Genomic DNA, 115,343 nt, shown 5'->3' with positions numbered 1-115,343 from the left:
AAAAGTAACAACAAATACAAGAATCATTACACTCGGTAATGAGTAAAGTTTTTACTTTTTACCTTTTATCTTTTACCTAAATTAAATAATAATGGACGTACAAAAAATTATGGCCTCTTTGGAGGCAAAACACCCAGGAGAAAAAGAGTACTTGCAAGCAGTACACGAAGTGTTGGAATCCGTACAGGAGGTCTATAACCAACATCCTGAATTTGCTAAGGCAAAAATCATTGAGCGTATTGTAGAGCCTGATCGTATCCATACCTTCCGTGTGGATTGGGTTGATGACAAGGGAGAGGTACAATCCAACCTCGGTTATCGTGTGCAGTTCAATGCCGCTATCGGGCCTTACAAAGGTGGTATCCGTTTCCACAAAGCGGTAAACCCTTCTATGCTAAAATTCTTAGGTTTCGAACAAACCTTCAAAAATGCACTTACTACCCTCCCTATGGGCGGTGCCAAAGGAGGATCAGACTTTGACCCAACAGGTAAGTCCGATGCCGAAATCATGCGTTTCTGCCAGGCTTTCATGCTTGAATTGTGGAAATACATAGGCCCTGATACCGACGTACCTGCTGGTGACGTAGGAGTAGGTGGCCGTGAAATCGGTTATATGTACGGCATGTACAAAAAATTGGCTCATGAATACAATACAGGGGTACTCACAGGTAAGGGTATCAACTGGGGTGGCTCCCTTATCCGTCCAGAAGCAACGGGTTATGGAGCGCTTTATTTTGTAGATCATATGCTTAAAAAGCTCGGCCGCGATATCAAGGGACAACGTGTAGTGGTTTCTGGTTTCGGTAACGTGGCTTGGGGCGCTTCTGAAAAAGCTACCCAATTGGGTGCTAAAGTAATCGGTCTCTCTGGACCTGACGGATGTGTGGAAGTACCTGGTGGTATGACTCAAGAAATGATTGACTACCTACTAGAACTCCGCGCTTCCAACCGCAATATTGTAGCACCTTTCGCTGAAAAATTCGCTAAAGAAAGCAAATTCACCGCAGGCAAAAAAGCATGGGTAATCCCTTGTGATATCGCCTTGCCTTGTGCTTTCCAAAACGAATTGAACGGAGACGATGCCAAAACCCTTATCGCCAATGGCGTAAAACTCGTAGCAGAAGTATCCAACATGGGTTGTACTCCTGAGGCTATCAAGGCTTTCCAAGATGCTAAATTGCCTTTCGCTCCAGGTAAGGCAGTCAATGCAGGAGGGGTAGCTACTTCAGGTCTCGAAATGACACAGAACGCAGCTCACCTTTCTTGGACTTCCGAAGAGGTAGATGCTAAGTTACACCAGATTATGGAGTCCATCCACAACGCTTGTCTCAAATACGGACAAGAAGATGGTTACATCAACTATGTAAAAGGAGCCAACATCGCTGGTTTCATGAAAGTAGCACATGCTATGCTTGACCAAGGAGTGATTTAATAATTGAATATAGTTGTCTTCAAAAAAGAGAGGCTGTCCCGCTTTCGCGGGACAGCCTTTTTCTTATAGCTTGAGCTTAATACCTCCGTTGAACACAAAACCGTCCAAGGGAGCATAGATATCTTTGAATACGGGAGCACGCTCACTACCTGTATAGATACTTCCAAAACGGGTCTGACGTACATCCAAGAAGTTTTCAAAATTGATATAAACAGAACAATGTTTCCATAATTTCTCTACTATAAAACCTGTCATCCAGTAAGGATGCCCACGCTCTCCATCACTCAGCAGCTGTGAACTGAAATAATAGGCTTCTAACCCGATTTTCCACTTATCTTCCACTTCGTAAAACAAAATAGAGTTGGTACGGTGCTTAGCAGTAAGCAGATTGTCCGTAAAGACATCTCCCTCATGTAATTGAGTGTTGGTTAGGGTGTAACCCAAGAAAAGTTTGAAGTCTTTGTAACCTATTTTTACATTGGTTTCCAATCCTTTGGTGTGGATATGCCCTTCTATATTGGTTAGGTGATACTTCTTAGGTGATAGGTTTTCCAGCAATAGCGGATGGTCTAAGTAGGTATAGAAAAAGAGTTGATTGATACTCAGAGTCCATTCCTCTCCTAAAAGGGTCTGGTAATTAATATCAAAGTTGGCGCCATAACTCTTCTCCAACCGATTCTTTTGGCTACTCACAGGCAAGATGTTTTGATAATGAAATCGTTCGCTTTCCTCTGTGAATAAGGTAGGTGTTTTATACCCCAATCCGCCTGATATGCGGGAAGTGAGTTTCTCTGATAGGTGAAAGAGGCTGGCTAGCCTAGGAAGTACTACCCATCCATAGTCTTTGACAAAATCGGTGCGCAAACCACTTTCTATCTCCAACCATGGGGCGGTTTTCCAAGTATTTTGGGCAAATCCTCCTACAATCATCTCCTGCTCATCTCTCAAAGGGAAGGTAGTAAGAGGCTGTTCCTTAAAACGATGATCTAAAAGGGTTACTCCTATAATCCAGTCTGTTTTTTCTCTTTCCAAACCATAGAACCCTTCTGTAAAGCTGCTTAGCTGTGTTCCTGAAAAACGATAATCAGGCAGGACAATTTCTCTTTGGAAGTAGTTAATACTACTCTTTAGCTGGAATCGGGAATCCTCACTTATATGGTGGTCAAATGTTAGCTGGCCACCATAGCGATGAGTATTGTTTTCCTCAAAATAGTGATAGGCAGGGTCGGTATTGCCCCTTAAGTACTCTATATGTCCTCCTAACCGCTGCTCCACCATGGCATTTATCCCTATGTTCAGCGAGGTGTCTTCGTCAAAATAGAGGAATAGCTTGGGATTCACTACCCAGCGTTCAAAGCGAGGAATGGCAGAAAAGGGAGTGTCACTTGGTGCATAGGCTTGGTTTCTGCTATGAGAAGCAAAAAGAGTGGTACCTACATGATTGAATTTTTGTCCATAGAATGCATTCAAGTTTAATCCCTTAGCCGATGTGCCGTCTATATGAAAAAGTAGCTCTCTCGCTGGGGTAGGGGTCTTAGAGATCAAATTGACCAATCCTGCTATGGCACCTCCTCCATAGAGGGTGGAGCTGGTACCCTTGATGACTTCCACCTGCTTGAGGTCCAAGGGGGGCGTTTGCAGCAAACCCAAGCCACTGGCAGCTCCAGAGTAAGCAGGGAATCCGTCCTTGAGTATCTGGGTATAGCGCCCATCCAATCCTTGGATACGAATACCTGCATTGGCACTGATTGGAGAGGTTGTCTGTACTTGTATACCAGTGCTTTCACTCAGTAGCATCCGCAAATCACTGGGGCGCATGTTGGCTTTTTCATCTAGCTCTTCAGCTGTAATAAGCTCAATACGAGTAGGCACTTTCTCTATGGTACGGCTACTACGTGTGGAGGTGATAGTCAGCCCCTCCAGCTCGGTCTCTTCTTCCTCTAATTCAAGGATAAGAGGAATATTAGTCTGGGTAATAGTGTATTCAAGGCTTCTAAATCCAATAAAGGAGAATACTAGTACCTCTCCAGAGGCTGCTTTGATAGAGAAATCTCCTTGTTCATTGGTAGTAGTGCCTCTTGGAGTGTCTTTGATGCGTATGGAAACGCCCAAAAGAGGTGTTTTATCCGTTGCGGAGGTAATATGTCCGCTTATTTTTTGCTCCTGCCCATAGAGGATACTACCGCCAAAGAGAACAAAGAGCAGTATAATGATATTTTTCATGGAATTTTATATGTAATAAATAGATAATGTTGGCACAAATTACAAAAACGCACCAGTCAAAGTAAAGTAGGGGCGAATGGCAATTCACCCTTATGTTGAAGAATTAAGCTATTTTAGGAGGAACCCAGATATTTCCCAAGTAGGAGGAATCTATAATAATATAGGGGTAGGAAATCAAGTGTTTAGTTTCTATAATAGGAGAAAGTGTTTCCAAGGGCGTCTCTTCAGAGACAGGAAGAGAAAGTACCATTTGGCAGCAATTGCAGATACATAGCGGGTTGCATAGGTCTATATCACCAGAAGAATGAGAGTGAGATGCACTCATCTCAGCCGTATCATTGCCCTCATATATAGGCATATCACTACATGGCAATACCAACAATGCCACAAGATAAAGACCTAATATGAATGCAATACTTTTCAAGTTCTGAGTTTTTATTTTGAGTTACTAATGACCCTTGCTGGTGCGAGCTTGCAGCTCGTACCTATGATTATAGAGCTTGTAGCTCCCATAGAGAGCCAAAAAATCTACCTAATGCAAGCTCGCGCCGGCAGAGGAGAATTGAATTTTAGTAGTCAGTTGCCAGTGACTAATCACTAACAACTGACCACTAACCACTATTTCTTCAGATAGTGGCTTACTATTCCCCAAGTGATAGCCGCCAATACAGCGGTTACTCCAGAGATAAAGAGCGCGCCCATAGCTGAGTAGCCATTGACAAACTTAAGGACTAAAAAGAGCAAAGCAAATAATCCCACACCAAAGATAACAGCCTGTGTTACAGCTTGTTTCTTCGCAGTTGCATTGGATAATGAATGTCCCATAATAGAAAGGATTTTATAGATGATTCTTTAGCTACAAATTTACGTGTTTATCTGTAGAAAAACAAGATATTTTTCGTATTTTTGCGCTTTATCACAACTAAGTGGTTAGTCTCTAATCATTAATCATTAATCATTAGTCATTAATCATTAATCATTAGTCATTAGTCATTAGTCACTCGTCATTAGTCATTAAAGCTATGGTTCTACAGAAGATTGAAGCGCTCCGCAAGGAACTTAATGAGCACAACTACAATTATTATGTGCTCGATACCCCCTCTATTTCCGATTTTGAGTTTGACCAAAAACTCAAAGAATTACAGGAATTGGAGGCACAATATCCCCAGTACAAAGACCCTAACTCTCCTACGGTGAGGGTAGGGGGCGAGATTACCAAAAACTTCCCTACGGTAACCCACGAGTTCCGTATGTACTCCTTGGACAACTCTTACTCCAAGGAGGAGATAGAGGAATGGGAAAAGCGTGTCCTCAAGGGACTGGGTACAGACAAGGTGTCTTTCGTCTGTGAGCTTAAGTACGACGGGGCTTCCATAGACCTAACGTATGACCATGGCCAACTAGTGCAGGCGACTACTCGTGGCGATGGAGTGCAGGGCGATGAAATCACGGCCAATGTACGTACCATTCGCAGCGTGCCACTAGTCCTCAAGGGGGACTATCCTGACCATTTCCATATCCGTGGGGAGATTATCATCCTCAAGGAGGGCTTTAAGAAGATGAATGAGCAGCGTATAGCTGAGGGGGAAGACCCTTATATGAACCCTCGTAACACCGCTAGTGGAAGCTTGAAACTACAAGATACAGCCGAGGTCGCCAAGCGTCCTCTTGACTGCCTGCTTTACTATGTAGTGGGAGACAACCTGCCCGTAAATAACCAGTTCGACAGCTTACAGAAAGCCCGCGATTGGGGCTTTAAGGTACCCTCTCAATCCAAGCTATGCCACTCCACCCAAGAGGTGATGGACTTTATCAACTACTGGGATCAGCGCCGACATGATCTCCCTTACGAAACCGATGGAGTGGTCATCAAGGTCAATGACTTCCATGCCCAACAGGAATTGGGCTATACCGCCAAATCCCCCCGCTGGGCAATTGCTTATAAGTTTAAGGCAGAGGAGGTTACCACCACCCTAGAGAGTATCTCCTACCAGGTAGGGCGTACAGGGGCAATTACTCCTGTGGCCAATCTCGCTCCTGTGCTCTTGGCAGGTACCATAGTAAAGCGCGCCTCCCTGCACAATGCTGACCAGATTGCCAAACTGGATCTTCGCCTTGGTGACCAAGTATTTGTTGAAAAAGGCGGTGAGATTATCCCTAAGATTACAGGGGTGAAGTTGGAAGTGCGTCCGCAAGAGGCTACTCCTGTGGCCTTTATCACCCATTGCCCCGAATGTGGTACTGAGTTGGTACGCAACGAAGGTGAGGCGCAACACTACTGCCCCAATGCTTATGGCTGTCCACCTCAGATTACAGGGCGTATTCAGCACTATATCTCCCGAAAGGCTATGGATATAGAGGGCTTAGGCTCCGAAACAGTCGAGCTGATGTTCCGCGCAGGACTCATACACAACTATGCTGACCTCTATGAGCTGAAAGCTGAGCAAATACAGAACCTCGAACGCATGGGTACACGCAGTGCTCAGAATATCATCACAGGGATAGAGAAGTCCAAGCAAGTACCTTTCGAGCGAGTACTCTTTGCCTTGGGAATTCGTATGGTAGGGGAGACGGTAGCTAAGAAGTTTGCCCGCACTTATAAGACCTTAGAGGCATTCCGTACAGCTACCTATGAGCAATTGATTCAGATAGATGAAATAGGCGACCGCATCGCCCAGAGTGTCATAGAGTTCTTTGCCGATGATAGGAATAAGGAGATTCTCCAGCGTTTGGAGGGCTATGGCTTACAATTTGCCTTAGCTGAAACCGCACAAACAACTCTCTCAGAAACGCTCAAGGGGAAAACCCTTGTTGTCTCTGGTGTTTTCGCTCGCCATTCCCGCGACGAGATCAAGGCCTTAATAGAAAGCCACGGAGGCAAAGTAGGTTCTTCCATCTCCTCCAAGACCAGCTATGTAGTAGCTGGCGACAATATGGGGCCTAGCAAATTGGAAAAAGCCACCCAACTGGGTATCCCCATCCTCACAGAAGAAGCATTTGAAGCAATGATCCTTCTTTAGTGACCAATGACCAATGACTAATACCACAATAGGATTAGTCATTGGTCACTTTTCACTTTTCACTTTTCACTTTTCACTCTCTCTATTTCTCTTCTGACCACATCCAAGTCTTCCTGATAGGTCATCCCAAACCATACCGCTTCGGTAGGTACTACCTCCACCACATAGCCCTGTGCCATGGCATGGCTCACAAGGGTAGGAATATAGAACTCCGCCTTGGGGTCTCCCTTATGTTCGGCTATAAAGGTTTCAAATAGGGGTACGCCTAGCTGGAATATAGCTGGAGTAAAGCCCCAGAAATTCATAGAAACAAAGCTCGTCAGTGGGAAACGCTCCCCTGTGCGCTCATCAGTCGCCTCATTCTCGCCTGTTTTGAGTAGTTTGGTGCGTTCCTCTATACTAATGAGGTGATGGTCTGCACTGACAGTACAAATACCACGCGACACCGTCCCATTCTCACTCAGCGTATTACCCAAGCGATACCCAGCCGAGAAAAAGGTCTTCTCTTTCCCTTTGCGCAAGGCCTCAGCCATCATCTCAAACGAGTGTGCCCCATAGAAGTCATCGGCATTGATAATTAGAAAAGGATTATGTATCTGATCCTTCAAGCACAATAGTGCATGCCCTGTCCCCCAAGGCTTTTTGCGCTCTATTTCTTTGGGTGTCATAGTATCCTGACACACAAAAGAGAGTTTATCCTCAGGAAACTTCTTTAGCAGATGCGCCTTCATCTGTTCCTCTATCTCCGAACGAACAATCAATACTACATTATCAAATCCTGCCGCAAAGGCATCTGCTATCGAATAATCCAAAAGAATAGAATCCCCATATATAGGAACGATCTGCTTATCAGCACCAAAGCGGGAACCCAAGCCCGCCGCCAATACGGCTAATGTTATTTTCATATTTCAAAAATATTTCTCAAATTCATTCGTCACTAGTCACTTGTCATTAGTCACTTGTCATTAGTCATTAGTCACTAATAAGGCTTTGTATCGCCAATTTATAGCTTTCCATCCCAAAGCCCACAATAATCCCCTTAGCCACAGGCGATATATAGGAGTGATGACGAAAATCTTCGCGTGCAAAGGTATTGGAGATATGCACCTCCACCACAGCAGTGGTAATCCCGCGAATAGCATCATGCAGTGCCACCGAGGTATGAGTATAGGCACCCGCGTTGAGGATAATCCCATCATAGGAGAACCCTACCTCATGGAGCTTATCTATCAGTGCTCCTTCGTGGTTGGACTGGAAATAGTGCAAATTCACCTCAGGGAAAGCCGCTTTGAGGGTCTCAAAATACGCCTCAAAACTCGCTTGCCCATATACTGAAGGCTCTCGCCTGCCCAAAAGGTTCAGGTTCGGCCCATTGATGATGATAATCTCCATACCTATCCTTCATTCATATGAGGAAGTACCTCTTTACCTATTTCTTCTATTACCTCTTTCATAGGGCGCGAACAGAACTTCGCAATGAATATCGTATGGCTAACTCCCATAAACTTGAGCGTTTGCAACAAGTCTATCAAGTAGTTACGACCCAAGCGGAAACCAAGTTCTATATTGATAGGTTCCGCATTGGGATCCTCCAATAGGTCTATGTACAAGGGCTGTATATATGGCTTATCTGGCTGATTGTATTTCTTAAGAGTCGCTTTCCAGTTCTGTATGATGTTCTTAGTGTAAGCAAACTCACGTGGGTAGTAGATCCAGCCGTCCCCATTTTGGGCAATCCAGTCTAGGTTAATTCCTCCAGCATGTCCTGTAACATACATCGGAATACGCTTGTTTATAGGCTTTGGAATCACATCCGCTTCTCCTTGCATCTTTCCAAAAGAGGTCTCATAGCGAGGAAAATCTTCACTCCAGAAAGTGCGAATGGTCTCCATCTGGCGCATAAAGTCTATACTGCGGTTCTCGTATGGCCTATTAAACGCAGGATATTCTATCGCACGGTCTCCTGAGGCTACCCCAAGGTGCAAGCGACCTGGAAAAAGTTGGTCTATACTTGCCGCTGCTTTGGCAAAGTGTATCGGGTGACGCAAAGGAAGCACCATACTGGCCGTACCGAGCTTAATTTTATTAGTGAGGGTTGCTATATGTGCCATATATACCCAAGGGTCATATATCTGTCCTACATCACGGAAATTAGGGTCAAAAAGAGGAACGTCCCTCACCCATAATGTGTCAAAACCCAAGTCTTCCGCTTGTTGGGCAAGAGTAATCTGTTCGTCTTTGTTCATACGAGGCACTGGCCCCTCAAACGCCTCTATAGGGAATAATACCCCCATAGTAAGCTGATCTGTTGTTATCATATATTTTTTAGTTTTTTATCCAGTTTCACTTTTCTCTTTTCATTCTTCACTCTTCATTCTTCACTCTTCACTTTTCACTCTCCGCTCTTCACTTTCTCGGCAAAGGTACAATTTTTTATTTATATCCCAAAGACTTCTGAGGCTATCTTAAAAGTATTTGTATGTGCCTCCAGTATGGTAGAAAGCCTTGGCGAATAGCCCCCTCCCATACTACATTGCACAGGAATCTGCCGCTGGGCACAAGCCTCAAAAACGAGCCGATCGCGCTGAGCACAGCCCTCCAAGGATAGCCGTAGCTTGCCAAATTTATCACTCTCAAGCACATCTACTCCCGATTGGTAAAATACAAAATCAGGCTGATGCTTCTCAAATAGCTCAGGCAAGACCTCCCGCAGCTGTGTTATATAGGCGTCATCTCCTGTGCCATCCGGTAGGGCTATATCCATATCTGACTGCTCTTTTACAAAGGGATAATTGCCCTGAGCGTGCATAGAAAAGGTAAATACAGCTGGCTTTTGAGCAAATATCTCCGCCGTACCATTCCCCTGATGTACATCCAAATCTATAATGAGCACCCGCTGTGCCTTTCCTTTATCCAATAGATAGGCAGCCGCTACAGCTTGGTCATTGAGCATACAAAACCCCTCTCCCCTATCGGAATATGCATGGTGTGTACCTCCTGCTATGTTAAAGGCTACCTGCCCCTCCAGTGCATAAAGCGCCCCTTCTATAGTGCCCTGCACTAGGGTCAGTTCGCGATCTATCAGCTGTTGGCTCTGAACAAACCCGATTCGAATACGTGTGCGCTCCTCTAGGGTCTGCCCTACAAAATCCTGCACATAGGCAGGCGTATGCGCCAAGTATAAGGACGAGAGTGCCACCTTCTCAGGAGCAAAGAAATCTGCCTCCGTAGCGATTCCCTCCCACAACAACTGCTCGTGCAAGAGAGCATATTTCTCCATCGGAAAACGATGATTCTCAGGCACTGGATGGGTATAGATGGGATGATAAGCAATCTTCATTCTTTACGCTTCTCCTCTGCTCTTTCCTAAGAGCAATATTATGTTATAGACAGGCACCAATAGCCACCAGCCGCTTTTGCCTACATCGTGCAACCTACGCACTGAAATCGCTATAAGGGGTAAGAGTACTATGGCAGCAGAAACACCTACTAAGAAGCCAAAAATCTCTCCTACTTCTGTATCAGACAGAAACACAAACTCTTCCAATAGTAATAGCGCTGTAAGTAGTGCAAAGAGGACGCCTACAAAGAGCCAATAAGGCTTTCGCCCCACACGCCCCTTGAACGTAGCATAATCTTTCAAACAGACTTCTACAAAATATTTATTCAAAAATTCCATAATCAAATAGTTACTAGTTAGCAATTAGTGGTTAGTGATTAGCAGTTAGTAGTCAATAAATTAACAATTGATTAGTAATCACTTTTCACTTTTCATTTTTCAGTAATTTCGCCATATAGAACCCATCATACCCCTCTGTTGCCCAGATCTGATGTTCTTCCACAAGAGTAAAGCGCTGCCCTGCGGGACTTTGCAGAAATCGTTGTACTTGTTGTTGGTTTTCACTGGGCAATACCGAACAAGTAGCGTAGACAAGTTGCCCGCCGTCCTTAACCAACTGACTGTATTGCTCAAGGATTTGGACTTGAGTAGAACGTATTTGGTCTAAGAACTCAGGGGTAAGTTTCCATTTTGTATCAGGGTTACGTCGCAACACACCTAAGCCTGAACAAGGCGCATCAATTAGCACTTTGTCAAAACTACCTCTTTGGCGTTTGAGATATTTGGCCTCTACCGGCCGTGTCTCTATATTAAAAGCTCCATTGCGTTTCGCCCTACGGGAGAGTTCATCGAGCTTCTGCTGGTAGATGTCCATAGCCACAATCTTACCTTTGCCCCCCATCAGCGAAGCCAAATGTAGGGTTTTCCCTCCTGCCCCAGCACAGCAGTCAGCTACCTTCAGGCTACCCTGCGCAGGTGTCCAATCTCCTAAGAGCAAAGGGGCTACTCTTTGCGAAGCGGCATCCTGTAACTCAAAAAGCCCCTGCTTGAAAGCCTCCGATAGAAAGACATTCGCCCGCTTCTCCAGTTGCAGCGCATCGGGCAGTTCCTCAAGAGGTGCTGTCTCATAACCCTCTTTGCTTAGCTGTGCCTGAAGAGCTGCCTTGTCTGTCTTGAGTGTATTGACCCTTAGCACCACCTGCGCCTGCTGATTCAGTGCATGCAGCTCACGCGTCCATACCTCCTCACCCAGCTCCTTTACACCAAGAGCATCAAGCCAATCAGGTACCGACTCTCGCACTGCACGCTCCTTGGAGAGTGCATCAAAACGTCCCTTGATACGGCGCTCTGGCGTCCCCTCAAAGTACCACTCAGGAAGTGTAATCCCCCTGAGCACCGCCCATACAGCAAACACCCGTCGGGTACTCTGCACCGTAAAAGGCGCCTTCTCTTGGGCTATCTCTGTATAAAGACGCTTATAGCGAATCAGTTCATAGAGTGTCTCTGCTATAAAAGCTCTATCCTTGCTTCCCCAGCGCTTATCACGCTTAAGCAAACGCTCTATCACCTTATCCGCATAGAGACCATCATTATTAATCTGTAGAAAACCATCTACTACGGCATCCACCAAATTCCTATGTAATCGCATCTATTTCTTATCTTCTAAAATATTGGCAAATGTACGTTTTTTTTCCTTTCCAACAGAATATTCTCAATTAAAATTCGTACATTTGCCGTAATATTAATTTTTATCAATACATCCCTGTAAAGACTATGCTAATAAGGGGTATCTTGGCCAGCCTCTGCTGGCGCGAGCTTGTAGCTCGTGCCTACTATTAAGTAGAGCCTTTGGCTCTTTATGAGAGCTACAAACTCCATAATCATTAGGTACGAGCTGCAAGCTCGCACCAGCGGGGGGGTACGAAAAATTAGCATGAGCAGGTGTAGGGGCTAATGGCAATTAGCCCTTGAAAAAGAGCAAATTAGGAACTAATCCTTTGCCTTATTTATTCCCTCTGCTGGCGCGAGCTTGTAGCTCGTGCCTACTATCAAGTAGAGCCTTTGGCTCTTTATAGGAGCTACAAGCTCCATAATCATAGGTACGAGCTGCAAGCTCGCACCAGCGGAGGGTGAAATCCGTGAAAATCCGCGGGAGCTTTTGTTATATCGAACTCACGTTAATCACCATAGAAATACCTCGGAAATTCAATAAAAAATGAAAAAAAATACCTTCTCAAAAACCGCCCTTTGGGCTTCTCTTTCCCTTTTGGCAGCTTGCGGCAACCCTCCTAAGGAAACCCCAGCCAAAACCGAAGAAAAAGGCCTTGACATCTCCGCTATGGACTCCTCTGTACGTCCGCAAGATGACTTCTACAACTATGTCAATGGTAGCTGGATGAAAACCGCTAAAATCCCAGCCGACAAAACCTCTTGGGGTACCTACTACATGTTGGACGACATTACCGAAACCAACTGCCTCTCTATCTTAGACGACCTCGTCAGCAAGCAGTATTCCGATGGTAGTGAAGGCCAAAAAAATCCAAACCCTCTACAAGCAGTACGTAGACTGGGATACCCGTAACAAACAAGGTCTTAGCCCCATCGAGGGACAATTAGCCCAGATTGACAACATCAAGTCCCTAGCCGACCTCCAGAAATACTTGGAAGAAGCCACTCGCCTAGGCAACAATCCTATCTGTGCATGGGGCGCCTATGCCGATATGAAAGATTCCAATACCAATGTGGCCTATCTGAGCAATTTCTCTATCGGTATGGGCAATGACTACTACCAAAAAGAGAGCCAAAGCAACACCGAAGCCCTACAGAAATACGAGGCCTTCGTCGCCCAAGTATTCAAGGCTATGGGAGCTCAAAACCCCGAAGAGAAAGCTCAAAAACAAGTGGCCTTTGAAAAAAGCCTTGCCAAACTCATGCTCACCGTTGAGGAAAGCCGAGACCCTAACCTAAGCTACCACCCTCTCAGTGTGGAAGAGTTGGGCACCATGGTCAAGAATATCAACCTACCACAACTGCTCAAGAATGTTGGTATGGGTGAAAACAAAGTCATTGTCTCTGAATTGCGCTTGTACAAGGACTATGATAAGTTTATCAACGCCAACAACTTACCTCTGCTCAAGGACTACCTAAAATATATGTTGGTACTAAGCAATATCTCTAACCTCAATGAGGAATTGGACAACCTTTCCTTTGAGTTTTATGACAAATACCTACGTGGCCAGCAGGAACAACGCTCTATCCAAAAGCGTGCCTTCTCTCTTATTGATGGGTCCTTGGGTGAGGCTTTTGGTAAACTCTATGTAGAAAAATTCTTCCCTAAAACCTCTAAGGATCAGATGCTTACTCTTATCAGCTATCTAAGAAAGAGTTTTGCCCAGCATATCCAAAACCTCTCTTGGATGAGCGAGGAAACCAAGCAAAAAGCCTTAGCCAAATTGGACAAACTCAATGTAAAAGTAGGCTATCCCGACAAGTGGGAGGACTATTCTAAACTCAACATCGACCCCAAGGCCACCCTTACCGAGAACCTACAACACCTCTCCCAATGGTACTACCAAAAGAGCCTAGACGAAGTGGGCAAGCCTGTGGATAAAACCAAATGGGGCATGACGCCACAAACTGTCAATGCCTACTACAGTCCTCTCTACAACGAGATTGTTTTCCCTGCCGCTATCCTGCAAGCCCCTATGTTCAACCCTGAAGCTGACCCAGCTGTGAATTTCGGTGCTATCGGGGGGATCATAGGACACGAGATGACCCATGGCTTTGATGACAGCGGTGCCCAATTTGATGCCGATGGAAACCTACAAGACTGGTGGAGCCCTGCCGACCGTGCCAATTTCGAAAAAGCAACCCAAGCATTGGCCAAACAATACGACCAATATGAACCCGTAAAAGGAATCTTTGTCAATGGTATCTTCACCAATGGAGAGAACATTGCCGACCTTGGCGGTGCCAATATCGCCTTTGACGCCTTACAAATGTATCTCAAAGATCATGGTGATGTAGCCAAAATTAGCGGATTTACCCAAAACGAACGCTTCTTTATCGCTTGGGCTACTGTATGGCGCTCCCTTACCACCGACCAGAACCTTACCAATCAGGTTAAAACCGACCCTCACGCCCCTGACTACCTCCGTGCCTTTGCCCCTCTAACCAATGTGGATGCTTGGTATCAGACTTTCAATGTCAAAGAAGGAGACAAACTCTATAGAAAACCTCAGGACAGAGTCAAAATTTGGTAACACAAATAAGTGAAGAGAAAAATAAGAGAAGAGAGAATAGTGAACAGTGAAAAACGTCCTTAGAGGAGTTTCCATTTTTCATCTTTCACTCTTCTCTTTTTATTTTTTACTTTCATTTCGTTCTATAAATATTAACAATTAACGATTAACAATTAACAATTAATCTTTGTATCTTTGCCGCTCATTATAAGGTATCCAAAAGCACCTTTATTAATTATTAATCATTAGTTGCTAGTCATTAGTTACTAGTCATTATCAAAGGATGTTAGTAGACAAATTTATTCCTAAGCCCTACACTCAGAAGGTAGAGGCAGCCAAAGTGCAACATCGTGCACCGAGCAATATTGCCTTGGTGAAGTATTGGGGAAAGAAGGGTGAACAAATCCCTATGAATCCCTCTATCAGTTTCACCCTCTCTGATTCTTACACTGAAACCATTATGGAGATGGCCCCTCGTACCGATTTTACTACGAGCTTCCAGATTGATTTCTATTTTGACAAAGAACCCAAGGAAAATTTTCTCCCTAAAATAGAAACTTTCTTTACCCGTATCCGCAACTATATCCCCTTTCTTAGAGACTATTACTTTATTGTACGTACCCGCAATTCCTTTCCTCATAGCTCAGGGATCGCCTCTTCTGCCAGCGGTATGGCCGCTTTAGCCGTCTGCCTGATGAAGATAGAAAAACTCTTCGCTCCGGAGATGAGTGAGCAATTTTTCTATGAAAAAGCCTCCTTTTTAGCACGCTTAGGTTCTGGAAGTGCCTGCCGTAGTACCTATGGCGGTATTGTTATGTGGGGCGCCCATCCGGCCGTACCTGATAGCTCCAACTTTTACGGTGTCCCCTTAAAAGACACCCATGAGATATTTGACACCTACCAAGACACCATTCTTCTTATTGACAAGGGACAAAAGCCCGTGAGCAGCTCCAAGGGACACAAGCTCATGATAGACCATCCCTACGCCGAAGCGCGTTTTGCTCAAGCAAGGCAGAACATCACCCTGCTGAGAGATGTGCTCTCCCAAGGTGATCTGAATGAGTTCAACAAAATCGTGGAAAGCGAAGCCCTCGCCCTACATGCCATGATGCTCACCTCCAACCCTTATTATATACTGATGCGCCCCAATACCCTATCGGCTATAGAAAGGATATGGTATTTCCGCGCCAGTACCAACACCCCCATCTGCTTTACCCTCGATGCTGGTGCCAATATACACCTGCTCTACCCCGAAGCCGAAAAATCAAAGGTACACCCCTTCATCGAAGAAAAACTCAGACCCCTATGCCAAGACGGAGATGTTCTCTTTGATCACGTAGGCAAATAAGAGTTAATTCTTTCATATTAAGACACTTATAACAAATAAAAACCTATCTATAAAAAAAATAGGCCAATTGTTGAAAAAAAATATAAAAAAACTCTTGCTTTTTTCGTCTAAAAAATGTAATTTTGTTGGACATAAATAGCAAGGGTTTTTTCCTTGTTTGCTAATTCCTATAGCCTATGAAAACTGAGTTTATTACTGCCAAGCGAGCCCTGATTCTATTAGTGGCCGTACTGCTCTCAGGGGCGCTTATGTTATGGCTCCCCTACGAAGCTAAGACCAACAAAGGTCTAGCGCTACTAGTCTTAGTAGCTATCCTATGGCTTACCGAGGTGATTCCTATCACCATTACAGCCATAGCGGTACCGATCCTTTCCGTCATCTTAGGATTGGTAGATACCAAGCCCGCACTGCAACATTTTGCCAACCCGACTATCTTCCTATTCTTTGGAGGATTTGCCTTAGCGGCCGCACTGAGCGTCAACAAGTTGGACAAATACATTGCTTACAAAGTGCTATCCCTTGCCCGTGGTAATTTCCTATGGGCTGTCCTATTGCTCTTTTTGGTAACCGCTGGTCTCTCTATGGGAATTAGTAACACAGCTACTGCAGCTATGATGATTCCTCTAGGCATCGGTTTGCTCAAGGGCTTACCTTATGAGCAGAACAAAGGCTCCTACTGGTTCGTAATCTTGGGGATTACCTATTCGGCCAGTATTGGGGGTATGGGTACCCTTGTAGGTAGCCCTCCAAACGCCATTGTTTCCTCTAACTTGGGCGTAACTTTCCAAGAGTGGCTATGGTATGGTATGCCTGTGGTAGCAGGATTATTGCCTCTTACCATACTCACCCTATACTTCATCTTCCGTCCCAATCTGAAAGTGCCCATGGACAAAGTCAAAGGTGATGATCACAAGGAAGAACCACTCAACAAAAAACAATGGGGTGCTATCATTATCTTTGCGCTTACTGCCTTATTTTGGATTTTCTCCACACAGGTCAACCCTATACTCTCTGGTCTTTTCGGATTGGAAAAAATAGGTGATTTTGACAGTATAATCGCCCTAACAGCCGCTATCCTCGTTTGTACCTTCAACATCGTAAGCTGGAAGGATATTGAGGAAAACACCGACTGGGGTGTACTCCTACTCTTCGGAGGGGGGCTTACCCTGAGTGCTGTCCTAGGCTCCTCTGGAGCAAGTAAGGCTTTGGTAGAGAGTATTGTAGAACTTATCCGTAACCAAAACCACTTTATCATAGGTCTTTTGGTAGCTACCTTTATCATATTCCTCACCGAATTTACCTCCAATACAGCCAGTGCTGCGCTCTTGGTACCTATCTTTATCTCCATTGCCAAGGAAATAGGCGTGCCTGAAATCGGTTTGGCGATGATTATTGGTATTGGTGCCTCTTGTGCCTTCATGCTCCCTGTAGCTACCCCGCCCAATGCCATTGCCTTTGGTACGGGACTCATCCCTCAGAAAGTGATGCTCAAAGCAGGATTTTGGCTCAATATCATCAGTATATTGTTTATCAGTATCATAGGATACTATTTCTGGGGAGGAAAATAATTAATGACTATTGACAAGTGACTAATGACCAATCCTCCCTGCTTCATTAGTCACTTGTCATTATAAAAATTTATCATTTGTCATTTGTTATTTGTCATTATTTTTTCGTATTTTTGCACTCGCAAAGAATCTGTTTAATATCCAGTTATGGCCAACCTTAAAGAGATACGCAATCGTATCAACTCGATAAGTTCTACCATGCAGATAACCAGCGCGATGAAAATGGTGTCTGCCGCTAAGTCCAAAAAAGCACAAGAGGCTATCCATGCCATGAAACCTTACGCTAGTACCTTAGGAAACCTCCTTAAATCCCTCAAGAGCGCCTTGGGTACTACAAACCCTTTCCTGCCTCGTGAAAAGGGAGAAAAGCGTATTCTTGTGGTGGCTATCACCTCCGACAGAGGGTTATGCGGGGCTTTCAACTCTACTGTAGTAAAGCACACCCTATCCCTTTTGGAGAAATACGAAGGAAAAGAGGTGGAAATACTCACCATTGGTAAAAAAGGAAATGATATTCTCAAGAAAACAGGCAAAGTAAGTCGCTATTGCGAAGGTTTCTTTGACCATATGGACTTCCAAAAGGTAGCTACCTTAGCCCAAGAGCTTATGAACGCCTACACCAAGGGCACTTATGACCGTATCATCTTAGTATACAACAGTTTTAAGAACGTTGCCACTCAGATTCTCACCGAAGAGGTATTCCTGCCTCTACAACTAACCACAGAAGAAGAGCAAGAAGAGAGCGACTTTATCTATGAGCCATCGGCTGAGGCCATCATAGAGGGACTTATTCCTAAGCATCTCAAGCTACAGCTATACAAGGGACTACGTGATTCCTTAGCGGCCGAACATGGAGCTCGTATGACGGCTATGCACAAGGCTACCGACAACGCCTCTACCCTCCGTGACGAACTCACTCTTACTTATAACAAAGCCCGACAAACGGCTATTACCAACGAAATCCTTGAAATTGTCTCCGGAGCAAACGCCCTAAACAGTTAATGAAGACTTGTAAGATATATAAAGGAGCCATTATCGTTAATGGTTCCTTTGTTTTTGAAATGTTAGGTGGAGATTTCTCCACTTTCGCCAAGGGCGCCTATAAGCATTTAGGAATTGATTATCCCAAATTCTTTAAAATGGACGCTCTTAGCAAACTGGCTTTCTTGGGGGTAGAATACCTCCTTGAAGGGTTCTCTTCGGAAGAGAAAGAAGGCTTAGCGCTTGTTTTTGCCAACCATTCGGCAAGTCTAGATACCGATCTTAGGCACCAAGAGACCATACAAGACCCTAATAACTACTACCCCTCCCCTGCTATATTTGTTTATACACTCCCCAATATTTGCTTGGGGGAAATAGCTATTCGTCATGGCCTTAGGACTGAGAGTAGTTTCTTCATATTTGACCAATATCCAAGCGAATTTTTCTCTCAATACAGCCAATACCTATTGCAGGTAGGCAAGGCTAAGAAAGTCCTCTGCGCATGGGTAGAACTCATGGCAGAAGACTATTGTTTAACTATCAATATAATGGAATAAGAGTCTTAGTACTGGTATGCTGTACAGCTACGTGTATTACCACTTGTTCTTTCATTTACCTCGGTGGGGTAGCCTTGATCATTTTTCTGATAGGTAAAGACAGAAGAACGATTTTCTTCAGTAACAGGAGAAGTGGTCGTCCTTTTGGTTAATACATTTTTACTAACCGTCTCAGGGGAATAGGTTGTACTTTGATAAAAGTAAGTCTTAACCAATCTAGTTTCTATAGATAAATTAGGATTCTTTATAGAGAGGTCGTACTCATATACTGTTTCCACAGTTCGTTTTACTTGTCCATTAGCTTCCTTGAGTTGCAAGACTTCTTTGACAAGGTTTCCTCCCTCCATCGTATAGGTAATAACATTTGATCCTTCTTGGCTGAGTGCTTCTATTCTTACGACTAACGCTGAGTGACTAATGATTGATAATGACAGTAAAAGGTAAAAAGTGGCGTACTTTTTACCTTTTACTTTTAACTTTTAATCTTTTATCTATTTTAGTAGTGGAAGTGTTCGCTTTCACCCATGAGTGGATGGCGCTTCTCTACTAATGGTGCCTTGGTAAGGGTGTAGAATGTTACATAGGTAAATAATCCGAAGAAGAATAACAAACTTCCTATTTCGGCAGCTCCTATACTCCATTCGCGTCCTACAGTGGCTGGCATAATCATATTGAAGAAATCCATATAGTGTCCTATAAGAATCACTACAGCCATAGTTCCTACTACCCAGGGTTTGCGCTTGATATCAGAATCAACCAAGATGAGCAATGGTAGAAGGAAGTTGATGGCCAACATTCCCAAAACAATAGGCTCAAAGTTCTCCAAACGTGTTACGAAATAGGTAACTTCTTCTGGGATATTGGAGTACCAATACAATAGATATTGAGAGAACCAAAGGTAAGTCCAGAAAATAGAGAACCCGAATAGGTATTTGGCCAAATCGTGGAGATGGCTGTCATTGACATGTTCTAAGTAGCCTTGTTTCTTAAGTGTTACAGTAACCAAGATGATGGCGGCGATAGCACAAGTGATGAAGCTACCAAATACATACCAACCAAAGAGGGTACTGAACCAGTGCGGATCTACACTCATCACCCAATCCCAAGACATCATGGACTCGGTAACGAGGAAGAATACCAAGAAGCCCGCAGACCACTTAAAAGCTTTGATGAACGGGCGGTTATCGGTTGCCTCATCTTGCTGGAGGGAGAGCTTACGAGTAATCTGTCTGTAAGCGATCCAACCCAAGAGATACACGGCAGCACGCACGAGGAACATAGGCACATTCAGATAACCTGTTTTGCCCTGTATCACGGTATCATGCGATACCACCTGAGGATCCATCCAGATGAAAAGATGATTCAGATGAAGGCCTGAACATACAAGCAATACAAAGAAAATCAAAGCACCCACAGGGAGGTAACCTGTAATTCCTTCCATTACTCTAAAGAGAATCGGTGCCCAACCAGCCTGAGCGGCACGGTTGATAGCATAGAAAGCTAAGACCCCTAAGCTGATGAGCAAAAAGAAGAGTGCCGCTACATAGAGGGCAGCCCAAGGCTTATTCTGTAGCATGTGAAGCATGTGTTCCAAATGCGCAGGATCGTGAACTGCTTCGCCCCCCTGATGGAGGTCGGCTACGGAACTGGGGGTCGCTATAAAGCTATATATGACTGCTACAAGCCCCACTATCATACTAATGAGAGCTGTTAGCTTTATTTTACTTGAAAACGAATACATAATTCCTTTTTCTTAGGGGTTATTTATTAATGAGTTTGTTTCGGAGTTGCTCCACATATAAGGCCACTTGCCAACGTTCTTTTTCAGTAATCTGAGAAGCGTAGGAGCCCATGGCATTACGTCCGTAATAGATTACATGGTAAATGCTTCCTTGGGTAATCTCTCTGTCCTTATAGTTAGGCACACCCAAATATTTGTCTCGTTGCACGAGGATACCCTGTCCGTCGCCTTCGGCGCCATGGCACACCATACAGTAGATATTGTAGAGGGCAGCCCCTTCTTTGATATGGCTATCTAGGGCAAGGCTATCGGCTACAAGCGGGTTTTTAAGATTGGCCTTAGCATCCTCATAGCCCTCATTGGTATTAGGATAGAGGTAAGGCATCCAGCCACGCTTGATGGTATGTTCTGGAGGGAGTTGCGCTTCCATACCGCCCTTGAGTGCTTTGTTCCCCTCAGGCGCCTCTTGGTAGGTTTCGTAGCCTACAGGGAAATACATATCGGTATCGGCCATATACTGGTAGTTCGGCTTATCCTTGTGGAAACAAGCGGTAAGCGAAAGGGCGACTACGGATAAGGCGAATATATATCTTTTTTTCATATCTGAATTGCTTTTTTATCTGCTATTTTTACCTCAACGGCACCGGTGTCTTGTAGGAGTTTGACAAGCTCAGAGGTATTATCATCGGCTTGTACTTCCATAAGGAAATGGTCATCGGTGGTACGTGGATCCGGATTCTCAGCCTTTTTGTAAGGATATAGCCTACTACGCATGTAGAAAGAGATTACCATAAGGTGAGCGGCAAAGAATACCGTAAGCTCGAACATGATAGGCACGAAAGCGGGTAGGTTGGTTATATAAGTAAAATTGGGCTTTCCTCCTATGTTACGAGGCCAGTCATCAATCATGATGTACTTCATCATAATGGTAGCAACCACTAATCCTATACATCCGTAGATGAATGAAGCTATGGCAATTCGTGTAGGCTTTAGTCCCATGGCCTTGTCTAGTCCGTGTACAGGGAAGGGTGTATATACTTCCTCTATCTTAAGGTTGGCCTGGCGAACCTTTTTGACAGCGGAGAGGAGCACATCATCGTCATTATAGAGTGCTTGTACTACTTTCTTACTCATAACTAATGTGAATTATTAGGGTTAGTGTCTCTTAATTTTTTATATTTTTCTCCTGAGGACTTCAAGATAGATTTTACTTCGGCTTGTGCAATCACAGGGAAGGTACGTGAATAGAGCAAGAAGAGCACGAAGAAGAATCCTATGGTTCCTGTATAGATACCTATATCAATCAGTGTAGGAGAGAACATGCTCCAAGAAGAAGGCAAGTAATCACGGTGCAAAGAGGTTACGATGATCACAAAACGCTCGAACCACATCCCTATATTTACTACAATAGAGATACAGAAAGAGAAGAGGATACTGCGGCGTAGCTTCTTGAACCACATGAACTGAGGAGAGAACACGTTGCAAGACATCATCATCCAATATGCCCACCAGTAAGGCCCTGTGGCACGGTTTAGGAAGGCGTATTGCTCATATTCCACTCCTGAATACCAAGCTACGAAAAGCTCCGTAATATAAGCACAACCTACGATAGAACCAGTGATCATTACCACTAAGTTCATCAGCTCAATGTGCTGTAGGGTAATATAGTTTTCCAAATTAGACACCTTACGCATGATGATAAGGAGCGTATTTACCATGGAGAACCCAGAGAAGATCGCCCCAGCCACGAAGTAAGGAGGGAAGATAGTGGTATGCCAACCAGGGATTACAGAGGTCGCAAAGTCGAAGGATACGATGGTATGCACGGAGAGTACCAAAGGGGTAGCTAGTCCTGCCAATACCAAGGATACTTCCTCAAAGCGTTGCCAATCCTTAGCACGACCACTCCAACCGAAGCTCACCAAGCTATAGATTTTCTTTTGGAAAGGTTTTACCGCTCTATCGCGTAGCATAGCGAAGTCAGGCAAAAGTCCTGTCCACCAGAACACCAAGGATACAGAAAGGTAAGTAGAGATCGCGAACACGTCCCAAAGCAAAGGAGAGTTAAAGTTCACCCAAAGCGAACCGAATTGGTTTGGTATAGGCACAGTCCAGTAGGCCAACCAAGGACGTCCCATGTGGATAATAGGGAAGAGACCCGCCTGTACTACTGAGAAGATGGTCATCGCTTCGGCAGAGCGGTTGATGGCCATTCTCCATTTCTGACGGAAGAGTAACAATACGGCGGAGATTAGGGTACCAGCGTGACCGATACCTACCCACCATACAAAATTGGTGATGTCCCAAGCCCAACCCACGGTCTTGTTCAATCCCCATACGCCTATCCCCGTAGATACGGTATAGACGATACAGCCCAATCCCCACAAGAAAGCAGCGAGGGCTACTGAGAATACTATCCACCAAAGGCGATTGGCTTTCCCTTCGACAGGGCGCGCTACATCCACAGTAACATCGTGGTAGGTCTTGTCGCCTACTATTAGTGGATTGCGTATAGGTGCTTCGTAATGCGATGCCATATTTTCTAATTATTAATTATCAATTGTTAATTATAATTTCATTAATCATTAATCATTAAAAATTAATCATTAATCGTTGTTTCTTACTTTTACTTGATAGAATACGTTAGGACGGGTACCGATGTGTTCCAAGAGGTGATACATACGGTCGTTCTTGCTGAGTTCTACGATAGGATCTTCTGGATTGTTCATGTCTCCAAAGGTCATTGCCCCTGTACCACAAGCAGAAGAACAAGCACAAGCGTCGTTGAACTCACCTACTTTCACCTGGCGATTTTCACGCTTAGCACGTAGGATAACGGCTTGGGTTTCTTGGATACAGAAAGAACATTTTTCCATCACCCCACGAGAACGTACTACTACATCGGGGTTGAGTACCATCTTACCATAGTCATCGTTCATGTGGTAGTCGAACTCGTTGTTGTTGCTATAGAGGAACCAGTTGAAGCGACGCACCTTGTAAGGACAGTTGTTAGCACAATAACGAGTACCTACGCAACGGTTGTAAGCCATGTGGTTTTGTCCTTGTACTCCGTGAGAGGTAGCCCCCACAGGACATACCGTTTCACAAGGAGCGTTGTTACACTGCTGGCACATTACAGGCTGGAATACCACTTGTGGATTATCAGAGGCCACTTCCATTTCCCCGAAAGTAGAGAGTGATGCGCTAAGGCCTTCGATACCTTCTACTTTTTCCAAATCGCCCTTGAAAGTCTCTTCAGAAGAGTAGTAGCGGTCTATACGCAACCAGTGCATATCGCGGGAGCGTCTTACCTCACTCTTACCTACCACAGGTACGTTGTTTTCAGCGTGGCAAGCAATCACACAAGCCCCACAACCTGTACAAGCATTTAGGTCAATAGAAAGGTTAAAGAAGTGTCCTGTAGAGTGGTCAAACTCCTTCCAAAGGGTTACAGAAGTTGCCTTTACTTCCTTGTGATCTAGGGATACTTCAGGCTTTTTGTTCCACTGGTGGGCATCCTTGGTCAAGAACTCCTCTAGAGAAGTTTCTTTAACGATGTCGCCACGACCCATAAGGGTATTGTGGAGCTGGATACAAGCATATTCGTGGGTACCATCTACTTTTTTGATAGAGGCAACTGGTTGTACATTGTTGAAATTGTTGTAAAGGACATAGGCATTGACCCCTATTTGCATTTCCTTTTTCATGGCCGCCTTTCTTCCGTAACCGAAAGCGAGACCTACAGAACCTTTGGCCTGACCAGGTTGGATAAGTACGGGCACTTTGAGAGAGACATCGCCCACTTGGATTTGGGCATAATCTCCGTCCAAGGCGCCATTGGCTACATGCCAATTCTTGATACCCAATTCTTTGGCATCGGCGGCAGACATGGTTAGGTAGTTATCCCAAGACACACGGGTGATAGGGTCAGGTAGTTCTTGTAGCCAAGGGTTGTTGGCTTGTTGTCCATCACCAAGACCTGTTTTGGTATATAAGGTTAGTTCAAAGCCTTCAGCTGGTGCTGCGGTAAGGGCAGCTACCATAGGAGTTGTATCCAAGGCCTCTGGTTTTTCACCAAGCAAGGCTGCTTCCTTGCGGTAGAAGCCATCATGTTGGGCTTTTTCCCAAGCATCGCCTTCGGCCAAAACATTGGCTTTCCAGAACGCTTTGATATATTCGTAGTAGTTAGCATCCTTCCCGCTCCATTTGAGCAATGCTTCTTGGAACTGGCGTGTATCAAACAGTGGACGGATAGTAGGCTGCATAAGTGAGTAATAGTCGATACGCATACGCACATCGCCCCAAGACTCCAAGTAGTGAGGAGCAGCAGCAAGGTAAGTAGCTTTCACAGCAGTTTCGTCGGCACGGAGGGAGAAATCCACAGAAGTTGCTACCTTGGCAAGGCCTGATTCGAAGGCCATCGCATCGGCAGCGGATAGGGTGTATAATGGGTTTACATTATTGATGATAAGCACCCCTACATTACCCGCATTCATATCGGTTAGCAATTGTTTGAAGGCAGCGGCATTACCTTGGCGGATATATACAGGGTGGGCAGGATCAAAGGCTGCACTGTGGAGTACCTCTTCGTTGATCTCAAGCACCAAGCTCTGTGCATTCACGTCCTGAATACCTGTTACGACAACGGCTTTGCTACCTGCTTTTTTAGCCTGTTCGGCTGCTTTCTTTACAGCTGCTTCGGCACGCTCAGGAAGAGAACCTCCTACGGTCTTTCCAGTGAGGTAGCCGTAGAACTTAGCCAAAGCTACCTTAAGCAAGGCAGGTTTCAGCGCTATACGCTCATCGGCATTAGCACCAGAGAGGGACATATTGCTCTCAAACTGGAAGTGCTTAGACATTCTACCCTCTTTGGTAGGGATACGTCCTTTGGCATATTCCTCTTCGTAGCCTCCTTGCCAATCGGCGATAAAGTCAGCCCCGAAGGAGATAATTACTTGAGCTTTGGAGAAATCATAATCGGCTAAGGCACGCACACCGTATTTCTTTTCAAAGGCCAATACGGCAGCTTCTTCAGAAACGGCATCGTAGGTTACATGCTTGGTTGTTGGATATTTTTCGGTAAATTCCTTGATTAGGTTCTCTGTAGAAGGGCTTGCGAGGGTACCGGTAAGCAATACGATCTGCTTTTGTTGAGCAGCGGCATCGGTAAGCGCTTTTACCACAGCACTATCAAGGGTATCCCAAGTGATATTTTCAGTACCTTTTTGAGGATTTTTGGCGCGTAAGCTATCGTACATAGAGAGTACGGAAGCCTGTACACGTGCATTTCCGCAGCCACGGTAAGCCGCTTCGCGGTTATTTTCCACACGGATAGGACGTCCTTCGCGGGTTTTGACAAGCACAGAAGCGAAGTCAAACCCATCGGCCATGGTAGTGGCATAGTAGTCAGGGATACCTGGGCGTATCTGTTCGGGTAGGATCACATAAGGGATTGCCTTATGTACAGGGCCTTCGCAGGCTGCCAAGGCAGCAGCAGCAGTAGTGAATCCCACATACTTGAGGAAGTCGCGGCGGGTGGTAGCACTCTCCTCCATCGCCTCTTGGTTACTTAGGAACTCGTGTTCGCCTGAATATAAGGTAGGGAGCTTATCGACAAACTCATTTTGATGAATTTGCTCTATCACAGGGTTGTTCGTATCCAACTCCTCTACACTTCTCCAATATTTTTTTTCTGATGACATGTTCTTAATTGTTAATTGTTAATTGTTAATTGTCAATGAACCATAAATCGTCATTGGTCACTCGTCATTAGTCATTAATCATTAAACATTATTAGTAGTGACACTTACCACATTCGAGACCGCCGAGTTCGGCGATGGTGAGCTTTTCTTTACCATATTTCTTAGCCAATTGCTCATGTATCTTTTCGTAATACGGATTGGCATCATTGACATTGGTAGTGCGGTGGCAGTTGATACACCAGCCCATGGTAAGAGGAGCGTGTTGCTCAACCACTTCCATAGTCTGTACATCACCGTGACACTGTTGGCAAGCTACTCCCGCTACGGTTACGTGCTGAGAGTGATTGAAATATACATGGTCAGGGAGGTTATGGATACGCGTCCATTTCACTGGTTTTTGAACTCCTGTATATTGTGCATTTTCAGCGTCCCAACCTACCGCATCGTATAGTTTTTGGATTTCTCCGTCATAGAACTCCTTAGTATATTGGTCAGTTACAGGGCCTGTATACTCTTCTATGTTCTTATGGCAGTTCATACATACATTGAGCGAAGGGATTCCTGCTGTTTTGGAAGTACGTGCCGCAGAGTGGCAGAACTTACAGTCTATCTGGTTATCGCCAGCGTGTATTTTGTGAGAATAGTGGATTTCTTGAATAGGTTGGTATCCTTGGTCTATACCCACTTGCATAAGGTATCCATAGGCAAAGTAGGTAGAGGAGAAGAATAAGATAGCGATAAGGCAAGCGGTGATGATTTTGTTTTTCACAAAAACATTCCACAAAGGATAATATTTGCTTTGCTTTAGATATTCTTCGTTGTTGTTCTCTTTGGCCAATTTCTTTACCTCGCGGTTGGCTTTTACTACAAAGAATACGAGCAAGGCAAGGAGTAAGACAGAGGCAGAGAAGAGCACTATGGCAAGGGACTTATTAGAAGTCTCTTTCACAGGTGCTGTTGTAGTGGCGGCAGCATCACCAGTGGCGGCAGGGGCAGCACCAGCAGTAGCATCACCAGCGGCAGGAGCAGCAGGGACAGCCGCTGCATCGGCCTTAGCAGGGTCAGCTACATAGGCCAATACATTGTTGATGTCCTCATCGGAGAGGATACTCTCGTAAGCGAGCATAGGCACCTTGTTGTACTCCTCAAAGATAGCGATTGCATCCTTGTCACCAGCGGCGATGAGGGCTTGGCTATTTTTGATCCACTTGTGTAGCCATTCGGCAGATTTTTTCTCGGTAACGCCCCCAAGAGGAGGACCTACCAGCTTTCCTTCCAACTTATGACAAGCGGCACAGTTGGCCTTGAACAAGTCTTTCCCCTTGGCGGGGTCGCCTGAAGCATCTTGTCCAAACAAGTATATAGGGAACAGCATAGCTACAAGCCATAACGCTCGCCATGATCCTCCCTTATAATTTCTACTCTTTTTCATAAAAAAGCTATTAAAAACAAAAAACTATCTATTCTTTTTTTTCTTTGTAGTTCTATTTTCTACACTCTTTTTCCTTGTAATCAAGGGCGCTGAGCATACCTACTACTACGCTGCAAAAGTACAACTTCTTAATGTAATTTAAAAGGGTTTTTAAGTGTTTTATTGTAATTTGTAAAAAGTCTAAATAATGATTAATGACTAATGATTAATGACTAATGATTAATGACTAATGATTAATGACTAATGATTAATGATTAATGACTAATGACTAATGATTAATGACCAATGATTAATGATTAATGATTAATGACTAATGATTAATGACTAATGACGAGTGACAAGTACTTTTCACTTTTCACTTTTCACTTTTCAGTTCTTCTGAGGTGAAATGAAATAATTTGCTTTCATTCTGAACATAGAGGCTCTTAGCTACATAGTAATAAATGCCTGTATCCAAGTCCCTGACTAAGCCTAAGTTTCCTATAGAGCTTCCTACAAAAAACTGCAAACATACTCTGTAATGTGCTAACTTGAGTACTTGTGCTGCATAAGTGGTTACTTCTTCTCTAAAAGAAGGATTATAAGAGGCAATTCCCTTATTATGTTTGTAAATATACTTTACAATAGGATAAAGGTCGTCAAACTGCTCTGCATCCTGAGCTAACTGCTTATCTTGCTTGAGATTTTCTGTACTTTTGATCAAGTAAAGTATTCCTTTTGCAGAGAGATGGACATAGTACTTACCCAAATCGGTATCTCTTTTTTCACGTTCAGATTTCTCACATCCTCCTCCATAAGCAGAAAAAGTATCTACATGAAAAGATAGGTAATGCTTACCTACCCTCTTATAAGTACCTTTAGTATTGACAAAACAATCCAGTCCACAAGGGGCAAAATAAGTACTATAAAAAGTCTTATCCTTAGCAAAATCTATGAGATAGCCTGCTGTTGCTTTGGTTGTTCTTTGCAGACGGTACATCTCCACGGGGTTTCTTTCTCCAAAGAGCTCAATGAGGTACCACTTGCCTATTATCTTTTTTTGTGCGAATGCTGAGGAATAAACACCTAAGAGGAGTAGAAGTATTATGCGTTTCATATTGGTTTTATTTTTTAAGTGCAAAGTTAGTAAAAATTATTGATTTAAGTTTCGCAAGCTCTGTAATCTGTTGATATTCAAATTCTTCCCCTACCTCCCCCTACAAGGTCAGTACTGTTACAAAGTTTTGTAAGTAACTATCTCCCCCAAAGCCAAAGTCTAGATAATGACGAGTGACTAATCCTATTGCACTGGTCACTGGTTCCCCCTTCGGGGGCTAGGGGGATTATTCACTTTTGAGTTCTTCTGAGGTGAAATGGAAGAATTCGCTTTCCTTTTGAGCAGAGGTGTCCTGAACTACATAGTAATAAGTGCTTGTATCCAAGTCCTTGACTAAGCCTATGTTTCCTATGATCCCTCTTACAGAAAGCTGCAAACATACTTTATAATGTGCCAGCTTGAGTACTTGTGCTGCATAAGTGGTTATTCCTTCTCTAAAAGAAGGATTATAAGGGGTATATCCTCCGTTATGCTTAAAAATATATCTTATAATAGGATAAAGGTCGCCAAACTGCTCTGCATCCTGAGCTAACTGCTTGTCTTGCTCAAGATCTCCTGTACTTTTGATCAGGTAAAGTATTCCACTTGGTGAAAAATAGACATAGTACTTGCCCAAATCAGTATCTTTTTTTTCACGCTCAGTCTGGTATCCTATTCCATAAAAAGATAAATTATCTACATGAAAGGATAGATAATGCTTGCCTATTTTTTTATAGCTCCCACTCATAGAAACAAATCTAGTATTTCCGCAAGCGGCAAAAGAAGAACTCAAAAAAGTCTTATCCTTATCTAATTCTATGCGATAACCTGATCTTTCTTGGGTTTTTCTTTCTAAACGGAACATCTCCATGGAGGGTTTCTCTCCAAAGAGGTCAAAGAGATACCATAGACCTTCTATCTTATTTTGTGCGAATGCTGAGGAATAAACTCCTAAGAGGAGTATAAGTATTATGTGTTTCATATTGGTTTTATTTTAGGTACAAAGTTAGTGAAAATTTATGGTTGATTTATCACTTGTCATTATTAAAAAATTCCTTGAGTTTGCCTTCTTTTTCATAGTTATAGAGCGCCTTCATCACCCAAGCGGGGGGATACTTGCCATGGGTGAGGACAAAGATGTTCTTGACGGCCTTGCTCACTGGGTATAGCAGGGTCATCAGCTGGAGGGTGCTCTCAAAGAGTTCGCCAGTGTGGCTCTCGGCCAAAGGGACTTTTAGCATTGCCAAGAGTATATATACCGCAGCGATGACCCCAAGCATCTGGGCGCTTTTCTTTAACAGCTCCGACAAGGAAAAAGTACGCTGGCGCAGGTGGTAGGCGACCCCGACAAACATATTGACCACAAGGGCAACTCCCAAAGCTACCAGAAAAGCCTCATGGGTCTGTTGCCAAGAGTGAAAGTAGCGGTATAGGAGCATGAAGGGGGCGCTGCGAGAGAGCGTTTGCCATAGGTAATACAGCCTATCTCGCAAGGCTATGGACGTATCGGAATGATACAAGAGGACTAAGGGGACGAGAAAAAATAACATAGGATAATTTGTTGATTAGTTGATTAGTTGATTTGGCGATTTGCTCATTGTCTCATTGACCAATTGCCTCATTGCCTTATTAAATTAGTTCTTGAATATGTGCGGTGATCTCCACTTGGGCGGCGGCTTGCCTCAGGGGTGTATGTAACTGAGCGAGGTAGGCCTTGAGAATGGCCAAGCGTCGTGATAGGTAGGCGTCAAAGATTTCGCGCTTGTCCTGCACCTTGAGCGAGGCATCGAGGAAAAGGAGCTTGAGGGCGGCACCCGATGGGGGCGACATGGATTGGACACTTTGATAGGAGATGTCGGGGGTCTGGGTAAGGGTGTAGATCATACGCAGCAGGGTGTCCATCTCCAGCTTGACCGATTCGGGGGCATTGTGCCAGGAGATGTACTGCATGGAGGCGTCCTTGTCGCCCTCAATGATAGCCCCTGGTTCGCCCTTTTGGCTCCAGCCCTGTATGTTGCCCGTAACAAAGAGCTTAGGTGCGGCATGGTAGTCGTTGGTTTCGGCAAAATTGGACAAGAGATGTTCCAGTCGCTCAATGAGTGGATCTACCTCTTGGGTTTCCCTATGGGGTTGGTGGGCATATACTATAGGTATCTTACCGATAGGATTGGGCTTGGGATAGCCCTCTTCTAAGAGGTATTGACCTGATACCATACGCCATAGGTAATGTTCGGTGGCTGTGTAGGTCTCAAAGTAATCGGCAAGCTCCCCTACGCTTTCTCCCTGAGGGTTGAGGCTCTTATAGGCGCGGGAGAAAGCGGTCATATCACCAGTAGCGTCAAAATAAGGGTAGAGCGTATCGCCAAAAGCAGGCGAGAACAGACTGCAACGGAGCTTGAACTGGCAGGGGAACCCATAGTCATAGTGGATAGCAGTAGGGACGGGGTACCATAGCTCGGCACATTCGCCAAAGGAAAAGGTCGCACGGGCAATACGTCGGTTTAGGCTGTTGTCCTTGGCTTGGGCGAGGATTTTGAGGATAGCCTTGTAGGCCTCTTGGTGCTGCTTATCCTCACTGTCGCACTCATAGCGCACAGGAGTACCAAAGAGGAAGGCTACCGAGCGCTTGATGATAAGCTGCTGTAAGGGCAAAGCAATGCGGGCAACACGCTCAAGGCGTGTGCCTTCGGAGGTTTGTACCTGCTTATCCCGCCTCAGCACGGGGTCATTGACGGGGTGCAAGGCAGGGTTGAGGGCTTTCTGCGCCTCTACAGGATTAGGTAAGGGGGCGTTACGCCCTGATTTGAGTATAGAAACATCTAACATAATTAAGTGAATAACGAAAAGTGAAGAGTGAAGAGTTATTAGTGAAAAGTGAAGAGTGAGCGCCTGAATAGCGTTTTTCACTATTCACTTTTCACTATTCGCTTAAATCCTTCCGAACATCTCCGCGACGCTGACCCTCTTGGGGGGCTGGCGACACTCTATGGAGCCAGTGAGCGCATCGGGGGCATCGTCATGAACATTGGCACCTACACGGAGGTAACCCGTGAGGTCGCGGGCAAACTTAGGGAAGCGCTTTTTCCAGTCCAAAGGCATTTTAATCAGCTTTTGTACCGAAGCAGAAGCGGCAAAAATCCTTGCTGTTTTGTTCTGATTCTGATGAAAAGGATTAAAGCGCGTCAGTCGGTTGCCTGTGTCCCATGAGCGTTGTTGGAGGTTGCTGACAAACAAATTTCCGCCGTTGTTACTCTCAATATGGCAGCGCTCTACTTGGTGTTGTTGGAGCATATAGGTCAGCGTGGTTTCCGTGACCTCCATAGGGTCTTTGGTGTAGAGCACATCTGTAATATAGTTGCCGTCTTCGGCTTCCTTATAAAACAAAGCACATAGGTAATCCGCCCCACTATCGGCAGCGTCAATATACGCTACCGAGTAGGAACGAGAAGGCAAGTCGGTATAACAGTTAAACTCTTCGTACATCAACCCTTGGGAAGGCTGTGGATTCTGTTGGTACAAACTCTCAAAGACTGTAGGGGAACGACCTTTTATTTCCAAGAGTTTTTCCAAACTATGTCGTTCAGGCCATAGGGGTTCTCCTTCTACTCTAGGGTCTTGCTCGCTCGGTGGTCTGTTCTGTATGGCAGGGAAACTAACGAGTAGCCAACCTTGCGGGTTTTCTATAGGGTCATATACGCCCTCTTGTTCGAGCAAGCGTCCTGCTAAATCTTCCATGTGCCAACGAGTAAAGACCAATAGTTGCTGGCTATCGTTGTGCAAACGTGTGGAGGCTACCGTATCGTACCAGTCGGCCACGTTTTGGCGAATTACTGGCGACCAAGCAGACGATGCATCTTTGTATAAGTCGTCCATGATGAGCATATCCACAGGTTCGCCAGTTAAGGAACCTCCTACGCCAATCGTCTTGAAACTCCCTTGGTAGCCTACGATTTCACACTCATCGGAGTTGCGGGCGTAGTTACGGCTTCTTCTTCCTTGTTCCTGATAACTTGCCTGACCAGCAAGGAGTGTTTGTGGAAACAGTTCGTAATAGCGGTCATCGTCCATGATACGTTGGAGTTCGCGGTTGAACTTACGCGCTTTGATAGCATTGTAGGAAACAATAGCGATACGTTTGTCGGGATCTTGTCCTAAGACAAACGCAGGTAGGCGACGGGTAGCACCTTCGCTCTTGCCGTGTTGGGGTGGCATGGTGATCATCAGCTTTTTGATTTCTCCCATAGCGAAGCGTGTCAGTACCTCGTAATAGGCAATATGGAAAGGGGCGGGGGCAAAAGCAGGGAGTGTATGACGGGTGAAGGAGAGGAGGTTTTCTTGGGGCACGAGCTGCAAGCTCGCGCCAGCAGTGTGGTAACTGTTGTGAGATATATTGGGTTGGGGATATTGGGATTGAGCATATGTAGGGGGAAATGGCAATTCGCCCTCTATATATTCATCATCGTTGTCGTTATTGGTCGTGTCAGGTTCGGCGAATTTTGTTTGGGCAAAATGGTGTTGAGCAGGTGTAGGGGCGAATGGCAATTCGCCCATGTTGGGCAATTCGCCCTCATTATGATTGTTCGTGTTATTATTCGTATTGTGTTGGGTATTTTGTGATTGAGCATATTGCGATTGAGGATATTGCGATTGGGCGAATTGCGATTGGGCGAATTGCGATTGGGCGAATTGCCATTCGCCCCTACGTTTAGACGCTGGCAAATCATGTGTTGCCCGCTTTTCACTACTCCCTTTTCGCTTTTCACTTCCCATCGCCCATCCTTCCAAGCGCATAATGATACGAATGGCAGCAATACTATTGTTGATGGTAGGGACTATGGTCTCTCCATTGCTGTCCAAAGGCTCACGACGAGCATATGTCCAAAGAATTTCTAAAGCCTCTTCCATAATGACTGATGATTAATGATTAATGATTAATGCCAGCAATGATTAATGACTTAAGTTTCGCAAGCTCTGTAATCAACTGATTCTCAAAACATCCCCCCTACCCCCCCTCAAGGGGAAAGTCGCATAAGCGAGTATGTGAAAGTAAGTAGTAGAGGTTCAATAAGTTATAGAAGGAAAATTTTCTAATTTAATAAACAAATTAGACTATTTCAACGCCCTTAAAGACACATACTCCGCTCTCGCGGACTTTCCCTTTGGAGGGGGGTTGGGGGGAGGTTTTTACAAATAATTGTTTATCAATTACTTGCAATTTCAATAGCAACCTAAAAACAACTTGTGAAACTTAAATTAATGATTAATGACTGACATCTGACAACTAACTAGATGCAAAATTACAACATTTAGGACAGGGAAGTCAAGGAAAAGAGGGACGAGAAGTAAGAATTTATACAATAAAAAATGGTGTTAAGCATTTAACAGTGGTCAGAGGACAGAAGTCAGAGGACAGTAGCTGACTACTGACTACTGAACTCTGAAAAAAATCTTGACTTTTGATTGATAATTTCGTAAATTTGCACGCTGAAGTAAGTGAAAGAGAACTTAAAACTAAAAACTGATATTATTTTGTATCTCATTATCAAATCCATACACATCATCTTTGTGGTGAGTTATTTTGCAGGGCTATTCTATATAGTACGCCTGTTGATTTATCATACTGAGGCCTTACAAGGCAAGGAGGGACAAGAGCGCGATATTCTACACAAGCAATACTCGTTTATGGAAGAGCGTTTGTGGAACATCATCACCGTGCCTGCCTTGGTTATTGTACTGGTTTCGGGTATCTACCTATTATGGGCATTCCAGTGGATGTTCCTAACCCAAGGGTGGATGCATATCAAGCTCCTTGGCATTGTCCTGCTCTTGGCTTATCATTACTGGAGCTGGCGCACTCTCAAGGAGTTACAACGCGGAGAGACCCGCTACAGCTCGGTCAAGCTACGTATGGCCAATGAAGTGGCAACCCTATTGCTCTTTGCTATCGTCTTTGCCGTGGTGCTCAAGGACTTATTCCTACAATATTGGTGGGCTACCCTCTTGAGCTTCGTAGCTATGGGCGCACTGATTATGGCCGTAGTAAAAATTGTCAACAAAAAATAAGGGTTAGTGATCAGTAGTCAGTGATTAGTTGTTAGTCACTTGTCATTAGTCATTAATCATCTCCTGAATATGAAAAAATATACAGTACTTGGTGGTGGTAGCTGGGCGACGGCTATCGTAAAGATTCTCAGTGAGAACCTCCCTGAGATTACTTGGTATATGCGCAACGATCTGGCTATCTCGCATATCAAAAAATACAAACATAACCCTAACTACCTCTCCTCGGTGGAACTGCATACGAACAAAATCCATCTGACCAGCAACATCAACGAGGCTGTGGTGTGGGCGGATTATGTGATTTTTGTGATTCCTTCGGCTTTTTTGGTCTCGGAGCTTTCCAAACTCACGGTATCGCTCAAGGACAAGGTCATTTTCTCGGCTATCAAGGGGATCGTCCCCGAATCGGGCTTGGTGGTAGGCGAACACCTTATGGAGGCTTACGGCATCAACCCAATGAATATTGGGGTGATCACTGGCCCTTGCCATGCTGAGGAAGTAGCACTCGAACGCCTCTCTTACCTAACGGTAGCCTGCGAAGATCTTCTCAAGGCAGAGGAAATGGCCAAGGCACTACGCGGCCCCTTTATCCGTACCAAAATCAGTGAGGACATCATAGGAGTGGAGTATGGGGCTATGCTCAAGAACATCTATGCCATCGCCGCAGGGATTGCCCATGGTTTGGGCTATGGGGACAACTTCCAGAGTGTGCTGATGAGCAATGCTATCCGCGAGATGCAGCGCTATGTAGACGCTATTCACCCCATCGCCCGCGACATCAACCAATCGGCCTATTTGGGCGATTTGCTCGTTACGGGGTATTCTGCTTTTAGCCGTAATCGCCTCTTTGGTAGCATGATAGGTAAGGGCTATTCCGTTAGAAGCGCCTTTATGGAGATGAATATGGTGGCCGAGGGCTACTACGCTGTGGAAAATGCGTATAAGATCAACCAACGCCAATCCCCCCCTGCCTATACCCCTATACTCGATGCCGTCTATAAGGTGCTCTACCTGCATCACCCCGCCCGCGAGACCTTCCAAAAACTGACAGAGGAAATGGACTAAAATAATGACCAATGACTAATGACCAATGACCAATGACTAGTGATTAGTGATTAATGATTAATTCACTTTTATGGTAACCAACATCAACCAACTGGATCTAAACAAGTTATACACCTATGCCGATTATCTGCTTTGGCAGTTTTCTGAGCGTATAGAATTGCTACGCGGGAAAATTTTTAAAATGAGTCCCGCACCCAGTACCCTGCACCAAAGTATCTTTGGTAGGCTCTTTGTTACATTGTATCCTTTTTTTGCAGGGAAAAAATGTAGTGTCTTCTCTGCTCCCTTTGATGTACGTTTGCCTCAGAAGGGGAAGGCTGATGAGCTGATATACACAGTATTACAGCCCGATATCTGTGTAGTCTGTGATCCTGAGAAATTGGACAGTCGGGGGTGCTTAGGGGCGCCTGACTTGGTTATAGAGATTCTCTCTCCCAGTAATTCCCAGCGAGACCTAAAGGACAAATACGAACTCTACCAAGAAGCAGGCGTACCTGAATACTGGATCGTCCGCCCCGAAGAGCGAAGCATCACCATCTATGTCCTAAAAGATGGCCTCTATAGTGCTTCCCGCCCTGTAGTAGAAGGCGAATGGGTGCACTCAACCACTTTCCCTGCCTTGGAAATAGACACGAAAACTATATTCGATGATCCGATTACTAGTGACTAATGACTAGTGACTAGTGACCAATAAAATAAAAAAATATACTAAAATTCATTGCTGTATTATCATTTTTTTCTAATTTTGCTGCTAAATAAAATATCAAGTAATGAAGAAATTGATAAGTCTTTTAGCCTTAGGGCTTATAGGGTGTCAGAACACCCAACAGCAAGCAGGTACTGCTGCCAGTACTACCGAAACTGCCGCTTTGGCGGGCGACCACTATGTGATTGAAGGAACCACTCCTGTTTATCCTGAAGGGGCACGTATCTTTCTATACCGATACAAAGATAGAGCTTACACCCCTGTAGATTCAACTGCTATTGATGCACAAGGGCATTTCCGCTTTGAGGGAAAAACAGAGGAACCCTTGGTCTATGCACTACGCTTGAACGGCAGCGGTACACGTGCTCACTTATATTTGGACAACTCCCCCGTAGAGCTGATTCTCAATCCTAACTGGAATTTTGAGTTTCTCCGCTCCAGCGATGCTGCTCAGCTTTTCGAACGCTATAACCGCATGGCTATCAATAATGCCTTAGACCTAAACAAAGAAATCAAAGAAGCACCTACCTCCCCACACTTAGCTTATTTCTTGGCACGCAATGCCTACAAATACGATTATGATACCTTGGTAGCGCTTCGCAAGGGCTTAGATGCCTCCCTCAAAGACAACCCTTACTTGAAGGAATTAGATGCCGCCATAGCCCAGTTGGCCAAAATACAACCTGGAGCGGAAGCCCCTGAAATAGACTTAGTAGATGCACAAGGCAAAAAGGTGTCCCTCAAGGACTTCCGTGGCAAAAAACTCTTGATAGACTTTTGGGCATCTTGGTGTCCTGACTGCCGCAAGGCAAGTCCTGAGCTGGTTGCCTTATACAAAGAATACAAGGACAAAGGTTTGGAAATCCTCAGCGTATCCTTAGACGAAGATACCAATGCTTGGCAAGCGACCATCAGCAAAGACCAATACACCTGGCCACAGGCCTTAGCCAAAGGAGTATGGAAGTCCAACGCCGCCCAGACCTATGCCCTTCGCTGGATTCCTACCGCTATCCTTCTGGACAAGGACGGTAAAATCCTTAAACGCACTATACATGTAGGAGAACTCAAAACAATGATTAACAATTAATGATTAATGATTAATGATTTAAGTTTCGCAAGCTCTGTAATCAACTGATTCTCAAAACATCCCCCCTACCCCCCCTCAAGGGGGGAGTTAGTAAGTAGTAGAGGCTCAATAAGTTATAGAAGGGAAATTTTCTAATTTAATAAACAAATTAGACCATTTCAATGCCCTTAAAGCTCCCCCTTTGGAGGGGGGTTGGGGGGAGGTTTCTACAAATAATTGTTTATCAGTCACTTGCAATTTCAATAGCAACCTAAAAACGACTTGCGAAACTTAAATTAATGATTAATGTTCATCATTAGTGGCATTAATCATTAATCATTAGTGGCATTAATCATTGTTGGCATTAATCATTAATCATTATGAAAAAGACAATTATTTTCGCGCTAAGTGCGCTCTTAGTGGGTGCCTGCGCCAAAGAAGACCCAGAGGAACCTGAGCTACCTGAGATCCCCCCTCGTGGTTTTAGTTTGGACAAGGCTCCATTCTACCCTGCCACGACTACCTATGATGCAGGCGCTTTTTCAAGGAGTGACTTGCAACTCTACCTCACCAGCAAAGAGGGAAAAGAGTTGTATATACAAATGGATATGGCTCACTTGGGCAAAAAAATAGACCTAAGCCAACCCGAAAAAGGTATCGTGCCTCCTGGTCAACCGTGGGAGTTCAGAGCACCCTCTTGGCGTATCTATGGAGAGGAAGGCCATACCGCCGAGGCAGGTAGCTACCTACAAATCAAAGAAGGAGGTGCCGTAAGCCCAGGCAAGCGCTTTGTGATCGCCTACCGCATTACCTACAAAGGACATACTGCCGAGGGCAATGAGACGCTCACCTTCGTAGAGCGTATCCCCTCTGGCTTATACTATAAGGGAGCGAAGATTGAGCCAAGAGTAGGCTATACACTTGCAAACCAGCGCTTGGTAATATCGCTCTCGGATCCCAACAACATGGACAACGCCTTTACTTTTGAGCTTAGTGAAAAGCATATAGGCGAACTCCTCCCCTTGGACAAGGTAGATAGCGACGAAAATTATTGGTCTATACAGTACCCCGATGGCCGCTACGAGGGCAAAACAGGCAACCTCGCCCCCACCGGTAGCTGGATACGCGTAAACCAAATAGGCGGCCAATACAAACTACTGTTCTTTATCAACAATGAGTTTAAAGGAAACCTCTAAATAGTGAAGAGTGAATAATGAAAAGTGAAAAATGTTTTTCACTATTCACTTTTCACTCTTCACTCAAAGACTTGGCATAGTTTTTGCAACACTCTCAATGAATTAACAGCATCAATAGTATATTGACTGCAAAACACTTAAAAACATGAGAAAAATTGCACTTTTAATTACCCTGACCATTTTCGGTCTCACACAAGCAAATGCCCAAAACTTTGGTTTCAAAGGAGGGTATAACTACAGTAGTTTCAATGGTGATGTCGCCAAAGACAACACGCTCAAAGGGCTTAGTGGCTTCTATGTCGGTGCCCTTTTGGAACTACCCTTAGGCGATGTACTTTCCCTCCAACCAGAGGTGATTTACTCCCGACAAGGTGCCGCTTGGGAACAAAAAAATATCTTGGGTGAGTTCAAAAAAGATCTCAAATTAGACTACCTCAATATCCCTGTAATGGCTAAAGTAAATCTCGGCCCGCTCTTCCTACAAGGAGGCGTACAGTTTGGTTTCTTGGTAGGCAAGCCTGAGGTGAGTTATACAAGAGGTGCCCAACGTGTAACAGAAAAAGTGGACAAGGACGCCTATGCCGCCTTTGATTTTGGAGTAGGTGCAGGATTGGGCGTCAATCTCAGTCAGCACTTCTTTGTAGAAGCCCGCTACACCCACTCCCTTACCAATGCCCTTGACCCTAACAACAACTCTCTAAAGAATGCACATATCAGCGATGATAATAACTTCAAGAATGCTGTACTCTCTTTAGGACTTGGCGTGAAGTTCTAATGTAAGTGAATAATGAAAAGTGAAGAGATTTTTACTCTTCACTTTTCTTACAAAAACTGGTGTAATTCTTGTGCTTATACACATTTACATCAATAGAATATTGACCATAAAACACTAAAAAAATGAGAAAAATTGTGCTTTTAATCATCATGGCCGTATGCGGGCTTTCACAAGTTCGCGGCCAAGACTTTGGAGTCAAAGCAGGGTATAACTATAGCACATTCAGCGGGGAAACGTCCTCCCTTTCTACCATTGAGGGACTTAGTGGTTTCTATATAGGCGGCTTGGTAGAACTGCCTATAAGCAATGTGCTTTCCATACAACCAGAGCTTATTTTCTCCCGACAAGGAGTTGCTTGGAAACGAGAACTCAAAGGCTTTGGTATGAGTGTTAATATTAATAATGCCGATATTAGGCTCGATTACCTTAATATCCCTGTAATGGCCAAAGTAAACCTCGGTCCACTCTTCCTACAAGGAGGGGTGCAGTTTGGTTTCTTGGTAGGCAAGCCTGAGGTGAGTTATACAAGAGGTGCCCAACGTGTAACAGAAAAAGTGGACAAGGACGCCTATGCCGCCTTTGATTTTGGGGTAGGTGCAGGATTGGGCGTCAATCTCAGTCAGCACTTCTTTGTAGAAGCCCGCTACACCCACTCCCTCACCAATGCCCTTGACCCTAACAACAACTCTCTAAAGAATGCACATATCAGCGATGATAATAACTTCAAGAATGCTGTACTCTCTTTGGGACTTGGAGTAAAGTTCTAATGTAAGTGAAAAGTGAAAAGTGAAGAGTAAAAAGTTTTTCGCTTTTCATTTTTCTAACTATTGATATTTAAAAAATATATTGTACATTTGCTCCAAAATAAGTGAAGCGTATCAATCACCAAACAATTAAAGAATATCAAAAACCAAATAAAGATGAAAAAAGTAATCCTCGGCCTTGTAGCCATCACAGCACTTGTTAGCTGTAAAAAAGACGATGACGTTCCTGATACCTATATTAAGGAAGGAACTTATCCTAAGGAAGTTACCTACAAAGACAAAGATGGAAAAATCACCAGAAAATCTATTAACACAATAGAAGGTGGTAAAATAGTGAGCTGGAGCTATGCAAACTACGAAAACGGTACCCTCAAAAACACTAAAAGGAGTATCATTACCTACAACGGTACCCTTCCTGAAAAAGCAGAAGGTTCAGGCAGTACAGAAACCTATACTTACGATGAGAGTAGCAGGCTTATCAAAAGAGTAGGCGTAGAAGGTAATGAGACCGAAGAAACCACTTATGCTTATGAAGGAGGCAAACTCTCTAAAATCGTTAGAAAAGAGACTACTAAAACCTACAAAGATGGAAATAATGTACCTGCCATCCGATACGAAGAGTCTGATTTTATTTACAATGGAAATCGCATCACTGTAAATGAAAAATCCTATATAGAGGTAGTAGCCGACAAATCTAAAGTAAATGAAGATGTAGAAACTACAATCTACACTGTAGAAAACGGAAATGTAATCAAAGAAGAGAAAACATACAACCCTTCTTTTAAGCAAACCGTCGAGTTTACTTATGACAACAAGAACAACCCTTCTTTGAATAATCTTATTAAGATATTGAACCCTGATCATTTCATAGAATACTACAATAGTAAAAATAATGTGCTTACCATTGTAACCACCTATGAAAGAAATGGAAATCCTGAGGTTAGTAAAAGATTTTATGAATATGAATACAATGGTGACTATCCTACTATTGTAAGAAAGCTCAGAGAAGAAAATGGTGGTAATAGAGTACTTGAAGAAACTACTGAATACAAATACTAATTAAGTGAATAACAAAAAGTGAAGAGTGAAAAGCAAACACTCTTCACTTTTCACTCTCTATTAGTCACTATTCTTTATCTTGAGTAGTTTGGTGCTTCTTTAGTAATGGTTACATTGTGTGGGTGACTTTCGGCAATACCACTGGCAGTGATACGCACAAAGCGCCCTATTTCTTTTAGTGTGGCTATATCCTTAGCCCCGCAATAGCCCATACCTGCACGTAAGCCACCTATAAACTGGTGCATGCTCTCTTGTAGTTCGCCCTTATAAGGCACTCGCCCTACGATTCCTTCAGGAACAAGCTTTTTGATATCGTCCTCCACATCTTGGAAATAGCGGTCTTTACTACCATGTTGCATAGCCTCCACGGAACCCATACCACGGTAGGACTTGAACTTCCTACCTTCAAAGATAATGGTCTCCCCTGGGGATTCTTTGATACCCGCCAAGAGCGAACCAAGCATCACACAGTCAGCCCCAGCGGCAATAGCCTTGACGATATCCCCTGTATAGCGAATACCCCCGTCGGCAATTACAGGTATCTGTAAGTTGTTTTCTTTTAGTGCCGCAGCCACTTGCATCACTGCCGAGAGCTGTGGATAGCCTACCCCAGCCACCACACGAGTGGTACAAATAGAACCAGGGCCTATCCCCACTTTCACAGCATCGGCTCCTGCCTCAGCTAAGTAAATGGCAGCCTCTGCGGTAGCTATATTACCCACTACCACATCCAACTGTGGAAAACGTTCTTTGACTTTCTTAAGCACAGCCACCACCCCACGGGTATGACCATGAGCGGTATCAATCACCACGGCATCCACCCCAGCATGTACAAGGGCTTCGGCGCGTTCTACTGCATCGAGGGTAACCCCAAGGGCAGCCGCTACACGTAGGCGACCGATACTATCTTTGTTGGAAACGGATTTGCTTTGTAGGTTGGCTATATCGCGGAAGGTAATCAGCCCCACCAGTTTGTAGTCCTTATTCACTACAGGAAGTTTCTCTATCTTATGGCTTTCCAATATCTTTTCTGCATCTTTCATGGAGATACCCTCAGGTGCAGTAATGAGGTTTTCCCCTGTCATCACCTGGGTAATAGGGCGGTTTTTATCACGCTCAAAACGCAGATCTCGGTTCGTAACAATCCCCTTGAGGATACCTGCGTCATCCACGATAGGGATACCCCCTATGCTATGTTCTTTCATGCAGAGTTTTGCATCACCTACTGTAGAGGTGAGTGAAAGTATCACAGGGTCTATGATCATACCACTTTCGGCACGCTTGACCTTTCTCACTTGTAGGGCTTGCTCCTCGATGGTCATATTCTTGTGGAGCACCCCTATGCCCCCCTCGCGAGCAATTGCTATGGCCATAGCCGATTCGGTCACTGTATCCATCGCCGCAGAGACAATGGGCACATTCAGCGGAATATTCCTACTAAAATAGGACTGTGTAGAAACCTCCCGTGGGAGTACCTCTGAGTAATGCGGCACCAAGAGCACATCATCATAAGTAAGCCCTTCGCTAATAATTTTGGGGTTGTTGGTAGTCATAAAAGATACATTTTGGAATAAGGACACAAAGTTACATTTTTAATAGCAAAGTCGCTTATTTTTAACAATACTTTTATTTAATGATTAATGCCAGCAATGATTAATGATTAATGCCAGCAATGATTAATGATTAATGCCAGCAATGATTAATGATTAATGCCAGCAATGATTAATGCCAACAATGATTAATGATTAATGCCAGCAATGATTAATGATAAAAATTTCGTACATTTGTACCCCAAATCAGTGAAGAGTCATTAAACATTAATCATTAATCATTAAACATTAGAATCTTGCTTCGTTTTATCAAAGAATGGACGCTGCCTGTCTCTATGGGGATAGGAGCTGTTGTATATCTCATCTTTTATTATGTGGAAGCCTTGGAAGGGCTTTCCCAGCAGTTGGCACCTATTTTTGATGCCATACTACCGCTGTTCATGTTCCTGATTCTCTATGTTACTTTCTGTAAGGTAGATTTCAAAAAAATCGCAGTGGTCAGATGGCATATTTGGACAAGTGCCTTCCAAATACTTTTTGTAGGTTTACTCATGGGAATGATCCTGCTGCTGAGACTCACGGGGGATGCACTAATCCTCTCGGAGAGTGTATTGGTCTGTGCCATCAGCCCTTGTGCGGCAGCCGCTGCGGTAGTAACGCTCAAGCTAGGCGGCAATCTCGAACAGATGACTACCTACACCTTCCTCTCCAACCTGGTGTGTGTACTACTGATTCCTATCTGCTTTCCACTGATAGAGCCAGCTTCGGGCATCACCTTTTGGAGTGCTTTCCTTTTGATACTCAACAAGGTCTTCCTCGTCTTGGTCGTCCCCATGCTGCTCGCCTTACTCACCAAGAGCCTGCCACCGCTAAGGAGGTACCACCAATGGCTTATACACATACCCGATCTGTCCTTTTACCTATGGGGCTGTTCGCTGATGATTGTTACAGGTACCACCCTGAAGAACATCATGAATGCCCAGACGAGCCTTGGCTTCTTGGCTGTTATCGGATTATCGGGCTTGGTATTATGTCTGTTACAATACGCGGTAGGTTGGAAGATAGGTCGCCATCTTGGCTGTACCATTGAGGCCGGCCAGTCCTTAGGACAGAAGAACACCGCCTTTGCCATATGGATTGCCGCCACCTACCTCCACCCCCTTTCCACCGTAGGGCCAGGTTGCTATATCCTCTGGCAGAATATCATCAACTCTTGGGAACTCTCCAAGAAAGGGAAATACGCAAGCTAAATAAGTGAAAAACGAATAGTGAAGAGTGAAGAACACTTTTCACTATTCACTATTTACTCTTCACTTCCTTAACTTGTGTATGTAGAAAATAAATTGTACTTTTGCCTTTCAATACAGAAATATATGACAGCTATTAGGTATTTATTTCTTATAGGAATGGTCTTTGGGGCTTTCTCCTTATATGCCCAAGAAGAAGAGGATATTCCTTTTGTTCTGATAGAAAAACACTCTTATTACTTACAAACAGACACCCTTACAGGAGAAACAAAGGAAATACCTATCAAGAATTTTTTAGACCAATGGGTAATGAAGAATTTTAGGTACCCTCAGCAAGCTGTAGAAAAAAAGATACAAGGCAGAGTAATAGTAGCTCTTAGGATAGATAAAGAAGGGCATCTTTCTATAAAAAAGATATACGGACGTAATCCCCTCTTGGAAGAAGAAGCCTGTAGGATATTTGACGGATTCCCTCAGCTCTCCCCAGCCTTACTAAGAGGCAAGCCTGTAAATGTTGTCTATAACTATCCTATCGTATTCAGACTTGACAACTGACCACTGACTTGTATATGTAGAAAATAAATTGTAATTTACTTCTTAAAAGGCTTTATGAAAACAAGTAGGATTCTATATTTTATAGCTATTTTTTTTAGTTCTTTTCCCTTGCTAGCACAGGAAGAAGAAGATATCCCTTTTGCCCTGACAGAAAAACACCCTTATTACTTACAAACAGACACCCTTACAGGAGAAACAAAGGAAATACCTCTCAAGAATTTTTTATACCAATGGGTAATAGAGAATTATAGGTACCCTCAGGAGGCTTTAGAAAAAAAGATAGAAGGCAGAGTAATAGTAACCCTCAGGATAGATAAAGAAGGGCATCTATCTATAAAAGAAGTTAAAGGACGTAATCCCAATCCCCTCTTAGAAGAAGAAGCCTGTAGGATATTTGACGGATTCCCTCAGCTCTCGCCAGGCTTAGTAAGAGGCAAGCCTGTAAATGTTGTCTATAACTATCCTATCATATTTAGAATCACCCAATAGAGTGAAAAGTAAAGAATAATCACTTGTCATTAATCATTAATCATTGATCATTAACAATGAATCATCTCAAGCAATTAGAAGCAGAAAGTATTTATATCATGCGCGAAGTAGCCGCGCAGTTCGAGCGTCCTGCCCTGCTGTTCAGCGGCGGCAAGGACTCTATTACCTTAGTGCACTTGGCTATCAAGGCCTTTGCCCCTATGAAGATTCCTTTTCCTTTGGTACATATCGATACAGGACACAACTTCCCTGAAGCGATTGCCTACCGTGATGCCTTAGCTAAGCGCATCGGGGCGGAGCTTATTGTTCGCCAAGTGGAAGATACCATCAAGGCGAAGGGACTGACCGAACCTAAGGGCAAGTTTGCCTCTCGCAACTGGCTACAAACCCACACCCTTTTGGACACCATTGAGGAGTTCCAGTTTGACGCTTGTATAGGGGGTGCCCGCCGTGATGAGGAAAAAGCACGTGCCAAAGAACGCTTCTTCTCCGTTCGTGACGAGTTTGGCCAATGGGATCCCAAGCTCCAACGACCCGAACTGTGGAACATCTACAACGGACGTATCCACAAGGGAGAAAATGTACGTGTATTCCCTATCTCCAACTGGACAGAGTTAGACGTATGGAGCTATATCCAACAGGAAAACATCGCACTGCCTTCTATCTATTTTGCCCACAATAGGGACGTGATTGAGCACGAAGGTCGCCTGATTGCTGTCTCCCCCTTTATCCAGATAGACGAAAACGACCAAATCCTCAACAAGCGTGTCCGCTACCGCACCGTAGGTGATATGACTTGTACGGCTGCCGTGGAGAGCAACGCTGCTACCCTTGAGGAAGTGGTAAGAGAAATATCCGCCTCCCGTATCTCCGAACGTGGCGAAACCCGCATTGACGACCGCGTTACCGAAGCCGCCATGGAGGATAGGAAAAAAGGAGGCTATTTCTAATGATTAACAATTAAATATGATTTTATACTACGTAATTTTAGGCGCCATATTTTTGGCCAGTTGGTTGGTGAGTAACCGCCTACAAAGTAAGTTTGCACACTACTCTCAAGTGCAACTACGCAATGGAATGAGCGGTAAGGAAATCGCCGAGAAGATGCTCCATGACAATGGCATCTACGATGTGAGGGTAACCCATGTTCCTGGTCAGCTTACTGACCACTATAATCCCATAGACAAAACAGTAAACCTAAGCGAGGCAGTATATAACCAGCGTAATGCAGCTGCGGCTGCCGTTGCCGCTCATGAGTGTGGCCATGCGGTACAACATGCCCAGGCCTACGCTTGGCTGAACCTTCGTTCTAAGCTCGTTCCAGCGGTCAACATCTCCTCCAACCTCTCCAATATACTCATTATTGTAGGGTTTGTCTTAGGAGCAGCAGCCAAGATGGGCTTTGGCTATTGGATAGCCGTAGTAGGGGTAGCCCTTTTCGCTATTACCACGCTCTTTACCCTCATCACCCTCCCAGTGGAGTATGATGCAAGCAATCGCGCTTTGGCTTGGCTTAAGAGCAAGAACATGGTTACCCGTGAGGAATACGCCGGTGCAGAGGACTCCCTCAAGTGGGCTGCCCGTACCTATGTAGTAGCTGCCCTCGGCTCCCTCGCCCAACTCCTTTACTGGGTCTATAGACTCATGGGAAGCAGCAGAGACGAATAAAGAGTGGTTAGTGGTTAGTAAATAGTGATTAGTGGTTAGTGGTTAGTGATTAGAGACTAACAACTAAAAACTAATAACTGAAAACTAACAACTAATAACTAACAACTAATAACTAATAACTAACAACTAACAACTAACAACTAATAACTAACAACTATGAAGGATAACTTTCTCCTCATGGCTGGCCCTTGTGCCATAGAAGGTGAGGAAATGGCTATGCGTATAGCCGATAAAATTGTAAAAATCACTCAGAAACTAGAGATTCCCTATATTTTCAAGGGTAGTTTCAAAAAGGCCAATCGCAGCCGTATAGACTCTTTTACGGGTATAGGCGACGAGAAAGCGCTGAAGATACTCCAAAAGGTCTCCCAAACCTTTGGCGTGCCTACTGTAACCGATATTCATGAGGTAAGCGACGCGGCTATGGCGGCCGAGTATGTAGATGTCCTACAAATTCCTGCATTCTTAGTCAGACAAACCGACCTTGTAGTGGCAGCAGCCAAAACAGGCAAAACAGTCAATCTCAAAAAGGGACAGTTTATGAGTCCTGAGAGTATGAAGCATGCCGTACAGAAGGTCTTGGACAGCGGCAATGATAAGGTGTATATCACCGATAGGGGAACCATGTTCGGCTATCAGGATATGATCGTGGATTTCCGCGGTATCCCGACTATGAAACAATATGCCCCCGTCATTCTGGACGTTACCCACTCTCTGCAACAGCCCAACCAAAGTTCAGGAGTAACGGGTGGTCGCCCTGAAATGATTGAGACCATCGCCCGTGCTGGGGTGGTCAATGGAGTAGATGGCATCTTCATAGAGACCCATTTTGACCCTGCCAACGCCAAAAGTGATGGGGCTAATATGCTTCACCTTGACCTCCTCGAAGGCCTCTTGACCCGACTAGTGGCTATCCGACAGACAATCAACACTTTTAAGTAAAAACACACTATACCAACTAATTACTATCATCATGAACGAGCAAACGGCTTATGCCAAAACCATCACAGGTATCTATAACAAAGTGTATCAGGGGAAAAACATAGGGAAAATACCTACCTATATTCCCGAATTGCTCAATGTCAGCCCTGATAAGTTTGGCATTGCCATCCATACCCTCAGCGGGAAAACCTTTGGTATTGGGGATTATCAAGAAAAATTTTCTATACAGAGTATAGCCAAAGTGCTGTCACTCTCTATGGCGTACGATATTTTTGGAGATAGTATTTGGGAACGGGTATCGGTGGAGCCTTCAGGAACTTCGTTTAACTCGCTTTTGCAGCTGGAGGCCAACAATGGAATCCCCCGTAACCCACTGATCAACGCAGGAGCGATTGTCATTTGTGATATACTGCTCTCCCATTTCAAGAATGCCGAAGAAGAGTTTATCAAGTTCGTTCGCCAATTGGCCAATGATCCTACCATCAACTATTCTGAGGAGATTGCCGCCTCCGAGAAGGAAGTGGGTTACCGCAATTTTGCGTTGTGTTATTATATAAAATCGTTAGGGAATATAGAGAATGAGCCAGAGCGAGTGTTGGATTTCTACTTTAAGCTCTGTTCGATAGAGCTTACTTGTGAGTCCTTGGCCTATATATTTACTTTCTTGGCCAATGATGGTATCACCCTACATGGCCAGCAGCGTATCCTCCCCCATGTCTATACCAAGCGTATCAATGCCATCATGCAGACTTGTGGGTTCTATGACGAATCGGGCGAATTTGCCTTCCGTGTAGGTCTCCCTGGCAAGAGTGGTGTCGGTGGGGGTATCGTCGCTATCATGCCTGGGCACTACGCCATAGCTGTATGGAGTCCACGCCTGAACGAAAAAGGCAACTCCTACCGCGGAGTGAAGTTCTTAGAAGGTTTTACTATGCAAACACAGATATCTGTATTTTAAGAGAAAAATGAAAAGTGAAAAAGTGAATAGTTTTTCACTATTCACTTTTCACTTAATTTGTTGGTCTACAAGGACTCGAACCTTGAATTACAGAGCCAGAATCTGTCGTGTTACCATTACACCATAGACCATCGCTATTTGCGGGGGCAAAGATACAACTTTTTTTGAAACTGACAAAATATTTTCTGTAGTCAGTAGTCAGCAGGCGGTAGTCTGTGCTCAGAGTGGCAACTCAAAATTAAAAACTCAACACTATTAATGAAACTTTCTTTACCTATTATCTTTTCCTTTTTCCCTTTTATGGGACTATGCCAAGAAACGGCAACAGATACAATCCAAAAGACAACTATTATAGATACAATCCTACCGCTACCCTACTCCATCAGCACTGCCGCTACAGATGCTAATATAGAACGCGCTTTGTCCAAAAGCTGGGAGCTGGATCGTCAGGATCAGCGAGGTACATTCCATATCATGGAGTACCAACCCATGTATATCATGCCTGTACGCTTTACTGATTGTCCTACCAAACAGCCACAAAGCCTCAACCCTCAGCGCCCTATACCTGAGTCTCGTAAATACCAAAATGTAGAACTCAAATTCCAAGTGAGCCTCAAAACCAAGATCCTACAAGATGCTTTTGCCAAAGGCGATGTATGGGTAGCCTTTACCCAACAGGCCTACTGGCAGATGTACAACGGAGGCCTTTCACGCCCTTTTAGGGAACTAAACTACGAACCCGAACTGATTTTTACCTATCCGATCAACTTTTCCGCAGGTAATCTCAAGCTCAAAATGCTTGGTCTTTCTATCAATCACCAGTCCAATGGCAAGGAAGCGTCTCATTCGCGAAGTTGGAACCGCTTTATCCTAATAGCCTTGGGCAAGTGGGAGAGGGTAACTTTCAATTTCCAACTCTGGAGAAGATTTACTGAAACCACTGTAGAAGACGATAATCCCCAAATAGAGGACTACATTGGCCGTTGCCGACTTACCTCCATTATTCCTATTGGCAAAACAGCCCTTTCTATCTCTATGCGTAACAACCTCAATCTCAAGCATAATCGCGCACATATAGAGGCTTCTTGGGTCGTACCTCTTAACCGAGATCTACGCCTTTTCCTACAAGCGTCTCACGGCTATGGAGACTCTTTAATTGACTATAACTATAAGCAAACCGTTGTAGGAGTTGGCTTTACTCTTATTGATTTGTAGGTGAAAAGAATATTTAATTTTTAACACTTTAAAATAGTTTATTAAGAAAAAAAAGAGTAATTTTGTACAAGCAAATTTATATACTTTTAATGTTCTCATTTTTAATAAAAAACGTAATGAAATCATTGATTTTTTCTTTCTTTATGCTCACTTGTAGCCTTGCCTTCTCGCAGCATGTTCCTCTAAAAGGAAACGTTAGTGACGGAAAAACAGCTTTGCCAGAGGCTCGTATCGTGGTAGAAGGACAAGAACAGCATACCGTGAGTGATTTCAGGGGGGAGTTTGAACTGCTCCTTCCCAAGGGACTCTATACCTTGGAGGTGACAGCTAAGGGCTATCTAACAAAGAAGATGCCTGTGGAGCTGCTCTCGGCTATGGAGCTACCCACTATTGTATTGGAAAAGGAAAACCATACGCAAGCAGCCCAACAGATAGATAACACCATAAGTATCTCCGACGAGCAGTTGGACGATGAGGAAGGTAATCCTGAGATGATATCTGGCTTTCTACAATCCTCTCAAGACTTGTATTTTCGCCGTGCGGCCTATGACTTTAGTTCGGTGTTCTACCGCCCTCGTGGCTATCAGAGCAATGCCGCTACGGTCTTAGTCAATGGGGTTACCATGAACAAGGTAGAGACCGGCCGCCCTCAATGGAGTAACTGGGGCGGACTTAACGATGCCATGCGTGGCCAAGTGATTATCACAGGAGTAGGCGCCTCAGAGAGTGATTTCGGAGGGGTATTCGGTAATACTTCCTATACGATTGCACCTTCGGAGTTGCGCAATGGCCTACGTATCACAGGAACTGCTACCAACCGCAACTACTTTGGGCGTGGTATGGTTACCTACAATACAGGAACCCTCCCCAGTGGCTGGGGCTATATGGTTTCAGGCTCTTATCGTGGAGGCAATGGCAAAACATTCCTTGTCCCCAACACCGAAGGTATGGTCTATCAGGCCTATGGGGCTGCGGCAGCGGTAGAATATAAGGCCAGTCCTTACTTCAAGACCAACCTGATGGGAATCTTCTCCTATAACAACCGCGGCAAGTCTGCTCCTCTAACTCAAGAGGCCATCGCTTTGGGCGGTAGGAACTACAACCCCAATTGGGGCTATCAGGCAGGAGCGTTGCGCAATGCCAAGATGAAGCGCATCGCCGAACCACTCTTTGTCCTCTCCAATACCTACCAAAAGGGAAATACCAAACTCACCGCTCACTTGGGTTATCAGTTGGGGCAAGTAGGAGATACCCGTTTGCAATATGTGAAATCCCAAAACCCTGAGCCTACCTATTATACCAATATGCCTACTTATTTTTATAATATGTATGATGCCCAAATAGGCGAGGGCGACCCCTTGGCATGGAACAAAACTGCTCAGCAGATTGATTATTTCTATTCTCATAAACAATTGGAATGGGACAAACTCTATTTGGCCAATAGTCTTGCAGGCGGCGAAAGCATGTTTGCCCTCAGCGAAGATGTTATTGACACTCAAACTCTTACAGCCAACATATTGGGAAGCACTAGGCTCACCCCCAATATCACCCTTAACGGTGGTATTTCCTATCAGCATATTGGTACCGAGAACTATGCTCAAATCAACGACCTATTGGGGGGACAATATTTCCTCAATAAGAGTTATTTCTCAGGAGATAACTATGATACGGCAGAAAACCTACGCCTTGGGGTAGGCGACAAATACCAATACTACTACAAGACCCACACTCAGCGTGCTCATGTCTTTGGACAGTTGCGCTTCAAGTATGGCCGTGCCGACTTCTATGTAGCAGGCCGTGTTGCCCATACGGATTATGAGCGCGAAGGTATGTTTGCCGACAACTCTGTCTATACCGATTCCAAAGGAATGAGTGGACAACGCTATTTCAATACGATAAGTACTAAGGCAGGCCTTACGTACAGCATCACAGGTAGGCATATCCTCCAGTTCAACACGGGGTATTTTGAAGAAGCCCAACCGCTCAACAACGTTTTTGTAAATATTCGTAACTCTAACTCCATACTTCCGGCTCGTATACAACCTGAGAGCCAACTTACATGGGATGGTAGTTACATCATTCGCATTCCATCGTTCAAGGCACGACTTACAGGCTATGCCACACAGATAAAGCACAGCAGCGAAAAGAGCTATTTCTTTACCCAATCCCGCTTAGGTGATGAGTCAGCTGGTTTTCTTACCCAGACCATGCTGGATGCTGAAAAGCTCCATTTTGGTATGGAATTAGGTGCAGAATACGACCTTACCGCCTCTTGGAAAGCCTCTGCGGTGGTATCACTCAACCAATACACCTATACTAACAATCCGCTCTTGTTCCAGTCCTCCGACAAGCGCTTGGTGAGTGAGCCTATTGTGAGCTACCTCAAGGACTACCATGCAGGCCAAGCCCCTGAGCATGTGTATTCCTTAGGCATAGAGTACCAAAGCCCTCACTACTGGTGGGTAGCCCTTACGGCCAATTATTTTGATAAGAATTACATAGGTATCGCCCCTAGCTTGCGTACGGAGAACATCTACCTTGATCCCAATACAGGTAGCCGTTATACCAATATTGATGAGGATACCGTACGTAATCTTTTGCACCAAGAACGCCTACCAGGATTGTTTTTACTCAATGCTACCGCCGGCAAATCTTGGCGTATCAAGGGGAATTTCCTCAACGTCTTTGCCAGTGTCAATAACCTACTGAATACCCAATATAAGAGCAACGGCTTCGAGCAAGCACGCAAGGGTGATTACCAGGCTATGATCAAAGACCGCAAGAGTGGCTATCCTACCTTTGGCAATAAGTATTTCACAGGATATGGCACCTCTTTTTACCTAAATGTAACCTTAAGTTTGTAATGCTAAAACGTAAATGACATGAAAAAGATATTACTTGCTATCCTACCTATCGCACTAAGTGTTTCCTGTAGCAAGGTTTCAGGTTTTGATACTCCCGATACGGCAGCCCTTGCCGCTGAGCAAGTTGCCAAGGCCAAGGCTTTCAGTGGACGTACCATAAGCTATGAAGCCCTTAGAGCAAAGGCGACTACCTCCTTTGCTACCTATGAGGAAAACGATGCCTTCGAAGGCTATGTAATCTCCAGCGATGAAGGGGGGAATTTCTATAAGAAAATATATGTGCAAGCCGCTGATAAGTCGGGCACTATTGCCGTTTCCATTGATAAAAAAGGCCTTTACGGAGAGTACCCTGTAGGAGCGAAAGTACAAGTACGGCTCAAAGGCACCACTGTATGGTATGCCAGCCGTTACTCCCTTTTGGAGGTAGGCTATGGCTATGGCAAGACCGCAGGGGGTAACCTCAAGATAGGTCACCTGACCCCTGCTATGTATCCCGAAGTATTGCTCCTCACAGGAGAGAAGGCTTCCATAAGCCAATTGGCTACTACTTTTGCCAATTTGCGATTTGAAGCACGTACGCAAGCCAATAAGCTCCTAGTACTCGATGGGGTATATTTCAAAACCGAAGATGTAGGAAAGACCTTCCACACCTCCGATAATCAGTATAATACCACTTACACACTCACCGATAAGGCAGGAGGTACACTCCCCTTCCTTACCAGTAGCTACGCCGCTTATATCAAAGACCATGTACCAGCTGGTCGCTTGCGTATCACAGGGGTACTGACCATATACAACAACAACCCACAGTTCTATATCAATGATATAAAGGGAATAGAAAAAGAGTGAATAGTGAATAGTGAACAGTGAAGAATGAAAAATGAAAAGTGAATAGCAAAGCCAGTGAATGCTTGGAGCTGGGTATGTATGATTCACACTAACAATAAACAACAATTTAAATACTATAACGACATGAAAAAGTTACTTTTATTAGCCCTTTCTTTTGGGCTATTAGCATCCTGTAGTAAGGATGATAAGAATGGCATTCCTCCTGTGGATCCTAACAAACCACAGCCAGAAAATCCAAAGGACAAGCCAGCAACTGCCCTAGAGGCAAAAGACCTAAAAGTAGCCGACTATGAGAGCTACCGAGACAAAAAGGAGAAAGTAAAACTCCATGGAGAAATCGCCGAAGTAACCAATGGTAAATCTTACTTTAAGCTCAGTGATGGAACTTTGGTACAAATCTTTACTCCTACATTCAAAGATTTGAAAGAAGAGACTTCTCAAAAACTTAAAACCGTGGGACAAGAGCTTACTGTAGTAGGTACTTTCACTGATTACACCCTCAAAGATGGAACCGTTGTTAAGGAAATCCTTTACAAAAGCGAAGCTGACCTTACCTTTGGTAAAACTCCTGAGGTAAAACCTGAACCAAAACCAGAGCAACCTGTAGTGACTTTGGAAGCCTCCACAGCTACTGTAAATGACTATCAAGCAGGAAAAGTTGTAAAACTTCATGGTAATATTGTCATTGAAGGAAACAAGTCCTATTTCAAATTCTCTGACAATACACTCATCCAAATCTTTGCTCCTAAGGAAACCTATAATGCTCTTACTAATGAGGCAAAAGACAAACTCAAAATCACAGGTCAAGAACTCACTGTAGTAGGTACTTTCACTAATTACAATGATGTAAAAGAGATTGTTTATAAAAAAGAGGCAGACCTTACTTTTGGTAAAACTCCCGAAGCAAAACCTGAACCCAAACCAGAGCAACCTGTAGTCACTTTGGAAGCCTCCACAGCTACTGTGAATGACTTCCAAGAAGAAAAAGTAGTGAAAGTCCATGGTACGATTACTATACAAGTAGAAAATAAACATAAGAGATCTTATTTCAAATTCTCCGACGGTACCCTTATCCAATTCTATGTAAGGGATTACGAAAAAACCCTCTCTCAAGATATCAGAACCAAACTTGAGACAGAAGGACAAGAAGTTACCGTAAAAGGTACATTCAAAACCTATACAAAAACCGACAAGAAAACAGGTACAAAAACTGATATTAGACAAATCGTGTACGAAAGTGCTGCTGATCTTACTTTCTAATCAGTAAACCTCAGTGGTCAGAAGTCAGAAATCAGAGCTGACTACTGATAACAGACTACTGGCCACTGACTACTGATAACTAGCGGCTGAATCTATAACCCTAAATAAAACACATATGAAAAGATTATTTCTACTTTTAGCGCTTGCTCCCTCACTGATGTGGAGTCAAGAGAACCTCAGAAAAAACCTTAGCGAGGACGGAAAGACTTATATTAAGGCCAATGTATCGGCTACCCTTTGGGCAAGATACATAGATGCCAATCCGGGCACCATGGTCAATGGATCTGGGGTAAGCCGTATTACCGATGTCTCTATCCGCCGCTTGCGTATAGGCGTGCAAGGTCAACTCACCCCAAGGGTCTATGTATATGGACTTTTCGGAGGTAACAACTACAACTTTACCAGCAAAGCCAAAGACAAAATCGGCATCCTTGACCTCTATGCTGATTACCAATTTGCCCCTGAGTTCACCGTTGGTTTGGGTAAGTTTGGATGGAATGGTAGCCGTAACGCTATGAAGGCCAGCGGTAGCATGATGGGCTTGGACGGACCCGCCTTCCCTCTCTTTACCGTGAACATGAACGACGATGCGGTACGTAGCTTTGGGGGATTCGCTAAAGGACAAATCCAAAACCTAAGTTATGTATTTACCATCAAAAGTCCCTATGCGGTTACCACTGCTGAGAAAGAAGGGGTAGTCGGCTATGCCAAAAATGCCCCTCACAAACAGTATTCTGGACACCTCAAATACGACTTTTGGGAGAAAGAAAGTAACAAAACTCCTTATACAGCAGGTACTTATGTAGGTGCTAAAAAGGTATTGAACCTCTCCTTGGGGGGTGTATATCAAAAGGATATGATGAGTGAGCTACAAGGTGGTGTACCTAAGTACTATGATTACAAGAATTTCTCTGCTGAAGTGTTCTTAGATACTCCTCTTTCCGAGCGTAATGATGCTATTACGGTCAATGCAGGTTACTATTTCACCGATTTTGGTCGTGATTATGTAAGAAATGTAGGTAATAACAACGTAGCCGATGCAGGTGCTACTGGTTATTTCAACGGAGGAGGTAATGCCTATCCTATGATGGGAACAGGAAGTTCTTTCTGCCTATTAGGGGGATATCTCTTAGGTAAGAGTGAAAATTGCAATGCGCGCATACAGCCTAACTTTGGTATTCAATACTCCAAGTTTGACGGGCTTAAAGACCCTATGATCGCTTATGACCTTGGTGTGAATGTTTTCTTCAAAGGGCACAGCAACAAGCTCAGTTTCTGCTACCAAAACCGCCCTGTGTATAACCTACAGAAAGAAGTAGATAGCCGCAAGGGTGTCTTTATCTTACAATATCACATCGTATTGAACTAATGAAAGCAGTTATATTAGATAGAAATACACTATCTTCCCAAATGGAGCTAACTGTTCCAGAAGGGGTTACCCAATGGGTAGTATATGAAAGTACCCGTCCCGACCAAGTGGTAAGCCACTTGGAAGGGGCGGATATTGCCATCACCAACAAGGTGAAAATAGGCAAAGAACATATGGAGCAGCTCCCACAGCTAAAGCTTATCCAACTTACTGCCACCGGCACCGACAATATAGACAAGGTTGCTGCTGGGGAGCGTGGCATAGAAGTCAAGAACGTAGTGGGCTACTCCACCGAGAGTGTAGCCGAGCACTTCTTTATGCTTCTTTTGGCCGCTATGCGAGGGCTAAAACCTTACCATACCGCCGTAGCCGACGGCTCTTGGCAGGCCGATGGACGTTTTTGCCTTACTGAACCCTCTATTCTGGACTTACACACTCGTACCTTGGGAATCATAGGGGTAGGAAATATAGGTAAAGCCATTACCGAGCGTGCTAAAGCCTTTGGTATGCGTGTACTTTGGGCGGAGCGTGAGGGCAAAGCGCCACGCAGCGCGGAATATACTGACTTTGACACCGTCTTGGCTCAGAGTGATGTCATCTCGCTCAACACCCCCTTGACAGAGGAGACTCGTCACCTTATCTCGGCTCGTACTATTGCCAAAATGAAGCGCAAGCCACTAGTAATCAACGTTGCCCGTGGTGCAGTGGTAGATCCTCAAGCCGTGTATGAGGCGCTAGAAGCAGGGCAACTACTGGGCTTTGCCACCGATGTATTCGAGAGCGAACCCCCTGTGGCTGGTGATCCCCTACTGAAACTAGCCGCTCACCCCAGAGTGCTGCTCACCCCCCATGTGGCATGGGCTAGCGAATATGCCCTTGACAAACTTTGGAAAAAGGTAAAAAGCCAGATTGAAGAATTTATTAAGTGAATAGTGAAAAGTGAATAGTGAATAACTCTCCTTTCACTATTCACTTTTCATTCTTCACTTTTCATTCTTCACTCTTCACTTTTCACTTTTCATTCTTCACTTTTCACTTATTATGAGTCATCGTGTTGTGGTTACTGGTATGGGGATTTATTCCTGTATAGGTACATCTGTAGAGGCGGTAAGAGACGCCTTATATGAAGGGAAATCGGGGATCATCTTTGATCCTGAGCGCAAGGCATACGGTTATCGTTCTGCCTTGACTGGCTATGTGCCTGCCCCCCAGCTCAAGGGCGTATTGGGGCGGCGGGAGCGAATCTCCATGGGAGAAGAGAGCGAATATGCTTATATGGCTACCGTGGAAGCTCTCTCCCAGGCTCGTATAGACCCTGACTTTCTCAAAGCCCAAGAAGTGGGTATCCTCTACGGGAATGACAGTGTAGCCGAATCGGTGATCCTTACCAATGACAAGATACGCGAGAAGGGCGATACCACCCTTGTAGGCTCTGGGGCGGTCTTCCGTACAATGAACTCTACCGTAACGATGAACCTCTCCACCCTTTTTGGTCTTAGAGGGGTTAATATGAGCATCAGTGCAGCCTGTGCCAGCGGCTCCCATGCGGTAGGCTTGGGCTATCTGCTCTTGCAAAGTGGCATGCAGGAAATCGTCCTATGCGGAGGAGCACAGGAGACTAACAAATACAGTATGGGCAGCTTTGATGGCTTAGGGGTTTTCTCCACCCGCGAGGACACTCCCCAGAAGGCCTCCCGCCCCTTTGATGCAGGGCGCGATGGGCTGGTACCCAGTGGAGGCGCTGCCACCCTTGTTTTAGAGACCTATGAGAGTGCGCAGCGACGTGGCGTGCCTATCTTGGCCGAGATTGTGGGCTACGGCTTCTCCTCCAATGGAGGGCATATCTCCACCCCCAATGTAGAAGGACCTGCCACTGCTATGGCACGAGCCTTGGCCAATGCACATCTGCAAGCCAAGGACATAGACTACATCAATGCCCATGCCACCTCCACCCCTGTAGGCGATGCCAACGAGGCAAAGGCTATCTACCAACTATTTGGCAGCCAGACTCCCGTAAGCTCTACCAAGTCCATGACAGGGCACGAGTGCTGGATGGCAGGCGCCAGTGAACTGGTGTATTCTATCCTGATGATGCAAAACGACTTTATCGCCCCGAACATCAATATAGAAGCACTTGATGAAGACTCCCAAAAGCTCCATATCATCACCCAAACTACCCAACAGCCTATACGCGCTTTTCTATCTAATTCCTTTGGCTTTGGCGGAACGAATTCGGCCATAATAGTGGTTAATGGTTAATGCCATTAATGATTAATGCCTCTTTTTCAAGGGCTAATTGCCATTAGCCCTTGCTGGCGCGAGCTTGCAGCTCGTGCCTACTATTAAGTAGAGCCTTTGGCTCTTTTATGGGAGCTACAAGCTCCATAGTTATAGGCACGAGCTGCAAGCTCGCGCCAGCAGAGGGAGCTGCAAGCTCGCGCCAGCAGAAGGATTCGCATTAATAGTAGGCACGAGCTGCAAGAAACGCACCAGCGGAGGAGTTGTACAACCTTGAAAAAACATATAATGGATATTTCAAATAGAAAAATAATTATAGCCATATGTATATTGATTCCATTTACATTTTTATCGTGTATAAGAATGCGTCATAAAGGCTTATGTAAGGGATTTATCAATGAAAAATCGTTTGTATTAGGCGCATCTACAATTAAGGATATTCAAAAAAGATTCAATGCTTACAAAGATTTAGAAATTTTCCCCAATAATGATAGTCTTTATATCACTAAGATTGAGGAAAAAGAAGGTTTTATAAAGATATTATCTCAAAAAAGATTTCTATTTAAGGATAGTTTGCTTCAAAAAGTCGAATTGGTAGTAAGTACAAGTTGTTGTTGGAATAATGATTTCAAAGAAGACGATTTTGCACAGCATAAAGATGAAATTTTTAGCGCCTATGACAAGTATATTTATACCATAAAGTCAGAAAATTCAGCATCAGAAAGCTTTCATTTTCAAAGTATTGATACGACTCTATTTCATAAAACCACGCTATTTAAGTGGGAAGAATCTGACCTACAAAGAAGTCAGTAACTATATTATATAGTCAATCATATTTAAAATGCGAATAAAATACGAATAAATAAGACAAGGGATTCATTCCTAATTTGCTCTTTTTCAAGAGGCTGTCCGAAAAGCCTTGTTTTTAGAGGGCGAATTGCCATTCGCCCCTACAGCAACACCTAAAAACAACTGATTATCAATGAAATAAAATTTAAATTGAGTATTATTTACACTTCAAAAAGCAGTGTTTTGGACTTTGGGGATAGCCCCCTACACCTGCTCATGCTAATTTTTCGTAAACCATTTCTGTTTGACTATAATAGTAGAGCCTTTGGCTCTTTATGGGAGCTACAAGCTCCATATATTATAGGCACGAGCTGCAAGAAACGCGCCAGCATAGGGGACTATAATAGTAGAGCCTTTGGCTCTTTATGGGAGCTACAAGCTCCATTGTTATAGGCACGAGCTGGAAGAAACGCGCCAGCATAGGGCCTTAGCTTTGTTGGTGCTACTATGGATATGACCCTATACCTCTCCTACAAAGCAGCTCCTACCTATTACTACTTTAAGGACAAAAATCGGAAGTACTGCTACAAATATACAGATAAGAAGCTCTCGCTTGTCAGCGGAGAGAAGGACGTATGCAATAGAGTGAAAAGTGAAAAGTAAAGCCAGCGAATACTTGGAGCTGGGTATGTGGGTGAAAAGTAAAAAATTCTTTGGTTTTTAGCGAAAAAAATCGTATTTTTGTGTCATCATAAACCTAATGCTTGTTGGTCGGTGCCAATAAGTTCTTTTAAATATTTACTTATCATGAAAGAAAAAATAGAAAAAATGAGAAACGGCAAAGGCTTCATCGCTGCCCTTGACCAAAGTGGAGGAAGTACTCCTAAAGCCTTGAAACTCTACGGTATAGAGGAAAGCGCCTACAAGAACGATGCCGAGATGTTCGACCTTATCCACCAGATGCGTACCCGCATTATCAAGAGTCCTGCCTTCAATGACCAGAAAATCCTTGGGGCTATCCTCTTTGAACAAACTATGGATAACAAGATTGACGGCAAATACACCGCTGAATATCTTTGGGAAGAAAAACATATCCTTCCTTTCCTAAAAGTAGATAAAGGGCTTGAAAACTTAGACGAAGATGGTGTACAGCTAATGAAGCCTATCAGCAACCTTGCTGACCTACTCAAAAGAGCCAACGAACACCATGTATTCGGTACCAAGATGCGTTCGGTAGTAAAGAAAGCCTCCAAAGCAGGTATCGCCCGCATCGTAGACCAACAGTTCGAAGTAGCCGCTCAAATCATCGCTGCTGGATTGGTGCCTATCATTGAGCCTGAAGTAGATATCAATATTCCTGACAAAGCCGAAGCAGAGGCTATTCTTCGTGAGGAAATCCTCAAACACCTAGACAAACTTCCTGCCACTTCCGATGTGATGCTTAAGCTCACCCTCCCTACTGTAGCTAACTTCTACGAACCTCTTACTAAGCATCCTAGGGTAGTGCGTGTTGTAGCCCTTTCTGGCGGTTATTCTCGCGAAAAAGCCAATGAGATCCTCGCTAAGAACCATGGTGTGATCGCCAGCTTCTCCCGCGCACTCTCCGAAGGCCTTTCTGCACAACAATCCGATGCTGAGTTCAACAAAACCCTTGCTGATTCTATAGAGGGTATCTATGAGGCATCCATTAAATAGTGACCAATGACTAATGACTAGTGACTAATGATTAGTGATTAGTTACTAGTGATTAGTGAGTAACGACAGTGACTAGTGATTAATACCATTATGGATTAGTCACTAGTCACTTGTCATTAGTCACTAATTAACTGCTTCTACGGTGATTTGTTCGTTCTTCATCATCTCGCGTAGAATGGTTTCTATGCCTTGCTTGAGGGTACGCTTGGAGGAGGGACAGCCATTGCAGGCACCTTGGAGGAGTACCTTAACTACTTGGTTTTGCTTGTCATAGCTGACAAACTGTATATTACCGCCATCGCTGGAGACCGCTGGCTTTACGTATTGGTCTAAAATAGCGACAATCTTTCTTGAATACACATCGCCCAAGGACGGTAAGCCCTTAGGCCTGTCCTGCTCTGTTACGGAGACTTTCACCACTGGTTTTCCTTCCATAAGATACAAGCGCAAAAACTCCCTTAGTTCCATCATAATATCTTCCCATAACACTCTAGGTTGGCGAATGATAGAAATGTAATTACTATCAAAAAATACTTCCTTGATATAAGGCAGCTTAAAGAGTTCGGTAGCCAAAGGCGACTCTGTCGCTTCTTCGGGGGACTTATATTCGTACACACGGCTGACGAGCTTCTTGTTGGCTACAAACTTCATAGCCATAGGGTTTGGGGTACTCTCTACATAGATTGTAATAGGAATACGCTTGGCTGGTGCAGACTCCTGTGTAGGGGTTGCCTCTTGAGCTATAATAGGGCGACCTGCCGAAAGATAGTTCTCCACCTCTTGGGTAACCTCCTGAGCCACGTCCTCCCACTTGATGATCGGCAAGGCCTCCAAGGCAATAAAATTGGCCGAGAAATAAACCGTCTTGACAAAGGGCAGTTGTAGGAGCTCCTGAGCCAGAGGTGAGTCTGTGACAGGTGTGTCGCGCTCATATTGATAATTGCCCTTGACTAAGACCTCTGGGGCTTCGAGCTTGATAATGGCGGGGTTGGCTGTGTATTGTATCTGTAGTTTCATTTTATAATCTCAATGGCTTTCTGCAATAAAAGGTTGTTAGGTATGGAGATTTGCGCTCCTGAATCGGTTTTGAGCAGCGTATAGAAAGAGCTGATGTCCTTGATCTCGGCCTCTATAGGGAAATCCTTGTCCATAACACGGATTCTGTCACCTATTTTGAAAGGAAAAGAGAAGAAGAGGATGATTCCTGCCGTTACATTGCTCAGTATAGACCATTGGGCAAAGAAGCCCACCCCTACTACGGTGAGTATAGAGGAGATAAAGAGGAATATCTGATCGGGCTTTACTCCCCAAATGGAGATGAGCACCAAAAGGAGCAGGGCCGCGAGTAGGACATCAATATACTTTTTGACTAGCTGGGTACGTGCTTTGGGGAATTCTGACTTGGCTCCCATTTTCGTCACTAAGGAATCGGCAAAGCGCTTAACCACGAAATAGACAATAAGCGTTACCCCTGTGGCGACAATAAAGGGATATTTTTCAAGGGCAAAATCTATGATAACCATAATTCTAATGACTAATGACTAGTGACTAGTGACTAATGACTAGTGACTAATGACTAGTGACTAATGACTAGTGACTAATGATTAGTGACGAGTAACTAATGACTAATGAGGGGCAAAGATACAACATTTTGGAGGAAAAGTCAAGGGGATAATGAGCCGATGAGCATTTTGCCCTTTACCTCGTTATCTCTTTTTGTACTTTACCTAATTGGCTTTTTTTGTACTTTACGTAATCAGCGCAGCGCTTTTTGTTCTTTAACCAATCAGCTTACAACCCATATTTCTCCGTTGTGGTATTCTGCTAAGAAGATTTCGGAGGCGCTGTTATAGCCTTGCTTTTGGAGTTCTTCCAGTAACCATTCTTCGGTTTTGTCGACATCTTCTAACACGCCCTTGTGGATAATACCATCGGTAATGATAGGGTATTTGGGATTCTCTTCGCCTGCTTGTACGATAATGAGTTCGCCATTCTGTTCTAGTACGGCTCGCTTGACATCTTGGATATAATAGACCCCTTGCTTGCGGAGCTTAAAGGCAAGGTCATGCGCGGTGATTTTGGCCTTTTTGCAGGCGGCTATGTCTATCTTGCCTCGATTGATGACAATCACAGCTGTTCCATCTATAAAATGTCTGAAAATAAGGCTCTTAGTCTTGAGCCTGCGCAAGCCAATGATAAGAAAAGCCCAGATAGCCAAGACGATAGCAAACTGGAATAGGGTAATGGCAGGGCTGTAGATTACCCCGCCGATGATCCGCCCTAGAAGGATAAATTGCCAATTAGCAAATGAGCCCATTGTCAATAAATAAAGGATAAAAAATTAACGATTAATAATTAATAATTAACGATTAAATTTGTATTTTTGCCACAAGGCTTGTGTTTTTCTGCAAAAAACATCTTTATATCTAACTTATTAAAAACCAAAAAATTACACCCTGTTTTTATGAAGTTTTTCTTATCACTATGTTTCTTATTTTGCACGTCTCTCACTTTGGCGCAACCGCTGTGGGAGCATAGAGCTTTGCAGTATAATCAATATAGTATCGGTAAAGACTTCTTCAACATCAACCAACCCTTGCAGGTAAGCGATGAGGGGGAACTGCTTTTCTCCCCTGAGGAGAACCTATTGTATGCCCTGCACAATACCGAGGTAGAGGAGTATTTCAAAGGAGAAGATGTGGGGGTGTTTCTCAAGAAATACAAGCTACAAGATAGGCTCTTTTTCGGCTTTAGCAAGAGCATCTATACGGGGAGTACTCATGAACAGCTCCTACCGCAAAAAGTAGGGTATGTAGGGGCACGCTATTCCCATTTTGTGCTGATAGACAAGCTGATCTACTTCACCGCCATTGCCCCGTCAGAAGCATCATTTAAGCTAATGAGCTATGATGGGCGTTATTTTCAGGAATTGGAGGAACACCACCACTATGTGTATGCGCTCTCTGTCAATAGTGTCCCTTATCGCTGCGTATTAGGAGAGAACTATACCGACATCAAGTGCTTAGAGCCAGGGGGAGAGGCTCAGGTATACCCATGGGCTTTTACCCCTATCTATATGCGTTCGATAGGAGATTTCTATTTTATCAAACCCGAAAACAATGGGCTTTTCCGCTATGCTCGTACGCTAACGACCAAAGTTTTGCCAGCGAATAGGAATGAGAACAAAAACTTTGGCCGCTATTACCTCTACAATGATGGCAACGAGCTGATATTGTATGATTTAGAAAAAGATCTAGAACCCATATCGGTTACCACCACTATCAAGTCGGCCTATTATAAGGCCTTTTCGGAGGATTCCAAAAGCCTATACCTGGGCAGTAACAACCAGCTTACGCGCCTATTTATCTACTTGAAAACCTATCCGAGGTTGTATAATGACACCAATACTAACCGTCTTTTTGGCCTTGCGCTGACCCCTTCGGGCAAGCTATGGGCGGGTAGCTACAATGGCGGTTTTTCGGTGATTGATCAGGACAAACTTATTAAGAGTCCGCTTAAGACCTTACAGATAAATTATGGAGCGCTTCCCATAGGAGAAAAAGTACTCTTTAGCAGTGCTCATAAGGGTTTGTTTCTCTTTGAGTCGCCAACGAGTTATACCAAGGTGAGCGACACCATTGTCTCTCATTTCAACTTTCTCTCTGCCGAGCAAGTTCTCTATACCGATGTACAAGATTATGGACTGGCCTACAAGCCTTTGGCACAGCTAGAGCAGCGGCAAATCCCTTGGAAATCTATTGGTAAGAAGCAAGGCCTGACCCTTAACCACTGTCAGGGTATTGCTCAAGATAGCAGGGGGCACATTTGGACAATTTCTATGCAGGGGGTTGCCCGCTATGACCCACGTACCAATAGGGCGCAGACACTTCTGTATGACAAGCAACAATCCCCCCTTAGGGGCTATACCCTACTGGCGGACTCTCATGGTATATTGTGGCTGGGCAGTGAAAAAGGCCAACTCTATTACTACACCCCTTCTGATCGGGAACAAGTGGATAAGACGGACTTTCACCTTCTGGAACACCCCCTTTTGCTAGGCAATGACCGTCCTATTATGTTCCTGCACCAGTGGCGGGACTATCTCATCGTAGGGGTAACCAATAAGCTCTTTGTTGTCTCCCTGAGCGAATTTGCCAGAGGCAAAGCCAATGTGCGCTACCTGAACCCCTATGCGATGAACCTGCAAGACCCCTTGGAGCGTACCTGTGTGGCCAGTAACCCCAAGGACGACCATATCTGGTTTGCCTCCTCCAATATGCTTTTTCGTTGGGATATTGCCCAATGGCTCTCTTTGGCCAATTTCAAGGTAGAGCCTACCCTGACTATCAACACAGGTAAGAACATCTATAAGTCTCATGTAGATGACCCTATCTCCTTGGAGGTCAATGAAAACTCCTTTGAGATACGGCTTCATTACCAGAGCAAAGACAATCTGCCTCGCTATGTAATTCCAGCCCTCTATAGGGATAGTCGAGAGGAAGCCATAGCCCAAGGAAGCCTTACGACCGAAACCGAATACCGCTATCAAAACCTCTCGGCAGGCGATTATATCTTCTCACTAACCGTTTGCCAAAACGATGGAACTTATACAGAGCTAAAATATCCTATCCGTGTGAAGCGTTCCATTTGGCAAAACAGCTATTTTTGGCTAGTGATGATCCTCGTTCCTGCCTCCACAGGGCTGTATCTGCTCTACAACATGAGGCGTATGGATAGGCAGGACAGGGAAATCGCACTGCTTACCATAGGCAACCTCGGTAAGCAATTCCGCCCGCACTTTATGCTCAATGCCCTCAATAGCCTTGGGGCAGAACTCTATGACAACCCACATGCAGAGCGTATCATCTCCCATATAGGAGAAAATATCTCGATCATGCACCGCTATTCCCAAGAGCAAACCCCTTTCATTCCTTTTAGTCAGGAATGGAAGCTCACCGAGAATACCATTGCCATACAGCGGGAGATCTTCCTGCCCGACTTGCAAGTACAGATTGAGAATATAGAGGCTATCCCCTCCGACTATCGTATGCCTATGGGAATCCTACAAGTGATCGTGGAAAACTCCCTACTACATGGACTCAGACACAGGACAGAGCCTCCTCAGCTACTGCGTATTGCCTTCTGGGAACGTGCCAATATATACGGCATCAGTATCTCCGACAATGGCGTAGGAGTGGCAGCCTCCAAGAAATATGCAGGGGTACAGCGACATGGCACAGGACTGAAAAACATACAGCGTATTCTTAGAATCTTGGATAAGCATTTTGATGATGCCATCACCATCTCCATGACTGACAAGGACAAAGACGACCCCAAGTACCCAGGCACTGTAACTATAATACAACTCAAGAAATCAATTAATTATGAAAAGATCAACCTTTAAGTACCTCGTTATAGAAGATGACAAAAGCATCTGGAAGAACATCTCAGCCCGTATGCAGAAGTTTCTCCAGTGGAAGGCTGTTCCCTTTACAGACAGCCTAGAGGAAGCCATCACCCTAATAGATACCCATCGCCCTGACCTTATTTTCTCCGACTGGAGTATTCGTGGGGGCAATGCCTACCCTATCCTTACCCATATTCACCAGAGTTCGGGCTATACCCCTTATATTATCTTTTTTACAGGCTACCAAGGGGAAAACCCCGAAATCCCACAAATCGTCTTTAATGAATTTCCTTTGGTCAAGAAATACCTGGTTAAGCCTATTTTTCAGCAACTTACCGAGAACCTCACCCAGTATATAGCCGAGGCAGAAGCCTTAGCCGAGGGAGAGCAGGAGACCCCCGTTTTCATAGAGAACTACCTCAAGCAACAAGTGCGTATCTTTCCCAAGCAGATTCTTTGTATTTTGCAGGACGAGGAAAACCCTCGCCTGAAGGTACTCCACTGCTTATCTGGGCAGATCATACAGCTGAAACAAACCTGGGAGGAAATTCATCGCTTCTGTGTGGAGCAGCAGCTCTCTATCTTTGTCGCCAATACCCGAAAGGCGATTGTCAACCGTGAATACATACTGCGCATGAACCGTCCGTTCTTATGGCTCGAAGGCGGCTTGCGTATTCAAGTATCTCGCGAACAGTGGCCTTTGCTCACTTCAGAAAGCTAAAAACACCCCCATATTACCTTTCGTGCACAAATATCTACACTTCATGCACGAAAACGTGCTTTGTTCTTGACAAGTACAAAAAAAACACTACCTTTGCAATGTCAAACAGAAAGAAAGAGTAGTTTTATAAGTTTTAAGGTACATTTCTTTTATGTTCTAAAGAATAGATTTTTTTGCGTTTTTTATTTTAGACAGTGAGGAATAAAGCACCTTTGCCCCCAAGGAAAAAACTAAACCTAAAAGCCCATACCTAATTATAGGACAAGGTGCTTAGTTCTTTGCTGGAAGCGCAACCATATAGAAAAGAAAGTTTTCATCTCTTTATATAGTAATTAGATTTTTTGTGTTTTTATTTTAGATTAGAGTAAGGAGATAAGTCTCCCACAAAAGAGGCTTATCTCTCTCCTCTCTAATTGAAAAGCAAAGAAATGATGAAACACACATTTGGCAATTCTCAGATTAACCAATATACCAGTAGAATGAAATAGTGAACCATTACCTTTTATTTATTGTCTTTTAGGAGTCAGTCGCCTTAGCAAGGATTTTCGTGAAACAAGCAACTAGATTTTATTTCTTTATCTCTCTAAACATTCATAAGACAACTAAACAATCATATATTAACTTTTATCTCCCAAGGAGATAGTAAATGAAAGGTAATACTATTCACTAAAGAAAGAACTTCAAAGAAAATTAAGTGCATTTTTTCATACAAGAAAGGGGAAAGGGCTGTTTCTAAAAGTGGTAGAACAGTCTTTTCTTATTTTTTTCCGGTACTTCCATAGCCTCCTGTGCCACGTTCTGTTTGGGAAAGTTCCTCTACGAGGACGAATTGCGCTACTTCATGCTTGGCGATGACCATTTGGGCGATACGCTCTCCGTTGGCTACTTCAAAGCGCTCCGCTGAGAGATTAATCAGCAAGACAGAAATCTCCCCCCTATAATCGGCATCTATAGTTCCTGGTGAGTTCAGCACGGTAATCCCATGCTTGAGCGCCAATCCACTACGCGGACGTACCTGTGCCTCATAGCCCTCTGGCAGTTCTATATAAAGCCCTGTGGGAATAAGCTTGCGCTGCATAGGCTCAAGAATAACGGTTTGTTCAAGGTGCGCCCTTAAGTCGACCCCTGCCGAGCTTGCGGTCTGATACGCGGGCAATGCATGCCCTGAACGGTTGATGATTTTTATTTCCATTTTTTAGTCTTTAGTTGTTAGTGATTAGTGGTTAGTGGTTAGTGATTAGTTTAGAGTTTATCATTAATTTGATGGCTACAATGGTATAGAGGACGAAAAGGCCACTTCCTATCCATATATTTCTGTTCAACACATAGAAATACAAGAGCGAAAAGGCTACCGATAGCCCTAGGAAGCCACCGATGCGTGTCCAATTATAAGGAACAGGGTATTGGCGTTGCCCAAGCCAGCCCGATAGGCACATCATACCCCCATAGGCCAAGAAGGTTGCTACGGCGGCTCCCATATAGCCCCACAGCGGAATAAGGCTAAGGTTGGCCACCACTGTAATCACCCCACCTACTACGGAAATCAGCGCGCCCCAATAGGTACGGTCGGTTACCTTGTACCAAACCGACATGCTATGGTATAGCCCTAAGCATAGATTGGCCATCAGTACAAAAGGGACAATCTTGAGTCCCTCCCAATAGGCTTTGTTAGGAATCAGCAACCACTTGAGTTGGTCTATATATACGCAAACAAACAGCAGTATCCCCCCTGCAAAGATAGAGAAATACTCGGTTACCTTTGCATAGGTCGCAGGAGCATTCTTATCAGCAGCATTGGAAAAGAAAAACGGCTCTACTCCTAGCTTATAAGCCGTAATAAAGAGTGTCATAAAGACCCCCATCTTATAACAACCCGCATATAGACCTACCACAGCATCGGCCTGATCGGCGGGGTAGAGCATACGGATAAAAACGCGGTCAAAAGCCTCATTGACCGAGAAAGCAATCCCCGCTATCAATACAGGAAAGGCGTAAGCAATCATTTCTCGCCACAGTGCTCGATCCCACTGCAAGCCTACCCGCCTATAGAGTGGTAGCATATAGAGGAAGGTCAGCAAGCTAGCTATAAGATTGGCTATGAAAATGTATTGGGTCTTATCAGCGATAAAGGTAAAGGTAGGCAGCTCATACCCTTGTCGCTCTAAGTAGGGCAGGTAAAGCAGGAAAAGCAAGTTAAGCCCCAGATTGACCACCACATTGCCTATCTTGATCAGCGAATAGCGTAGCGACTGCCCTGCATTGCGCAACCAAGCAAAAGGAATAGCCACCAGAGTGTCCAAGGCTAAAATCCATATCGCATAGCGGATATAGGCAGCAGGATAGCTGAGCCACTGTGCGATATACTCACTACAGAGCAAGCCCACCAGCAAGAAACCCAACGAACTCACTGTCAAGGAGAAAAGGCTCGTGGAGGCGACCTTTTGGGCGTCCGCTCCCTTATTCATAAACCTGAAAAAGGCCGTTTCCATGCCATAGGTCAGCAGTACATTGCCCAGTATCATATAGGCAAAAAGTCCCTGATAGAGGCCATATTGCGCCTGAGAAAGGGTCTGTGCGCTGGTATGCAGTGGTGTCAGAACCAAGTTCAGTACCCGTGGCATCACTGTGGCCAGCCCATAAATCGCTGTATGCTTAAATAATCGCTTTATACTCAAGGGAAATTGTTTTAACCGCGCAAAGGTACGAAATAATTAGCTAATCGGTAAAATTAGCTAATTATTTTCTTGACTTTTCTCTTAGAATATCGTACTTTTGCCTTTCAATAGTCAGTTGTTATTCACTGTACGCTAAAATAAAAACTATCATGATAAAAAATAGTCTTCCCAAAGCTATATCCTATGAGGGGTTTGAACACCTTATAGACCGTCTTCTCCTAGAAGGAAAAACAACAGGCGAGGATCAGAGTGAGTTCATGGTATCTCTTACCAAACTCAATCGCCAACGTATGAAACGCATTGATAACACCTTGGAGTTTACCCCTGAGCAGCTTGCTCCTTTTAAACAAATTGCCAAAGGCCAATTATGGCTGGTGATTTCCGAGGCATGGTGCGCCGATGGAGCGCAGATTGTTCCCGTACTGGAAAAAATCGCCCAAAGCAACCCGCTTATTGACCTTAAGATTGTTCTTCGCGATGAGAACCCTGATCTGATGAACCAGTATCTGACCAATGGCGGTAAGGCGATCCCTATTCTTATCATAGCCGATGCCCAAAGCCTTGAGGTGCTTCATGTATGGGGGCCACGCCCTAAGGTAGCTACCCAGATGGTAGAAGCCTACAAGAAGGAGCATGGCAAACTCACCCCAGAGTTCAAAGAAGATCTCCAAAAGTGGTATAACCAAGACAAAGGACAGAGTATTCTAAGCGACTTGCAAGCCTTTTTTAAATAAACTCCTGTGAAGATAGTTATTTCTCCTGCCAAGCGAATGGACTGCCACTCGCCTTACCCTGCTATAGTGCCCAGCCAAGCGATTTTCCAATCGGAAATCCTTCAGGTATATAAGGTGCTAAAGGAGCTACCCCCTGCCACACTAGCGGAGCTGATGGATATTTCGCCCCGCCTGGCGGACGTTAGCTGGCAATACCACCAAGCTCTTTCCCTTCCCTTTACTCAGAAGAATGCACGCCCTGCTATCTATACGTATCATGGTGATGTATATGAGGGGTTAGATGTTTTGTCCTTGAGCCAAGAGGAGGTGTTTAGGCTACAAGGTTCTTTGCGTATTCTCTCAGGACTTTATGGTATTCTAAAGCCCTTAGACCTTATCGCCCCTTATCGGTTGGAGATGGGCATCAAGCTCGCTGTAGCAGGACAGGCTAACCTGTATGATTTTTGGCGTAAGAAAATCACCCACGCCCTGAATGAAGAACTTGAGGAAGGGGAAACTCTGGTGCACTTGGCCAGCGATGAGTACTTCAAGGTGATAGACACCCAAGCGCTCAAGGCGAAAGTCATACATGTGGCTTTTAAGAGCTGGCGCGGCGACACTCTCAAGACCATAGTTCTCTATACCAAGCAAGGGCGAGGCCTTATGGCGCGCTACATTGCCCAAGAGCAAATCACCGATCCCGAAGACCTCAAAGGCTTTCACCTTGGAGGGTATCAGTATGCGGAGGATCTCTCTAATGAAAATGAGATGGTGTTTGTGAGGGGGTAGTAGTTAGGGGTTAGGGGTTAGGGGAGAATAACAATTAAAAAATAAAAAAATATACTATGGAGAATATTAAAGATTTAAGTTTCGCAAGTTCTGTAACTTATTGATATTCAAAACCTCCCCCTACCCTCCTCCAAAGGGGGAATGAGATAGTTTATGATTTTCAAGGAGTTATAGAAAGGACATTTTTCAGATTGATAGACAATTTTTATCTTTTTCAACGAATTTATTCCCCCTCTCGGAGGGGGTAGGGGGGAGGTTTATTTTGCAATATATTGATTATTAATTAATTATAAATTTAATTATAACCTAAAAATGACTTGCGAAACTTAAATTAATTATCTAAAAGAATTAGTAATAGAAAAAGCAATGTCATTAGTAGAAGAAGTAGGGAAAATGCTCCATTCACTACAAAAGAGACTAACCACTAACCACTAATAACTAACAACTAAAAAATGCACAAATCAGGATTTGTAAATATTATAGGAAACCCCAATGTAGGGAAATCCACTTTGCTGAACGCCTTGGTAGGCGAACGGCTTTCTATTATCACCTCTAAGGCACAGACCACACGGCATCGTATCTTTGGAATCGTCAGCGGGGAAGACTTTCAAGTAATCTTCTCCGATACCCCAGGAATCATCAAGCCTGCTTACCAGTTGCAAACGTCCATGATGGACTTTGTCAAAGATGCCTTTGAGGACGCTGATATTCTTATCTATATGGTAGAGATCGGTGAGAAAGATCTCAAGGATGAGGAGTTTTTCAAGAAAATCAATCAAGCTAAGGTGCCTGTACTTGTTTTAATCAATAAGATAGACCGCTCCGATGAGGCTACCGTCAAGGAAGCCTTGGCCTATTGGCAGGAGAAAGTGCCCAAGGGAGAGATTTATGCCATTTCTGCTTTGGAGAACTTCAATGTGGAGCCGCTTTTCCATCGCATTTTGGAGTTATTGCCTGAATCCCCTGCCTTCTATCCGAAAGACCAGCTGACTGATAAGCCTGAACGCTTCTTTGTCAATGAAACTATCCGTGAGAAAATCCTGCTCAATTACAAGAAGGAAGTTCCTTATTCAGTAGAGGTAGAGACAGAGACCTTCAGTGAGACGGAAGAGATCATTCGCATTCGTAGCATCATCATGGTTGAGCGTGAGAGCCAAAAGGGTATCATCATAGGTCACCGTGGCGAAGCCCTCAAAAAGGTAGGGATACAAGCCCGCTATGATTTGGAGAAATTCTTTGGTAAGCAAATCCACTTGGAACTCTATGTCAAAGTCAATAAAAACTGGCGCTCCGATCTGAAACAGCTCAGACGATTCGGATACACGAATTAGTGAGTAATGACCAATGACTAGTGATTAGTGACTAGTGACTAATACATCATCTTTGGTGTAAGCTTGTTGCTCGTGCTTAACCTAAGAAAATGTTATTAAAGGAGCTATAATCCTTTCATGCTAAACCCCTAAAACCCTATTATAAAAAATGTTATTACAAATTCTCTCTTACTGCTTACCATCGGTCATAGTGGCCGTGATAGCTTACTTGTTGTTTCAACAGCATTTTAAGAATGAGGCTAGCACTAGGCAATGGCTTCTTCAAAAAGACCTGAGAAAAGAGGCACTTCCCTTGCGCCTACAGGCTTATGAGCGCCTAACCTTACTGCTTGATCGTACCAGCCCTCAGAAGCTTGCCTTGCGAATCGCCCCTACTTCTCAGGACAAAATGGCTTACGAACTGTTGCTCATTGAGCATATCAATGCCGAGTATGAGCATAACATCACGCAGCAAATCTACGTAAGTGGCAACCTGTGGAATGTGATTCTTATCAGTAAGAACACGACCCTACAGATTATCCATCGCATCGCTACTGATGAGGCCATTGGTGATGCTCAAAAACTACGTGAGGCCATCATTGCTGAATTTACCGACAAGCCTTCCCCTTCTACCCATGCTACCGCCCACGTAGTGAGCGAGGTAGCAAACTTTATATAAGTGAAGACAATTAAATGAAAAACAAAAAGAGAAGCGTGAAAAACAACTATTCACTCTTCTCTTTTAACTATTCACTTTTTATTGTTCGCTTTTCACTTTCTGGGGTCTTGACCACTTAGGTTTTTCACCCAAAGCAGGTATTTTGGAGTCTGCTGCCTCCACTGTAGTAGGTTGCGGGTGTTTCTCAAAAGGCTTTTGGGTACGCATACCTAAGACTTCTAGCATGTGCATATCCTCCTTGATATCGGGGTTAGGAGTGGTCAGCAGTTTGTCCCCCGCAAAGATAGAGTTAGCCCCCGCAAAGAAGCACAAGGCTTGTCCTTCGCGGGACATATTCATACGTCCTGCCGAAAGGCGTACCTGAGACTGAGGCATTACGATACGGGCAGTGGCGATCATACGCACCATTTCCCAGATATCCACTGGAGGTAGCTCTTCAAGAGGTGTACCCTCGATAGGTACTAGCGCATTGATAGGCACGGACTCAGGTTGTGGGTCAAGGGTAGAGAGTGCCACGAGCATCTTAGCCCTGTCCTCCAAGGCCTCACCCATACCGATAATTCCGCCACTACATACAGTGATACTTGTCTTACGTATATTTTCTATAGTCTTGAGACGGTCTTCGTAGCTACGAGTTGTTACAATTTCCTGATAATAATCCTCGGAAGTATCCAAGTTATGGTTATAGGCATAGAGTCCTGCTTCAGAGAGGCGTTTGGCCTGATTTTCGGTAAGCATACCCAGCGTACAGCACACCTCCATATCCAATTTGTTAATAGTGCGTACCATTTCCAATACCTGTTCGAACTCAGGGCCGTCCTTGACATTGCGCCAAGCTGCCCCCATGCACACACGTGAACTTCCAGAGGCTTTGGCACGCAAGGCCTGTGCCTTCACTTGGGAGAGGCTCATCATGGGTTCTATCTCTACCTCGGTATGGTAGCGTGCCGACTGTGAGCAGTAACAACAGTCCTCCGAGCAGCCCCCTGTCTTGACCGAAAGCAAGGTAGAAACCTGCACGGTATTAGGGTCGTGGTACTTGCGATGCACAGTGGCGGCCTCATAGAGCAAGTCCATCAAAGGCCTGTTATAGATTGCGATAATCTCCTCAGCAGTCCAGTTATGTCGTATTTCGTTCATGGTCTTTCTAATGAAATATTACAAGGGGCAAAAGTACAAAATTTAATTGTTAATTGTTAATTGTCAATTGTTAATTTAGTGGTTAGTGATTAGTGGTTAGTCTCTGATGACTAAAAACTAAGAATTAACTTTGTTATTTCCTCTTTTTTTATTAATTTTGTAGCGCCTGAGCCTAATAATCGGCAACAGTTCTTAAAAACACATTCGTATGAGAAAAATTAATCTTCTATTATTGTTAGCACTTACCACTATGAGCTGGGCGCAACAACAGACCTTAGAAAAGGGGTGGAAATTCACACGTGAAGACCAGCCTGAATTTTCGCAAGCAGACTATAATGATAGCAAGTGGCAGAAGGTAACCTTGCCGCATGATTGGGCTATCTATGGCCCTTTCGATAGGGAGAATGACCTTCAGCGTATTGCTATCAAGCAAGACGGACAGAAATCAGCCATTGAACATACAGGGCGAACAGGAGGATTGCCCTTCGTGGGAGTAGGCTGGTATCGTACTGAATTTGATGTGCCTGAATTGACGGCCGACAAGCAGGTATTTATACAGTTTGACGGAGCTATGAGTAATCCTGAAGTATATGTAAATGGACACAAGGCAGGGCTATGGCATAATGGTTACAATACTTTCTTTCTCAATATCAGCCCCTTTGTAAAGGCTCAAGGAAATACACTCGCCGTACGATTAAATAACCTCCCTGAAGCCTCACGCTGGTATCCCGGTGCAGGCCTATACCGCCATGTACATATTATCACCAAGAACAAAACTTATATACCTATTTGGGGAATACAGCTTACAACCCCTATCATAGAAAAAGATTTTGCTAAAGTCTTGGTAAATACTGAATTTGTAACCGATAACAAGGCCAATATTTCAGTGGAAACCACTATTTTCAACGCCAAGGGAGAGAAGCTAACGACTCACACTATCCAAAGCACCCAATATACTGGCGATGTACTTTCTAACGAACTCTATATCAACCATCCTACGCTGTGGGATATAGGAAAACCATATCTCTACAAGGCTGTTACTAAACTCTATGAAAATGGAGTAGTAAAAGATGAGATGAGTACAACCTTTGGCATTCGTTCTATAGAGCTAAAACCCAACGATGGCCTATACCTCAACGGCCGAAAGATCAAGATCCAAGGGGTGTGTATGCATCATGACTTAGGAGCCTTAGGAGGTGCTGTGAATGAAGCCGCTATCCGCCGACAGATACGTATTATGCAAGATATGGGCGCCAATACCATCCGTACCTCCCATAACATGCCTGCCCCTGAGTATGTACGAGCTGCCGATGAGATGGGTATGTTACTGGCTGTTGAGAGCTTTGACGAATGGGCTATACCCAAGGTAGATAACGGCTATCACCTCTACTTCAAGGATTGGGCTGCCAAAGACCTCACAAACCTTGTCAAGCATTACCGCAACAACCCCAGTGTACTGATGTGGTTCATTGGTAACGAAGTAGAAGAACAAAGCGTAGAGAATGGCTCACAAGCAGCCTATTACTTGCAAAACATAGTACGAGCATTAGACCCTACACGCCCTATAAGCAATGGTATGGATAGGCCTGATGATGTTTTGCGAAACAATATGGCTGCGACCATGCATCTAGTTGGTTTTAACTATCGCCCTTTCAAATATCAAGAGGCCTATGGCAAGCTCCCACAACGCTTGTTACTCGGTAGTGAGACCGCTTCTACACTCAGCTCACGAGGCGTGTATAAGTTTCCTATAGAGAGAAAGTCTATGGCCAAATATCCAGACATGCAATCATCGTCCTATGATGTAGAACATTGCGATTGGTCAAACCTTCCTGAAGATGATTGGATTCACCAAGAAGACCTACCTTATACTATAGGAGAATTTATTTGGACAGGCTTTGATTATCTGGGAGAACCCACTCCATACTATGAAGAATGGCCGTCTCATAGTTCTTATTTTGGAGCGGTAGACTTGGCAGGACTTCCTAAAGATCGCTTTTACCTCTATCGTTCTCACTGGAACAAAGAAGCAGAAACGCTTCATATCCTTCCTCACTGGAATTGGGAAGGACGTGAAGGAAAGACAACTCCTATTTTCGTTTATACCAACTATCCTACAGCGGAGCTTTTTATCAATGGAAAAAGCCAAGGAAAACGCAGCAAAGATCTCAGCATCAAGTTAGCCAAAGATGAAGGAAAAGGTAATCCTACAGACCTTGAACGCCAAAAACGCTACCGCCTAATGTGGATGGACACCAAGTATGAACCTGGTGTTGTAAAAGTAGTTGCTTATGATGAAAAAGGCAAAGCTGTTGCCGAAAGACAGCTCCAAACCGCAGGCACTCCTTATGCCCTCCGCCTAACGCCTGATCGTTCTACAATCAAGGCTGATGGGAAAGACCTTTGCTTTGTTACTGTAGAAGCGATAGACGAAAAAGGTAATGTATGCCCCAATGTAAACGAACTGGTGGAATTTACAGTAAAAGGGGCGGGCACCTATCGTGCTGCTGCCAATGGAGATGCCACTTGTATTGATCTTTTCCATTTGCCTAAAATGCATCTGTTCAACGGAAAATTGGTTGTCATAGTTCAGGCCGCTGAGAAAGCAGGAAAAATAAGTCTGAAAGCCAACAGCAAGAAACTAAAAGGAGAGACAACGATAGTGGTGAGTGGTCAGTAGGTAATAGATCATTTTCAGCAGTTAGTGATTAGTTTTTAGTTTCTACCTATTAGAAACTAAAAACTAATCACTGCCTTGTCATTAATCATTATTTTCGTATTTTTGCCCTCCCAAACGATTCAATAATGCAAGCCTACAAAGACCTTCTCAATCACATACTTACCCACGGACATAGCAAGGAAGACCGTACGGGGACAGGTACCATCAGTGTGTTTGGTTACCAGCTCCGCCATAACCTTCAAGAGGGATTTCCCTTGCTTACTACTAAGAAGATACACCTCAAGTCGGTGATCTATGAGCTGTTATGGTTCCTTCGGGGAGATACCAATATCCATTACCTCACCGAGCATGGGGTACGTATCTGGAACGAATGGGCAGATGAGCTGGGCGACCTTGGCCCTGTATATGGGGCACAATGGCGCAACTGGAACGGAGAGGGAATAGACCAGATTGCAGAAGTGCTCCACACCCTCAAGACCAATCCCGATAGCCGCCGTATGGTAGTTTCAGCTTGGAACCCCTCGGTGATGCCCGACCCCTCGGTGTCCTTTGCCGAGAATGTGGCGCATAACAAGGCTGCACTGCCTCCTTGTCATGCCTTGTTCCAATTCTATGTCATGGATGGCCGCCTCTCCTGTCAACTCTACCAGCGCAGTGCCGATGCCTTCTTAGGGGTGCCTTTCAATATTGCTTCCTATGCCCTACTCACCCAGATGATGGCACATGTTACGGGGTTGCAAGTAGGTGAGTTTGTACATTCCTTTGGAGACCTACACATCTATAAAAACCATCTAGAGCAAGTGGAATTGCAGCTCAGTCGGGAACCACGCCCGCTGCCCACTATGAAGCTCAACAAAGCGGTCAAAGATCTCTTCGCCTTTGACTACCCCGATTTCACCCTTGAGGGCTATGATCCCTATCCTACGATAAAGGGGAAAGTCTCAGTATAGTGACAAGTGACTAACGACGAGTGACAAGTGACAAGTGACAAGTGACGAGTGACTAATGACAAGTGACGAGTGACGAGTGACGAGCGACTAACGACAAGTGATGAGTGACTAACACCCTCAGTAGATGAATCACTATTCATTAACTATAACCCTATAATTCTAAAATCCTAATTCCCTAATTCATGAAAATATTACACATTGACAGTAATCACCCCCTTATGCTTCAGCAGCTTACTGAAGCAGGGTTTGAAAATGATATAGACTACACCAGCAGTAAGGCAGAGATAGAGGCGAAAATCGCTGCCTATGACGGCATTGTAATTCGTAGCCGCTTTCGTATTGATAAGGACTTTATAGATAAGGCTACACGGCTGAAGTTTATTGCTCGTGTGGGAGCTGGTATGGAAAACATTGATACCGAGTATGCCGAGCAGCGGGGTATAGCTCTTATCTCCTCTCCCGAAGGTAACCGCAATGCCGTGGGCAACCATACTTTGGCTTTGCTCTTGGCTTTGCTCAATAAGCTCAAGAAGGCAGATAGAGAGATTGCCCGAGGGCTTTGGCTAAGGGAAGAAAACCGAGGAGTAGAACTCGATTCCCTTACCGTAGGCATCATAGGCTATGGCAATATGGGCAAGTCCTTTGCTAAGAAGTTACGCGGCTTTGACTGTAGGGTACTTTGCTATGACATCAAAGAAGGAGTGGGTGATGCTTGTGCTACCCAAGTGCCGCTGGAGGTCTTCCAAAAAGAGGTGGATGTGGTCAGCCTACACACTCCAGAGACACCACTGACCCTGAAGATGGTGGATGAGGCTTTTATAGCAGCCTTTGCTAAACCGTTTTGGCTGATTAATACCGCCAGAGGAAAGAGTGTCTGTACAGCCGATCTCGTCAAGGCACTACAAGAGAGAAAGGTGCTAGGAGCTGGTTTGGATGTGCTGGAGTACGAACAATCGTCCTTTGAAAATTTCTTCAAGGGAGAGTTGCCAGCGGATTTCACCTATCTGTTGGAAGCGGACAATGTAATCCTTACTCCCCATATAGCAGGCTGGACGATAGAGAGCAAGACGCTCTTGGCACAGGTGATTGTAGATAAGATTAAGGCACTGGATCGTAGCCACTCCCTCCCCAAGGATGGCAACGCATAATACGCCTTATAGCGAGCATCCCTCCCTTGAAGAGCCCATATCGCTTAAGTGCTTCCAATGCATAGGAAGAACATGTGGGGGTAAAGCGACAAGTAGGAGGCTTCAAGGGAGAGATGGCTATCTGATAAAAACGCACTAAAAGGACAAAGGGATAGGTGATAAGTTTTAGCATAGTTTATCGCTTTCCTCCTTTTTTGTGGTAGTGTTTCTTTCCTCCCTTTTGTGTGTGCTTGGTAGCAGGAGTTTCGTTGTTGTGGGAGGCTTCCTCTTTCTTGGCCTGGTGATCAGCTACTGGTTCTGGCTGCTCTTCAGATTTAGTAGGGGCTACTTTAGGTTTGAGAATAGCTTCTGCTTCTGCCTTAGCAGTAGCCTGCTTTTTGGTACTAGTCTCTGGTGCTGCTTGGGGCGTCTTGGATTGTTTTTCTTTAGAGAAAATAGTATCGACCAAAATAGATTTCTCTTCTGTGTATTTTTGAGCAAAGTAACTACTGTCCTTGGTTGGCTTGGTGATGTCCTCGGTCTTTATCTGACTGAGTTTTTCATTGGCCGAAGAGCGGATGTTTTTTATTTTCTCATTAATCTCGTCCAAGGAAGGAGGGGCAGGCATATTTTTCTTTCGGTTTTCCACAAAAGGATATTCGGTAATATTCACACTTACCACAGGAGCAGGCTCCTTAAAGAAAGGGATTTCCTTGCTATCGCCCTCTTGTGGGTCTCCTGCCTCGCGGAACTCCTTGAGCATCTTAAGCCAAAGGCTGTGGATATAGTACACTCCTTTGTAAGCAGGAATGAGCAATACCCCTGTAAAGCAGCACCATAGGTACTGAATGGTTTCATTATTTCCATAGCTGTAATTCTCCACTACATACAGCATCATATATACAATACTTCCTATAATGGCCATCATCATCAGCCAAGCGAAGGTTACTAATAATAGATTTTTCATCGGTAAAATATTTAAATTGTTTAGTTTAATAATTATAAATCAGTTATTTATACAGTCCCATAAGAGACCTAAGCGTCTGTTATGAGGGTAGTTTTATTCAATTGGCAAATATAATACTTTTTTTATGAAAATCAAACATTTTTTTTAGTGATTAGTGACTAGTGGTTAGTGGTCAGTGGCTAACCACTAATCACTAACTACTAATAACTGAAAAAAATATCGTATTTTTGCCCCGTAAAACCTTATGTTGTGAAGATTAATTTTTTTAAAAGTGCAGCCCTACGACAGTTTGTTTATCGTCCACGCTACTATACTGATCATGAGGAGCGTCGGGGGTTTAGTATCCCCAAGCATCAGCTCAGAGGTCATGCCATGCGTAGGCAGTGGGATCAGCTGCGCAAGCAAAAACAAGAGGTCAAAAAAAGCACCTCCTCAAGACTGTTATGGCTTATTTTGGCATTATTATTGCTGGCTACGTACTACTTGTTTGATTTTGATTTGTCATTTTTATTTAAGAAATAACCAATGCCCGATATTATACGATTGTTACCTGACAATGTAGCCAACCAGATTGCTGCTGGGGAGGTCATACAGCGCCCAGCCTCGGCTGTGAAGGAACTCCTGGAGAATGCTATAGATGCGGGAGCGACCCAAATCAAGCTCTACCTGAAGGATGCGGGACGTACCTTGGTACAAGTGGTAGATAACGGGATAGGCATGTCCCCCACTGATGCGCGATTGGCCTTTGAGCGACATGCTACTTCCAAAATTCGCTCAGCCGATGATCTCTTTACGCTCCACACCAAGGGCTTCCGTGGGGAGGCCTTGGCTTCCATAGCTTCTATTGCACAGGTAGAGCTGATCACTTGCCAAGAGGGACAGCAGGTAGGTACTTCCCTAAAGATAGAGGGTAATAAGATTACCGAACAGACGCCCATGGTAGCCAGCCGCGGCACCTCTATCGCCATGAAGCATCTGTTCTTCAATGTGCCTGCACGGCGCAACTTCCTCAAGTCCGATACAGTGGAGATGCGCCATATCTTGGACGAATTCCACCGCGTGGTACTTGCTCACCCCGATTTGCAATTCTCTCTCTTCCATAACGACGTAGAACAGTTTGCCCTACCTGCCACCACCCTTCGCAAGCGTATAGTGCAGCTCTTCGGCCAAAGACTCAATGAGCAGCTGATCCCTGTGGAGGAAAACACCGAACTGCTTAGGATACATGGCTTTATCAGCAAAGATTCCTATAAGAAGAACAAGTCCTTACAGTTCTTTATGGTCAATCAGCGTTTTATCAAGAACCGCTACCTACACCATGCGGTAGTGAGTGCCTTTGAGGGACTACTCAAAGAGGGTGAACAGCCTGAATACTTCCTTCACTTGGAGATAGACCCCAAGCATATAGATATCAATATACACCCTACGAAGACCGAAATCAAGTTTGACAACGATCAGGCCATTTATGCACTGCTCCGCTCTGCTATCAAGCACAGCTTGGGGCAGTTCCACGTGCTCCCCTCCATTGACTTTTCCTTGGACGAGCAGAACGAGGTACCTTATAGTTACAAAGACAAGGAAGCGCAAACGCCTGTCTATCACGTAGATAGAAACTTTAATCCTTTCAAGATGGATACCCCTACCCCTGAGGCGCCTAAGCAAGCGCCTACGTCCTACCCCAAGGGACAACCCTCCCCCCAGTGGGAGCAACTCTATACTGGGATTCCCTCCAAGGCCAATGCTCCTACAGAGGAAGACATCACCGACCCCTTTGCCGCTTTCCAGCAGGAGAGCAGGGTACAGACGAGCTTGTATTTCCAACGGAAGTACCTAATCACCTTTTTCAAGGACAAGGTGCTATTCGTACATGTGGCACGTGCCCATCAGCGTATTCTCTATGAGCGTTTTCGCCGTACCATGCTTCAGGGGCACAGTCTAAGTCAGTCACTGCTCTTCCCTTTGGAGTTCGAATACACCCCTTCGGAGATCTTGGCCTTAGAACCCATGCTTCCAGAGCTAAGGAATGCGGGCTTTATGATAGAGATAGCGGGCAATTTGGTACGCTTCACTGGCCTACCCCCTATGATCAAGGAGAGCCAAGTACAAGGTTTTCTATATGACCTATTGGAGCGCGCCATCGAGGACATTCCCCAAGAGATCATCACTCAAGAGGAAATGCTCGCTAAGATCTTGGCTAAGAACTTAGCTATCAGAGCTGGACAAACCCTCTCAGGGGAGGAACAGGAACAATTGGTCTATGATCTGTTCACCTGCCAAGAGCCACAACTAAGCCCCTTTGGTAAAAAAACATATACTGAAATGACCGTTAGCGAATTAGAAAGCAGACTTTGATAGTGACAAGTGACTAATGACTAATGATTAATGACTAATGAAAATACACGAGAACATTTCCTTAAAACCCTATAACACCTTTGGTATAGACCAACGGGCGCCACTGCTAATAGAGGCGGAGAACGAGGCGGATATTTTGGAAGCCATCAGGCTATACCCCAACCTGAAAGTCTTGGGAGGGGGGAGCAATATACTGCTGACGCAAGCCCCTGAGGTGCCGCTGTTGCACATCACCCAAAAGGGTATCTCGGTAGCACATGAGACCGATGAGTTTGTCTGGGTACGAACTTCAGCAGGAGAACTCTGGAGCGACTTTGTGGATTATTGTGTAGCACAAGACTACGGAGGCGTGGAGAACCTCGCCCTGATCTACGGGACAGTGGGAGCTGCCCCCGTACAGAATATAGGTGCCTATGGAGTAGAGCTAAAGGACGTTTTTGATTGCTGTGATGCTATTTGCATAAAGGAAGACCCTAAGTATATGGGAAATTTCGGTGACAAGGTCACTTTCCTCAAGAAAGGCTGTGCATTTGGTTACCGAGATTCTATCTTTAAGCAGCATAAAGATGGTTATATCATCACCTCTGTTACTCTCTGTCTTACTAAGCAAAATCACCAGTTCAAGACCCATTACGGGGATATTCGTGCTCACTTGGCTGCCCATGGCTGGGAGGAAAGTCCCCAACATATAGCCCAAGTGGTCAAAGAGATACGCCAGAGCAAGCTGCCGAACCCTGCTGAGCTGGGCAATAGTGGGAGCTTCTTTAAAAATCCTGTGATTCCACAAGCGCAATTTATAGAACTACAAAAGCACTACCCCAATATGCCTCACTACAGCATAGGAGATGACCAAGAGAAAATCCCTGCGGCCTACCTGATAGAGCGTTGTGAACTGAAGGGCTATCGTATAGATGCTGTAGGAGTTCATCAGAAACAGCCGCTGGTCATGGTCAATTATGGAGGAGCCACAGGAGCGGCCATATTAGCCCTTGCCCGCTATGTACAGCAGCAGGTAAAAAAACGCTTCGATATCCTTATGGAAATGGAGGTAAATATTTGGTAAGTGCCGAATATTTCTTACCTTTGCGCAAAATTTCAGCTAATGACAGATCGCCGTCCAGCAGCACCTAAATCTGCTAAAGGGGCACGCCCTCAAAGAGGAGAAAAACGCCCACAGACAGGGGAGAAACGCCCCTATAAAAAAGAAAACCGACAGGAGAACAAGGAAAGAACCTTTGATAATAGGAAAAAAACAACCCCTTTCAAGGAAAAACCTTTCACCCCTAAGGGGAAAAGCCATGAAGAGGATACTCCTCATACTTTCTATAGAAAGACCGCGCCTAAGAAGCCTTCTCAGGACGAGCAGAAAGGCATTAGGCTAAACAAATACATTGCCAATGCAGGAATCTGTGCACGCCGACAAGCAGACCAATACATCATTGCCGGCAATGTAGAGGTCAATGGCAAGCCGATGACCGAACTGGGCTATCGCGTACAACCTACTGATGTGGTCAAGTTTGACGGCAAAAACATCTCAGCCGAGAAGAAAGAATATATCTTGCTCAATAAGCCCAAGGGCTTTATCACTACCACTCAGGACGAGAAAGGACGCAAGACAGTGATGGACTTGGTCTCTGGAGCTGCTCAAGGCAATATAAAACCTGTAGGTAGGCTCGACAGACTTACCACAGGCCTGCTGCTACTGACCAATGATGGCGACCTGATGAAGAAGCTCACCCACCCTTCGCATGGGGTGCGTAAGATCTACCATGTGGTTTTGGACAAGAAACTCGCCCTAGCGGACTTTCTCAAAATCCAAGAGGGGCTGACCCTTGAGGACGGTTTTATCCAAGTAGATGATATAAGTTTTGTGGAAGGCGCCCCACATAACGAATTGGGGGTAAAGATACACAGCGGCCGCAACCGTATCGTGCGCCGTATCTTCGAGTCCTTAGGCTACGCAGTAGAAAAGCTCGATAGGGTTGCCTTTGCTGGACTTACCAAAAAAGACCTCCCTCGTGGCCACTGGCGCCCCTTGACCCAACAAGAAGTGATTAACCTAAAAAACCTTAACCGATGAAAAAAACTCTCCTTATCCTTTTGCCCTTGCTGGTGATTTTTCTCCTTAGTGGCTGGGTATATATGCGATACTTCTTCGTATTTGGCGAAGGAGTCAAGTCGGGTTATCTGAACTATGCCGTCTATAAGGGCGATGTGTTCAAGACCTATGAGGGCAAGCTCATTCAGGAGGGCTTCGCTAAAACCCGCACAGGTAATGGCATGCAGAGCAACGAATTTGAGTTTTCCATACAAGACAAGCGTGTATTCCAGCAATTGGAAGTCAATAGCGGTAAATACTTCGACCTCCATTACAAGGAATACCACAATGCAGTACCTTGGCGAGGCAATACCGTATATATAGTAGATAGCATCGTAAACATGCGAGAAAAATAAGCCTATGAAGACCACTCAGATATTCGGCCTACACCCTGTGATAGAAGCCATAGAGGCAGGCCGCACTATAGATAAGATTTTTGTACAAAAGGGGCTTTCGGGCACCCTTTTCGCTACCCTGACCAAGCTCATAGAGCGTCATCAGCTCTCCCACTCCTTTGTACCTGCGGAGAAGCTCAATCGGCTGACTCGTGGGAATCACCAGGGCGTAGTGGCACTGCTTTCCCCTGTGGAGTTTGTCCCCTTGGAGGAGCTAGTGCTTTCCATTATAGAAAGCGGTAAGACACCGCTGTTTTTGATTCTTGACCATCTGAGCGATGTGCGCAATGTAGGCGCTATCATTCGTACCGCTGAGTGTACAGGCGTCAGTGGGATTATCCTCCCCAAGCAAGGCAGTGCGGCTGTAGGAGAGGACATGGTCAAGACCTCCGCTGGGGCTATCTTCAATATACCTCTGTGCAAAGTGGATAACCTGATTGACACCATCTACTACCTACAAGGCAGTGGTATCAAGGTCATCGGTGCTACCGAGAAAGCCCCTACCCTACTCTACGAGCTATCCCTTACCGAGCCTTTGGCTATTGTCATGGGTGCTGAGGATACAGGTATCAGCAAGGGAGTGCTCAAGGTCTTAGACCAGCGTGCTAAGCTCCCCTTGCAGGGAGAGACCTCTTCTCTGAACGTCTCTGTCGCTTGTGGGGCATTCTTGTATGAAGTGGTAAGACAGCGGATAGTGACCAATGACAAGTGACTAATGATAAAAAGGGGCTGTCCGAAAAGTCCAAAACACTGCTTTTTGAAGTGTAAATAATACTTAATTTAAATATTTCATTGATAATCAGTTGTTTTTGGGTATTGCTGTAGGGGCGAATGGCAATTCGCCCTCTAAAAACAAGGCTTTTCAGACAGCCTCAAATTACTATCTTTGCCCTTGTAAACAAGCTCTTTATGAGAATAAACAACTAATAATCAAACCCTATACTTGTATAGATAAAAATAATATAAATCTATTGTTATGAGAGAAAAATGTCGTACCTTTGCACCAGAAAACAAAGGGGAAATAAATTGTTTTTCATATATTAGATTTTGTGGTTAGAATTGGTAAAAGAGGGCGCAAGCTCTCTTTTATTTTTTTGTATTAGGGCGATTAGGAATATAGGGTTAACGTGAGTTCGATATAACGAAAGCTCCCTCGGATTTTCACGGATTTCACAGATTTTCTATGTTAGTGTAATCATGCTCCTGTGATTTACACAGATTTTTATAAGGCCAAAGGCCTTATTTATCCGTGGAAATTAAAGAGTTATACTTAGTTATTGTGTTATTGTCTCTGTGAAAATCCGTGGAATCTGTGGGAGAAAAGATATAATTTTGCTTACGTCGAACTCACGTTAGGGTTATGATTTAAGTTTCGCAAGTTGTTTTTAGGTGCTATTGAAATTGCAAGTAACTGATAAACAATTATTTGCAAAAACCTCCCCCCCCCCCCTCCAAAGGGAAAGTCCGCGAGAGCGGAGTATGTGTCTTTAAGGGCGTTGAAATGGTCTAATTTGTTTATTAAATTAGAAAATTTCCCTTCTATAACTTATTGAACCTCTACTACTTACTAACTCCCCCCTTGAGGGGGGGGGTAGGGGGATGTTTTGAGAATCAGTTGATTACAGAGCTTGCGAAACTTAAGTTATGACCTTATAAAAGGCAAGATTTTAGATTTATCTAAAAAATATTTTTTAGTTCAAAAAAAATATGTAATTTTGCCCCATGATCAGAAGTCAGTGGTCAGTGGTCAGTGGTCGGTAATCAGTGGTCAGAAGTCAGAGGCTAATAGCCAATGATCAATCATTAACAATTAACATGATTTCTTCAATTATTAATTATTTAAGTAGTATCAATCCTGTATTGGCAGCCCTATATGCGACCCTTTTTACTTGGGGGGTTACTGCCTTGGGTGCCGCCTTGGTTTTCTTTTTCAAGAGTAGCAACAAACTTGTGATGGACGGTATGCTGGGCTTCACGGGAGGCGTGATGGTGGCTGCCAGTATATGGAGCTTACTGATTCCCGCCATTGATATGAGTGAGGGCGAACGCTTTGTCAAAGTACTTCCTGCTGTGATAGGCTTCTTAGGTGGTTCCCTCTTTATCTATGCTTTGGATAGAATACTGCCACACTTTCACCCCAATTTCAAGCAAACCGAAGGGGTGAAATCCTCTTGGCAGCGCACTACCCTCTTGGTCTTGGCCATCACCTTACACAATATCCCTGAGGGCTTGGCTGTAGGGGTGCTCTTCGGTGGGGTAGCCGCAGGCATACCCGAAGCCTCTATTGCAGGGGCAGTAACACTGGCCATAGGAATAGGGTTGCAAAACTTTCCAGAAGGTGTAGCCGTATCCATGCCACTAAGGCGTATGGGGCTGAGCCGCTGGAAGAGCTTTTTTTACGGACAGCTCTCGGCCATAGTAGAGCCTATAGCAGGTGTCTTGGGTGCCTTTGCGGTGGTCTTCTTTACCCCTATACTTCCTTATGCCTTGGCCTTTGCCGCTGGGGCAATGATCTATGTCGTTGTGGAAGAGACTATTCCTGAATCCCAACAAAGCCGCAATACCGATGTCTCCACTATCGGCTTTCTTATCGGTTTTGTGGTAATGATGGTTATGGATGTTGCTTTGGGATAAATAAACATTTTCTTTACCTTTGCAACGAAAAAATGCTATGGCATTTTAGTTATAGTTGTCCACTTGCACAAGCAGTAAGATAGGCACTTAAAAAGCGAGAAATAAGCCCCTTCCTTTTACGTGAAGGGGCTTGCTTTTTGTGGAAACTTTCTCTTTATATTCCTTGTATATAAGAGAGAAAAACACTATATTTGCGTTTTCTAAAAAATGCACACATGTCTTTGACTGCAATCTCTCCCATTGACGGGCGCTATGCCTCCAAAACCAGTGCCCTACAGGCTTATTTCTCCGAACAAGCCCTAATTCAGTACCGCCTAAGGGTGGAAATAGAATATTTTATTGCACTCTGCAAGCTGCCGCTGCCGCAGCTCAAAGGGGTAGATCAGAGCATCTTCCCTGCCCTTAGTGCCATCTATACCGATTTTACTCAAGCTGATGCGCTTGCTATCAAAGAAATAGAACGCACTACCAACCACGATGTCAAGGCGGTGGAATACTTCCTCAAACAGCAGTTTGACCGCTTAGGCCTCTCGGCTTATAAGGAGTTTATCCACTTTGGGCTGACCTCACAGGACATCAACAATACGGCTGTTCCCCTCTCTATCAAGGAGGCCGTAGCTCAAGTATATCTGCCTGATTTAGAAACCCTCACACAAAAGATAGAAGCCCTTGCCACTGAGTGGAAAGCCATTCCTATGTTAGCTCGTACCCATGGCCAACCTGCCTCTCCTACGCGCTTGGGTAAGGAGTTGAAAGTCTTCGCCGTACGCCTTAGGGAGCAAATGGCTTACTTCTCTTCTATCAAATATGCGGCTAAATTTGGTGGGGCTACAGGTAACTACAATGCCCACAAGGTCGCCTATCCTGATATCTATTGGCATGGTTTCGGTAAGTTCTTTGTAGAGGAAGTATTGGGCTTATACCACTCCTTCCCTACCACTCAGATAGAGCACTACGACCATATGGCGGCTCTTTTTGACCTTATGAAGCGTATCAATACCATACTGATAGACTTCAACAGAGATATATGGACGTATATCTCCATGGACTATTTCAAGCAGCGTATCAAAGCAGGCGAAGTAGGCTCTTCAGCTATGCCTCATAAGGTCAATCCGATTGACTTTGAAAACTCCGAAGGTAACCTCGGAATAGCCAATGCCCTCTTGGAACATCTGGCAGCAAAACTACCTATCTCCCGCCTCCAGCGTGACCTTACCGATAGTACCGTACTGCGCAATGTAGGAGTACCCTTCGCCCATACCCTCATCGCTATCGCCTCTACCCTCAAGGGCTTAGACAAACTCATTCTCAACGAGAGCAAACTCCAAGCCGACCTTGACGATAACTGGGCGGTGGTGGCCGAGGCTATACAAACAATCCTACGCCGTGAGGGCTATCCAAACCCCTATGAAGCACTCAAGGGGCTGACACGTACCAACGAGAAAATCAACCAGCAGACCCTACACGCCTTTATTGACACTCTTGAGGTAAGCGATGCGCTCAAGACAACGCTCAAGAGCATTACCCCTGCCAACTATATAGGGGAAGAGGAATAGGCCATGAAAGAAGAAGATATCATCGCCCTGCTGGCCTTGCAACATACACCCAATGTAGGAGATATCACCGCAAAGAAACTCATTGCCCATTGTGGAAGTCCTGCGGCTATCTACCAGGAGAAAAAACACAAGATTGCCCATATAGGCCGTATCGGCAATGTCATTCTCCAGCACCTTTTTGACCCCGTACATCGTGAGGCTGCCGAGAAAGAATGGCGCTATATCCAAGACAACCATATCCGCTACCATACTTTCTTTGATAGTGATTACCCTGCGAACCTCAAGCAAATCATTGATGCGCCTATCCTTTTTTTCTCCCGCGGGAATATAGATTGGGCTAATAAAAAGATCATCAGTATTGTAGGCACCCGACAGGCTACCAGCTATGGCATAGCTTTCTGTGAGAAATTCGTAGAGGAGTTGGCACACTTTCAGGATTTGGTGGTAGTCAGTGGCTTTGCCTATGGAATAGATATCACCGCCCATAGGGCGGCCATTCGCCACGGAGTACAGACTATAGCTTGCTTGGCACATGGTTTGGATACACTCTACCCTGCCTCTCATAAGCGGTATGCGGCGGAGGTAGAAGCCAAAGGAGGTTTTGTTACCGAGTTCTGGCACCAAAGCAAGTTTGACCGCAAGAACTTCATCGGGCGCAATCGTATCATTGCAGGTCTGGCCGACGCTACTATAGTCGTGGAGTCGGCTCTTAAGGGAGGAAGCCTTGTAACGGCCGATATGGCTTTCTCCTACGACCGAGAAGTCTTTGCCATACCAGGCCGCGCGGATGACCTCTATAGCCAAGGCTGTAACCGACTGATTAAGAACGACAAGGCGCGGCTAATCACCTCCGCTGCCGACCTTATCTATTATATGGGGTGGGAGGTAGCCCAGAGTGCCCCCAAGGTCATCACCCCACAACTTTTTGTAGAGCTTACCCCAGAAGAGCAGACGGTGGTGGATTTTCTTCAGGCACAAGGCAAGCAAACCTTAGACGATCTGGCCAAGGGCTGTGTGCTCCCTGTATATAAGCTCTCCAACCTACTTTTCCAACTGGAGATGAAGGGGGTGGTAAGACCTCTGCCTGGAAAACAGTTTGTCATTTGTTAATTTGCCCATTGACTCATTAGCTCATTAGATTCTTATGAAAATTGCTTTATATTCACAGAAATACAAGGCGGCCTATCAGCCGCTATTGGCTGCGATCTTCACGGAGCTATTAGCTCACAAAGACCAGATTGTAGTGGAGGCCGACTTATGGCGCTGCTACAAGGGACAACTCTCCGAGGAAGTGAGTGTACAGACTTTCCGCTCGGTAGCCGACCTACCGCCCGATACCAACCTTATGCTCACCATAGGGGGCGATGGTACCATCCTTTGGGCGATGACCTATATACAACACCTACAAATCCCTATATTGGGGATCAATGCAGGGCGTTTGGGCTTTTTGGCAACCATCTCCGAAGGAGAGATCGCCAGCATGTTCGCCAACCTACGTGCAGGACAATATACGGTAGAAAAACGCAGTGTCTTGCAGATTACCGATAGTGATGGCACCCCTATTTCACCGCTGAACTTTGCCCTAAATGAGGTTACGGTGATTCGGCAGAACTCCACGGCGATGATTACCGTAGAGGCCTATCTCAATGGGAAATACTTAACCTCCTATTGGGCAGATGGGCTGATTATCTCTACCCCTACAGGCTCCACAGGATATTCACTCAGTTGTGGAGGCCCAGTAATTATGCCGCACTCCAAGACCCTAGTGCTTACCCCCATTGCCCCTCATAACCTCAATGCCAGACCATTAGTAATCCCCGATAATACAGAAATTACCCTACAGATATATAATCGTGAGGGCTGTTATCTGGCCACTTACGATGCCCGCTCTTGCATTCTCCCTTGCAAAACTGCGGTCAAAATCAGCCTAGCCCCCTTTACCCTCTCCACTGTCGTAATGGAAGACAACGATTTCTTTAAGACACTAAGGCATAAACTATTATGGGGAGAAGACAAAAGAAACTAAGAACCCCTTGGAAAGAGCCAAATCTAATGTGGAAATCTCCCGCGCGCTCCTTTACAAGTGTAAGGCAGAGTTCGGCACCATGCTGGATGACTTCTTTTAGGAACTCAAAAAGTCAAAATTATTTTTCAATATGAAAAAAAAGTAGTATTTTTGCCCCTTGGTAAGGGAGTATCTTTGTGATATTCAATAAAAGACTTATTTATCTCTTATTCAAGCTATTAGCTTTTTAAACCTTGAAAAAATGGCAAAATATACAGAAGAAGAACTAAAAGAAGAATTAGAAAACAGCGAGTACAAGTATGGTTTCTATACCGATATAGAGTCAGACACCTTTCCTAAGGGACTCAGTGAAGAGGTAGTTATTGCCCTCTCCAAAAAGAAAAACGAACCCCAGTGGATGACCGATTGGCGTGTGGAGGCCTTCCGTATATGGCAAGCGATGCCTGAACCTCCCCACTGGGCAAATTTGAAATTTGACACTCCTGATTTTCAAGACATTGCTTACTACTCTGCCCCTAAGAAGAAACCCAAACTCAATAGTTTGGACGAGGTGGATCCCCAACTGATAGAAACTTTCCAGAAGTTAGGCATCTCCCTTGAAGAGCAAAAGCGCTTAGCAGGGGTAGAAGACAAGCCTGCGGTGGCTATGGACGTGGTAATGGACTCCGTGTCGGTAGCTACAACCTTTCAGAAGACCTTAGCAGAGAAAGGCATTATCTTTTGCGCTATTTCCGAAGCCATACAGAAACACCCCGACTTAGTACGCAAATACTTAGGAAGCGTAGTGCCTAAGACAGACAACTTCTATGCGGCACTGAACTCGGCTGTCTTTACCGACGGCTCTTTCTGCTATGTGCCTAAGGGGGTACGTTGTCCTATGGAGCTCTCCACCTATTTCCGTATCAATCAGGCAGGTACAGGTCAGTTTGAGCGTACCTTACTCATTGTAGATGAGGAAGCTTATGTCTCCTACTTGGAGGGTTGTACCGCTCCTAAGCGCGATGAGAACCAACTCCATGCTGCCGTAGTGGAGCTGATCGCTATGGAGGGAGGCGAGATCAAGTACTCTACCGTACAGAACTGGTTCCCAGGAGATAAGGATGGTAATGGAGGGGTGTACAACTTTGTAACCAAGCGCGCCTTGGCCGAGAAGAACGCCAAGATTTCTTGGACTCAGGTGGAGACAGGTTCGGCCATTACTTGGAAGTACCCTTCCGTGGTGCTCAAGGGGGATAACTCCATAGGAGAGTTTTACTCCATCGCGGTGACCAATCATTTCCAACAGGCGGATACTGGTACCAAGATGATCCACATAGGCAACAACACCAAATCTACTATTATCTCCAAGGGAATTTCTGCGGGTAGGTCACAGAATAGCTACCGAGGACTGGTAAAGGTAGTGCCCAATGCCAAGAATGCACGTAACTTTTCCCAATGTGATTCCTTGCTGATGGGCAACAATTGCGGGGCTCATACCTTCCCCTATATAGAGGCAAAAAACCCCACCGCCCAGATAGAGCATGAGGCTACCACCTCCAAGATTGGCGAAGACCAAATCTTCTATTGTAACCAGCGCGGAATAGATACTGAAAAAGCCATCTCGCTGATCGTCAATGGTTTTGGAAAGGAAGTACTCAACAAACTCCCTATGGAGTTTGCCGTAGAAGCTCAGAAACTATTAGAGATTTCATTGGAGGGCAGCGTTGGGTAGTGACGAGTGACGAGTGATTAATGACGAGTGACGAACTTTTTATATATTTAAATAATAGTTAAAAAATAGCTATCTATAAAAATAAATCGTAATTTTGCACCCGATTACGTTATGGGGGTCGACTGGTTTTGACAGCAAGCCTAAGCATGATGTAAGCACGCCGAGCTATGAGGCTAATGCTCGTTAATCTCTGTTTCAACACTTTAAATGGCGAGAATAACTACGCTCTTGCTGCCTAGTCTGAATTATAGTAAGATTGCTGGCTAAGTCCCTACAAGGTAGGGAGGCGAGATGTCTCTGAAAGCCCTTGTTGATGGCTCATCGCAAAAGAGATACCATTAAAATCAACATGGAATCTTTGGGTGGCTTCTTCCCCTAGGTTCAGCTCTTACAGAAGCTAAGGGTGATGTGGGGCGTTCCCGCTCAGCATTACCACGAAAAACAAACGGGAACTAAGCGTGTAGAAAGCCTTGTGGTTACTTGTTTGGACGAGAGTTCGAATCTCTCCGACTCCACTTTGCGAAAGCCAACTCTTCTTAAGGGGTTGGCTTTTGTTTTCTTATTTTTTTTCCTTAATTTTGCCCCCCTAAAACAACAACCTTTTGATGGACAAAGTAATTGACGAAACACGGCAAGGCGCCCCTCTCTCTCTCGAAGGCGACGCTAAGAATACCCGTAAGCTCTATATAGAAAGTTATGGCTGCCAGATGAATTTTTCGGACAGTGAAATCGTAGCCTCTATCCTGCATAAGGTAGGGTTCAACACCACTGAGAATCTCCAAGAGGCGGACTTGGTGCTGATCAACACTTGTTCGGTACGTGAAAAAGCTGAGCAGACGATCCGAAAGCGCCTAGAACAGTTCAATGCTGTCAAGCGACACAAGCCTGCTATGAAGGTGGGGGTACTAGGCTGTATGGCCGAGCGCCTCAAGCATCAGTTCTTGGAGGAGGAACATATCGTGGATCTAGTGGTAGGCCCCGATGCTTATAAGGACTTACCCAATCTCTTGGAAGAGGTGGACAATGGTCGCGATGCGGTCAATGTACTCCTTTCTCGCGATGAGACCTATGCCGACATCTCCCCTATTCGTCTCAATAGCAATGGGGTAACCGCCTTTGTTTCTATCACTCGTGGTTGTGATAACATGTGTACCTTCTGCATTGTGCCCTTTACCCGTGGTAGGGAACGCAGCCGAGACCCTCACTCCATTATTCATGAGATTGAGGACTTGTGGCAACGTGGTTTTAAGGAAGTTACGCTGCTGGGACAGAATGTGGATAGCTACCTATGGTATGGGGGCGGACTAAAGAAAGATTTTGAGAAAGCTTCGGATATACAAAAGGTTACTGCTGTGAATTTCGCCAAACTCCTTGATATGGTCGCCACACAGTTCCCTAAGATGCGTATTCGCTTCTCCACGTCCAACCCTCAGGATATGACCTTGGATGTGATTGACACCATGGCTAAGCATCACAATATTTGCAAATATATACACCTACCCGTACAGAGTGGTAGCAACCGTATCCTCAAGGCTATGAACCGCTTGCATACCCGTGAGGAATATTTTGCCCTGATTGACGGCATCCGTGAGCGTATACCCGAATGTGCTATTTCTCAAGATATGATCACAGGCTTTCCTTCCGAAACGGAGGAAGACCACCAAGATACCCTATCACTTATGGAATATGTCAAGTACGACTTCGGCTTCATGTTTGCTTACTCGGAGCGCCCTGGTACCTTGGCAGCCCGTAAGATAGCCGATGATGTACCCGAAGAGGTCAAAAAGCGCCGCCTGACTGAAATCATAGACCTTCAACAAAAGCACAGCCTCTACCGTACCCAAGCCCAAGTAGGAAAAACCGTAGAGGTGCTCATAGAGGGCAATTCCAAGAAATCCGACCAAGAGTGGATGGGGCGCAACACCCAGAATACAGTGGTTGTATTCCCTAAGGAACAATATAAGATAGGCGATTTTGTCAATGTAAAAATAACCAATTGTACCTCTACCACCCTCATAGGGGAAGCGGTAGGGTATAGCGATATGAACTAATATACATAATCCTATGACAACAAAACTGATACACCCATATTTCGGTGCCTTAGACACTTGCGCTGTGGAAGGTGTAAGCGAAGATGATTCTTATGATGTGCTTTGGGAACAAGAGATTCCTTACAAAGATAGTATTATCTGGGTATCTTTCTGGTTTTCCAAAGGAGATAACCTCTTGAAAGAGCGCCTAGATGCTTTTGAAGCCTTTATAAAAAACCTACCCAAGAGAGAAGAGCAAGCAAGAAAAGCCCTTATACAATATCTGAAAGAGCACCCTGACTATTTCAATCACTTTAAGGAAAAGACAAAAAAGCTCCCTGTGATATCGAAACTTTCGTTAGTGAATTAGAGTTAGATATTATTGATTTTTGGTATCCCCAAGAGGAAGAGGCTGATGTAGATATCTATTTTGCACCTTATTATGGAGAAGATGTGGAAGAAGAGGAGGTCATCTCTATACAATTTGCCCTCTCAGGAGAAATTCTTTCTATAGATTGGGAGGAATAATTTTTTTATATAAAGTTTTTTTCATATCTTTGCCTTTCAAATAAAAACAGCTTTTCTTATGGAAAGAAATATAGGAAAGAAAGATAAGCAGATTCGCTTATTATTTGTAATGGTAGTAGCCATCTTGGGCGGATTCAAGCTCATCACCAACGATACAGTAGCCTCCATATTGGCAGTGATTTCTGTTGCCTTTATTGTTACGATCTTGCTGAACTTCTCCCCTATTTATAGGCTTTTTGGCATTAGCACTTATAAAGTGACAAATGACAAGCAACCAATGAATAATGACAAGTGACTAATGACCAATATGTCACTTGTCACTGTTGTTGGCTAATTGGCAAACGAATATACTGTGTCCTTTACCTAAATCATCATATATTTTCTCTATAGTAAGGCCTGCTTGTTCTGCGCAGCGGATCATATCTTGGGAATAGTACATCTTGCTATTGCCATTGGCCATTACCGAAAAGTAAAGACTGATTTGGGTAAGGCAATAAGAGCCTGTTTCATGCCTTTGCCTATCCCAATAGCTCTCCAATATATAGAGGCGGGTATGACTATCCATCGCTTGGGCTGCACGCCTTAGGATATGGGTTACTTGCTCAGGAGAGAAACAATCCAAGAACTGGCTCATCCAAATCACATCAAAGCCTTTGGGAAATACTACCTGTTCATCAAGAAGATTGGCAGGGTATTGCTTAATCCGCTCGGCACCCTTTTTGCCTTTAGTCGCTTTCTGCATCAGGGCGAGCTGCTGGGGTAAGTCCATAATAGTAACCTCTACTTGTCGATTATATCCTACACACTGCAATGCCCAGCGGCCTGTATTGCCTCCTACATCCAAGAGCTTTCCTACAGGGTTGGCAAAGACAATCTCCAGTGCCTCTGCAAAAGAGTTATCCGAATAATAATGGTCAAAGGCGAACCACTTCTCTTGAGCCTCTTGAGGAAGCGACGAGAGCCCCTCATAGATTGTTGGCCAATTACCAAACACCTTAAGTCCCTCTGGTTTGCCTTCCTTGAGTGCCTCCTCCATATAAAAAAGACCTTGGTAACACACCTGGTGAATAAACTCCATATTGACACGTACCGCATCGTCCTTGAGCAGAAACCAGCCTGCCTTGGTCATTAGAAAGCGATCTTCCTTGACAATCACTGTTCCTATAGAAAGAGACGCTTCCAAAAGTACCTGTACTGCATAAGGCGAAAGCTGCGTTTGCTGCGCTATCTCCTCTTGGGTGAGTCCTTCTGGATGAGCGAACAAAGCCTCCAAGATACCGAACTTCACCATAAGGCGTGATACCTGAAAGACAACAGGAGCAAAGACTATTTCATGAGCTAGGTGCTGCGCCTCTTGGGCAGAGAGCTGCTCTTGGGTGTATTGTTTGGCTACAAGCGGAGTCATTTTCATAGGGTTACATTTATGAAGTAGATTTTCCGAGCAAAAGTACATATTTTTTCAGAAGCGACCAAATTTTATTTGTCAATTTGCTAACTAGGCATTTTGCCAATTGAATCATTTATATAATTAACTAATTGTCAAACTATTATTTTCACTTTGTAAAAAAAATCAATTTTACTTTTCATATTTACAAATAAATTCCTATCTTTGCACTTCATTTAGTACTTTTCTCCAAAAGAGAAGAATTACGATTCTTAATAGGAAAACAGCCAATACAAAACCATCTCTACCTAATAAACGCAATGCTTAAAAGGTTAAAAATATATAATAACACCTTATTGCTTGTTAAATTACAGGTGGTTTAAAAAATTTATTTGCTCAATATCAAAAGAAATTGTACTTTAGCTGCGAATTTTCAAAGATTATAAATATAAATTAAATTTCAAACGTATGAAAAGAATTAAAATTTCATTAGCGTCCTTAGCATTGATAGCTACTGTAAGTTCCGTGCAAGCGCAAGATGAAAACAACAAGTGGTCAATAGGGTTTGGCGTAAACACTGTTGATATCCGCACCCCTCATGACTTTGGTAATTTTCTCAAAGACTGGGGGGGACCAAGCGACTTGAATGTGCTTCCTGCCATTACTAAACTTTCTGTAGCTCGCTACATCGGTGCTGGCTTCTCTGCTGAAGTGGACGGTTCCTTGAACAAAATCAAAAAAGGTTTTAATGGTGTAAGCCAAGATGAATCTTTCTGGAATGCAAACCTACAAGCTAAGTATGCGCTTAGAAGATTGTTTACCACTGAATCAGGATGGTTCGACCCATACCTTAAACTTGGTGGAGGTTACACTTCTTACAAGAGTGAATACTCTGAAAAAGATGGTGCTGTAAAACTTCTTGCTGGTGGTGGTATCAACTTCTGGTTCACAGATCACCTAGGTCTTAATGTACAAACTGGTTACAACCACGGTTTCCAAAAAGATGGTACCGACTATTTCCAACACTCTGCTGGTATCGTAATCAAATTTGGTGCTAAAGATACTGACAAAGATGGTATTCCTGACAAAGACGATGCTTGTCCAGATGTAGCTGGTCCTAAAGAATTCAACGGATGTCCTGATACTGATGGTGACGGTATTCCTGATAAAGATGATGATTGTCCAGATGTAGCTGGTCTTAAAGAATTCAACGGATGTCCTGATACTGACGGCGACGGTATTGCTGACAAAGACGATGCTTGTCCTGAAGTAGCTGGTCTTAAAGAATTCAACGGATGTCCTGATACTGATGGTGATGGCGTTCCTGATAAAGATGACAAATGTCCAGATGTAGCTGGTCCTGCTGAAAACGCTGGATGTCCTTGGCCTGATACCGATGGCGACGGTGTACTTGACAAAGATGACCTATGTCCTAACGAAGCTGGTCCTGCAAGCAACAATGGTTGTCCAGAACCTAACGATGATGACCAAAAACGCTTGAACCAATATGCTAAAACTATCTTGTTTGACACTGGTAAAGCTACTATTAAGTTCCAATCTGCTGAAGTATTGAACCAAATCATCAACGTTCTTAAGAAATATCCTAACAGCCGTTTCCGTATCGAAGGATACACCGATAGCACAGGTAATAAAGCTAAGAACATTACACTTTCTCAAAACAGAGCTGACGCAGTAAAAATATACCTCATCCAAGGTGGTATCGATCAAAGCCGTCTCGAATCAAAAGGTTATGGCCCTGAAAATCCTATCGCTTCTAATAAGACTAGGAAAGGTAGAGAGCTTAACCGTCGTGTAGAAATCAACCTAATAAAAAAATAGTTTGACACTTCTCTACAAAAAAGGTTACCCCAAAAAGGGTAGCCTTTTTTTATGCTCCTATGTATACCTAATATTATATGTTTTTTACACTCTTATAGGAAAAATTCCTACGAAAATATTTCCTTTTTTGAGAAAAAAAACCTATCTTTGCGTTACTTTTTTATCATTTTCATTTATGAAAAAATATTTTTTTACTTTCGGTGCCTTGTTATTGTCCTCCACTGTAGCTATGGCGCAAAAAATCAAATTTGAAGAATACGACTTGCCCAATGGGCTTCACGTAATCTTACATCAGGACAACTCGGCTCCTGTGGTTACTACCACTGTTATGTACCACGTAGGGGCCAAAGATGACCTCCCTGGCAAATCAGGCTTCGCCCACTTCTTCGAGCACTTGCTTTTTGAGGGAACTAAGAACATCCCTAGAAGTCGCTGGTTTGACATTGTTTCTTCCCATGGAGGCGACAACAACGCCTTTACCGATGTAGATAAAACCTACTACTACGAGACCCTCCCCTCCAATAGCCTACAACTTGCCCTCTGGATGGAAGCCGAACGTATGCTACACCCTGTAATTAACCAAATCGGGGTAGACACCCAGAAAGAGGTTGTCAAAGAAGAAAAACGCGAAGGTACTGACAATGTGCCTTACGGAAAAATCATCTACATGCCTGTGGTGCAAAATCACCTCTTCGACAAGCACCCCTACAAGCACCCTACCATAGGAAGTATGGAGGACTTGAACTCAGCCAAGCTCGAAGACTTTATCCACTACAATCAGCGCTATTACAACCCTAACAACGCCGTACTAGTAGTGGCTGGAGACTTCCAAAAAGATCAGGCAAAAAGCTGGATAGAAACTTACTTCGGCCCTATCCAAAACCATGTAGCCAAGCCTGTACGCAACTACACTATGGATGCTCCTATCACCCAAACCAAAAAGGTAACCGATTATGATGCCAATATCACCGCTCCTGCCAAAGTGTTGGCTTGGCGTACGCCTAAAATGACCGAGCAAGATGCCCGTGTTATGGACTTCATTCAGGCAATCTTAGCCAACGGAGAAAGCTCTCGCCTCTACAAGAAAATGGTTGAAGAGAAAAAAGAGGTGCTCCAATTCATCTCCTACACTTGTAACTACGAAGATACAGGTATTCTTATGATTGCTGCCGTAGCACAAGATGCTCCTTTGGAACAACTTACCAAGGATATGGACGAGGAAATCACACGCTTACAGAATGAGCTTATCTCTGAAAAGGAATACGAAAAGCTCCTCAACCTCTTCGAGACTACTTATGTAGCTACCAACTCCAATGTACAAGGTATCGCTTACTCCCTTGCGATGGATTACACCTTCTTCAAGGACACCAACCTTATCAATAAGGAATTGGATCTTTACCGCAAGGTAACCCGCGAAGACATTCGTCGTGTGGCCAAAAAGTACCTCAATGCAAACCAACGTTTGGAGATCGATTATCTCCCTGAAAAAAAGTCCAACTAAAAAAACACTTCCATGAAAAAAATATTTCTCTCTAGCATTGCCTTGCTTGCCCCTCTTTTCTTGTCAGCACAGATTGACCGCGACAAGATGCCTGAACCCACTCAATTGCCTTCGTTTACCTTGGGTGATCCTTATATAAAGAAGCTCCCTAATGGCCTTACCCTCATGGTAGTGGAAGACCATAAGCTCCCCCAAGTCTCCGTAAGCCTTACCCTTGACCGTCCACCTATCGATGAGACTCAGAAACCAGGGATGTATTACCTTACCTCCGAGCTTATGGGAGGAGGTTCTAAGACCATTTCCAAAGAAGCTTTCGTAGAAGAAGTCGATCGCTTAGGAGCTACTGTATATATCACTGTAGATGGAGGTTCTACCTACTCACTTACCCGCTATTTCCCCCGCGTATTAGAGCTTTTCGCTGATGCGGCTTTACACCCCAACTTCACTCAAGAGGAATTGGACAAGGCTCGCGACAAAGCTATCGCTTCTCTTAAAGCCGATGAAAACAGCGCTCAGAGCATCATCTATCGCCTTAACAGCGCTCTTACCTATGGTAAAAACCACCCTTATGGAAGTTTCTATACCGAAGAATCTCTTAAGAAGATCACTCTTGATGATATTACCAACTTCTATAAGACTTATTTCTCTCCCTCTAGCGCCTATATGGTAGTGGTAGGAGATGTAAATACTGAGGAAGTAGAAAAATTGGTTATGAAAGACTTCCATGACTGGCTTCCTGCTACTCCATTACAGCTAAGCATCCCTACCCCTCGTGATGTACAATACACCCAAGTGAACCTAGTGGATGTGCCTACTGCTGTACAAACCGAAATCAGTGCCTTCAACCTCTATCCACTTAAGATGAGCGACAAGGACTATTTCGCCGTGAGAGTACTCAACCAAATCCTCGGCGGGGACTATGGTAGTTATATCAATATCAACCTACGTGAACAGCATGGCTATACCTACGGAGCACGCTCTTACATGGGTACTAACCGCTTTACCTTGGCCAACTTCTTCGTATCAGTCAGGGTACGTAACGAAGTAGCCGCTAAGTCCGTAGTGGAAATCCTCAAGGAAATCAAGCGTATCCAAACAGAGAATGTAAGCGAGCAAAAACTCAAAGAGGTAAAAGGACAGCTTATCGGTAGCTTTGTGATGTCCACCCAATATCCTTCTACCATAGCCAACCTTGCGGTAACTCGTGAGATTCAAAACCTCCCTGCTGACTTTTATAGTAACTACATCAAGAATATAGAAGCCGTAACCGTTGCCGATGTAAAGCGTGCAGCTAACAAGTATATCAAATACAACAACTTGCGCTTTATCATCGTCGGAAAAGCAGACGAATTTGTCAAAGAATTGAAAGAACTCAAACACAATGGAAAAACCCTTCCTGTGTTCTACTATGACAAATATGCCAATAAAATCAAATAATAATGACGAGTGACTAATGACGAGTGACTAATGACAAATACCATAATAGGATTGGTCATTAGTCACTTGTCACTTGTCATTATTTTTGGTATATTTTTTGCTGTCATATTTCAAATCAAATTTTATACAAATGAAATCTTTCTTCACTTTCGCTCTATTAGGGCTATTGCTGACCTCTTGTGCCAGCATACAGGTAAGCTCAGACTTTGACAGCAAAGCACCCTTTGCCCAATACAAGACCTTTGCTTTCTTAAAAGAAGGCATTGACAAGGCAGAAATTTCTGATTTGGACAAAAAACGTATCTTGAGAAGTATCGAGAAACAAATGACTGAAAAGGGCTATACCTTATCGGAAACGCCTGATATTTTCATCAACTTCTTCACCCGCGAGCGCGAACGCCAAGATATCTACCAAAGTGTAGGCATTGGCTGGGGCTGGGGGCCTGTGTGGGGTAGTACCGTACAGGTGGCACCTACCGCTACCGAAGGTATCCTCTTTATAGATATTATTGACGGCAAACAAAAAGACCTTGTCTGGCAAGGCAAAGGCGCAGGTATCCTCTCCGAACGCGCCAACAAAGACGAACAAATAGACAAGTTTGTCAGCGAGATCCTTAAACAGTATCCGCCCAAAGTCAATGACTAGTGACTAATGACTAGTGACTAACGACTAGTGATTAATGACTGATTGTTGCATTAGTATGCAGTTTTCAAGTGTTAAATACAGTTAATGCTATTGGTGAAATTTCACATAATCACCCCCTGTTGATAGCGCAACCCCTTGTATTTAAAGGGAAAAGTGCGTTAAAAAAGAAGTTATCAACAAATGAAAAAAAATAAAAAAATGCTTTTTGTCTCAAAAAAAAGTAGTAACTTGCGCCAAAATTGAACAATTAGAAAATTTTATTTAGAAATGGACATGCAAAGTTTAAAAAGACCTATGTTAGCCTCTCTTTTAGCGGCAACGTTCCTTGTGAGCTGTGGCAGTAAAAATGGTGGTGACAAAAACACTTCTAGTGCTACAGGTTGGAAAATCAATGCTAAAGAAGGTGGCTTTCAATACAACACAAATTTCAAAGAGCAAGTAACTGGACCTGGATTGGTATTCATAGAAGGGGGTACCTTTACTATGGGTAAAGTACAGGACGACGTGATGCATGACTGGAATAACACTCCTAGCCAACAGCACGTACAATCCTTCTATATGGATGAGACAGAGGTTACTAACAAGATGTACATGGAGTACCTTGACTGGCTTAAACAAGTATTCCCGCCTGAGGATAAGGACGGACACTATAAGAATATCTACTTAGGTGCACTGCCTGATACCCTTGTATGGAGAAGCCCTTTGAGTGCCAACGAAACCATGGTTACCGACTACTTGCGTCACCCTGCCTTTGCTAACTACCCTGTAGTGGGTGTAAGCTGGGTACAGGCTGTGCAATTCAGCTCTTGGCGTACCAACCGTGTGAATGAGGCAATCCTCGAACAAGACGGATATATCCAAAAAGGTTCTCGCTACCAAGTAGATGCTGAAAGTACTTTTAGTACTGATACTTACTTAAATACTCCTGAAAACTCTTATGGTAGAAAGGTAACTGAGTTCGCTGGTAAAAAAGCTACCAACAAGGACGGCAATACAACCTATGCAAAACAGACCGAAGGTATTCTCCTTCCTGAATATCGTCTCCCTACCGAAGCCGAATGGGAATACGCAGCCAAATCGCTTAATGGTATCCGTGAATACAACAGTATCCGTGGACGTAAGAAATATCCTTGGGCTGGTCGCTATACTCGTAACGGACGTCGTTCTGTAATGGGTAACCAAATGGCTAACTTCAAGCAAGGCCAAGGGGACTACGGCGGACTTGCTGGATGGAGCGAAGATAGCGGTGATATCACCTCTGCTGTAAAAACATTTGAACCTAATGACTTTGGCTTGTATGATATGGCTGGTAATGTAGCCGAATGGGTAGCCGATATATATCGCCCTCGTGTAGATGACGAACTTAGTGACTTCAACTACTTCCGTGGTAACGTGTATACAAAGAACAAAATCGGCGAAGATGGTAAGTTTGTTGTAATTGATGCACAAACCATCACTTACGATACCCTTAGCAACGGACGTATCTACGCTAAAAACCTTCCTGGACAATTGGCCAAGGTAGCCGTAGACGAGAACGAAACCTATCTCCGTTATAACTTTAACACCGCTGATAACCGTAACTTCCGTGATGGAGACCGCGTATCAAGCAAGGAGTATGCGAAACTTACTCGTGAGAGAACTGAGGTAAGTTTTGATTCACTCAATGCTAGCCAAAGAGCCAACGTATCTCGTACTATGTATAACTCACCTAACCAAAAGGTTATTCCTGATGGACAAGGAGGTATCGTAAAAGTATATGACCGCTCTAATGATCGTACTACCCTTGTGGATGACGAATCTCGCGTGTTCAAAGGAGGTTCTTGGAAAGACCGTGCTTACTATATAGACCCAGCACAACGTCGCTTCCTCCCTCAGTATAGCGCTACTGACTACATCGGATTCCGCTGTGCTATGAGCCGTGTAGGTAGTAAATCTAAGAAAGGTAAAACTTCCAGAGGATAATATAAATAAAATTTTCAATTCCATAGATAAAAAGCTGCCCAAAAGGCAGCTTTTTTAGTGACTAACGATTAGTGATTAATGACTAACGACTAGTGACTAACGACTAGTGATTGGTGATTAATGTGAAACTCAAAACTAAAAATTCAAAACTAAAAACTAAAAAAACTTCTTTACTTTTCTTTGAAAAAGTCGTATCTTTGTGGTTTGGAAATTCATTTAAAAAAACACTATAATCATGAGCACATCTGTAAGTTCCGATACTTCTAAGAAGTTTCAAAATTACATGGTAGAAACGGCTAAAAAACTACAAAAACGCATCGTACTTCCCGAAGGTGAAGACAAGCGTATCCTTTCAGCAGCGGCAAAACTCGCCGAAGACGGATTGGCTTACCTTACCATTCTTGGAGAACAAAACCAAGTGCTTGCCCGCGTAGACGAATTAGGCCTTAATTGGACTCCTGAACGTATCCAAATTATCTCTCCTAAGAAAAGTCCTAACTATGAGGCTTATTGGAAGAAACTCTACGAAATTCGCAAGGAAAAAGGCATGACTGAGCAGCAAGCGCAAGAGCTTATGCTGGATGTCTCTTACTTCGGTACCATGATGGTATTCATGGGTGATGCCGACGGAATGGTTTCAGGTGCGGTAAACTCTACTGCCCACACCATTCGCCCTTCTTTACAGTTTGTCAAAACTAAGAAAGGGGTAAAGACTGTTTCTTCTGTCTTCTTTATGATCTTGCCTGATCGTGTATTGGTATATGGTGACTGTGCAGTAGTACCTAAGCCTACCGCTGAGCAATTGGCTGAAATCGCGATCACCTCTGCCGAGTCCGCCAAGGCTTTCGGTATAGAGCCTAAAGTAGCTCTTCTCTCCTACTCTTCTGGTACTTCTGGAAGTGGAGAGGACGTAGACAAAGTACGCGAAGCCACTGAGCTGGTAAAGGCACAACGCCCAGACCTACTCGTAGAAGGCCCTATCCAATACGATGCAGCGGTAGATGCTACCGTTGCCAAACAAAAGATGCCAGATTCTCCTGTTGCTGGCCAAGCTACTGTACTTATCTTCCCTGACCTCAATGCAGGAAACATCACTTATAAGGCCGTACAGAGAGAAACACACTCTATCGCTATAGGCCCTATGCTACAAGGCTTGCGTAAGCCAGTGAATGACCTTAGCCGTGGGGCTACCGTAGCGGATATTTACAATACAGTACTTATCACTGCTATCCAAGCAGGAATGCAAGAATAATTTGTTTTTTTTATCATGTTACACAAAGAGAGAGGCTGCCCGTGGGGCAGCCTCTCTCGACATATACAATATCAACAATGTACTATTGAATAACAATAGACTTTATGATACTCTCATAATTACTATAAGAACTCTTATTTTTGCTCTTATAACTATCGGCAGAGCCATAAGGCACATAAATAACATTAAGAGTAACACCTTGGAAAGCAGCTTGCATTCCTGCCTTATTAATCTCAAAACCTACAGGATTTTCTAAGGTAAGAGTTCGTAAAGCAGTACAGCCTAAGAAAGTACGCTTTCCAAAACTACTGATTCCTTTTGGAATAGTAATTGTTTTAAGTTTGGTACAATTCGTAAAGGCCTGTTCTCCCAAATTAGTTACTGTCTCTGGAATATTTATATATTGCAAGTTAGAACAAGCATCGAAAGCTCCTTTCCCAATCGTAATAAGCCCGTCGGGAAGTTCTATTCTCCTTAGTCTAGTACACTTAGAGAAAGTAAAAATCCCTAATTCAGTTACCTTATCCCCAACAATAATAGTAGAAAGATCATAATCAGCTTCTCTATCATCAAAAGCATTATTTGCTATTTTTTCTACTTCGCTAAGTTTAGGATCTGCATTCATGTCTATATAGCGAGTTTTCTTATTAAGCCATTTTACTAAGATTTTCCCATCTTCGCTAAGTTCATAATCTACAGTAGCTCTAGGAGCTCCTGTCAAGGAAATCCCTGTAGTAGGCCATCCTGAAGCTGTTTTAGGTCCATAGAATATCTTGGCATCCTTATCTATAAAATAATCTCCTACTACACCATCAGAGGCTTGGGGAGCACGATTTTCAGCTAATATCTTGGAACCATCAGCACCATTTTGACCATTTTCACCATTACGTCCTGGATCACCTTTTTCACCCCGTGCAGGCTTCCCTGTATCACGGTCATCTACCCACCAGTTGCCATTAGGTCCTATATAGGGAGTAAAACCATTATTGCCATCGCGCCCATTCGCTCCTGGAATACCTCTTTCTCCCTTGCTCTCCACGAGCAGGCTTACCTGTATCTCGGTCACCTACCCACCAGTTACCGTTGTCTCCAATACGTGGTATAGCTCCATCACGTCCATTTTGCCCATCTCGTCCATCTTGACCTTTTTGCCCTTGAGTACCACGAGCAGGCTTACCAGTATCTTCATTTCCTATCCACCAATTACCATTGTCACCAATGCGTGGAGTGGTTCCATTCTGACCATCACGCCCAGGTTGGCCATCTTGACCTTTTTGTCCTTGAGCACCTTGTGCTTTTACACCTAAGTCAGTATTGCCTACCCACCAGTTGCCATTGTCTCCAATGCGTGGCGTAGCTCCATTTTGACCATCGCGCCCAGGTTGTCCATCTTGACCTTTCTGCCCTGGGGCACCTTGTGCTTTTACACCTAAGTCAGTATTACCTACCCACCAATTACCATTCTCTCCTATACGTGGAGTAGCTCCATTTTGACCATCGCGACCAGGTTGGCCATCTTGACCTTTCTGCCCTGGGGCACCTTGTGCTTTTACACCTAAGTCGGTATTACCTACCCACCAGTTGCCATTGTCCCCAATGCGTGGTGTAGCTCCATTAGTACCATTGGTACCGTCCTTACCATCCTTACCATCTTTACCAGGCAACCCTTTGAGGTCAAGAGAGGGTTCGCCCCATGCTCCTTGAGTTTTAGGACCATAGAGTTTGGCATTTGTTAAATCTAAATAATAATCTCCGTCCTCTCCCTTGCCATTGTCTGGCTGGCCTTGCCCTGAGAGTATAGGGCGACTTTGAGAGACAATCTTCTCGCGAATTACCTCCGCTTCCTTACTACAGCTAGCAATTAACACACTCGCTACCAATAGCGTAGACAAATACTTTCTCATTGTTTTATAATTTATATCTATAATTGTTTATTTCGGGCGCAAAGATACGATTTTCTATTTATTTAAAAAAATTAACTTTTCAACAAAAATCAGTGGTTAGTTGTTAGCTTCTAACCACTCATCACTAAAATACGGCTACTGCACGTACAGGAGAACCTGTGGCTTTTCTCCAGTGAGGAAAAGCAATAGCGATGACAGTTCCTGTAGCAGGACATTGGTCTAAGTTTGCCATATTTATGCCTTTCGTCCCTACAACAAGACTAAAAACTTAGCACTACCCCATATAGAGGGGTGCCATCCCAAGCAGTAGAGCTGGAGAGGTTCCACTGATATTTCTGAGCAGTTTTGAACCGATAATCGGAGGTTTCAATACGTGATTTGGCAATATTCTTCCCAATGAGATACCCCATAAAGAGTGCCACAGGATAGTCCGAAGCCCAATGTACTTTGCTCTGCATCATCTCAAAGGACATGAGCGCCAAAGCGGTATAGCTTACAGGCTTGATCCACTTGTAGTCCTTATAGTTCTCTGCCAATACGGTAACAGCTGCCATGGCTGTGGTCAGGTGTCCCGAAGGCATAGCATCGTAGCGGGAGGTGTTGCGCTGGTACTCCGCTATGCTGGGAGCAAACCTCCAAGAACTATGCCAATTTCCTTCTCTTTCAGTAATAAATGGACTTTCCCTGCCTGTGAGCCGCTTGATAGGTTGTACAAATACGCCCGTAACGAGTATACTCTCAATGAGTTGCATTGCGGTACTCTTAGCCCTATAATCATCGGTAATCAGTCCATAGGTAGCCAATCCCCCACTGATAATGATAAAGGTAGTACCATTACCTATGAAATACAAGGCCGAATTGACATCGGCTGGGACGATCTTGAGGAAACCCAATTTCTTATAAGTATGCGCCTCATTTAGTCCCATGCTTTCACCAAAACTACGGCTCTCTCGTATCAGCCAAGGGTCGGCAGGAATAAGAGCAGCAGTAGCTCCCAATGCCGAAAGCCCATACGGATAATAAGGCTTAGCCACAAAATCCTTGAGGGTATTAAGGGCATTGCGGGGCGCCTTATTAACCAAATCCCAAAGCTTTGGTTTTTGATAGGTAAAATAGAGATCTGGTTCTATCTGATAATGAGCCCCATCGATTTCTTTAGGTATCCAATTTTCGTCTACAGGGATGGTATCAGACAAAGTACCCACCACGGCCTCCTGTGCGGTTATGGTATTGATACAGAGAAGAGAGAAGAATAAAAGGAGAGTAAGGGCGAATTGACATTCGCCCTTACGTTGTTTGTTATTAGTCATTGGTCGTTTGTCACTATTTAAGGATTCCCTTTTTGATAAGCGCTTCAGCAATCTGGATGGTGTTAGTGGCAGCCCCTTTACGGAGGTTATCTGCTACCACCCATAGGTTGAGGGTCTTAGGCTGAGACTCATCGCGACGTACACGACCTACAAACACCTCGTCCTTGCCATGTACATAGATGGGCATAGGGTAGGTATTGGTATCGGTATTGTCTTGCAAGACTACCCCTGGGGCATGTGCCAAGAGCTTGCGCACCTCAGCCAAATCGTACTCTTGCTCAAACTCCACATTGACTGACTCACTATGCCCCCCCACTACAGGAATACGTACTGCGGTAGCGGTAACTTGTATGGAGTCATCGGCGAAGATTTTTTTAGTTTCTCTAACCAATTTCATTTCCTCCTTGGTATAGCCATTTTCCTCAAACACATCGCAGTGAGGAATGGCATTTTTATGGATTGGATAGTGGTACGCCATAGGCCCTTCTATGCCTTGGTATTCGTTTTCCAACTGCTTTACGGCTTTCACCCCTGTTCCTGTGATAGACTGATAGGTAGAGACCACAATACGCTTGATACCAAATTTGCGCAAAGGCGCCAAAGCCACGAGCATCTGGATCGTAGAGCAGTTCGGATTGGCAATAATCTTATCCTCTGCGGTAAGCACATCGGCATTGATTTCAGGGATCACAAGCTTCTTAGTCGGATCCATACGCCAAGCGGAGGAGTTATCCACCACTACAGTACCCACTTGGGCAAACTTGGGTGCCCATTCCTTGGAGGTATCGCCCCCTGCGGAAAACAAAGCCACATCGGGCTTGAGGGAGATGGCTTGGGTCATACCCACTACTTTATATTCCTTCCCCTTGAAGGTAATAGTTTTTCCTACCGATTTCTCGGAGGCTACAGGAATGAGTTCTGTTACTGGAAAATTGCGCTCGGCCAAGACTTCCAGCATCACATTGCCTACCAGTCCGGTAGCGCCTACTACGGCTACTTTCATAATATTTCTTTTTTATGTATAATCAGGCAAAAGTAGGAATTTTTTCTCTGACAAACAAAATATTTCTTTTATTCTTTTAAAAGATGTAATTTTGCACCCTCAAACAAGCAACAACATCATGCGGACAAAATCCATCAAACAAAATAAAATCAATGTCGTTACCTTAGGGTGCTCTAAGAATGTATATGATAGTGAGGTACTTATGGGACAACTCAAGGCCAGTGGCAAGGAGGTAGTACATGAAGACAAAGGAAACATCGTGGTAATCAACACCTGCGGCTTTATCAATAATGCCAAAGAAGAAAGTATCAACACCATTCTGGAATATATCCAAAAGAAAGAGGAAGGCCTTGTGGATAAGGTTTTTGTTATGGGCTGTCTCTCAGAGCGTTACAAACCTGATTTACAGAAAGAAATACCCGATGTGGATCAGTATTTTGGTACCACAGAACTCCCTGCCCTGCTCAAGGTATTGGGTGCCGACTACAAGCACGAGCTCATAGGCGAACGCCTAACGACTACCCCTAAGAATTACGCCTACCTAAAGGTATCCGAGGGTTGCGATCGCCCTTGTAGCTTCTGTGCCATTCCCCTGATGCGCGGCAGCCACAAGAGTACCTCTATAGAGAATTTGGTCGTAGAGGCTGAAAAACTGGCCAAAAAAGGGGTTAAAGAGTTGATTCTTATCGCACAGGACGTCACTTACTATGGTTTAGACCTATATGGCGAACGCAAATTGGCCGACCTACTCCGCGCCTTGGTCAAGGTAGAGGGGATAGAGTGGATTCGTATTCACTATGCTTTCCCCACTGGTTTCCCTAAGGACGTGCTTACTGTGATGAAAGAGGAGCCTAAGATATGCAAATACTTAGATATTCCACTCCAGCACATTGCCGACCCTATCCTCAAGAGTATGAAGCGCGGCACCACCCAAGCCAAAACTACCCAGCTGCTCAAGGACTTCCGCGAAGCTATGCCTGAAATAGCCATTCGTACCACGCTAATTGTAGGCTATCCAAACGAGACAGAAGAAGATTTTGAACTGCTTAAGGAGTTTGTTCGCCAGATGCGTTTTGAGCGTTTGGGCTGTTTTACTTATAGCCATGAAGAGAATACGGCTGCCTATGAGCTGGAAGACAATATCCCTGAAGAAGAAAAGCAACGCCGTGCCTCCGAGATTATGGAGATACAATCCCAAATCTCTTGGGAACTCAACCAAGCCAAGGTAGGCAAGACTTTCCGTTGCCTTATTGACCGCAAAGAGGGACAGTACTTTGTAGGTCGTACCGAGTACGACTCCCCCGATGTGGATAACGAAGTCCTTATAGATGCTGCCAAGCACTATGTAAAAATAGGCGACTTTGCCGACATCTTAATTACAGAAGCTACCGATTTTGACCTATACGGGGAACCCGTTAAAAGGTAAAAAGTAGAGAATGAAAAAACTATTGTCCTTCATACTATTACTGCTTATACTTTTGAGCAGTTGTAGGCCTACAAGAGAGGCACCCATAAATGAGGAGCCTACTCTTTTTAGTAGGTTGGGGGATAGTGAGTATTGGAGGAAGCAATACTCGGAGGCACTTTGGAAGAAGCGAGAGGCAGAGTGCTTACAAGATTTTTATGAGAAACCCTTAATTGATGAGCAGGATATAGCTCTTTTACAACCCTTTATCAAGCAGTGGTTAGACTTCTATCAGCTTGACCTTCGTCAGGCACGACTTACTCGTACAGAAGCGCATGTTCCTATCAATGCAGGGCAAGATAAGGAGAGTCTCTATTACCACCCTTTTGAGGCAGCAGATGATGTAGGTGATGATCTCTGTAACCTCTATTCTCCTGATAAGATGCGCTATGTCAATGAGTACAAAGGGTGTGAGATCTCCGATGGCAAACTTTCTTTTAACATGGACGACAGCCAGAACATCAACCTTACTGATCGAAGGCTGCGTCACCATACCATGATCCTCTTTTTAGGTTCGCTTGAGGTTTCTCATGATGTGTTTTGGAAGGATAACGATGTCTTTGCTATTGTTGGCTATTCAGAGGCTACCCTTAACGAATACTATATCTACCTTTTTGATATAAAAAATAGCCTTGTCAAGAATTATGAAATCCTTGACAATGGCTATACGCCTACTACTTACTACCCCTCCAATACTATCAAGAAAGCAATAGCTAAGGGCTATATATATAATGACTAGTGACTAGTGACTAGTAACTAGTTATTAGTCGTTAGTCATTAGTCACTATTAAAGTCTTCCGCTGTATAATCTAAAAATAGTCCAATCCTATAACCGTTTGATACTCTTCGGGGAGCTTAGTCAGGCGTATTTCTTTTTCCTTGGTAAAGCCATAAAGATTCCTACCCTTTAGAAATGTTTTTCCTTTAGTGGCTACATCGGGGAGGATATATTCCAAAGTATCCAACTCCTCTCCACGCCAACGATATTTGTACAGCTCCACATGACCAGGCCAGCCATAACCTATCCCACGAATAAGATGCTCCTTAGGATAAAAGGTTGGGTTTATCAGTTCTATATAGGAAAGTTGTCCCTCCTTTTTCTCTGGGGAAAGGTAGAGGTGATAAATATCTCTTCTGCAACAACCCGAAGAAGGATAGAATCTCAGTACAAAATCTTTGACCTTATCTCCATTGGCATCAAAGATAGTATCACTTGGGTCGGCCCGTAAAGGAAGAGTCTCCGAGACTTTCTCCCTTACTGTACCTTTATCAAGGTCATACAGGTTTATCAAAGCCTCTGCTTGATCAAATGCATGAATAACCGCATAATAAGCCCCTTCAGTATATTTTCCCATCTTAATAGTAACCCCGATAGGAGCGTACCCCTCTTCTGCTGTATCAAAATCATAGGTATATTCCCCCTCCTTCCCATAAAGAGAATCTCTTATTTTCTGGAGCGCATCTGTCATGGCTTCCTTTAGGCGGCGTTCGTCTACATTCTCAGTGTCTTTCACTACAACAAGTGTATCAGAAACATTCTCTGTGGAAAGCTCCTTTTGCTGCTTCGCGGAAGAAAGACACCCTATAAGCATAAGAGAAAGGAAAAAGTAGCTATATTTCATAAGATAGACAGAAAAAATAATATGCCGACAAATATACAAAAAAAATTTCAGCAAACGTGATTTATTCATGATTTTTTTGTAATTTTACGGCCGTTTTTATGTATTACGTATTTTTATGGATAAAAAGAAATTTTTGACCCTCACCACCACTGGGTTCGCTCTTTTTGCAATGTTTTTCGGGGCAGGTAACTTAGTGATTCCCCCCTATATAGGACTGAAGATGGGAGCGGCCAGTGGCGCGGCCTTTGTAGGCTTTTTCCTTTCTGGCATCTTTATCCCTTTCTTAGCGGTGCTGATGGTCAGCTCCGTAGGTACCACTTTCAGCGACTTAGGCAAGCGATTTCCTGCGCCTTTTGTCAATAGTTTGGTAGTGCTGACCATCGTGGTTTTTGGCCCTATTGTATGCGTACCTCGCTCAGGCTCCACCACTTATGAGGTAGCGATAGAGCCTTTCTTTCCTATGATAGGCAAGATCGCCTTTGGAGCAATCTTCTTTGCCATCACCCTATTTTTGGCCTTATCTCGTTCCAAATTGGTAGATATCATAGGGCGTTGGCTCACCCCTATACTATTCCTTTCGCTGATTGTCCTCATCGTAGAAGGCACTATGAATGCTCCCAAGGGGCTTACCGACAATGGAGTAGGGTTCAAAGAGGCTTTTACCTTTGGTTTCTCCACAGGTTACCTTACTTTGGACGTGCTTTCAGGGGTGATTTTCTCAGGGCTGATTATTTCATCTATTATACAGAAAGGTTATAGTTCAGAACGACAAAAACGAGAGATTACCATTCTTTCGGGTATCATTGCCGCAGGGTGCTTGATATTTATTTATGGAGGTCTGCTGTATCTAGGGGCTACTTCCGATGTAGTTGCAGGAGAGAATGTGAAGTATATAGATATCCTCAAGCACATAGCCCACAATGGTTTGGGTAGCTATGGAGCGGTTATTATTTCGGTAGCAGTAGCTTTCGCCTGCCTAACTACAGCTGTGGCTATTGTCTCTGCTATGGGGGCGATATTTGAGACTCTTAGTCACGGACGTATTCCTTACCGCTGGGGTGTATGGGCATGCTGTATTGTATCCTTTGTACTCTCCATCCAAAGTGTAGATGAGATCATCCACTATGCGGGTTATATCCTTGATTTCGTATATCCTATCACCATAGCCCTGACGCTCTTTATGCTCTTATTCGGCAAGCGGGTAAAGGCAAAAGCTCCTTATATCATAGGCGTGAGTTTTACAGCGGTTTTTTCAGCGATATTTGTTATAGGTAACCTTGTAGGCAGCGAAACTCTCAAATCCATACAAATGAGCCTTCCTTTAGCTCAATACCATATAGAATGGCTGTTGCCTGCTTTTGCTGTATTCGGAATCACTTATTTAGTGAAAAGTGAAAAACGAAAAGTGATTAATGATTAAACCAATAATAATTAATAATTAGTAAAGGTCAAGGAGAGGTTCTCTTTGGCCTTTTTTGATGACAAATTATAATCCCTGCTTTATAAGACTCATTACATATTCCAAGTGTTTGGTATCAGAGACTACTATCTGATAATCTCCATTACCAAAATGCCCCTTATTAGCCACATTTTCGGTCATTTTTTTAGGATCATCTAATTCTCCTTCCTTCATGTTGATACTTATTCTTAATCCCTTACTCTGAATCTGAATATCTGCAACATTTCTTTTGTCTATTTTAAATCCTATCCAGTGTTTCTTAGGAACAACTACAATTTCTGGAGAAAGATTTAAAATAGCCTGCTTGAAATCATTACAGAGTTCTATCACCTCGCTTATATTCTATAATAACAAAAGCTCCGTTTTCTATATCAAAAGCGAGTGTATCTATACGCTGATTTTGAATAGAAAACTCTGACTTTACCAACTCTAATCCTGTTATTTGAAACAAATTCTTTTCAAATAATTGCTGTATCTCCTTTTCTAACTTAAAAGGAACTTTTCTGAGGTCTAACAAAGAGGATTTGTTATCTTGAAACAATAGCATCTTCAATAATGATTAATGATATGACAAAAAACCGAACTATCCTTTTACGAATAATTCGGTTCTTGTAAAGAAGGCGGCGACATACTCTCCCACAAATTGCAGTACCATCTGCGCTAAAAGGTTTAACTTCTCTGTTCGGAATGGTAAGAGGTGAGACCTTTCGCTTTAACCACCTTAAATTTTTAGTGATTAGTGAAAAACTAATAGTGAATAGTTCTTCAACACACTTGTATTTTAAAGTAAAGTAGCTTAAGCGTGTAGAGAATAACTTCTCTCTCTTCACTGTTCACTCTTCACTTAATTGACAACATTGGATAAGACACCAAACTAATGGTTAACTACTAGTGACTAATGACTAATTACTAACAACTAATCACTAACCACTGAAAAAAGAATTTCGTACAATAAGTCTTCGGGTTATTAGTATCACTCGGCTTTGATGTTACCACCTTTACACCTGTAACCTATCAACGTGGTCATCTACC

At 44.2% G+C, this 115,343-nt stretch carries 98 protein-coding genes, 1 tRNA gene, 1 rRNA gene, 1 other RNA gene and 3 pseudogenes; 65 read left to right on the top strand and 39 right to left on the bottom strand.

The window, feature by feature from the left end; all coding sequences use genetic code 11:
* Nucleotides 1-91: 91 nt before the first annotated feature.
* Nucleotides 92-1,432, top strand: a complete 1,341-nt coding sequence (gene gdhA / locus HMPREF9331_RS05460) for an NADP-specific glutamate dehydrogenase (protein ID WP_016420020.1) — start codon at nucleotides 92-94, stop codon at nucleotides 1,430-1,432.
* Between the two features lie 63 nt (nucleotides 1,433-1,495).
* Here gdhA and HMPREF9331_RS05455 read toward each other — a convergent pair whose 3' ends face one another.
* From HMPREF9331_RS05455 to HMPREF9331_RS05445, 3 genes are all read right to left on the bottom strand, one after another.
* Nucleotides 1,496-3,655 (bottom strand): TonB-dependent receptor, encoded by a 2,160-nt coding sequence (locus HMPREF9331_RS05455; RefSeq protein ID WP_016420019.1) that lies wholly within the window; start codon nucleotides 3,653-3,655, stop codon nucleotides 1,496-1,498.
* A gap of 103 nt (nucleotides 3,656-3,758) precedes the next feature.
* Nucleotides 3,759-4,079: a DUF6660 family protein gene (locus HMPREF9331_RS05450; protein WP_144267029.1), complete on the bottom strand. Its 321-nt coding sequence runs from the start codon at nucleotides 4,077-4,079 to the stop codon at nucleotides 3,759-3,761.
* 194 nt (nucleotides 4,080-4,273) lie between these two features.
* On the bottom strand, nucleotides 4,274-4,480 hold the full coding sequence (locus HMPREF9331_RS05445; RefSeq protein WP_009640502.1) for a hypothetical protein: 207 nt from the start codon (nucleotides 4,478-4,480) through the stop codon (nucleotides 4,274-4,276).
* A 197-nt stretch (nucleotides 4,481-4,677) separates the two neighbouring features.
* On the opposite strand from HMPREF9331_RS05445, the gene ligA reads away from it, so the two are divergent.
* Nucleotides 4,678-6,675, top strand: a complete 1,998-nt coding sequence (ligA, locus tag HMPREF9331_RS05440; RefSeq protein WP_016420017.1) for an NAD-dependent DNA ligase LigA — start codon at nucleotides 4,678-4,680, stop codon at nucleotides 6,673-6,675.
* Between the two features lie 59 nt (nucleotides 6,676-6,734).
* Here ligA and HMPREF9331_RS05435 read toward each other — a convergent pair whose 3' ends face one another.
* The 6 genes from HMPREF9331_RS05435 to HMPREF9331_RS05410 all read right to left on the bottom strand — a co-directional run bounded on the left by HMPREF9331_RS05435 (nucleotide 6,735) and on the right by HMPREF9331_RS05410 (nucleotide 11,663).
* A complete protein-coding gene (locus HMPREF9331_RS05435) occupies nucleotides 6,735-7,580 on the bottom strand; it encodes an NTP transferase domain-containing protein (RefSeq protein ID WP_016420016.1) in 846 nt (281 codons plus the stop codon).
* A gap of 67 nt (nucleotides 7,581-7,647) precedes the next feature.
* Nucleotides 7,648-8,067, bottom strand: a complete 420-nt coding sequence (aroQ, locus tag HMPREF9331_RS05430) for a type II 3-dehydroquinate dehydratase (protein WP_016420015.1) — start codon at nucleotides 8,065-8,067, stop codon at nucleotides 7,648-7,650.
* A gap of 2 nt (nucleotides 8,068-8,069) precedes the next feature.
* On the bottom strand, nucleotides 8,070-8,993 hold the full coding sequence (locus tag HMPREF9331_RS05425) for an LLM class oxidoreductase (protein WP_009641733.1): 924 nt from the start codon (nucleotides 8,991-8,993) through the stop codon (nucleotides 8,070-8,072).
* A gap of 119 nt (nucleotides 8,994-9,112) precedes the next feature.
* On the bottom strand, nucleotides 9,113-10,015 hold the full coding sequence (locus HMPREF9331_RS05420) for a histone deacetylase family protein (RefSeq protein ID WP_009641732.1): 903 nt from the start codon (nucleotides 10,013-10,015) through the stop codon (nucleotides 9,113-9,115).
* Nucleotides 10,016-10,018: 3 nt separating this feature from the next.
* Nucleotides 10,019-10,354 (bottom strand): DUF805 domain-containing protein, encoded by a 336-nt coding sequence (locus tag HMPREF9331_RS05415; protein WP_016420014.1) that lies wholly within the window; start codon nucleotides 10,352-10,354, stop codon nucleotides 10,019-10,021.
* 85 nt (nucleotides 10,355-10,439) lie between these two features.
* On the bottom strand, nucleotides 10,440-11,663 hold the full coding sequence (locus HMPREF9331_RS05410; RefSeq protein ID WP_016420013.1) for an RsmB/NOP family class I SAM-dependent RNA methyltransferase: 1,224 nt from the start codon (nucleotides 11,661-11,663) through the stop codon (nucleotides 10,440-10,442).
* A gap of 567 nt (nucleotides 11,664-12,230) precedes the next feature.
* Here HMPREF9331_RS05410 and HMPREF9331_RS05400 point away from each other — a divergent pair.
* The 5 genes and pseudogenes from HMPREF9331_RS05400 to HMPREF9331_RS05380 all read left to right on the top strand — a co-directional run bounded on the left by HMPREF9331_RS05400 (nucleotide 12,231) and on the right by HMPREF9331_RS05380 (nucleotide 18,710).
* Nucleotides 12,231-14,277: pseudogene (locus HMPREF9331_RS05400) on the top strand (M13 family metallopeptidase).
* 262 nt (nucleotides 14,278-14,539) lie between these two features.
* Nucleotides 14,540-15,604 carry a diphosphomevalonate decarboxylase gene (locus tag HMPREF9331_RS05395; RefSeq protein ID WP_016420010.1) on the top strand — a complete coding sequence of 355 codons (1,065 nt, stop codon included), beginning with the start codon at nucleotides 14,540-14,542 and terminating at the stop codon, nucleotides 15,602-15,604.
* Between the two features lie 176 nt (nucleotides 15,605-15,780).
* Nucleotides 15,781-17,172 (top strand): SLC13 family permease, encoded by a 1,392-nt coding sequence (locus tag HMPREF9331_RS05390; RefSeq protein WP_016420009.1) that lies wholly within the window; start codon nucleotides 15,781-15,783, stop codon nucleotides 17,170-17,172.
* Nucleotides 17,173-17,319: 147 nt separating this feature from the next.
* The gene (gene atpG / locus HMPREF9331_RS05385) at nucleotides 17,320-18,174 is read left to right on the top strand and encodes an ATP synthase F1 subunit gamma (protein WP_016420008.1); all 855 of its coding nucleotides are present in this window, start codon (nucleotides 17,320-17,322) and stop codon (nucleotides 18,172-18,174) included.
* Nucleotides 18,174-18,710 carry a hypothetical protein gene (locus tag HMPREF9331_RS05380; protein ID WP_016420007.1) on the top strand — a complete coding sequence of 179 codons (537 nt, stop codon included), beginning with the start codon at nucleotides 18,174-18,176 and terminating at the stop codon, nucleotides 18,708-18,710. Before atpG ends, HMPREF9331_RS05380 begins: the two co-directional genes overlap by 1 nt.
* 5 nt (nucleotides 18,711-18,715) lie before the next feature.
* Here the strand turns inward: HMPREF9331_RS05380 and HMPREF9331_RS05375 are convergent, their stop codons facing one another.
* From HMPREF9331_RS05375 to terL, 12 genes are all read right to left on the bottom strand, one after another.
* On the bottom strand, nucleotides 18,716-19,057 hold the full coding sequence (locus tag HMPREF9331_RS05375) for a hypothetical protein (protein ID WP_016420006.1): 342 nt from the start codon (nucleotides 19,055-19,057) through the stop codon (nucleotides 18,716-18,718).
* Nucleotides 19,058-19,206: 149 nt separating this feature from the next.
* Nucleotides 19,207-20,451, bottom strand: coding sequence for a hypothetical protein (locus tag HMPREF9331_RS05370; RefSeq protein ID WP_016420005.1), 1,245 nt, complete (start codon nucleotides 20,449-20,451; stop codon nucleotides 19,207-19,209).
* Between the two features lie 19 nt (nucleotides 20,452-20,470).
* Entirely contained in the window at nucleotides 20,471-21,052 is a 582-nt protein-coding gene (locus HMPREF9331_RS05365; RefSeq protein ID WP_016420004.1) for a c-type cytochrome, read from the bottom strand.
* Nucleotides 21,049-21,585 carry a DUF3341 domain-containing protein gene (locus tag HMPREF9331_RS05360; RefSeq protein ID WP_016420003.1) on the bottom strand — a complete coding sequence of 179 codons (537 nt, stop codon included), beginning with the start codon at nucleotides 21,583-21,585 and terminating at the stop codon, nucleotides 21,049-21,051. The genes HMPREF9331_RS05365 and HMPREF9331_RS05360 overlap by 4 nt, the downstream gene beginning before the upstream one ends.
* A 2-nt stretch (nucleotides 21,586-21,587) precedes the next feature.
* The gene (gene nrfD, locus HMPREF9331_RS05355) at nucleotides 21,588-22,988 is read right to left on the bottom strand and encodes an NrfD/PsrC family molybdoenzyme membrane anchor subunit (protein WP_009642928.1); all 1,401 of its coding nucleotides are present in this window, start codon (nucleotides 22,986-22,988) and stop codon (nucleotides 21,588-21,590) included.
* Nucleotides 22,989-23,057: 69 nt separating this feature from the next.
* Nucleotides 23,058-26,153 carry a TAT-variant-translocated molybdopterin oxidoreductase gene (locus HMPREF9331_RS05350; protein WP_016420002.1) on the bottom strand — a complete coding sequence of 1,032 codons (3,096 nt, stop codon included), beginning with the start codon at nucleotides 26,151-26,153 and terminating at the stop codon, nucleotides 23,058-23,060.
* 91 nt (nucleotides 26,154-26,244) lie between these two features.
* The gene (locus HMPREF9331_RS05345) at nucleotides 26,245-27,585 is read right to left on the bottom strand and encodes a c-type cytochrome (RefSeq protein ID WP_016420001.1); all 1,341 of its coding nucleotides are present in this window, start codon (nucleotides 27,583-27,585) and stop codon (nucleotides 26,245-26,247) included.
* A gap of 355 nt (nucleotides 27,586-27,940) precedes the next feature.
* A complete protein-coding gene (locus HMPREF9331_RS05340; protein WP_016420000.1) occupies nucleotides 27,941-28,681 on the bottom strand; it encodes a hypothetical protein in 741 nt (246 codons plus the stop codon).
* A gap of 226 nt (nucleotides 28,682-28,907) precedes the next feature.
* Complete coding sequence (locus HMPREF9331_RS05335) at nucleotides 28,908-29,642, bottom strand: hypothetical protein (RefSeq protein ID WP_016419999.1); 735 nt, start codon at nucleotides 29,640-29,642, stop codon at nucleotides 28,908-28,910.
* A 49-nt stretch (nucleotides 29,643-29,691) separates the two neighbouring features.
* Entirely contained in the window at nucleotides 29,692-30,210 is a 519-nt protein-coding gene (locus tag HMPREF9331_RS05330; RefSeq protein WP_016419998.1) for a hypothetical protein, read from the bottom strand.
* Between the two features lie 79 nt (nucleotides 30,211-30,289).
* Nucleotides 30,290-31,486 carry a phage portal protein gene (locus HMPREF9331_RS05325; RefSeq protein ID WP_016419997.1) on the bottom strand — a complete coding sequence of 399 codons (1,197 nt, stop codon included), beginning with the start codon at nucleotides 31,484-31,486 and terminating at the stop codon, nucleotides 30,290-30,292.
* A gap of 102 nt (nucleotides 31,487-31,588) precedes the next feature.
* Nucleotides 31,589-33,565, bottom strand: coding sequence for a phage terminase large subunit (terL, locus tag HMPREF9331_RS05320; protein WP_016419996.1), 1,977 nt, complete (start codon nucleotides 33,563-33,565; stop codon nucleotides 31,589-31,591).
* A 624-nt stretch (nucleotides 33,566-34,189) separates the two neighbouring features.
* On the opposite strand from terL, the gene HMPREF9331_RS05315 reads away from it, so the two are divergent.
* The 8 genes from HMPREF9331_RS05315 to HMPREF9331_RS05280 all read left to right on the top strand — a co-directional run bounded on the left by HMPREF9331_RS05315 (nucleotide 34,190) and on the right by HMPREF9331_RS05280 (nucleotide 41,351).
* The gene (locus HMPREF9331_RS05315) at nucleotides 34,190-34,723 is read left to right on the top strand and encodes a CopD family protein (RefSeq protein WP_016419995.1); all 534 of its coding nucleotides are present in this window, start codon (nucleotides 34,190-34,192) and stop codon (nucleotides 34,721-34,723) included.
* A gap of 69 nt (nucleotides 34,724-34,792) precedes the next feature.
* Nucleotides 34,793-35,785, top strand: a complete 993-nt coding sequence (locus HMPREF9331_RS05310; RefSeq protein ID WP_016419994.1) for an NAD(P)H-dependent glycerol-3-phosphate dehydrogenase — start codon at nucleotides 34,793-34,795, stop codon at nucleotides 35,783-35,785.
* Between the two features lie 70 nt (nucleotides 35,786-35,855).
* Nucleotides 35,856-36,455 (top strand): Uma2 family endonuclease, encoded by a 600-nt coding sequence (locus HMPREF9331_RS05305; RefSeq protein WP_016419993.1) that lies wholly within the window; start codon nucleotides 35,856-35,858, stop codon nucleotides 36,453-36,455.
* 100 nt (nucleotides 36,456-36,555) lie between these two features.
* Nucleotides 36,556-37,578, top strand: a complete 1,023-nt coding sequence (locus HMPREF9331_RS05300) for a TlpA disulfide reductase family protein (protein WP_016419992.1) — start codon at nucleotides 36,556-36,558, stop codon at nucleotides 37,576-37,578.
* 359 nt (nucleotides 37,579-37,937) lie between these two features.
* Nucleotides 37,938-38,753, top strand: a complete 816-nt coding sequence (locus tag HMPREF9331_RS05295; RefSeq protein WP_016419991.1) for a hypothetical protein — start codon at nucleotides 37,938-37,940, stop codon at nucleotides 38,751-38,753.
* 145 nt (nucleotides 38,754-38,898) lie between these two features.
* Entirely contained in the window at nucleotides 38,899-39,528 is a 630-nt protein-coding gene (locus HMPREF9331_RS05290) for a porin family protein (protein ID WP_016419990.1), read from the top strand.
* 122 nt (nucleotides 39,529-39,650) lie between these two features.
* On the top strand, nucleotides 39,651-40,295 hold the full coding sequence (locus tag HMPREF9331_RS05285) for a porin family protein (protein WP_016419989.1): 645 nt from the start codon (nucleotides 39,651-39,653) through the stop codon (nucleotides 40,293-40,295).
* 153 nt (nucleotides 40,296-40,448) lie between these two features.
* Entirely contained in the window at nucleotides 40,449-41,351 is a 903-nt protein-coding gene (locus HMPREF9331_RS05280) for a hypothetical protein (RefSeq protein ID WP_016419988.1), read from the top strand.
* Between the two features lie 74 nt (nucleotides 41,352-41,425).
* Here the strand turns inward: HMPREF9331_RS05280 and guaB are convergent, their stop codons facing one another.
* Nucleotides 41,426-42,904: an IMP dehydrogenase gene (gene guaB, locus HMPREF9331_RS05275; RefSeq protein ID WP_016419987.1), complete on the bottom strand. Its 1,479-nt coding sequence runs from the start codon at nucleotides 42,902-42,904 to the stop codon at nucleotides 41,426-41,428.
* Nucleotides 42,905-43,188: 284 nt separating this feature from the next.
* On the opposite strand from guaB, the gene HMPREF9331_RS05270 reads away from it, so the two are divergent.
* From HMPREF9331_RS05270 to HMPREF9331_RS05240, 7 genes are all read left to right on the top strand, one after another.
* Nucleotides 43,189-44,151 carry a bile acid:sodium symporter family protein gene (locus HMPREF9331_RS05270; RefSeq protein WP_172539821.1) on the top strand — a complete coding sequence of 321 codons (963 nt, stop codon included), beginning with the start codon at nucleotides 43,189-43,191 and terminating at the stop codon, nucleotides 44,149-44,151.
* A 123-nt stretch (nucleotides 44,152-44,274) separates the two neighbouring features.
* Nucleotides 44,275-44,703 (top strand): energy transducer TonB, encoded by a 429-nt coding sequence (locus HMPREF9331_RS05265; RefSeq protein WP_016419985.1) that lies wholly within the window; start codon nucleotides 44,275-44,277, stop codon nucleotides 44,701-44,703.
* Nucleotides 44,704-44,757: 54 nt separating this feature from the next.
* Nucleotides 44,758-45,192, top strand: coding sequence for an energy transducer TonB (locus HMPREF9331_RS05260; protein WP_016419984.1), 435 nt, complete (start codon nucleotides 44,758-44,760; stop codon nucleotides 45,190-45,192).
* 56 nt (nucleotides 45,193-45,248) lie between these two features.
* The gene (cysD, locus tag HMPREF9331_RS05255) at nucleotides 45,249-46,142 is read left to right on the top strand and encodes a sulfate adenylyltransferase subunit CysD (protein WP_016419983.1); all 894 of its coding nucleotides are present in this window, start codon (nucleotides 45,249-45,251) and stop codon (nucleotides 46,140-46,142) included.
* A 16-nt stretch (nucleotides 46,143-46,158) separates the two neighbouring features.
* Nucleotides 46,159-46,860 carry a zinc metallopeptidase gene (locus tag HMPREF9331_RS05250; RefSeq protein ID WP_016419982.1) on the top strand — a complete coding sequence of 234 codons (702 nt, stop codon included), beginning with the start codon at nucleotides 46,159-46,161 and terminating at the stop codon, nucleotides 46,858-46,860.
* 156 nt (nucleotides 46,861-47,016) lie between these two features.
* Nucleotides 47,017-47,802: a 3-deoxy-8-phosphooctulonate synthase gene (gene kdsA / locus HMPREF9331_RS05245; RefSeq protein ID WP_016419981.1), complete on the top strand. Its 786-nt coding sequence runs from the start codon at nucleotides 47,017-47,019 to the stop codon at nucleotides 47,800-47,802.
* 31 nt (nucleotides 47,803-47,833) lie between these two features.
* Nucleotides 47,834-48,760 (top strand): glutaminase, encoded by a 927-nt coding sequence (locus HMPREF9331_RS05240; protein WP_016419980.1) that lies wholly within the window; start codon nucleotides 47,834-47,836, stop codon nucleotides 48,758-48,760.
* A gap of 60 nt (nucleotides 48,761-48,820) precedes the next feature.
* On the opposite strand, the gene HMPREF9331_RS05235 is transcribed toward HMPREF9331_RS05240, so the two are convergent.
* A tRNA-Gln gene (locus tag HMPREF9331_RS05235) sits at nucleotides 48,821-48,891 on the bottom strand.
* Between the two features lie 127 nt (nucleotides 48,892-49,018).
* On the opposite strand from HMPREF9331_RS05235, the gene HMPREF9331_RS05230 reads away from it, so the two are divergent.
* The 10 genes from HMPREF9331_RS05230 (at nucleotide 49,019) to HMPREF9331_RS05190 (ending at nucleotide 61,039) form a co-directional block, all read left to right on the top strand.
* Nucleotides 49,019-49,975: a phospholipase A gene (locus HMPREF9331_RS05230; RefSeq protein WP_016419979.1), complete on the top strand. Its 957-nt coding sequence runs from the start codon at nucleotides 49,019-49,021 to the stop codon at nucleotides 49,973-49,975.
* Between the two features lie 116 nt (nucleotides 49,976-50,091).
* The gene (locus HMPREF9331_RS05225; RefSeq protein WP_016419978.1) at nucleotides 50,092-52,839 is read left to right on the top strand and encodes a carboxypeptidase-like regulatory domain-containing protein; all 2,748 of its coding nucleotides are present in this window, start codon (nucleotides 50,092-50,094) and stop codon (nucleotides 52,837-52,839) included.
* 18 nt (nucleotides 52,840-52,857) lie between these two features.
* The gene (locus HMPREF9331_RS05220; protein ID WP_016419977.1) at nucleotides 52,858-53,688 is read left to right on the top strand and encodes a DUF5689 domain-containing protein; all 831 of its coding nucleotides are present in this window, start codon (nucleotides 52,858-52,860) and stop codon (nucleotides 53,686-53,688) included.
* Nucleotides 53,689-53,811: 123 nt separating this feature from the next.
* Entirely contained in the window at nucleotides 53,812-54,948 is a 1,137-nt protein-coding gene (locus tag HMPREF9331_RS05215) for a hypothetical protein (RefSeq protein ID WP_016419976.1), read from the top strand.
* Between the two features lie 115 nt (nucleotides 54,949-55,063).
* Nucleotides 55,064-56,317, top strand: coding sequence for a porin (locus tag HMPREF9331_RS05210; RefSeq protein ID WP_016419975.1), 1,254 nt, complete (start codon nucleotides 55,064-55,066; stop codon nucleotides 56,315-56,317).
* Entirely contained in the window at nucleotides 56,317-57,246 is a 930-nt protein-coding gene (locus HMPREF9331_RS05205) for a D-2-hydroxyacid dehydrogenase (RefSeq protein WP_016419974.1), read from the top strand. The genes HMPREF9331_RS05210 and HMPREF9331_RS05205 overlap by 1 nt, the downstream gene beginning before the upstream one ends.
* 112 nt (nucleotides 57,247-57,358) lie before the next feature.
* Nucleotides 57,359-58,576, top strand: a complete 1,218-nt coding sequence (locus HMPREF9331_RS05200; protein WP_016419973.1) for a beta-ketoacyl-[acyl-carrier-protein] synthase family protein — start codon at nucleotides 57,359-57,361, stop codon at nucleotides 58,574-58,576.
* Between the two features lie 342 nt (nucleotides 58,577-58,918).
* Complete coding sequence (locus HMPREF9331_RS05195) at nucleotides 58,919-59,368, top strand: hypothetical protein (RefSeq protein ID WP_234945862.1); 450 nt, start codon at nucleotides 58,919-58,921, stop codon at nucleotides 59,366-59,368.
* A 483-nt stretch (nucleotides 59,369-59,851) separates the two neighbouring features.
* The gene (locus HMPREF9331_RS12915) at nucleotides 59,852-60,007 is read left to right on the top strand and encodes a hypothetical protein (RefSeq protein WP_155848675.1); all 156 of its coding nucleotides are present in this window, start codon (nucleotides 59,852-59,854) and stop codon (nucleotides 60,005-60,007) included.
* Nucleotides 60,008-60,151: 144 nt separating this feature from the next.
* Complete coding sequence (locus HMPREF9331_RS05190; RefSeq protein WP_009641901.1) at nucleotides 60,152-61,039, top strand: fructose bisphosphate aldolase; 888 nt, start codon at nucleotides 60,152-60,154, stop codon at nucleotides 61,037-61,039.
* Nucleotides 61,040-61,162: 123 nt separating this feature from the next.
* Here the strand turns inward: HMPREF9331_RS05190 and HMPREF9331_RS05185 are convergent, their stop codons facing one another.
* The 3 genes from HMPREF9331_RS05185 to HMPREF9331_RS05175 all read right to left on the bottom strand — a co-directional run bounded on the left by HMPREF9331_RS05185 (nucleotide 61,163) and on the right by HMPREF9331_RS05175 (nucleotide 63,356).
* The gene (locus HMPREF9331_RS05185) at nucleotides 61,163-62,056 is read right to left on the bottom strand and encodes a NifU family protein (protein WP_016419971.1); all 894 of its coding nucleotides are present in this window, start codon (nucleotides 62,054-62,056) and stop codon (nucleotides 61,163-61,165) included.
* Complete coding sequence (locus HMPREF9331_RS05180; RefSeq protein ID WP_009641917.1) at nucleotides 62,053-62,562, bottom strand: mechanosensitive ion channel domain-containing protein; 510 nt, start codon at nucleotides 62,560-62,562, stop codon at nucleotides 62,053-62,055. Before HMPREF9331_RS05180 ends, HMPREF9331_RS05185 begins: the two co-directional genes overlap by 4 nt.
* 263 nt (nucleotides 62,563-62,825) lie before the next feature.
* Complete coding sequence (locus tag HMPREF9331_RS05175; protein WP_016419970.1) at nucleotides 62,826-63,356, bottom strand: DUF421 domain-containing protein; 531 nt, start codon at nucleotides 63,354-63,356, stop codon at nucleotides 62,826-62,828.
* Nucleotides 63,357-63,581: 225 nt separating this feature from the next.
* Between HMPREF9331_RS05175 and HMPREF9331_RS05170 the strand changes: the two genes are divergently transcribed.
* Together HMPREF9331_RS05170 and HMPREF9331_RS05165 are read left to right on the top strand one after the other, a co-directional pair.
* A complete protein-coding gene (locus tag HMPREF9331_RS05170; protein WP_234945863.1) occupies nucleotides 63,582-66,443 on the top strand; it encodes a histidine kinase in 2,862 nt (953 codons plus the stop codon).
* A complete protein-coding gene (locus HMPREF9331_RS05165; RefSeq protein ID WP_016419968.1) occupies nucleotides 66,424-67,167 on the top strand; it encodes a LytR/AlgR family response regulator transcription factor in 744 nt (247 codons plus the stop codon). The genes HMPREF9331_RS05170 and HMPREF9331_RS05165 overlap by 20 nt, the downstream gene beginning before the upstream one ends.
* 757 nt (nucleotides 67,168-67,924) lie before the next feature.
* Here HMPREF9331_RS05165 and dut read toward each other — a convergent pair.
* Nucleotides 67,925-68,359, bottom strand: a complete 435-nt coding sequence (dut, locus tag HMPREF9331_RS05160; RefSeq protein WP_016419967.1) for a dUTP diphosphatase — start codon at nucleotides 68,357-68,359, stop codon at nucleotides 67,925-67,927.
* Between the two features lie 31 nt (nucleotides 68,360-68,390).
* Nucleotides 68,391-69,842, bottom strand: a complete 1,452-nt coding sequence (locus HMPREF9331_RS05155; RefSeq protein ID WP_016419966.1) for an oligosaccharide flippase family protein — start codon at nucleotides 69,840-69,842, stop codon at nucleotides 68,391-68,393.
* A gap of 149 nt (nucleotides 69,843-69,991) precedes the next feature.
* Between HMPREF9331_RS05155 and HMPREF9331_RS05150 the strand changes: the two genes are divergently transcribed.
* The 4 genes from HMPREF9331_RS05150 (at nucleotide 69,992) to HMPREF9331_RS05135 (ending at nucleotide 73,333) form a co-directional block, all read left to right on the top strand.
* A complete protein-coding gene (locus HMPREF9331_RS05150; protein WP_016419965.1) occupies nucleotides 69,992-70,576 on the top strand; it encodes a thioredoxin family protein in 585 nt (194 codons plus the stop codon).
* Nucleotides 70,577-70,582: 6 nt separating this feature from the next.
* Nucleotides 70,583-71,344: a peroxide stress protein YaaA gene (yaaA, locus tag HMPREF9331_RS05145; RefSeq protein ID WP_016419964.1), complete on the top strand. Its 762-nt coding sequence runs from the start codon at nucleotides 70,583-70,585 to the stop codon at nucleotides 71,342-71,344.
* Between the two features lie 452 nt (nucleotides 71,345-71,796).
* The gene (gene era / locus HMPREF9331_RS05140) at nucleotides 71,797-72,675 is read left to right on the top strand and encodes a GTPase Era (protein ID WP_016419963.1); all 879 of its coding nucleotides are present in this window, start codon (nucleotides 71,797-71,799) and stop codon (nucleotides 72,673-72,675) included.
* Nucleotides 72,676-72,823: 148 nt separating this feature from the next.
* Nucleotides 72,824-73,333 carry a DUF7935 family protein gene (locus tag HMPREF9331_RS05135; protein ID WP_016419962.1) on the top strand — a complete coding sequence of 170 codons (510 nt, stop codon included), beginning with the start codon at nucleotides 72,824-72,826 and terminating at the stop codon, nucleotides 73,331-73,333.
* A gap of 78 nt (nucleotides 73,334-73,411) precedes the next feature.
* Here the strand turns inward: HMPREF9331_RS05135 and bioB are convergent, their stop codons facing one another.
* Complete coding sequence (gene bioB, locus HMPREF9331_RS05130) at nucleotides 73,412-74,473, bottom strand: biotin synthase BioB (RefSeq protein WP_016419961.1); 1,062 nt, start codon at nucleotides 74,471-74,473, stop codon at nucleotides 73,412-73,414.
* A 208-nt stretch (nucleotides 74,474-74,681) separates the two neighbouring features.
* Between bioB and HMPREF9331_RS05125 the strand changes: the two genes are divergently transcribed.
* The 3 genes from HMPREF9331_RS05125 to HMPREF9331_RS05115 all read left to right on the top strand — a co-directional run bounded on the left by HMPREF9331_RS05125 (nucleotide 74,682) and on the right by HMPREF9331_RS05115 (nucleotide 79,251).
* Nucleotides 74,682-77,153, top strand: coding sequence for a DUF4982 domain-containing protein (locus HMPREF9331_RS05125; RefSeq protein ID WP_016419960.1), 2,472 nt, complete (start codon nucleotides 74,682-74,684; stop codon nucleotides 77,151-77,153).
* 125 nt (nucleotides 77,154-77,278) lie between these two features.
* Nucleotides 77,279-78,103 carry a thymidylate synthase gene (locus tag HMPREF9331_RS05120; RefSeq protein ID WP_016419959.1) on the top strand — a complete coding sequence of 275 codons (825 nt, stop codon included), beginning with the start codon at nucleotides 77,279-77,281 and terminating at the stop codon, nucleotides 78,101-78,103.
* A 182-nt stretch (nucleotides 78,104-78,285) separates the two neighbouring features.
* On the top strand, nucleotides 78,286-79,251 hold the full coding sequence (locus HMPREF9331_RS05115; protein WP_016419958.1) for a 2-hydroxyacid dehydrogenase: 966 nt from the start codon (nucleotides 78,286-78,288) through the stop codon (nucleotides 79,249-79,251).
* Here HMPREF9331_RS05115 and yidD read toward each other — a convergent pair.
* Both yidD and HMPREF9331_RS05110 read right to left on the bottom strand, forming a co-directional pair.
* A complete protein-coding gene (yidD, locus tag HMPREF9331_RS12765) occupies nucleotides 79,202-79,423 on the bottom strand; it encodes a membrane protein insertion efficiency factor YidD (protein ID WP_009642598.1) in 222 nt (73 codons plus the stop codon). The two genes, HMPREF9331_RS05115 and yidD, sit on opposite strands and share 50 nt — an antisense overlap.
* Nucleotides 79,424-79,426: 3 nt before the next feature.
* Nucleotides 79,427-80,197, bottom strand: coding sequence for a hypothetical protein (locus tag HMPREF9331_RS05110; protein ID WP_016419957.1), 771 nt, complete (start codon nucleotides 80,195-80,197; stop codon nucleotides 79,427-79,429).
* 249 nt (nucleotides 80,198-80,446) lie between these two features.
* Here HMPREF9331_RS05110 and HMPREF9331_RS05105 point away from each other — a divergent pair, with 249 nt between their 5' ends.
* The 15 genes from HMPREF9331_RS05105 (at nucleotide 80,447) to HMPREF9331_RS05035 (ending at nucleotide 95,822) form a co-directional block, all read left to right on the top strand.
* Nucleotides 80,447-80,719 (top strand): hypothetical protein, encoded by a 273-nt coding sequence (locus tag HMPREF9331_RS05105; protein WP_009642608.1) that lies wholly within the window; start codon nucleotides 80,447-80,449, stop codon nucleotides 80,717-80,719.
* A gap of 3 nt (nucleotides 80,720-80,722) precedes the next feature.
* Entirely contained in the window at nucleotides 80,723-82,549 is a 1,827-nt protein-coding gene (gene mutL, locus HMPREF9331_RS05100; RefSeq protein ID WP_016419956.1) for a DNA mismatch repair endonuclease MutL, read from the top strand.
* Between the two features lie 37 nt (nucleotides 82,550-82,586).
* Nucleotides 82,587-83,612 (top strand): UDP-N-acetylmuramate dehydrogenase, encoded by a 1,026-nt coding sequence (gene murB, locus HMPREF9331_RS05095; protein WP_016419955.1) that lies wholly within the window; start codon nucleotides 82,587-82,589, stop codon nucleotides 83,610-83,612.
* A 39-nt stretch (nucleotides 83,613-83,651) separates the two neighbouring features.
* Entirely contained in the window at nucleotides 83,652-84,629 is a 978-nt protein-coding gene (locus HMPREF9331_RS05090) for a pseudouridine synthase (RefSeq protein ID WP_016419954.1), read from the top strand.
* On the top strand, nucleotides 84,626-85,003 hold the full coding sequence (locus HMPREF9331_RS05085) for a hypothetical protein (RefSeq protein ID WP_016419953.1): 378 nt from the start codon (nucleotides 84,626-84,628) through the stop codon (nucleotides 85,001-85,003). Before HMPREF9331_RS05090 ends, HMPREF9331_RS05085 begins: the two co-directional genes overlap by 4 nt.
* A 4-nt stretch (nucleotides 85,004-85,007) precedes the next feature.
* The gene (gene rlmB, locus HMPREF9331_RS05080) at nucleotides 85,008-85,754 is read left to right on the top strand and encodes a 23S rRNA (guanosine(2251)-2'-O)-methyltransferase RlmB (RefSeq protein WP_016419952.1); all 747 of its coding nucleotides are present in this window, start codon (nucleotides 85,008-85,010) and stop codon (nucleotides 85,752-85,754) included.
* Nucleotides 85,755-86,857: 1,103 nt separating this feature from the next.
* Nucleotides 86,858-87,676 carry a ZIP family metal transporter gene (locus HMPREF9331_RS05075; RefSeq protein WP_016419951.1) on the top strand — a complete coding sequence of 273 codons (819 nt, stop codon included), beginning with the start codon at nucleotides 86,858-86,860 and terminating at the stop codon, nucleotides 87,674-87,676.
* A gap of 215 nt (nucleotides 87,677-87,891) precedes the next feature.
* The gene (gene purB, locus HMPREF9331_RS05070; protein ID WP_016419950.1) at nucleotides 87,892-89,232 is read left to right on the top strand and encodes an adenylosuccinate lyase; all 1,341 of its coding nucleotides are present in this window, start codon (nucleotides 87,892-87,894) and stop codon (nucleotides 89,230-89,232) included.
* A gap of 3 nt (nucleotides 89,233-89,235) precedes the next feature.
* Nucleotides 89,236-90,342 carry a DNA-processing protein DprA gene (gene dprA, locus HMPREF9331_RS05065; RefSeq protein WP_016419949.1) on the top strand — a complete coding sequence of 369 codons (1,107 nt, stop codon included), beginning with the start codon at nucleotides 89,236-89,238 and terminating at the stop codon, nucleotides 90,340-90,342.
* 34 nt (nucleotides 90,343-90,376) lie between these two features.
* Complete coding sequence (locus tag HMPREF9331_RS05060; protein WP_009642618.1) at nucleotides 90,377-91,258, top strand: NAD kinase; 882 nt, start codon at nucleotides 90,377-90,379, stop codon at nucleotides 91,256-91,258.
* 241 nt (nucleotides 91,259-91,499) lie between these two features.
* Nucleotides 91,500-92,969 carry a Fe-S cluster assembly protein SufB gene (gene sufB / locus HMPREF9331_RS05055; protein WP_016419948.1) on the top strand — a complete coding sequence of 490 codons (1,470 nt, stop codon included), beginning with the start codon at nucleotides 91,500-91,502 and terminating at the stop codon, nucleotides 92,967-92,969.
* A 114-nt stretch (nucleotides 92,970-93,083) separates the two neighbouring features.
* Nucleotides 93,084-93,487: a transfer-messenger RNA gene (gene ssrA, locus HMPREF9331_RS12760) on the top strand.
* An 87-nt stretch (nucleotides 93,488-93,574) separates the two neighbouring features.
* Nucleotides 93,575-95,020: a tRNA (N6-isopentenyl adenosine(37)-C2)-methylthiotransferase MiaB gene (gene miaB, locus HMPREF9331_RS05045; protein ID WP_016419946.1), complete on the top strand. Its 1,446-nt coding sequence runs from the start codon at nucleotides 93,575-93,577 to the stop codon at nucleotides 95,018-95,020.
* 13 nt (nucleotides 95,021-95,033) lie between these two features.
* Nucleotides 95,034-95,369, top strand: coding sequence for a hypothetical protein (locus HMPREF9331_RS05040; RefSeq protein ID WP_016419945.1), 336 nt, complete (start codon nucleotides 95,034-95,036; stop codon nucleotides 95,367-95,369).
* 216 nt (nucleotides 95,370-95,585) lie between these two features.
* Nucleotides 95,586-95,822, top strand: a complete 237-nt coding sequence (locus tag HMPREF9331_RS05035) for a YgaP family membrane protein (protein WP_016419944.1) — start codon at nucleotides 95,586-95,588, stop codon at nucleotides 95,820-95,822.
* A 15-nt stretch (nucleotides 95,823-95,837) separates the two neighbouring features.
* On the opposite strand, the gene HMPREF9331_RS05030 is transcribed toward HMPREF9331_RS05035, so the two are convergent.
* Nucleotides 95,838-96,938: a FlxJ family methyltransferase gene (locus HMPREF9331_RS05030; protein ID WP_016419943.1), complete on the bottom strand. Its 1,101-nt coding sequence runs from the start codon at nucleotides 96,936-96,938 to the stop codon at nucleotides 95,838-95,840.
* Between the two features lie 441 nt (nucleotides 96,939-97,379).
* Here HMPREF9331_RS05030 and HMPREF9331_RS05025 point away from each other — a divergent pair, with 441 nt between their 5' ends.
* From HMPREF9331_RS05025 to pta, 6 genes and pseudogenes are all read left to right on the top strand, one after another.
* Nucleotides 97,380-98,750 (top strand): OmpA family protein, encoded by a 1,371-nt coding sequence (locus HMPREF9331_RS05025; protein WP_016419942.1) that lies wholly within the window; start codon nucleotides 97,380-97,382, stop codon nucleotides 98,748-98,750.
* Nucleotides 98,751-98,925: 175 nt separating this feature from the next.
* The gene (locus HMPREF9331_RS05020) at nucleotides 98,926-100,251 is read left to right on the top strand and encodes a M16 family metallopeptidase (RefSeq protein WP_016419941.1); all 1,326 of its coding nucleotides are present in this window, start codon (nucleotides 98,926-98,928) and stop codon (nucleotides 100,249-100,251) included.
* 12 nt (nucleotides 100,252-100,263) lie between these two features.
* Complete coding sequence (locus HMPREF9331_RS05015) at nucleotides 100,264-101,688, top strand: M16 family metallopeptidase (RefSeq protein ID WP_016419940.1); 1,425 nt, start codon at nucleotides 100,264-100,266, stop codon at nucleotides 101,686-101,688.
* 130 nt (nucleotides 101,689-101,818) lie between these two features.
* Nucleotides 101,819-102,334 (top strand): DUF4136 domain-containing protein, encoded by a 516-nt coding sequence (locus tag HMPREF9331_RS05010; protein WP_009642614.1) that lies wholly within the window; start codon nucleotides 101,819-101,821, stop codon nucleotides 102,332-102,334.
* Between the two features lie 267 nt (nucleotides 102,335-102,601).
* Entirely contained in the window at nucleotides 102,602-104,296 is a 1,695-nt protein-coding gene (gene gldJ / locus HMPREF9331_RS05005; protein ID WP_452094354.1) for a gliding motility lipoprotein GldJ, read from the top strand.
* A gap of 259 nt (nucleotides 104,297-104,555) precedes the next feature.
* A pseudogene (gene pta / locus HMPREF9331_RS05000) lies at nucleotides 104,556-105,548 on the top strand (phosphate acetyltransferase); the annotation flags it as partial.
* A gap of 82 nt (nucleotides 105,549-105,630) precedes the next feature.
* Here pta and HMPREF9331_RS12755 read toward each other — a convergent pair.
* The 4 genes from HMPREF9331_RS12755 to HMPREF9331_RS04985 form a co-directional block, all read right to left on the bottom strand.
* Nucleotides 105,631-106,614 carry a collagen-like protein gene (locus HMPREF9331_RS12755; RefSeq protein WP_169450066.1) on the bottom strand — a complete coding sequence of 328 codons (984 nt, stop codon included), beginning with the start codon at nucleotides 106,612-106,614 and terminating at the stop codon, nucleotides 105,631-105,633.
* Nucleotides 106,532-107,452, bottom strand: a complete 921-nt coding sequence (locus HMPREF9331_RS13300; protein ID WP_016419936.1) for a collagen-like domain-containing protein — start codon at nucleotides 107,450-107,452, stop codon at nucleotides 106,532-106,534. The genes HMPREF9331_RS12755 and HMPREF9331_RS13300 overlap by 83 nt, the downstream gene beginning before the upstream one ends.
* A 260-nt stretch (nucleotides 107,453-107,712) precedes the next feature.
* Nucleotides 107,713-108,762, bottom strand: coding sequence for a phosphatase PAP2 family protein (locus HMPREF9331_RS04990; RefSeq protein ID WP_016419935.1), 1,050 nt, complete (start codon nucleotides 108,760-108,762; stop codon nucleotides 107,713-107,715).
* Nucleotides 108,763-108,775: 13 nt separating this feature from the next.
* Nucleotides 108,776-109,765 (bottom strand): aspartate-semialdehyde dehydrogenase, encoded by a 990-nt coding sequence (locus HMPREF9331_RS04985; RefSeq protein WP_016419934.1) that lies wholly within the window; start codon nucleotides 109,763-109,765, stop codon nucleotides 108,776-108,778.
* A gap of 118 nt (nucleotides 109,766-109,883) precedes the next feature.
* On the opposite strand from HMPREF9331_RS04985, the gene rimO reads away from it, so the two are divergent.
* Both rimO and HMPREF9331_RS04975 read left to right on the top strand, forming a co-directional pair.
* Entirely contained in the window at nucleotides 109,884-111,191 is a 1,308-nt protein-coding gene (gene rimO / locus HMPREF9331_RS04980; protein WP_040357104.1) for a 30S ribosomal protein S12 methylthiotransferase RimO, read from the top strand.
* 10 nt (nucleotides 111,192-111,201) lie between these two features.
* Entirely contained in the window at nucleotides 111,202-111,969 is a 768-nt protein-coding gene (locus HMPREF9331_RS04975) for a hypothetical protein (RefSeq protein ID WP_016419932.1), read from the top strand.
* A 70-nt stretch (nucleotides 111,970-112,039) separates the two neighbouring features.
* On the opposite strand, the gene HMPREF9331_RS04970 is transcribed toward HMPREF9331_RS04975, so the two are convergent.
* Entirely contained in the window at nucleotides 112,040-112,852 is an 813-nt protein-coding gene (locus tag HMPREF9331_RS04970; RefSeq protein WP_234945864.1) for a hypothetical protein, read from the bottom strand.
* Between the two features lie 115 nt (nucleotides 112,853-112,967).
* On the opposite strand from HMPREF9331_RS04970, the gene brnQ reads away from it, so the two are divergent.
* A complete protein-coding gene (gene brnQ, locus HMPREF9331_RS04965) occupies nucleotides 112,968-114,272 on the top strand; it encodes a branched-chain amino acid transport system II carrier protein (RefSeq protein WP_016419930.1) in 1,305 nt (434 codons plus the stop codon).
* Nucleotides 114,273-114,338: 66 nt separating this feature from the next.
* On the opposite strand, the pseudogene HMPREF9331_RS12750 reads toward brnQ, so the two are convergent.
* Both HMPREF9331_RS12750 and rrf read right to left on the bottom strand, forming a co-directional pair.
* Nucleotides 114,339-114,858 (bottom strand): annotated as a pseudogene (locus tag HMPREF9331_RS12750) (DUF5655 domain-containing protein).
* Nucleotides 114,859-114,926: 68 nt separating this feature from the next.
* Nucleotides 114,927-115,035: ribosomal RNA gene (rrf, locus tag HMPREF9331_RS04955) — 5S ribosomal RNA — on the bottom strand.
* Nucleotides 115,036-115,343 lie beyond the last annotated feature (308 nt).

Origin of the sequence: Capnocytophaga granulosa ATCC 51502, assembly GCF_000411115.1 — a bacterium.
GTDB classification, from domain to species: Bacteria; Bacteroidota; Bacteroidia; order Flavobacteriales; family Flavobacteriaceae; genus Capnocytophaga; species Capnocytophaga granulosa.
The sequence above is the reverse complement of the archived record's forward strand: the minus strand, read 5'-3'. Positions and strand labels throughout refer to the sequence as shown.

Coding starts and splice junctions, on each gene's coding strand:
- gdhA (WP_016420020.1), top strand. CDS start 92: ATGGACGTACAAAAAATTATGGCCTCTTTGGAGGCAAAACACCCAGGA.
- HMPREF9331_RS05455 (WP_016420019.1), bottom strand. CDS start 3,655: ATGAAAAATATCATTATACTGCTCTTTGTTCTCTTTGGCGGTAGTATC.
- HMPREF9331_RS05445 (WP_009640502.1), bottom strand. CDS start 4,480: ATGGGACATTCATTATCCAATGCAACTGCGAAGAAACAAGCTGTAACA.
- ligA (WP_016420017.1), top strand. CDS start 4,678: ATGGTTCTACAGAAGATTGAAGCGCTCCGCAAGGAACTTAATGAGCAC.
- HMPREF9331_RS05435 (WP_016420016.1), bottom strand. CDS start 7,580: ATGAAAATAACATTAGCCGTATTGGCGGCGGGCTTGGGTTCCCGCTTT.
- aroQ (WP_016420015.1), bottom strand. CDS start 8,067: ATGGAGATTATCATCATCAATGGGCCGAACCTGAACCTTTTGGGCAGG.
- HMPREF9331_RS05425 (WP_009641733.1), bottom strand. CDS start 8,993: ATGATAACAACAGATCAGCTTACTATGGGGGTATTATTCCCTATAGAG.
- HMPREF9331_RS05420 (WP_009641732.1), bottom strand. CDS start 10,015: ATGAAGATTGCTTATCATCCCATCTATACCCATCCAGTGCCTGAGAAT.
- HMPREF9331_RS05415 (WP_016420014.1), bottom strand. CDS start 10,354: ATGGAATTTTTGAATAAATATTTTGTAGAAGTCTGTTTGAAAGATTAT.
- HMPREF9331_RS05410 (WP_016420013.1), bottom strand. CDS start 11,663: ATGCGATTACATAGGAATTTGGTGGATGCCGTAGTAGATGGTTTTCTA.
- HMPREF9331_RS05395 (WP_016420010.1), top strand. CDS start 14,540: ATGTTAGTAGACAAATTTATTCCTAAGCCCTACACTCAGAAGGTAGAG.
- HMPREF9331_RS05390 (WP_016420009.1), top strand. CDS start 15,781: ATGAAAACTGAGTTTATTACTGCCAAGCGAGCCCTGATTCTATTAGTG.
- atpG (WP_016420008.1), top strand. CDS start 17,320: ATGGCCAACCTTAAAGAGATACGCAATCGTATCAACTCGATAAGTTCT.
- HMPREF9331_RS05380 (WP_016420007.1), top strand. CDS start 18,174: ATGAAGACTTGTAAGATATATAAAGGAGCCATTATCGTTAATGGTTCC.
- HMPREF9331_RS05375 (WP_016420006.1), bottom strand. CDS start 19,057: ATGGAGGGAGGAAACCTTGTCAAAGAAGTCTTGCAACTCAAGGAAGCT.
- HMPREF9331_RS05370 (WP_016420005.1), bottom strand. CDS start 20,451: ATGTATTCGTTTTCAAGTAAAATAAAGCTAACAGCTCTCATTAGTATG.
- HMPREF9331_RS05365 (WP_016420004.1), bottom strand. CDS start 21,052: ATGAAAAAAAGATATATATTCGCCTTATCCGTAGTCGCCCTTTCGCTT.
- HMPREF9331_RS05360 (WP_016420003.1), bottom strand. CDS start 21,585: ATGAGTAAGAAAGTAGTACAAGCACTCTATAATGACGATGATGTGCTC.
- nrfD (WP_009642928.1), bottom strand. CDS start 22,988: ATGGCATCGCATTACGAAGCACCTATACGCAATCCACTAATAGTAGGC.
- HMPREF9331_RS05350 (WP_016420002.1), bottom strand. CDS start 26,153: ATGTCATCAGAAAAAAAATATTGGAGAAGTGTAGAGGAGTTGGATACG.
- HMPREF9331_RS05345 (WP_016420001.1), bottom strand. CDS start 27,585: ATGAAAAAGAGTAGAAATTATAAGGGAGGATCATGGCGAGCGTTATGG.
- HMPREF9331_RS05340 (WP_016420000.1), bottom strand. CDS start 28,681: ATGAAACGCATAATACTTCTACTCCTCTTAGGTGTTTATTCCTCAGCA.
- HMPREF9331_RS05335 (WP_016419999.1), bottom strand. CDS start 29,642: ATGAAACACATAATACTTATACTCCTCTTAGGAGTTTATTCCTCAGCA.
- HMPREF9331_RS05330 (WP_016419998.1), bottom strand. CDS start 30,210: ATGTTATTTTTTCTCGTCCCCTTAGTCCTCTTGTATCATTCCGATACG.
- HMPREF9331_RS05325 (WP_016419997.1), bottom strand. CDS start 31,486: ATGTTAGATGTTTCTATACTCAAATCAGGGCGTAACGCCCCCTTACCT.
- terL (WP_016419996.1), bottom strand. CDS start 33,565: ATGGAAGAGGCTTTAGAAATTCTTTGGACATATGCTCGTCGTGAGCCT.
- HMPREF9331_RS05310 (WP_016419994.1), top strand. CDS start 34,793: ATGAAAAAATATACAGTACTTGGTGGTGGTAGCTGGGCGACGGCTATC.
- HMPREF9331_RS05305 (WP_016419993.1), top strand. CDS start 35,856: ATGGTAACCAACATCAACCAACTGGATCTAAACAAGTTATACACCTAT.
- HMPREF9331_RS05300 (WP_016419992.1), top strand. CDS start 36,556: ATGAAGAAATTGATAAGTCTTTTAGCCTTAGGGCTTATAGGGTGTCAG.
- HMPREF9331_RS05295 (WP_016419991.1), top strand. CDS start 37,938: ATGAAAAAGACAATTATTTTCGCGCTAAGTGCGCTCTTAGTGGGTGCC.
- HMPREF9331_RS05290 (WP_016419990.1), top strand. CDS start 38,899: ATGAGAAAAATTGCACTTTTAATTACCCTGACCATTTTCGGTCTCACA.
- HMPREF9331_RS05285 (WP_016419989.1), top strand. CDS start 39,651: ATGAGAAAAATTGTGCTTTTAATCATCATGGCCGTATGCGGGCTTTCA.
- HMPREF9331_RS05280 (WP_016419988.1), top strand. CDS start 40,449: ATGAAAAAAGTAATCCTCGGCCTTGTAGCCATCACAGCACTTGTTAGC.
- guaB (WP_016419987.1), bottom strand. CDS start 42,904: ATGACTACCAACAACCCCAAAATTATTAGCGAAGGGCTTACTTATGAT.
- HMPREF9331_RS05265 (WP_016419985.1), top strand. CDS start 44,275: ATGACAGCTATTAGGTATTTATTTCTTATAGGAATGGTCTTTGGGGCT.
- HMPREF9331_RS05260 (WP_016419984.1), top strand. CDS start 44,758: ATGAAAACAAGTAGGATTCTATATTTTATAGCTATTTTTTTTAGTTCT.
- cysD (WP_016419983.1), top strand. CDS start 45,249: ATGAATCATCTCAAGCAATTAGAAGCAGAAAGTATTTATATCATGCGC.
- HMPREF9331_RS05250 (WP_016419982.1), top strand. CDS start 46,159: ATGATTTTATACTACGTAATTTTAGGCGCCATATTTTTGGCCAGTTGG.
- kdsA (WP_016419981.1), top strand. CDS start 47,017: ATGAAGGATAACTTTCTCCTCATGGCTGGCCCTTGTGCCATAGAAGGT.
- HMPREF9331_RS05240 (WP_016419980.1), top strand. CDS start 47,834: ATGAACGAGCAAACGGCTTATGCCAAAACCATCACAGGTATCTATAAC.
- HMPREF9331_RS05230 (WP_016419979.1), top strand. CDS start 49,019: ATGAAACTTTCTTTACCTATTATCTTTTCCTTTTTCCCTTTTATGGGA.
- HMPREF9331_RS05225 (WP_016419978.1), top strand. CDS start 50,092: ATGAAATCATTGATTTTTTCTTTCTTTATGCTCACTTGTAGCCTTGCC.
- HMPREF9331_RS05220 (WP_016419977.1), top strand. CDS start 52,858: ATGAAAAAGATATTACTTGCTATCCTACCTATCGCACTAAGTGTTTCC.
- HMPREF9331_RS05215 (WP_016419976.1), top strand. CDS start 53,812: ATGAAAAAGTTACTTTTATTAGCCCTTTCTTTTGGGCTATTAGCATCC.
- HMPREF9331_RS05210 (WP_016419975.1), top strand. CDS start 55,064: ATGAAAAGATTATTTCTACTTTTAGCGCTTGCTCCCTCACTGATGTGG.
- HMPREF9331_RS05205 (WP_016419974.1), top strand. CDS start 56,317: ATGAAAGCAGTTATATTAGATAGAAATACACTATCTTCCCAAATGGAG.
- HMPREF9331_RS05200 (WP_016419973.1), top strand. CDS start 57,359: ATGAGTCATCGTGTTGTGGTTACTGGTATGGGGATTTATTCCTGTATA.
- HMPREF9331_RS05195 (WP_234945862.1), top strand. CDS start 58,919: ATGCGTCATAAAGGCTTATGTAAGGGATTTATCAATGAAAAATCGTTT.
- HMPREF9331_RS12915 (WP_155848675.1), top strand. CDS start 59,852: ATGGATATGACCCTATACCTCTCCTACAAAGCAGCTCCTACCTATTAC.
- HMPREF9331_RS05190 (WP_009641901.1), top strand. CDS start 60,152: ATGAAAGAAAAAATAGAAAAAATGAGAAACGGCAAAGGCTTCATCGCT.
- HMPREF9331_RS05185 (WP_016419971.1), bottom strand. CDS start 62,056: ATGAAACTACAGATACAATACACAGCCAACCCCGCCATTATCAAGCTC.
- HMPREF9331_RS05180 (WP_009641917.1), bottom strand. CDS start 62,562: ATGGTTATCATAGATTTTGCCCTTGAAAAATATCCCTTTATTGTCGCC.
- HMPREF9331_RS05175 (WP_016419970.1), bottom strand. CDS start 63,356: ATGGGCTCATTTGCTAATTGGCAATTTATCCTTCTAGGGCGGATCATC.
- HMPREF9331_RS05165 (WP_016419968.1), top strand. CDS start 66,424: ATGAAAAGATCAACCTTTAAGTACCTCGTTATAGAAGATGACAAAAGC.
- dut (WP_016419967.1), bottom strand. CDS start 68,359: ATGGAAATAAAAATCATCAACCGTTCAGGGCATGCATTGCCCGCGTAT.
- HMPREF9331_RS05150 (WP_016419965.1), top strand. CDS start 69,992: ATGATAAAAAATAGTCTTCCCAAAGCTATATCCTATGAGGGGTTTGAA.
- era (WP_016419963.1), top strand. CDS start 71,797: ATGCACAAATCAGGATTTGTAAATATTATAGGAAACCCCAATGTAGGG.
- HMPREF9331_RS05135 (WP_016419962.1), top strand. CDS start 72,824: ATGTTATTACAAATTCTCTCTTACTGCTTACCATCGGTCATAGTGGCC.
- bioB (WP_016419961.1), bottom strand. CDS start 74,473: ATGAACGAAATACGACATAACTGGACTGCTGAGGAGATTATCGCAATC.
- HMPREF9331_RS05125 (WP_016419960.1), top strand. CDS start 74,682: ATGAGAAAAATTAATCTTCTATTATTGTTAGCACTTACCACTATGAGC.
- HMPREF9331_RS05120 (WP_016419959.1), top strand. CDS start 77,279: ATGCAAGCCTACAAAGACCTTCTCAATCACATACTTACCCACGGACAT.
- HMPREF9331_RS05115 (WP_016419958.1), top strand. CDS start 78,286: ATGAAAATATTACACATTGACAGTAATCACCCCCTTATGCTTCAGCAG.
- yidD (WP_009642598.1), bottom strand. CDS start 79,423: ATGCTAAAACTTATCACCTATCCCTTTGTCCTTTTAGTGCGTTTTTAT.
- HMPREF9331_RS05110 (WP_016419957.1), bottom strand. CDS start 80,197: ATGAAAAATCTATTATTAGTAACCTTCGCTTGGCTGATGATGATGGCC.
- mutL (WP_016419956.1), top strand. CDS start 80,723: ATGCCCGATATTATACGATTGTTACCTGACAATGTAGCCAACCAGATT.
- murB (WP_016419955.1), top strand. CDS start 82,587: ATGAAAATACACGAGAACATTTCCTTAAAACCCTATAACACCTTTGGT.
- HMPREF9331_RS05090 (WP_016419954.1), top strand. CDS start 83,652: ATGACAGATCGCCGTCCAGCAGCACCTAAATCTGCTAAAGGGGCACGC.
- HMPREF9331_RS05085 (WP_016419953.1), top strand. CDS start 84,626: ATGAAAAAAACTCTCCTTATCCTTTTGCCCTTGCTGGTGATTTTTCTC.
- rlmB (WP_016419952.1), top strand. CDS start 85,008: ATGAAGACCACTCAGATATTCGGCCTACACCCTGTGATAGAAGCCATA.
- HMPREF9331_RS05075 (WP_016419951.1), top strand. CDS start 86,858: ATGATTTCTTCAATTATTAATTATTTAAGTAGTATCAATCCTGTATTG.
- purB (WP_016419950.1), top strand. CDS start 87,892: ATGTCTTTGACTGCAATCTCTCCCATTGACGGGCGCTATGCCTCCAAA.
- dprA (WP_016419949.1), top strand. CDS start 89,236: ATGAAAGAAGAAGATATCATCGCCCTGCTGGCCTTGCAACATACACCC.
- HMPREF9331_RS05060 (WP_009642618.1), top strand. CDS start 90,377: ATGAAAATTGCTTTATATTCACAGAAATACAAGGCGGCCTATCAGCCG.
- sufB (WP_016419948.1), top strand. CDS start 91,500: ATGGCAAAATATACAGAAGAAGAACTAAAAGAAGAATTAGAAAACAGC.
- miaB (WP_016419946.1), top strand. CDS start 93,575: ATGGACAAAGTAATTGACGAAACACGGCAAGGCGCCCCTCTCTCTCTC.
- HMPREF9331_RS05040 (WP_016419945.1), top strand. CDS start 95,034: ATGACAACAAAACTGATACACCCATATTTCGGTGCCTTAGACACTTGC.
- HMPREF9331_RS05035 (WP_016419944.1), top strand. CDS start 95,586: ATGGAAAGAAATATAGGAAAGAAAGATAAGCAGATTCGCTTATTATTT.
- HMPREF9331_RS05030 (WP_016419943.1), bottom strand. CDS start 96,938: ATGAAAATGACTCCGCTTGTAGCCAAACAATACACCCAAGAGCAGCTC.
- HMPREF9331_RS05025 (WP_016419942.1), top strand. CDS start 97,380: ATGAAAAGAATTAAAATTTCATTAGCGTCCTTAGCATTGATAGCTACT.
- HMPREF9331_RS05020 (WP_016419941.1), top strand. CDS start 98,926: ATGAAAAAATATTTTTTTACTTTCGGTGCCTTGTTATTGTCCTCCACT.
- HMPREF9331_RS05015 (WP_016419940.1), top strand. CDS start 100,264: ATGAAAAAAATATTTCTCTCTAGCATTGCCTTGCTTGCCCCTCTTTTC.
- HMPREF9331_RS05010 (WP_009642614.1), top strand. CDS start 101,819: ATGAAATCTTTCTTCACTTTCGCTCTATTAGGGCTATTGCTGACCTCT.
- gldJ (WP_452094354.1), top strand. CDS start 102,602: ATGGACATGCAAAGTTTAAAAAGACCTATGTTAGCCTCTCTTTTAGCG.
- HMPREF9331_RS13300 (WP_016419936.1), bottom strand. CDS start 107,452: ATGAGAAAGTATTTGTCTACGCTATTGGTAGCGAGTGTGTTAATTGCT.
- HMPREF9331_RS04990 (WP_016419935.1), bottom strand. CDS start 108,762: ATGACTAATAACAAACAACGTAAGGGCGAATGTCAATTCGCCCTTACT.
- HMPREF9331_RS04985 (WP_016419934.1), bottom strand. CDS start 109,765: ATGAAAGTAGCCGTAGTAGGCGCTACCGGACTGGTAGGCAATGTGATG.
- rimO (WP_040357104.1), top strand. CDS start 109,884: ATGCGGACAAAATCCATCAAACAAAATAAAATCAATGTCGTTACCTTA.
- HMPREF9331_RS04975 (WP_016419932.1), top strand. CDS start 111,202: ATGAAAAAACTATTGTCCTTCATACTATTACTGCTTATACTTTTGAGC.
- HMPREF9331_RS04970 (WP_234945864.1), bottom strand. CDS start 112,852: ATGAAATATAGCTACTTTTTCCTTTCTCTTATGCTTATAGGGTGTCTT.
- brnQ (WP_016419930.1), top strand. CDS start 112,968: ATGGATAAAAAGAAATTTTTGACCCTCACCACCACTGGGTTCGCTCTT.